The 115343-nt window shown below is 42.4% G+C and carries 91 protein-coding genes (2 of these 91 only partly in view); 30 read left to right on the top strand and 61 right to left on the bottom strand.

Features of this window, described 5'->3' with window-relative positions:
• The 3 genes from ACP8HI_RS24180 to ACP8HI_RS24170 all read right to left on the bottom strand — a co-directional run.
• Positions 1 to 2039, bottom strand: partial view of an ABC transporter substrate binding protein gene (locus ACP8HI_RS24180; RefSeq protein WP_438348656.1) — the 5' portion only. Its footprint begins 1282 nt before the window's first position; the window shows 2039 of its 3321 coding nt (coding positions 1-2039); the start codon lies at positions 2037 to 2039; its stop codon lies off the left edge, out of view.
• A gap of 211 nt (positions 2040 to 2250) precedes the next feature.
• A complete protein-coding gene (locus ACP8HI_RS24175; protein WP_438348655.1) occupies positions 2251 to 2817 on the bottom strand; it encodes a class I SAM-dependent methyltransferase in 567 nt (188 codons plus the stop codon).
• Positions 2814 to 3692: an AraC family transcriptional regulator gene (locus ACP8HI_RS24170; protein WP_438348654.1), complete on the bottom strand. Its 879-nt coding sequence runs from the start codon at positions 3690 to 3692 to the stop codon at positions 2814 to 2816. The genes ACP8HI_RS24175 and ACP8HI_RS24170 overlap by 4 nt, the downstream gene beginning before the upstream one ends.
• Before the next feature lie 326 nt (positions 3693 to 4018).
• On the opposite strand from ACP8HI_RS24170, the gene ACP8HI_RS24165 reads away from it, so the two are divergent.
• Genes ACP8HI_RS24165 through ACP8HI_RS24120 form a run of 10 tightly spaced genes read left to right on the top strand, consistent with a single transcriptional unit; the run spans position 4019 to position 13307 of the window.
• Entirely contained in the window at positions 4019 to 5344 is a 1326-nt protein-coding gene (locus ACP8HI_RS24165) for an ABC transporter substrate-binding protein (RefSeq protein WP_438348653.1), read from the top strand.
• Between the two features lie 19 nt (positions 5345 to 5363).
• The gene (locus ACP8HI_RS24160; RefSeq protein ID WP_438348652.1) at positions 5364 to 6236 is read left to right on the top strand and encodes a carbohydrate ABC transporter permease; all 873 of its coding nucleotides are present in this window, start codon (positions 5364 to 5366) and stop codon (positions 6234 to 6236) included.
• Positions 6229 to 7068, top strand: coding sequence for a carbohydrate ABC transporter permease (locus ACP8HI_RS24155; protein WP_438348651.1), 840 nt, complete (start codon positions 6229 to 6231; stop codon positions 7066 to 7068). Before ACP8HI_RS24160 ends, ACP8HI_RS24155 begins: the two co-directional genes overlap by 8 nt.
• Positions 7069 to 7095: 27 nt before the next feature.
• Positions 7096 to 8118 carry a Gfo/Idh/MocA family protein gene (locus ACP8HI_RS24150; protein WP_438348650.1) on the top strand — a complete coding sequence of 341 codons (1023 nt, stop codon included), beginning with the start codon at positions 7096 to 7098 and terminating at the stop codon, positions 8116 to 8118.
• Positions 8119 to 8133: 15 nt separating this feature from the next.
• Positions 8134 to 9243: a hypothetical protein gene (locus tag ACP8HI_RS24145; RefSeq protein ID WP_438348649.1), complete on the top strand. Its 1110-nt coding sequence runs from the start codon at positions 8134 to 8136 to the stop codon at positions 9241 to 9243.
• A 19-nt stretch (positions 9244 to 9262) separates the two neighbouring features.
• Positions 9263 to 10045, top strand: a complete 783-nt coding sequence (locus ACP8HI_RS24140; RefSeq protein ID WP_438348648.1) for a creatininase family protein — start codon at positions 9263 to 9265, stop codon at positions 10043 to 10045.
• Positions 10045 to 10506 (top strand): RidA family protein, encoded by a 462-nt coding sequence (locus tag ACP8HI_RS24135; RefSeq protein WP_438348647.1) that lies wholly within the window; start codon positions 10045 to 10047, stop codon positions 10504 to 10506. The genes ACP8HI_RS24140 and ACP8HI_RS24135 overlap by 1 nt, the downstream gene beginning before the upstream one ends.
• Positions 10503 to 11651, top strand: coding sequence for a galactonate dehydratase (gene dgoD, locus ACP8HI_RS24130; RefSeq protein WP_438348646.1), 1149 nt, complete (start codon positions 10503 to 10505; stop codon positions 11649 to 11651). Before ACP8HI_RS24135 ends, dgoD begins: the two co-directional genes overlap by 4 nt.
• Positions 11652 to 11669: 18 nt before the next feature.
• Positions 11670 to 12659, top strand: coding sequence for a sugar kinase (locus ACP8HI_RS24125; protein WP_438348645.1), 990 nt, complete (start codon positions 11670 to 11672; stop codon positions 12657 to 12659).
• An 18-nt stretch (positions 12660 to 12677) separates the two neighbouring features.
• Positions 12678 to 13307 (top strand): bifunctional 4-hydroxy-2-oxoglutarate aldolase/2-dehydro-3-deoxy-phosphogluconate aldolase, encoded by a 630-nt coding sequence (locus ACP8HI_RS24120; protein WP_438348644.1) that lies wholly within the window; start codon positions 12678 to 12680, stop codon positions 13305 to 13307.
• Between the two features lie 220 nt (positions 13308 to 13527).
• Here ACP8HI_RS24120 and ACP8HI_RS24115 read toward each other — a convergent pair whose 3' ends face one another.
• The 14 genes from ACP8HI_RS24115 to ACP8HI_RS24050 all read right to left on the bottom strand — a co-directional run bounded on the left by ACP8HI_RS24115 (position 13528) and on the right by ACP8HI_RS24050 (position 34596).
• Positions 13528 to 14136, bottom strand: a complete 609-nt coding sequence (locus ACP8HI_RS24115) for a flavin reductase family protein (protein ID WP_438351972.1) — start codon at positions 14134 to 14136, stop codon at positions 13528 to 13530.
• An 18-nt stretch (positions 14137 to 14154) separates the two neighbouring features.
• Positions 14155 to 15501, bottom strand: coding sequence for a sodium-dependent transporter (locus tag ACP8HI_RS24110; protein WP_438348643.1), 1347 nt, complete (start codon positions 15499 to 15501; stop codon positions 14155 to 14157).
• Between the two features lie 357 nt (positions 15502 to 15858).
• A complete protein-coding gene (locus ACP8HI_RS24105) occupies positions 15859 to 17142 on the bottom strand; it encodes a DUF3999 family protein (RefSeq protein ID WP_438348642.1) in 1284 nt (427 codons plus the stop codon).
• A complete protein-coding gene (locus tag ACP8HI_RS24100) occupies positions 17111 to 19666 on the bottom strand; it encodes a DUF2339 domain-containing protein (protein ID WP_438348641.1) in 2556 nt (851 codons plus the stop codon). The genes ACP8HI_RS24105 and ACP8HI_RS24100 overlap by 32 nt, the downstream gene beginning before the upstream one ends.
• Positions 19667 to 19981: 315 nt before the next feature.
• Positions 19982 to 20677 (bottom strand): thermonuclease family protein, encoded by a 696-nt coding sequence (locus tag ACP8HI_RS24095; protein WP_438348640.1) that lies wholly within the window; start codon positions 20675 to 20677, stop codon positions 19982 to 19984.
• Positions 20678 to 20753: 76 nt separating this feature from the next.
• Positions 20754 to 22202, bottom strand: a complete 1449-nt coding sequence (locus tag ACP8HI_RS24090) for a DEAD/DEAH box helicase (RefSeq protein ID WP_438348639.1) — start codon at positions 22200 to 22202, stop codon at positions 20754 to 20756.
• A gap of 220 nt (positions 22203 to 22422) precedes the next feature.
• Entirely contained in the window at positions 22423 to 24027 is a 1605-nt protein-coding gene (locus ACP8HI_RS24085) for a glycoside hydrolase family 43 protein (protein WP_438348638.1), read from the bottom strand.
• A 17-nt stretch (positions 24028 to 24044) separates the two neighbouring features.
• Positions 24045 to 26135: an alpha-glucuronidase family glycosyl hydrolase gene (locus tag ACP8HI_RS24080; RefSeq protein WP_438348637.1), complete on the bottom strand. Its 2091-nt coding sequence runs from the start codon at positions 26133 to 26135 to the stop codon at positions 24045 to 24047.
• A 144-nt stretch (positions 26136 to 26279) separates the two neighbouring features.
• Positions 26280 to 27284, bottom strand: coding sequence for an endo-1,4-beta-xylanase (locus ACP8HI_RS24075; protein ID WP_438348636.1), 1005 nt, complete (start codon positions 27282 to 27284; stop codon positions 26280 to 26282).
• Between the two features lie 102 nt (positions 27285 to 27386).
• Entirely contained in the window at positions 27387 to 28310 is a 924-nt protein-coding gene (locus ACP8HI_RS24070; RefSeq protein WP_438348635.1) for a carbohydrate ABC transporter permease, read from the bottom strand.
• Positions 28311 to 28322: 12 nt separating this feature from the next.
• Positions 28323 to 29186: an ABC transporter permease gene (locus tag ACP8HI_RS24065; RefSeq protein WP_438351971.1), complete on the bottom strand. Its 864-nt coding sequence runs from the start codon at positions 29184 to 29186 to the stop codon at positions 28323 to 28325.
• Between the two features lie 232 nt (positions 29187 to 29418).
• Entirely contained in the window at positions 29419 to 31131 is a 1713-nt protein-coding gene (locus ACP8HI_RS24060; RefSeq protein ID WP_438348634.1) for an extracellular solute-binding protein, read from the bottom strand.
• A 125-nt stretch (positions 31132 to 31256) separates the two neighbouring features.
• Positions 31257 to 32999 carry a sensor histidine kinase gene (locus ACP8HI_RS24055; RefSeq protein ID WP_438348633.1) on the bottom strand — a complete coding sequence of 581 codons (1743 nt, stop codon included), beginning with the start codon at positions 32997 to 32999 and terminating at the stop codon, positions 31257 to 31259.
• Entirely contained in the window at positions 32989 to 34596 is a 1608-nt protein-coding gene (locus ACP8HI_RS24050; protein WP_438348632.1) for a response regulator, read from the bottom strand. The genes ACP8HI_RS24055 and ACP8HI_RS24050 overlap by 11 nt, the downstream gene beginning before the upstream one ends.
• Before the next feature lie 191 nt (positions 34597 to 34787).
• Here ACP8HI_RS24050 and ACP8HI_RS24045 point away from each other — a divergent pair, with 191 nt between their 5' ends.
• The gene (locus tag ACP8HI_RS24045; protein WP_438348631.1) at positions 34788 to 38318 is read left to right on the top strand and encodes a glycosyl hydrolase 115 family protein; all 3531 of its coding nucleotides are present in this window, start codon (positions 34788 to 34790) and stop codon (positions 38316 to 38318) included.
• Positions 38319 to 38398: 80 nt separating this feature from the next.
• Here the strand turns inward: ACP8HI_RS24045 and ACP8HI_RS24040 are convergent, their stop codons facing one another.
• The 16 genes from ACP8HI_RS24040 to ACP8HI_RS23965 form a co-directional block, all read right to left on the bottom strand.
• Positions 38399 to 38923 (bottom strand): DinB family protein, encoded by a 525-nt coding sequence (locus tag ACP8HI_RS24040; protein ID WP_438348630.1) that lies wholly within the window; start codon positions 38921 to 38923, stop codon positions 38399 to 38401.
• Positions 38924 to 38989: 66 nt separating this feature from the next.
• Positions 38990 to 39937 carry a helix-turn-helix transcriptional regulator gene (locus tag ACP8HI_RS24035; RefSeq protein ID WP_438348629.1) on the bottom strand — a complete coding sequence of 316 codons (948 nt, stop codon included), beginning with the start codon at positions 39935 to 39937 and terminating at the stop codon, positions 38990 to 38992.
• Positions 39938 to 40066: 129 nt separating this feature from the next.
• A complete protein-coding gene (locus ACP8HI_RS24030; RefSeq protein ID WP_438348628.1) occupies positions 40067 to 40501 on the bottom strand; it encodes a hypothetical protein in 435 nt (144 codons plus the stop codon).
• Positions 40482 to 40736, bottom strand: a complete 255-nt coding sequence (locus ACP8HI_RS24025; protein ID WP_438348627.1) for a hypothetical protein — start codon at positions 40734 to 40736, stop codon at positions 40482 to 40484. The genes ACP8HI_RS24030 and ACP8HI_RS24025 overlap by 20 nt, the downstream gene beginning before the upstream one ends.
• Before the next feature lie 87 nt (positions 40737 to 40823).
• On the bottom strand, positions 40824 to 41003 hold the full coding sequence (locus tag ACP8HI_RS24020; protein ID WP_438348626.1) for a hypothetical protein: 180 nt from the start codon (positions 41001 to 41003) through the stop codon (positions 40824 to 40826).
• Positions 41004 to 41263: 260 nt separating this feature from the next.
• Positions 41264 to 43993 carry an alpha-mannosidase gene (locus tag ACP8HI_RS24015; protein WP_438348625.1) on the bottom strand — a complete coding sequence of 910 codons (2730 nt, stop codon included), beginning with the start codon at positions 43991 to 43993 and terminating at the stop codon, positions 41264 to 41266.
• 99 nt (positions 43994 to 44092) lie between these two features.
• The gene (locus ACP8HI_RS24010) at positions 44093 to 45091 is read right to left on the bottom strand and encodes a glycoside hydrolase family 130 protein (protein ID WP_438348624.1); all 999 of its coding nucleotides are present in this window, start codon (positions 45089 to 45091) and stop codon (positions 44093 to 44095) included.
• 71 nt (positions 45092 to 45162) lie between these two features.
• Complete coding sequence (locus tag ACP8HI_RS24005; protein WP_438348623.1) at positions 45163 to 46482, bottom strand: glycoside hydrolase family 125 protein; 1320 nt, start codon at positions 46480 to 46482, stop codon at positions 45163 to 45165.
• Positions 46483 to 46514: 32 nt separating this feature from the next.
• Positions 46515 to 49640 carry an alpha-mannosidase gene (locus ACP8HI_RS24000; protein ID WP_438348622.1) on the bottom strand — a complete coding sequence of 1042 codons (3126 nt, stop codon included), beginning with the start codon at positions 49638 to 49640 and terminating at the stop codon, positions 46515 to 46517.
• 5 nt (positions 49641 to 49645) lie between these two features.
• Positions 49646 to 51943 carry a glycoside hydrolase family 3 N-terminal domain-containing protein gene (locus ACP8HI_RS23995; protein ID WP_438348621.1) on the bottom strand — a complete coding sequence of 766 codons (2298 nt, stop codon included), beginning with the start codon at positions 51941 to 51943 and terminating at the stop codon, positions 49646 to 49648.
• Positions 51944 to 51971: 28 nt separating this feature from the next.
• Complete coding sequence (locus tag ACP8HI_RS23990; protein ID WP_438348620.1) at positions 51972 to 52889, bottom strand: carbohydrate ABC transporter permease; 918 nt, start codon at positions 52887 to 52889, stop codon at positions 51972 to 51974.
• Between the two features lie 23 nt (positions 52890 to 52912).
• Positions 52913 to 53803, bottom strand: a complete 891-nt coding sequence (locus ACP8HI_RS23985; protein ID WP_438351970.1) for an ABC transporter permease — start codon at positions 53801 to 53803, stop codon at positions 52913 to 52915.
• Between the two features lie 195 nt (positions 53804 to 53998).
• On the bottom strand, positions 53999 to 55492 hold the full coding sequence (locus ACP8HI_RS23980) for an ABC transporter substrate-binding protein (protein ID WP_438348619.1): 1494 nt from the start codon (positions 55490 to 55492) through the stop codon (positions 53999 to 54001).
• A 153-nt stretch (positions 55493 to 55645) separates the two neighbouring features.
• Entirely contained in the window at positions 55646 to 57166 is a 1521-nt protein-coding gene (locus ACP8HI_RS23975; protein WP_438348618.1) for a response regulator, read from the bottom strand.
• A complete protein-coding gene (locus ACP8HI_RS23970; RefSeq protein ID WP_438348617.1) occupies positions 57159 to 58979 on the bottom strand; it encodes a sensor histidine kinase in 1821 nt (606 codons plus the stop codon). The genes ACP8HI_RS23975 and ACP8HI_RS23970 overlap by 8 nt, the downstream gene beginning before the upstream one ends.
• A 257-nt stretch (positions 58980 to 59236) precedes the next feature.
• Positions 59237 to 59407, bottom strand: a complete 171-nt coding sequence (locus ACP8HI_RS23965; RefSeq protein WP_438348616.1) for a hypothetical protein — start codon at positions 59405 to 59407, stop codon at positions 59237 to 59239.
• A gap of 569 nt (positions 59408 to 59976) precedes the next feature.
• On the opposite strand from ACP8HI_RS23965, the gene ACP8HI_RS23960 reads away from it, so the two are divergent.
• Positions 59977 to 60201, top strand: coding sequence for a DUF4083 family protein (locus tag ACP8HI_RS23960; protein ID WP_438348615.1), 225 nt, complete (start codon positions 59977 to 59979; stop codon positions 60199 to 60201).
• 177 nt (positions 60202 to 60378) lie between these two features.
• Complete coding sequence (locus ACP8HI_RS23955; RefSeq protein WP_438348614.1) at positions 60379 to 61014, top strand: guanylate kinase; 636 nt, start codon at positions 60379 to 60381, stop codon at positions 61012 to 61014.
• A gap of 67 nt (positions 61015 to 61081) precedes the next feature.
• On the opposite strand, the gene ACP8HI_RS23950 is transcribed toward ACP8HI_RS23955, so the two are convergent.
• On the bottom strand, positions 61082 to 62608 hold the full coding sequence (locus ACP8HI_RS23950; RefSeq protein WP_438348613.1) for a DUF4153 domain-containing protein: 1527 nt from the start codon (positions 62606 to 62608) through the stop codon (positions 61082 to 61084).
• A gap of 109 nt (positions 62609 to 62717) precedes the next feature.
• Between ACP8HI_RS23950 and ACP8HI_RS23945 the strand changes: the two genes are divergently transcribed.
• Entirely contained in the window at positions 62718 to 64400 is a 1683-nt protein-coding gene (locus tag ACP8HI_RS23945) for an ABC transporter substrate-binding protein (protein ID WP_438348612.1), read from the top strand.
• Between the two features lie 67 nt (positions 64401 to 64467).
• Here the strand turns inward: ACP8HI_RS23945 and greA are convergent, their stop codons facing one another.
• The 7 genes from greA to ACP8HI_RS23910 form a co-directional block, all read right to left on the bottom strand.
• Complete coding sequence (gene greA, locus ACP8HI_RS23940; protein WP_438348611.1) at positions 64468 to 64947, bottom strand: transcription elongation factor GreA; 480 nt, start codon at positions 64945 to 64947, stop codon at positions 64468 to 64470.
• A 227-nt stretch (positions 64948 to 65174) separates the two neighbouring features.
• Positions 65175 to 66353, bottom strand: a complete 1179-nt coding sequence (locus ACP8HI_RS23935; protein ID WP_438348610.1) for an NAD(P)/FAD-dependent oxidoreductase — start codon at positions 66351 to 66353, stop codon at positions 65175 to 65177.
• A gap of 39 nt (positions 66354 to 66392) precedes the next feature.
• Positions 66393 to 66833, bottom strand: coding sequence for a DUF1641 domain-containing protein (locus ACP8HI_RS23930; RefSeq protein WP_438348609.1), 441 nt, complete (start codon positions 66831 to 66833; stop codon positions 66393 to 66395).
• 362 nt (positions 66834 to 67195) lie between these two features.
• Complete coding sequence (locus tag ACP8HI_RS23925) at positions 67196 to 67948, bottom strand: SDR family NAD(P)-dependent oxidoreductase (protein WP_438348608.1); 753 nt, start codon at positions 67946 to 67948, stop codon at positions 67196 to 67198.
• Between the two features lie 355 nt (positions 67949 to 68303).
• On the bottom strand, positions 68304 to 69122 hold the full coding sequence (locus ACP8HI_RS23920) for a carbohydrate ABC transporter permease (RefSeq protein ID WP_438351969.1): 819 nt from the start codon (positions 69120 to 69122) through the stop codon (positions 68304 to 68306).
• A complete protein-coding gene (locus ACP8HI_RS23915) occupies positions 69122 to 69988 on the bottom strand; it encodes a carbohydrate ABC transporter permease (protein ID WP_438348607.1) in 867 nt (288 codons plus the stop codon). The genes ACP8HI_RS23920 and ACP8HI_RS23915 overlap by 1 nt, the downstream gene beginning before the upstream one ends.
• 25 nt (positions 69989 to 70013) lie before the next feature.
• Entirely contained in the window at positions 70014 to 71240 is a 1227-nt protein-coding gene (locus ACP8HI_RS23910) for an ABC transporter substrate-binding protein (protein ID WP_438348606.1), read from the bottom strand.
• 296 nt (positions 71241 to 71536) lie between these two features.
• On the opposite strand from ACP8HI_RS23910, the gene ACP8HI_RS23905 reads away from it, so the two are divergent.
• Positions 71537 to 72625: a PRK06851 family protein gene (locus ACP8HI_RS23905; RefSeq protein ID WP_438348605.1), complete on the top strand. Its 1089-nt coding sequence runs from the start codon at positions 71537 to 71539 to the stop codon at positions 72623 to 72625.
• Between the two features lie 58 nt (positions 72626 to 72683).
• On the opposite strand, the gene rlmN is transcribed toward ACP8HI_RS23905, so the two are convergent.
• Positions 72684 to 73781: a 23S rRNA (adenine(2503)-C(2))-methyltransferase RlmN gene (gene rlmN, locus ACP8HI_RS23900; protein ID WP_438348604.1), complete on the bottom strand. Its 1098-nt coding sequence runs from the start codon at positions 73779 to 73781 to the stop codon at positions 72684 to 72686.
• 198 nt (positions 73782 to 73979) lie between these two features.
• Here rlmN and ACP8HI_RS23895 point away from each other — a divergent pair, with 198 nt between their 5' ends.
• Positions 73980 to 74651: an S-layer homology domain-containing protein gene (locus ACP8HI_RS23895; protein ID WP_438348603.1), complete on the top strand. Its 672-nt coding sequence runs from the start codon at positions 73980 to 73982 to the stop codon at positions 74649 to 74651.
• Positions 74652 to 74761: 110 nt separating this feature from the next.
• On the opposite strand, the gene ACP8HI_RS23890 is transcribed toward ACP8HI_RS23895, so the two are convergent.
• From ACP8HI_RS23890 to ACP8HI_RS23880, 3 genes are all read right to left on the bottom strand, one after another.
• Positions 74762 to 75418 (bottom strand): glycosyltransferase, encoded by a 657-nt coding sequence (locus tag ACP8HI_RS23890; RefSeq protein ID WP_438348602.1) that lies wholly within the window; start codon positions 75416 to 75418, stop codon positions 74762 to 74764.
• A gap of 209 nt (positions 75419 to 75627) precedes the next feature.
• Positions 75628 to 76560, bottom strand: a complete 933-nt coding sequence (locus ACP8HI_RS23885) for an ROK family protein (RefSeq protein WP_438348601.1) — start codon at positions 76558 to 76560, stop codon at positions 75628 to 75630.
• 165 nt (positions 76561 to 76725) lie between these two features.
• On the bottom strand, positions 76726 to 77589 hold the full coding sequence (locus ACP8HI_RS23880) for a MurR/RpiR family transcriptional regulator (protein WP_438348600.1): 864 nt from the start codon (positions 77587 to 77589) through the stop codon (positions 76726 to 76728).
• 353 nt (positions 77590 to 77942) lie between these two features.
• Between ACP8HI_RS23880 and ACP8HI_RS23875 the strand changes: the two genes are divergently transcribed.
• The 5 genes from ACP8HI_RS23875 (at position 77943) to ACP8HI_RS23855 (ending at position 82158) form a co-directional block, all read left to right on the top strand.
• Complete coding sequence (locus ACP8HI_RS23875) at positions 77943 to 78818, top strand: MurR/RpiR family transcriptional regulator (RefSeq protein WP_438348599.1); 876 nt, start codon at positions 77943 to 77945, stop codon at positions 78816 to 78818.
• 1 nt (position 78819) lies between these two features.
• Positions 78820 to 79548 (top strand): glucosamine-6-phosphate deaminase, encoded by a 729-nt coding sequence (nagB, locus tag ACP8HI_RS23870; protein WP_438348598.1) that lies wholly within the window; start codon positions 78820 to 78822, stop codon positions 79546 to 79548.
• Complete coding sequence (gene nagA, locus ACP8HI_RS23865) at positions 79545 to 80726, top strand: N-acetylglucosamine-6-phosphate deacetylase (RefSeq protein WP_438348597.1); 1182 nt, start codon at positions 79545 to 79547, stop codon at positions 80724 to 80726. Before nagB ends, nagA begins: the two co-directional genes overlap by 4 nt.
• Before the next feature lie 165 nt (positions 80727 to 80891).
• Positions 80892 to 81251: a winged helix-turn-helix transcriptional regulator gene (locus tag ACP8HI_RS23860; RefSeq protein WP_438351968.1), complete on the top strand. Its 360-nt coding sequence runs from the start codon at positions 80892 to 80894 to the stop codon at positions 81249 to 81251.
• Entirely contained in the window at positions 81244 to 82158 is a 915-nt protein-coding gene (locus ACP8HI_RS23855) for a DsbA family protein (protein WP_438348596.1), read from the top strand. Before ACP8HI_RS23860 ends, ACP8HI_RS23855 begins: the two co-directional genes overlap by 8 nt.
• An 85-nt stretch (positions 82159 to 82243) precedes the next feature.
• Here the strand turns inward: ACP8HI_RS23855 and ACP8HI_RS23850 are convergent, their stop codons facing one another.
• The gene (locus tag ACP8HI_RS23850; RefSeq protein WP_438348595.1) at positions 82244 to 82600 is read right to left on the bottom strand and encodes a nucleotide excision repair endonuclease; all 357 of its coding nucleotides are present in this window, start codon (positions 82598 to 82600) and stop codon (positions 82244 to 82246) included.
• Positions 82601 to 82776: 176 nt separating this feature from the next.
• Between ACP8HI_RS23850 and ACP8HI_RS23845 the strand changes: the two genes are divergently transcribed.
• From ACP8HI_RS23845 to ACP8HI_RS23815, 7 genes are all read left to right on the top strand, one after another.
• The gene (locus ACP8HI_RS23845; RefSeq protein WP_438348594.1) at positions 82777 to 84312 is read left to right on the top strand and encodes a sugar ABC transporter ATP-binding protein; all 1536 of its coding nucleotides are present in this window, start codon (positions 82777 to 82779) and stop codon (positions 84310 to 84312) included.
• Positions 84284 to 85294, top strand: coding sequence for an ABC transporter permease (locus ACP8HI_RS23840; RefSeq protein WP_438348593.1), 1011 nt, complete (start codon positions 84284 to 84286; stop codon positions 85292 to 85294). The genes ACP8HI_RS23845 and ACP8HI_RS23840 overlap by 29 nt, the downstream gene beginning before the upstream one ends.
• Entirely contained in the window at positions 85291 to 86316 is a 1026-nt protein-coding gene (gene yjfF, locus ACP8HI_RS23835; protein ID WP_438348592.1) for a galactofuranose ABC transporter, permease protein YjfF, read from the top strand. The genes ACP8HI_RS23840 and yjfF overlap by 4 nt, the downstream gene beginning before the upstream one ends.
• Positions 86317 to 86381: 65 nt before the next feature.
• Positions 86382 to 87383: an ABC transporter substrate-binding protein gene (locus ACP8HI_RS23830; RefSeq protein WP_438348591.1), complete on the top strand. Its 1002-nt coding sequence runs from the start codon at positions 86382 to 86384 to the stop codon at positions 87381 to 87383.
• Between the two features lie 233 nt (positions 87384 to 87616).
• Positions 87617 to 89362: a cache domain-containing sensor histidine kinase gene (locus ACP8HI_RS23825; RefSeq protein ID WP_438348590.1), complete on the top strand. Its 1746-nt coding sequence runs from the start codon at positions 87617 to 87619 to the stop codon at positions 89360 to 89362.
• 14 nt (positions 89363 to 89376) lie between these two features.
• Positions 89377 to 90585: a response regulator transcription factor gene (locus tag ACP8HI_RS23820; protein WP_438348589.1), complete on the top strand. Its 1209-nt coding sequence runs from the start codon at positions 89377 to 89379 to the stop codon at positions 90583 to 90585.
• A complete protein-coding gene (locus ACP8HI_RS23815; protein ID WP_438348588.1) occupies positions 90582 to 92441 on the top strand; it encodes a substrate-binding domain-containing protein in 1860 nt (619 codons plus the stop codon). The genes ACP8HI_RS23820 and ACP8HI_RS23815 overlap by 4 nt, the downstream gene beginning before the upstream one ends.
• A 68-nt stretch (positions 92442 to 92509) precedes the next feature.
• Here the strand turns inward: ACP8HI_RS23815 and ACP8HI_RS23810 are convergent, their stop codons facing one another.
• From ACP8HI_RS23810 to ACP8HI_RS23785, 6 genes are all read right to left on the bottom strand, one after another.
• Entirely contained in the window at positions 92510 to 93331 is an 822-nt protein-coding gene (locus tag ACP8HI_RS23810; protein WP_438348587.1) for a carbohydrate ABC transporter permease, read from the bottom strand.
• An 8-nt stretch (positions 93332 to 93339) separates the two neighbouring features.
• Positions 93340 to 94287, bottom strand: coding sequence for a carbohydrate ABC transporter permease (locus ACP8HI_RS23805; RefSeq protein WP_438348586.1), 948 nt, complete (start codon positions 94285 to 94287; stop codon positions 93340 to 93342).
• A 98-nt stretch (positions 94288 to 94385) separates the two neighbouring features.
• Positions 94386 to 95615 (bottom strand): ABC transporter substrate-binding protein, encoded by a 1230-nt coding sequence (locus ACP8HI_RS23800; RefSeq protein WP_438348585.1) that lies wholly within the window; start codon positions 95613 to 95615, stop codon positions 94386 to 94388.
• A 169-nt stretch (positions 95616 to 95784) separates the two neighbouring features.
• The gene (locus tag ACP8HI_RS23795) at positions 95785 to 97311 is read right to left on the bottom strand and encodes a response regulator transcription factor (protein ID WP_438348584.1); all 1527 of its coding nucleotides are present in this window, start codon (positions 97309 to 97311) and stop codon (positions 95785 to 95787) included.
• Complete coding sequence (locus ACP8HI_RS23790) at positions 97308 to 99083, bottom strand: sensor histidine kinase (protein ID WP_438348583.1); 1776 nt, start codon at positions 99081 to 99083, stop codon at positions 97308 to 97310. The genes ACP8HI_RS23795 and ACP8HI_RS23790 overlap by 4 nt, the downstream gene beginning before the upstream one ends.
• Positions 99084 to 99130: 47 nt before the next feature.
• Positions 99131 to 99883: an AraC family transcriptional regulator gene (locus tag ACP8HI_RS23785; protein ID WP_438348582.1), complete on the bottom strand. Its 753-nt coding sequence runs from the start codon at positions 99881 to 99883 to the stop codon at positions 99131 to 99133.
• Between the two features lie 112 nt (positions 99884 to 99995).
• Between ACP8HI_RS23785 and ACP8HI_RS23780 the strand changes: the two genes are divergently transcribed.
• On the top strand, positions 99996 to 102278 hold the full coding sequence (locus ACP8HI_RS23780; RefSeq protein WP_438351967.1) for a glycoside hydrolase family 65 protein: 2283 nt from the start codon (positions 99996 to 99998) through the stop codon (positions 102276 to 102278).
• Here the strand turns inward: ACP8HI_RS23780 and ACP8HI_RS23775 are convergent.
• From ACP8HI_RS23775 to ACP8HI_RS23765, 3 genes are read right to left on the bottom strand one after another with little or no spacing between them, the layout of a single operon-like run.
• A complete protein-coding gene (locus ACP8HI_RS23775) occupies positions 102273 to 103472 on the bottom strand; it encodes a M20 family metallopeptidase (RefSeq protein ID WP_438348581.1) in 1200 nt (399 codons plus the stop codon). The two genes, ACP8HI_RS23780 and ACP8HI_RS23775, sit on opposite strands and share 6 nt — an antisense overlap.
• Before the next feature lie 12 nt (positions 103473 to 103484).
• Positions 103485 to 104651 (bottom strand): amidohydrolase, encoded by a 1167-nt coding sequence (locus ACP8HI_RS23770; protein WP_438351966.1) that lies wholly within the window; start codon positions 104649 to 104651, stop codon positions 103485 to 103487.
• A 40-nt stretch (positions 104652 to 104691) separates the two neighbouring features.
• A complete protein-coding gene (locus ACP8HI_RS23765; protein WP_438348580.1) occupies positions 104692 to 106104 on the bottom strand; it encodes an MFS transporter in 1413 nt (470 codons plus the stop codon).
• A 193-nt stretch (positions 106105 to 106297) separates the two neighbouring features.
• Here ACP8HI_RS23765 and ACP8HI_RS23760 point away from each other — a divergent pair, with 193 nt between their 5' ends.
• Positions 106298 to 107986 carry an FUSC family protein gene (locus ACP8HI_RS23760; RefSeq protein WP_438348579.1) on the top strand — a complete coding sequence of 563 codons (1689 nt, stop codon included), beginning with the start codon at positions 106298 to 106300 and terminating at the stop codon, positions 107984 to 107986.
• A 146-nt stretch (positions 107987 to 108132) separates the two neighbouring features.
• Here the strand turns inward: ACP8HI_RS23760 and ACP8HI_RS23755 are convergent, their stop codons facing one another.
• The 6 genes from ACP8HI_RS23755 to deoB all read right to left on the bottom strand — a co-directional run.
• A complete protein-coding gene (locus ACP8HI_RS23755; protein WP_438348578.1) occupies positions 108133 to 109419 on the bottom strand; it encodes an NCS2 family permease in 1287 nt (428 codons plus the stop codon).
• 15 nt (positions 109420 to 109434) lie between these two features.
• Entirely contained in the window at positions 109435 to 110388 is a 954-nt protein-coding gene (locus tag ACP8HI_RS23750; RefSeq protein ID WP_438348577.1) for an ABC transporter permease, read from the bottom strand.
• Positions 110389 to 110391: 3 nt separating this feature from the next.
• Positions 110392 to 111462 carry an ABC transporter permease gene (locus ACP8HI_RS23745; RefSeq protein ID WP_438348576.1) on the bottom strand — a complete coding sequence of 357 codons (1071 nt, stop codon included), beginning with the start codon at positions 111460 to 111462 and terminating at the stop codon, positions 110392 to 110394.
• Positions 111455 to 112990, bottom strand: a complete 1536-nt coding sequence (locus tag ACP8HI_RS23740) for an ABC transporter ATP-binding protein (protein ID WP_438348575.1) — start codon at positions 112988 to 112990, stop codon at positions 111455 to 111457. Before ACP8HI_RS23740 ends, ACP8HI_RS23745 begins: the two co-directional genes overlap by 8 nt.
• A 62-nt stretch (positions 112991 to 113052) precedes the next feature.
• Entirely contained in the window at positions 113053 to 114114 is a 1062-nt protein-coding gene (locus ACP8HI_RS23735) for a BMP family lipoprotein (protein WP_438348574.1), read from the bottom strand.
• 42 nt (positions 114115 to 114156) lie between these two features.
• Positions 114157 to 115343 carry the 3' portion of a phosphopentomutase gene (gene deoB, locus ACP8HI_RS23730; protein ID WP_438348573.1) on the bottom strand. The gene runs 1 nt beyond the window's last position, so 1187 of the gene's 1188 nt are visible here — the last part of the coding sequence; the start codon is cut by the window's right edge — 2 of its three bases fall inside, at positions 115342 to 115343; it ends in the stop codon at positions 114157 to 114159.

Here is a 115343-nt window from a genome sequence, read left to right as displayed (position 1 = left end):
CCATGCAATCTTCGTTGCGATTCCTTCAGCAACTCAATATCCGAAATGGAACCCGCCATTCGATAGACTTGTCCACTTCCATCGAATAGAACCTTTCCTCTAAGGAGAAACCACCTGTATGTACCATTCGCAAGCGCTAATCTAACCTCACACTGATAGAAGTCACTCTTCCCTACTGTATGCTCTTCTACAGAATCCATATATATTTCTAAGTCATCGGGATGAATCCGATCGTTCTTCATGAAATTACCATCTAATTCTCCATCATCTATCATTAATAATTCATACCATCGCTGAGAATAGAAGTATTCATCCGTCTGATAATTGACATCCCAAATACCATCGTTCGTGGCTTCCGTGATCAGACGATATCTTTCTTCATTCTTTGTGAGTATCTCCTGGCTTTCAATCAGCCTATTATATTGCTCCGTAAGTTCCTCTTGTAAGGCTGTAAGCTCTTCGTAGGTTGTCTCAAGCTCCTCATAACTCCGTTGAAGTTCAAGATCAACACCCTTTCGATCCGTCACATCTGTCATCGAACCAGCAAAACGACTATTGTATCCATCGAGGCCTCTCATCATTGTACCTCTTGTCTGGAACCATTTATATTCTCCTGATTTACTCAGCAGACGATATTCACAATAATAATACTTAGATTTACCTTCTATATGTTCCTGTCGTTGCCTAGCCTCTGCCTGAATATCTTCAGGATGCAGAATCGTCCTCCAACCCCCGTGAAATTCATTCACTTCGCCCATCTCGTAGCCCAATATGTCATACCAGCTATCTGAGAAATAATGCTCATTCGTCGTCATGTCTAAATCCCAAATGACTGCTTCCGAACCATTGGTAGCCAGATCAAAGCGTTCATTAGTCTGGGCTAATTTCTTTCTTACTTTCTTTACTTGCTCAACATAGAATATAAGAATCGCTATTAAACTAATCAAAATAATAATGACGCTTATCGTACAAATCACAAGAATCTTATACGTCTCATAAAAGGAAAAGGGCTGGTTTATCACTTCACTCCCCTCGGGTAACCTATCTAATGAGATGTTAAATCGTTGGAGTTGCTCATAATCAAAGACATCCCGAGTGATATTCGTCGTAACAAAGGGCATCTCGTTAGGATCTTCTCCCTGAAGAACTCTTACTGCCATTTCTGCGGCAATCTTTCCTTGAAGATAGCCGCTGATCATACTTCCCCCGATGGCTCCTTGATTTAAAGTATAATCATAAATACTATACATCGGTACTCTACTCTTCTCACTCAATTCCCTGTAAAATTGATCGAACTCCACCGTTTTTCCGACTGCATCACTGTAATAGGTCGTCACTAGTACCACACTATCTGAAGTGAGACCAGTAACTTTAGCTAGTAATTCATCCGCAGTTAGATTATTCAGTGGAATTGCGGTAATTTGATCGTCTATCAAATGAAGCTTTTCCATTAGAAGTTTCCCTGAAGAAAGACCACTATCCGAATTATCAAACACGACATATACTTTCTTAATAGATGGATCTACTTCTAAGGCCATCTTAATCGTATCAATCGGATCAATCATCTCAACTACACCTGTCATGTCGTGACGATCGTCTATAATCTCCTCTATTCCTATCTCATTGACACCGCTAAATATAATAGGAGCGTTGTTAAGTAGTTCTTCTCTATATTCTATTACAAATTCTAAGGCCGCATCATCCGTAACGACGATCATGTCAATCGGTATATCCGAATATTTATCTTTTATAGTGTCATAGAAATACTTGATCGTTCTCTCAACTGGATGACGCTTCCAGTCCATATATTCTGTATAGAGAATGGTCCTTACTTCAGAACCCTTTAACGTTTCTGATATAGCATTCATCTGGTCATCTGTCCAAGCGTACCCTTTATGATAGGAATTCAAAATTAAAATATTCTTCTGTGGTATTTCCTCTCTTCCTGCAGAAAAAACAGATATGTATGGAGCAGTACTCACGAACAGTAAAACCGCAATAATAATGATGTATATTCTCTTCCATTTGAGCGGCCCCATAGATTTACCCCTTTCATCTGTTCAAACATCACTAGAAGGTATTACACTGACATTCTAATTCTATCATAATTTACCATGGGTAATTAACATATTAAGACAAATTTAATCGTAAATTCGACATTATACTCTATTTCGTTAATTCATATCCTTCTTCCTGCTTATACTCCTAAAAAACTTATCTAAATCTTTAGACCTATAAGAATTATAATTTTCAGCTAATAGACCTTTTTCGATATACATACACTTTTGTTTGATATAAATCCCCGCAAGTGATCACACGTTCAGGCTGCCAGTCAGGCAAGGCGAAACATATAGCTATAATGATCGCTTCCGGGGCTAGTTGCTCATACAATATCTTACTTAGTCTCTTCATCGCACCTGGGTATAGGTAACAGAGTACCACGTTCACATTCCCATATGAGTAATTGTAAATATCGCCACGGATAAAAGTAACCTCTGTCTGTTGGTTAATTCTTGCCATTAGTTTAGATATCCCTAGTGGAATGGAGGAATTCTCTATTCCAACAAACTGCGAACCTCTAGTATTCCTTGCCACATCGAGCGCAAGGGTTCCCCACCCTGAACCTGCTTCCACGATCAGTCTTCGTTCTCCTTCGGTCATTCTATTCATCTCAAAGATCACAGCCCGTCTGACAGGCGCAGATGAAGGCATGGGGGATATCCCGTTCTTCCAGCTAACATACACAATGGAGATTACTGCCCACAATACAGCCACCGCTAGAACCACAGAACCTATGTGATAGAAAGTACCTGTCATGAATGGTGTCCCTTTTTTCCACGAAAATGTGAAGGAGAGCTACCCGTCTGTTGAATGAAGTATTTGGTGAAATGGGCTGGCGACGAGAACATCAACTGATCAGCGATCTCTTCAATTGTTTGCTCCGTTTCGATTAAGAGCTGTTTAGCCTTTTGCGCTCGAAGTTGCATTAAGTATTGCTTCGGCGTGATACTATAGACTTCCTTGAAGCAGTTAGTAATATGAGTGCGATGCATATTTAGCTTCTTAGCGATATCCCCCACTTGCAAGTTATATTGATCGGTATTGTTGAGCTCATATGCAACCTGATGAGCAATCTTCTTATGTGACGGTGAAATGATATCGTCCAATTTCTGAGAATGTTCATAATAGTAACTTCCGAACGCACACAGAAACTCAACAAAGCTGGAATGCATTTTGAGCGACTTCAAGCTATTCTCCACGGAAGACTGGATCCGGGTATTCGGAAGATGATGCAATTGCTTAAAATCATTCCCAAACGCCGCTAGAAATTGATTTAACCAATCAACAATAAATCCCTTCATTTCTGATGGAACAATTGGATCCGTTATCGATTCAAAGACAGAGTAGATCGAAGGCATTTCGATATCAAAATGAAATCCGAAATAAACGCTATCCTCCAGCATTTCCATCTGATGGTACACACCTGCTTTCATAACGACTGAATCTCCATCGGTCATTATATAGGTGATCCCATCTATTTTTATTTCTATTTTCCCCTTAATGCAGTGCTTGAATTCAAATATCGTATGTCGATGGTTTGGGAACGACCAGTTCTTTTCGGCGCTAGAATAGTTAATCGAAATCAAATGAATAGCGTTGTATACACGTGATAGTTGAAATAGATATTGCATAATTTTATCTCCTTTCGGATGCTAGTCTAGTTGTCGTGATTTCTTTGATCCAACATTCATGTCTCCAAAAGTATAAGAAGTCTTTGCATATTGTAATGGTTTTCATCCCGAACGATTGCTATCCTTAATACATCGGAACCATATGGATGGTCAAATACCTAGAGATGTTAGTCCCGATGTGTACGAAAGCGGATTCATCTCTACTATTATACCCCTCTATTTTCTCTATTTCCAAGTTAAACACTAGGAAACTGAAATAAGACCTTTCTTTCGAGGGGAAAATCCATGTGTAACGAGATTACAATTATTATCAAGGGGGCTTATTCATGAAAAGACAGAAAAAGGTATTATTTGGTTTGCTTAGTTTAGCTATTTGTTTGTCCATAGTCGTCACAGCTTGTGGTGGCTCTTCAAATAATACCAGCGGCAAGGCGGATTCCAAGAAACAAATTACGTTGCAGGTTATGTCTTCGACGATTGTAGAGAAACCTGCAGGCACACTCGAGCAAGAACTTGCGGATGAATTTATGAAACAAAACCCTGACATTAAAATCGAGTTTATGGGTCTTTCACAAAATGATGCGTTCACTAAAATCGCCACTTTGGCTACGGGGAACCAACTTCCAGATATTTTCTTGAATACCCCAGATTTCTATGCGACGGCGAACGATATGGGAATCACAGCAAATCTAACGGAGCTGCTAGGAGAGGATTATATCAATGGCTTCTATCCTAGCATCTTGAAAGAAGCAACCATTGACGACAAGCTACAATACGTCCCTTGGTTCTCGACTCCAATTGCTTTGATCTACCGTACCGATTGGTTTGAAGCAGAAGGCCTAACACCTCCTACAACTTGGGATGAATTCGTAACTGCAGCCCAAAAGCTCACGAAGGATACAGATGGTGATGGCTCGATGGATCAGTACGGCTTCGGTATGGTCGGTACGAACAACGGCTCAGGTACTTATCGATTCTTCCCGATTCTTCACAGTTTCGGCGCTAGTGAACTGATGGAGGATGAAAGCGGCAACTGGATAACCCAATTGGATAGTCCGCAAGCCATTGAAGCATTCCAGTTCTTCGGCGACTTAGCCAATAAGTACAAAGTAGTTCCACCGGGTGCTATGCAGAACGCTTACGCGGATAATGTCACACTAATGGCCAATGACAAAATTGGAATGGTCATTTCGGGCTCCCACTCCATTGCAGGTCTTATCGAAAAAAATCCAGCACTAGAGGGTAAACTGGCCGCAGTTCCGATTCCGAAGAAAGAAGTCCATGCTTCGAACTTAAGTCCGTTTGGCTTCTCCATTGCTGAGACGAGCAAGAATAAAGAAGCTGCAGTAAAATATTTGAAATTTCTCGTTGAAAAAGATAATGCAATCCATTTCTTTGAAAATACAGGACGTATGCCAACTCGTATGGAAGCTGGAGACGATCCAAAGGTTCAAACTCCAGTGTATAAGGGTTTCGTCGATGCGCAACAATATGCGGTTCCTCAAGCTGTAGTTCCATTCTTCTCACAGGTACAAGCAGCTGTAGGAACAGCTTATCAAACCATGTTGACAGGCAACAATACGGATGCCACAAAGGTAGCTAATAAAGCAGCAGAAGTCGTTCGATTAGAAATTGAGCGCAATCAAAAGTAAGAGAAAAGGAGAATTCCTAGTGAAAAACAACTTTTCTAGGAAGCAGACGGCAGGGTATGGATTTATCCTACCCTCTGCCATCATGCTACTTGTATTGATCGCATATCCGATCATCTATGGTTTCTATGTCAGTTTATTCGACACGAATTTAATGAATCGTTGGGATTTCGTTGGTTTAAAGTATTATTGGGAAGCAATCACGACGCCAGATTTCCTTCATTCGCTTCTTGTTACATTCTCATTTACAGCAATGGTTCTCGTCGGAGTCTTTACTATCGGAATATCGTTAGCTTTATTGCTTAATATGAAGCTTAAAGGAAGAACGTTGTTCAGAGTTATTCTCATACTTCCTTATTTATTCCCCGAAGTCGTCGTTGCGCTACTGTGGAAGTGGCTATATGATCCCATTTACGGGCTCGTTAATAATATACTGATGTCCCTTCATATCATTGATCAACCGGTTGCATGGCTGAGTAGCACCTCCCTTGCTTTACTGGCCGTCGCATTCGTGGTCATCTGGAAGGGATACCCACTCGTGCTGATCTTCGTACTAGCCGGGCTTCAGTCCATTCCAGAAGATTTATACGAAGCCGCTGAAATTGACGGTGCAACCAAATGGAAGCAATTCATTTACATTACTCTTCCAAGTCTCAAACCGGTACTTCAAACGACGTTAATATTGGAAGCGGTATGGTGGTTTAAACATTTCACCATCATTCAACTCCTTACCAATGGTGGTCCAGTGAATTCGACCAGCGTTGTAAGTGTCGATATATATAAACTTGCATTTTCTGATTTCAGATTCGGACAAGCATCTGCTCTGGCGTTTATCGTCTTCCTGATCTGTTTCTTAATCAGCTATGTGTCTAGGAGGTTAATATCCCGTGACTAAATCAAATTCTCGAAATAATAAGGGTAAAATTGCCGCTTACTGGATCCTGATCTGTGCGTCATTAATGGTACTTGTGCCCGTATTCTGGATGATCTCTACCTCTTTCAAATCTCAGGCAGATACGTTTGCAATACCTCTACAATGGATCCCAAAGCATCCGACATTCGATGCGTTCAAACGGATATGGAGCGATTACCCATTCCTAGACTATTTCAAGAACAGTTTGATTGTCGTTGGAGCGTCGACCGTTGTTTCCATTTTCTTTTCAACTCTGGCTGGATATGGAGTATCTAGATTTAAATTTAGAGGTAAAGGTTTCTATTTGACCTTCTTGTTAGTAACTCAGATGGTTCCTACGGTTATGCTGCTCGTACCATTTTATAAAATCATGACTCAATTCGGGCTTGTAAATACGTTGTTAGGTCTTGTTGTTACGTATATCGCAATCACGATCCCAGTCTGTTCTTGGATGATGTTAGGTTATTTCGATACAATCTCCCAAGAACTCGACCAAGCAGCGTCCATCGACGGTGCTAGTCCATTCCGCACGTTCTGGCAAATTATTCTTCCACTTGTTCTTCCTGGTATCGTAGCTACGGCTATCTATGCGTTCGTTATGGGTTGGAATGAATATATGTTCGCTCTCATTCTCATGTCGACCGAAAATATGAAGACGATTCCGGTCGGTATAGGACAGCTCATTTCGCAAGACAAAATTGAGTGGAACGATTTAATGGCTGCATCGCTAGTCGCCACTATACCTGTGTGTATTGTATTTGTCTTCTTACAAAGATATATGATTAATGGTCTTACCGCCGGTTCAATCAAATAACGGCTCTAGAACGGGGAGTTTACAATCATGAAAAAATTAAAAGTAGGGATTATTGGACTCGGCCATTGGGGTGAGTGTCACCTACAGGCTTATCAAACGCTAAATCAGGTTGAAGTGGTCGCCATCTGTGACAAGGATGAGGATAGATTGCGTATGGTTGCCGATAAATATGGCATTCATACGCGTTACGCCAACGAATCGGAGATGCTATCTCAAGATAATATAGATCTAGTTAGCATTACAACGCATGAGATTGAGCACTATTCACCTGCAGTTCATGCTTTGCAAAGTGGTAAACATATCATCGTGGAGCAGCCACTCGCCACAAACCCGGCAGCTGCAGTCGAAATCTGGAAGCAAGCTATCCAGAACAATCGATATATTTTCGTATCTCGATTACTTCGTCGACTTGCCCCTTATCAAGCGGTTTATCAGGCCATTAAGGACGGCAAGATCGGGAAGCTTGAGAGAATTGAAATAACACGCTCCCGTAGCGAGGATCTTTATCCAATGTATCATCGTTTGCCAACCTTTTACGAGAATCTTATCCCAGAGATGGATATCGCCTTCTGGTTGTCGGATGCCATCCGATTCGATTGGATGGAAACCTTCGGCTCCAAAGCGATGCAGAACGGAATTAGAAATATTGACAGATTCGATTTTATTTTTGATAACGGCGTGAATGGTTGTTTAACGAATACTTGGACAACACCGACTTCGACGCACGGCAAAACTCCTCACCAATCGGAACAATTAACAAGCGGTTCTTTGACCTGCTTTGGAGATCAAGGAACGATTACGATTGATACAAGCGAGTTATACTTCCTTCTTGGTGATCCATGGAACAGAAGTTCTCTCACTTCGCCAGGTAGCGAGGAACTATTGGATAGCTCCTTCACCGCTCTTCGTGAACAGCTTCAGGAGAGTTGCGATTCAATCTTAAATCAATCTGACATACATTATAGTTCGATTAAAGAGGCCAATATGTTGGTGAATGTCGCAGATACAATGCTTCGATCCATAGACTTCAAATACTCGGTTACATTTTAGGAGGATTTATTTATCATGAGCAAAAAGAACATAAAAGTAGCTGCTATCATTACTGAATATTGGTCAACAAATCATGCTGATGTTATCATTACGAAATTCTTAGATGGTTATACACTGAATGGTCGAAATTACAAACCTACGGTTGATATCGTATCTATGTTTATAGATCAATTCCCTGCGAACGACATGGGTAAAGACATGGCAGATAAACATGATGTCTCTCTGCATGGTTCAATACGGGAAGCGCTGCTCAATGGTGGAGATACCTTCGATCTAGACGGCATTATTATTATAGGTGAGCTTGGCGAGTATCCTACCAACGAGATCGGTCAAATTCTATATCCAAGACGCGAATTCTTTGAAGAGTGCTTGAACGTCATGCTCGAGTTCAACCATATCGTTCCAGTGTTCACTGATAAAGGCTTCGCTATAGTACAGGACGATATCGAATGGATGTATGAACAAATTAAACTTCACAATGTTCCGTTCATGTCCAGTTCCGTTCTTCCATATGCCCCCCGCATTCCGGCTACCACAGGAATCCCTTACGGCGCCCCAATGCATCGTATGTTAGCTTTTTCTTACGACGATGTAGAACGGTATTGCTATCATTCAATGGAGATGATGCAGAGTGTTGCCGAGAATAGAGCTCATGGAGAAACAGGTATCCGTGCGGTACGGACATTCAAGGACCAAGAGGCGATCAATCGTATTTTGTCTGATGATTGGAATTCAATTTATAAAGACCTTGGCGGGTTCGTCAATCTTCGGGACATTGACATGTTCCCTTATGAATTAAAAAATCCGGTTTTCATTGAGTTGGAATACGTAGATGGTTTGCAGGCTGGCATCATCTTCGCAGAGCCAGAAGGCAGAATATTCGCCTCGGCATACCAAGTCAAGGAGGGCGAGCCTCCGGTATGCGTCGAGTTCCGCTTGCATAATCAGAAGCCGCATAGCCACTTTAGTTATTTAGTGCTAGCGATGGAACGATTCTTTCACACCCGAAATGCCCCCTATCCTGTTGAACGTTCGTTGCTGACGACAGGTGCGCTTGATGCGTTAATGAGATCATTGCATTCTGGCCAAGAAGTCGAGACGCCGCACCTTCATGTTCTTTACTAAAAAGGAGAGGTCAACCATCATGAGTACAAATTATCAATTTCAAAACCATAACAGAGAGGCTTTGACTAGATTGGCACAGGAAGGTAGTTATGTCATCGTACCTCTTGCCGCTACTGAACAGCATGGTCCACATCTGCCTGTTTATACGGATACGATGATTTGTGAATACGTAGTCCAGAAATCAATAGAGCGGGTATTGAATGTGATGCCTCTGTTGATGACGCCTATCCTAAGCATTGGTTGCTCGGATCATCATCTGAACTATGGAGGAACGATCTCGTTCTCCTCAACGACTTATCAACTCATGCTAAACGATGTTACGAACAGTTTGGTGAAAGATGGATTTACAAAAATCATCTTTATTAATGGTCACGGAGGTAATGCTCAGATCATGACGCAAGTAGCTCAGGATACGGCTGTACGTCATGATGTCTGGACAAGTTCGGCTTCTTACTGGCAAATCGCGAAAGAGGAATTAGATCGGTTGCAGGCTAAGGAAGTCGGATTAGTCCCGGGACATGCAGGAGGATTTGAGACCTCCTTAATCATGGCATTACACCCTGAACTTGTGAACCATGATGCGATCCATCCCGACCACCCCGTCCATAGTTGGCTAGATTCGGGCAACACTTATATTGGAAAGCACGGACAAATCACTGGGAATAATGGTTACACAGACTCAGCCGATCAAGCCTCTGCCGAGAAAGGGCAAATGTATTTGGACGCGATCGTGGATAAGGTTTCTGAATGGTTACTAGCATTGCACGAAACCATCTCAACTGCAGATAGGAGAGATTCATAATGGCTTTGATCGAGAAGAGACTTGAAGAGTTGAACATCATTTTGGAGAACGCTCCAAGGCCTATAGCCGAATACGTGCCTGCTACAACGGTTGGCAATCTCGTATATACGTCTGGATTCGATTGTCGGCTGAACGGTGTGCTGCTATACGAAGGAAAATTAGGTACAGATTTAACGATCGAGCAAGGTCATGCTGCAGCAAGACAAGTGATGATCAATGCATTGACAGTACTGAAAGAACATATCGGGGATTTGGATCGTGTGAAGCAGGTCGTGAAGCTACTTGGGTTCGTTAATTCCGCGGATGGGTTCGTAGAGCAGCCTTACGTCATTAATGGGGCATCCGAGTTACTCGTGCAAGTATTCGGCGAGAAAGGAAGACATAGTCGATCCGCAATTGGAACGAACGAATTACCGTTCAACACTCCTGTCGAGATCGAAATGATTGTGGAAATCGAATGAAAATTCACTCGATGGAGTTGTTCGAAGTGCCACCACGGTGGCTGTTCTTGAAGATTACAACAGAGGACGGAATTGTCGGCTGGGGTGAGCCGATCGTAGAAGGACGAACAAAGACAGTTCGCGCCGCCGTTGAGGAATTAAGCAGCTATCTGATCGGACAAGAAGCCGGCAACATTGAGGATCTATGGCAGGTCATGTATCGGGGCGGCTTCTATCGCGGAGGCCCCATCTTAACCAGCGCAATGTCCGGTATTGAGCAGGCACTATGGGATATTAAAGGTAAACGGTATGGAGTTCCAGTCTACGAGTTGCTTGGTGGAGCCGTCCGAGATCGGATGAAGGTCTACGCTTGGATACAAGGAGATACGCCAGAAGAGATGGCAGATTCCGCCAAAGCACAAGTAGCGGCAGGATATACAGCGATCAAAATGAATGGTACGGCAGCTATGGATTGGATCGATTCAACGGGACAAATCGAGCTCGCAGCGCAAAAGATAGCAGCCGTTCGCGAAGCCGTCGGAAATGGGGTCGGCATTGCCATCGATCTACACGGTAGAGTGCATAAGGGTATGATCAAGCCCTTGATTCGAGAATACGAATACTTCAAGCCGATGTTTATCGAAGAGCCGGTGCTCCCAGAAAACAATGAAGCCTTAAAGATGATTAGCCAATTCTGTTCGATCCCGATTGCGACTGGGGAAAGAATGTACACCCGATGGGACTTCAAGCAACTTCTCGCAGAGGGATGGGTAGATATTATCCAACCGGATTTAAGTCATACCGGTGGAATCTGGGAAGCCCGTAAAATTGCAGCCATGGCCGAAGCCTACGATGTAGCTGTCGCTCCGCATTGTCCGCTTGGACCGATTGCGCTTGCAGCGTCACTACAGCTGGACTTTTGTACACCTAATGCGTTTATCCAAGAACAAAGCTTAGGTATTCACTATACGGAAGGATCCGATCTTCTAGATTATTTAGTGGAACCTACTGCCTTCCAATTTAAGGATGGATATGTAAGCATTAATAAAGAACCAGGGCTAGGAATTCAGATTAATGAACAGAAAGTTCGCGAGATGGCTGAAATTGGCCATAACTGGCGGAATCCAGTATGGCGGAATCCGGATGGATCGGTAACAGAATGGTAATATAGGGGGAATGTAGTCATGAAATATCCTCGCGTTGACATGGTGACGATTGGCGAAAGCATGGTATTGTTTCAACCTATGACAGAGGGGCCATTACCTTATGCCCCTCTGTTTACCCATTCCGTTGCGGGAGCAGAATCGAACGTAGGTATTGGGATGCAACGACTGGGTAAATCTGTCCGTTGGATTAGTAGGCTTGGCAAAGACCCTTTTGGCGACATGGTATTTAAGACGCTTGCAGGGGAAGGATTGGACCTGTCTCAGATCATCTGGGATAAAGATGCGCCTACCGGAATTTTCTTCAAAGAATTCAAGGGATATGGAGATCCAAATGTGTTCTTCTATCGCAAACAGTCCGCAGCTAGCCGACTATCGGTTCAGGACGTGCGGGATGAGTGGTTTCAAGGAGCTAAGCACCTACACGTCACTGGCATCACCCCTGCGCTTGGGATTGGCACGACGGATGCGATTGTTTTGGCAATGACCAAGGCTCGAGAATGTGGCTTAACCATCTCCTTTGATCCCAATTTGCGACGTAAACTGTGGGATGAACAGACAGCGAGGCAGACACTGTTATCACTCATTCCTTTATGCGACTTGTTCTTACCTGGCCTGGAGGAAGCTGAATTTTTACTCGGGGCAATGGAAATAGAGGCGTATGGACAAGCATTTCTACAGATGGGTCCGGTTGCTGTTGCTTTGAAGCTTGGGGAACAAGGGTCTATAGCTTTTTCAGGGAATCAAATTATTTCTGTTCCAGGTTATAAGGTTGGCTATACCGTCGATACAGTTGGTGCAGGGGATGCGTTTGCAGCAGGACTGTTATCTGTGCTAGTCGAAGCTCCTACTTGGGAACAGGATGAATTAATAAAGAGGCTTCCTCACGCATTAGAGCGTGCAAATGTATATGGCGCATTAGCGACACAATTCAAGGGTGATTGGGCTGGACTACCTACTCTGGATGAGCTGAAGTTGTTACTGCAAGGGAAGAAGCATACGACTAGATAGAGCGAGAGGAGCAAGCACATGAATATACTGGAATCTTTACAAGAAACGAAGATCATTTCCATTGTCAGGGGTGTGCCCGAAGAACTGGCAGATGCAACAGCTGAGGCCTTAGCGGAAGGTGGCATCCGATTTATCGAGGTTACGATGAACACGCCTGGAGCTTTAAAGATTATCCGGCGTTGGCGTGACCGATTTCAAGGAAATGTTTATATCGGAGCCGGTACTGTTCTTGATGCGGACATGGCATCTGCAGCCATTGAGGCAGGAGCTGAATTCCTGATCACACCGAATATAGATGAGGGAACGATCCGATATGCGGTCAACGCAAACATTCCAATTGTTCCTGGCGCTATGACACCATCGGAAATCGTTCAAGCATGGAAGTTTGGAGCGCAGGCCGTGAAAGTGTTCCCAGCGGGAACGCTTGGTCCCTCCTATTTCAAAGAACTGCAAGGTCCGTTGTCGCACATCCCCTTGGTTGCAACTGGTGGTGTGAACTTGGACAATATGGCCGATTATCATGCCTCTGGAGCATGCGGCTTCGGATTGGGTGGCAGTCTTACCAATATGGCCTGGATTCAAGCGGGAGAGTTTGAGCGCTTGAAGGAGAATGCCGCTCGTTATGTGGAGAAGGCGAAATCCTTATAAATAAATTTCACTTATCAAAACTTCACTAGTGGGTATGGAGCATGCAGAGGAACACAATAATGATGCATGTTAGTATTAGGTTAACGACACAAGAGGATCTGTCATATGACAGATCCTCTTGTCCTTCATCTATATTTATCATAATATTCTTAGTGATCAGAACACCTTCGTATCCGATGCTCTCTACCATTCTCTTATAATCTACGATGATGATTCGGTCTTACTTCGGGCGTTCAATATCAAAGATCTCACCAATCTTCGCATAGCTATTCCCTGCCAAACGGCTTACCGCATTCAATCCACGTGGGTCAATTCTGCCATTCTCAATAATCTCGTCTTCGATGTGATATTGAACGACTCTTCCGATGATAAGATCACAGCCCGGAGAGTTCGTACCACCCAGTTCTAAGACATGTTCTAATGTACATTCCATGCGTATCTTTGCCTCTGCAATGCCTGGAACTTTAACCTTTTGACTAGCTACGGCTGTTAGACCAGCCATAGTAATTTCACTTTGATCCGAGGGAAGATTAGCCGCTGTCTCGTTGATCTTAGCAACATTGATTTCATCAACAATATGAATGACAAATTCCTTCGATGCCATGATATTACGAGCCGTATCCTTTCGTTGACCTCCAGTACGCTGGATCGACAACGAAATAAGTGGGGGATTAGAGGACACGATATTGAAATAGCTGAATGGAGCACCATTTAACGTCCCATCCTCAGAAACGGTTGTGACAAATGCGATCGGTCGTGGAATAATACTACCAATTAACAACTTGTAATTGTCTCTTTCTCCAATCATAGATGGATCTATAGAAAGCAATATCATCACCCCTTCATTCTAGAATTTAATGATGCCAGATGAATGTAGAAATACGAATACGACCAGAATCGGAGCTACAAATCGAAGCATAAACAACCATACTCGGAACCAACCTGCGGTCAGGCCTGCTTCTTCTGCAACACCCTTATAGAAATATCCAGCAAATATAGTTACTATCAATCCTCCAAGTGGCAACAACACATTCGAGGCGAAGAAATCCATCAAATCAAACATAATTGTTCCCCCAAATGCTAGACCTGGAGCTGCACCTAACGACAATGCAGCAGGAACACCGAGTATGAAGCACCCAATCACAATGATCCATACAGACCCAGTTCTACTCCAACCAAAGCGATCCATTGTATATGTGACAGGTACTTCTAACAAAGACACGGTGGAAGTCAGTGCAGCAATCGCAAGCAGAATGAAGAACAGCCCCCCAAAGAAAGCACCGAATGGCATGGCAGAGAATGCGGCTGGTAAAGCTACAAATACAAGTCCAGGACCTTCTCCCGGATCTATGCCAAAGGAAAAGGTCGTAGGAAAAATAATCAACCCTGCAATCAGTGCATAGAGTAGATCTCCACCACCGATAGCAAGTGTACCTGCTCCAAGAGATTGACGTTTCTCAACATATGAACCATAGGTAATCATCGTTCCCATTCCAAGCGATAACGAAAAGAACGCATGACCTAGGGCAACAAGTGTGGACTCCGGGGTCAACTTAGAGAAGTCAGGATTTAAAAAGAAGGATACCCCTGCACTTGCACCGGGTAGCGTTAGAGCTCGCACCATTAATATAACTAAGAGAATAAACATCCCAGGAATAAGAATCTTGTTAAACTTCTCGATCCCTCCCGAGATCCCCTTCATGACAACGAATCCTACTAGTATTAACACGACACCCTGCCACACGATCGGTGTATACCCCGACATGAACCCATTAAACTGTGCCGAGAAATCTGTATTCGAGAATAACTTTCCACTAAACGATAACATGGCATAATGAAGCGTCCATCCCGCGACAATAGCATAGAAAGACATAATGATAAACGGCGCTATAACCGATATCATGCCTAGCCCACCCCATACTTTACTCCCGCTTAATTTAACAAATGATGAAGAGGCACTTCCCCGACCCCCTCGGCCGATGGCAAGCTCTGCTAGAAGTACTGGCAAACCTACAATCACTAGACACACAACGAATAGTAGAAAAAAGGCTGCTCCACCATATTGCCCTGTAATATACGGGAACTTCCACATATTCCCTAGCCCAACTGCACTTCCAATAGCTGCAAATATAAATCCGGAGGAAGAGAATCGTTCCTCTTTACCCGATGAGTGACTCAGTTTATTTACTTGCAATTTATTACTCCCTCCACTAACGTAACCCTGAATATAAGGCTAGTCTCTCTCTATCTAATCTCCAACATTATACTAGACGTTCATATATACGTATACGTGAAATATCATCTTATTCTAGCCAACTTTGGATCCAATTATGTAATAATCATCTATTCTTTCATGTACCCATTTGGAAAGGCATCGAATCTTCATATCATCTCCTAGCGATCCCTACGCGAAATCGTTAGAGAATGAATTGAACTCCAGAAGGGACTATCCCATTTCGTAGAAAGTCTACGTTTGGAATAGTCCCTTTTCAGGATAATACATAGCCATTTTCTCAAATAAATAAGACCAACCCATTAATGGGCTTATCCTCTATTTAGAGGGATTCATCTTCTTGATTAGCAAGACAATCAACACTAACGATACAACGACAATCATCCCATTGAACCACAACTTTTGTTGTAACCACCACGCTGGATCTTCCTTTGTAGTTGCAGGAACTTGGGCTTTCACTTGTATACTTAGCTTTCCAAGCCCAACATCCTCTTGTTCGATATGACTCTTAAAATTCACAATATCATATTGAGGCTTGGTAGCGGGGGTATTCCCGTAAAGTAACTTGTACGGTCCCTCCCCTTTATCCTCGAACACCAGCTTATCAACGATATAGGCTATGCCAAACCCTGCAATGTCTAACGGTAAATCATCCCGATTATTTATTTCTATTGTGATAAAAGAACTTCTGATAGGGTCAGTTGCTGTGATCATACGGTTGCTGATCTGCGCGTCTTTGAAGTCCAATTGGTATATTTCTTGTTCCCCAACCGTGTCAATCCTGACCCCCTGTTCATCATATAACTCATATGATCTAGTGTAATTATTGCTCTCCGTAAATAGCTGCAGTTCCGTAATTTGAAGACGGTTCTCATTATTTACGATGATTTGGGTAAACCCATCTTTCTGCTTCACTTCAAAGGATGGTTTCCCCCTCTTCGTGTGAACTAACCACTCAAGCTCTTGCGTATTATGAGTCAATTGTAAGCTTGGGAATGTCAGTTTCTCTACATTATTGAGGACACTTAATCGATAATATTCATATTTGTACTCTGATCCTAGGTCAATACTATTCTTAACCAACTGATCTGTTCGGTACAATTCACTCTGTTCTACGAGCTCCCACTGGTTGCCATCATAACTCCCGTACACCTTAATATGCTTCAGAAAGGCCCCTTCTGGTAACTCTACGGATAGAAGATTGCCCTGAATATCCACATTATCTGCCACTCGCGTGATCTTATAATCCAATAACGTATTGCCATCTTTCATGGCTGTATGAACTAACGAAGAGGAATAAATCTGCGTCTGTTCCTTAGCCTCTCCATAGCCACTATCGATATAGTAAGGAACAAACTGCCCTTTCTGATTCATAATTCGTAAGTCACGTAAATTCTCAGCCGCCCCAGCATACACTTCTTCATCTAGAAACAATGCATGATACGGACCACTACCCTGCAATTCAATCCCCTTTGAGAACTGCCATTCCTTTTGTCCATCTTGTGAGACTGCAACAATGATATCTCTCCCCAAACATACGCCCACCAAGAACATTACCAAGAGGATCACGCTAGTTCTTCGAATCCACTTCAACCTTCCCATTGTCATGAGTCTCCCCCATTCTGCTCAATACTCTCTGATAACCATAGGAAATACCGAGTAATACAAGCCCGAATGTGAAATACGCAAACATCTTACTTCCGGTCGATAAGAAACTCAGGTCATACAATATTAATTTCCCCGTGGCGACTAGTGTCAACCCTAATCCGAAACGTCTAATATACACATATCGATAACGGAATCCGAAGATGATATACACGATAGCCAATAGTAAATACAGTACGCTAAAGATCAATCCTACCTCTGTCAATTGGAATTGAACGACTAGAAAGGAAGTTAGTATACCGAGCAAGTATACTCCCAATATAACTGGATACATCTCGATGCTCTTATACTGCTGACGAATAAATGCAATCAACACATCTCGGATACTGAAGAACACCAATATGTTAAAACCAATTAATATACCCAGTGCTATATATTCTGTTGCCGAATTATACATATAATTTGACTGGAGTGCTGGAATACTTACTGTAATGATAAGACAAAAGAAGTATCCGATCCCGTATAAAGCTAGACCGTAGTACTTCACCACACGGTCATACAACACCGTAACTTTGGATAGTGCATAGGCGAGTGCAATGGTTACACTTGCAATGAGTAGGAGTCTATAGAATCCGAAATGGCTGAACTCCCTCGGTACCCAAGTGTTATATAGATTCGCCATCTCGTACATTAAATAAAACCATACGTTTAGTAATGTAGCGTATTTAAACACTTTGATGAGTTGAGCCTCTATAGGGCGACTGTAAAGATTGGCCACTTTCTTATGTTGCTGAACAGCATAATACGATGTAACTAACAGCATTCCCACGGTCATAAAGCTGTATTTCAGAACAAAGTATTGACCCGCGTTGTCAACCAAATTTATTAACAGATCTACTACGAAGAATGATCCTAGACACAGCATTAGAATACCCCAACCAGCTCTCTCCAACTGCTTAAATCGATTGAGGCTTCCATAGATCGTTAACAGAACACCTTCTATAAGCCAGCCGATCGATACCCACTCTGCACCAAACTGGAACGGAATCATGAGTACCGCAAATGTAAGCGAAGTAGCGTAGAATAACAGCATAGTCTGTTTCTCCTGTTGCATGAACTTTTCGAGAAATCTGCCTAATCCCAAATACACAAGACAGAAGACCAATGCCAGCAATCCATGGAAATCCTCCCAACCTGCTAGATCAAACAAGATGTATAGTGTGAAGCAACTAATGAACGTGTTCAAGGCTAGTAACGTGAAGTCCCACCAAGATAACTTAGATAAATGCTTAAATGCATAGCCTAGCGTAATGCCAAGATACATCGCAAACGTAATCACGACATATAACATACTGACAGATTCATTATTAGATAACACGACTAAAGCGATCATAGACGGAACATTAAATAAGAAGCTGATGTAATTGACAATGACCCAACGCTTACGTAACGAGACGAGCAGAATGGATACATTCAGTAAGAACAAATAACCCATAGCCACATAAACAGCATTACCCTCAAGACCAAAGGCCCCCATATATGAGAATAGCGGTAGATAACCACCTACTAAGCCCAGTGAAATGATGCTCTGCGAGTGATACCTCAAAGACAATAGCACTGCGGTTAACGACACTAGAACAGATAAAGATAAACCGACAGTAATATTGATTATTTCTAACAAAAAGTAACTATAAAAGATGGAACCATACAGTACAGAAATACCTCCACCTAATAACCCTAATGCAAATGTCTGCCTTTTCTTACGGAATAACCATTCTCCGGCTACTAGCATAAGCACCCCTAGCAAAAAAAAGGTGGTACCTTTCATGTATCCGTTGAACCAACCCGAATACATTAATTTAAACCCAGCACCGACGCCTAAAACTAGGAGTAGTATGGCGACCTTGCTCAACCAGTTCAATCCGATTTTCATCTCGAATTGATTCTGCTTAATTCTCTTCTGCATGATCTCTTCTGTCACTTCTTCTGAAGCGAGTTGATCTAACCCATTCGTAACTTGTTCGTGAAGTCTCTTCTCATCCTCTATCAACCGCTCGCGGTGAAGCATGATCTTATGATTTAACTCGTTAGAGATTTGCGCAAGCTTCGCAGCCATCTCTTCCTTCTCCTCTTTCAGATGGTTGGATGCTCGTTCATACAGACGATGAACCCCACTCTTCGTTTGGAATTCGAATTCCCCTAGCCGATTCGAATGTTCAGCGGTTCTACTTGCAAAGTATGTATCCAATTTCTCTCGTGATACGTGTATTATATTTAACTTCTCATTAAGGATTTGCTCCGTCAGGGAAGTTCGAATCTTCACGTTCTCTGTTTCCAAATGTGCAACCTTTGCTTGCAGAGCAGTTAAGCGAAGCTGATGTTCCTTGGCTTTCTCCCGAAGGTTCTCATTCTCATGCATTAAATCATGCGATTCATATTCACGAACTAAGGCCTGAACTTCTTTCGTCAATTTATTCTGGCTATCTTGTATTAGAAATAGGCGATCCTTAAACTCATTCATGTTTTCCCTCCAATACATCTGGCTGTTAATATTTACATTTTACTATAGATAGTCGGTGAAAAGATCATTATTTAGAAATTGATTCTCCCGCTCATACCCATTCCCTTCTTTTGTTCTACTCCGAGGGGCTTCTACTCAACTACCCATATTCCGCCTTCTCCAATCACCAACAGATGCACTAAGTACACTTATATTCGGCCATATTCTATCCACTTCCATGCATGTTTGGCATGACAATACGTCATTTCAAAAAAGGCGCACTCCCGATCCGTAGAATGCTCTACGTTTCGAATTGCGCCTTCCTGTGTGAAACCCTTAGCGACCTGCCTGTCTAAATCCGGAAGCAATAGCTTCCTGATCCTTGCAGAACATCATTTCTGCTTTCGTTTCGATATACCGTTCCCCACCGGGGACATGAAATATTTTCTCATTACGGGAATTAATATTGCCTTTGATCTTTGGATTGTCACAAGATAGAGTCGAATCCGCCTCGCCCCATAATCCTATGCCATCATTCTGCGCTTCACGCTTCAGGCGTGAGAATTTCTTAGTGAATAAGACATCAGGGGGAAGCGACATCGTATTCGCGTAACCTTCCATAATCAATGTTTCGTTAAACATGATGGGCTCATCCTCAATAAAAACAAAACGTAACCATCGATCGTATTTATCTGTTTCGCTTACATCCTTAAACAGATATACCGTCTGCCCCTCAAGTCGCTGCTTGCTAAAGTCACTTGCTTCCTGCCCATAATACTGTGCTTCGCCAAATACTTCAGGTGTGTTCATTCCAATCATTCGGACTTTATGACCGGAGACTGTCACGAAAGTATCCCCGTCTACGATACGCTTGATGACTTCAATCTCGTACTCCTTATCTAACAATTCAGGGTAGTTCTTTACAATCTTGGATGTAAATGAATCCCCATCCTCTACCACAACATTTCCCATATCAATACACCCTGATATGAAAATAGAAAGTACTAGAATGATATATAGATAGGTTCTCATCGTAAGCATACCCCTTAGTGATGAAAATCTAACTTTTTGAGCTCGCATTAATAGATCTTCTCACATTTATATTTACCTACTTCTTATTCGCTACATGAACTTTCAACAGTTTACCCTTGATGGTCGTATCCTTCATCACTTGAAGAACTAATGGACCCTTACCGTTCAATATTTCAACATAGGATACATTATCCTGAATCGTAATAATACCAATATCGTCCGCTGTTACACCTTCAATTTTGGCAAGGGTACCTACGAAATCTATAGCTCTAATTTTCTTTTTCTTACCACCGTTGAAATATAACTTCGTAATTTCCTTGTTTAATTGTTTGTTCTTATCCTGTTTAAGAGTAGGCTCAATACCCATCTTCCCTTGAAAAGCCTCTCTATTCTGTTCAACTGCCTCTTTAGACGGAGGATTCATTTTAGAGATCGTAAACCCAATATATCCTTCGATTTCACTTAGGAATTTCTCTTCATAAGGGGTTACAAATGTGATCGCTTTACCTGTCTTACCCGCACGACCCGTTCTCCCTGTACGATGTACATAACTTTCCTTCTCCATAGGCAAATCATAGTTGATAACATGGGTGATATTATCAATGTCAATCCCTCTCGCTGCTACATCCGTAGCTACCAGATAGCGAAATTGACCTCTTCTGAAATCATTCATCACTTCAAAGCGATCCTCTTGAAGCATACCCCCATGGATTTTGGCACAGGTATAGTTAGCATTGGTTAATTGTTCCGTCACTTGATTCACATGCTCTTGCGTCCGGCAGAAAATAATACAGCTATCTGGATTCTCAACAACCGTTACATCCTTGAGCAAGGAGAATTTCTCTGATTCTCTCACTTCGTATAACGAATGCTTGATCGTATCTGTCGTGATACCACTAGCTTGAATTTCTATGACAGCAGGATTATTCATATATTTGTAGCATAGTTTCTCCACATCCTGCGGTAAGGTTGCTGAGAACAACATCGTCAATCGTTCTTTCGGTAGCTTCTCAATGATGGACTCTACCTGCTGAATGAATCCCATATTCAACATTTCATCGGCTTCATCAATCACAAGAAATTCTAGACGATCAAGCGCAAATGTTCCCCTTTCGATATGGTCTAACACACGTCCAGGCGTTCCAACAACGACATGACTCTTCTGTTTCAACTCCGCCGTTTGTTTGGCATACGGTGTCTTTCCGTAAAGAGCTGTTGCTTTAATCCGTTTGTATCGTCCGATATTCGTGATATCTTCATTTACTTGTACAGCCAACTCACGAGTAGGTGTTAGGATGAGCGCCTGCGGCTTGTTCTCTTTCCAATCAACCATGTCGCAGATCGGAATACCGAATGCCGCCGTCTTTCCGCTTCCCGTCTGTGATTTCACGACAATATCCTGTCTATTTAGCGCCATCGGTATGACTTCACGTTGTACCTCTGTTGGATTGTTATAGCCCAGATTATCGAGTGCCCTTACAATTTCTTCACTAAGTGTATAGTCTGTAAATCCTTGATTGCTCATGTTTCGACCTCTTCTATTCTAGATTATTTACCTTATGGACATATGTTTCCACGAATCACCTATCACATATACTCTATTATACTCGAAAAGAGGAAATTATTTCAGTCTTACTAAACTAAAAAGAACCAGAGCGTTACCCGTTAAGGGATCACTCTGGCTTTACTTATATCACCTGAATTGATCAGCATCATTATTCGAGTGAAGTGTAGCCCCTCCCACGTTACTCTGAAATATGGTAGTCGAAGTAATTATAGTAAGCGGAAGTCTTACTATCCACACCATTACCCGTTGCATAAAGACCAATTAGAGCTCCCGTAAACCCACCATTTCGTTCTGGTGATACGATGTTCGCTGCTACTGTAGCAAGTGTATTCCAAGTCGATCCATCTGTAGAATACGCTAGCTCATATTCACGCTCTTGCGAAAGAATACGTAGCCCCATGCGATCTTCTAATACAGGTATCTCACCCAGTATCGAAGCCTCTCCACGATCAACCGCAACCGCCGTTAGCACTCGATTTCCGTTTACTCTGCGAATGCCAAGCGTAAGATGTCCTTGTTCGTTCAACCTTACTGCTAATCCTGCTTCCTCTCCATCCACTTGTGGAGCGAACAGTAACTCTGATGATACGGCCATACAACGATGTTGTTGTCGTACGCCAACGAATAGGGACGGCTCGGCATCCTTAAGACCATGTCTATTCCCTTTTAGCGAAATATGCCCTGGTGACTCACTCAACGACACCCGTTCTTCTTGCAATGTACGGATGAATGCCCACCGATGATGAAGTTGCTCTTCATCGAAGTCATCTCGCCAGCCTATTGAACCAGAACCAGAACCTGAAATATCTGACCCCATTATCTGAGATTCATTCGCTTGGCCTTCATCCGCATCATTCACTTCTGGATTCTTCCCTAACCGGTTCACGATCATATCCTGCTGCACAGTACCCTCATTGTTATCGACTGTCGGCCAGCCGTCCTCAGTCCATATTACTGGAGCAAGGAATGTCTCCCGACCAAGGACACTATATTGCCCATCAACGGGACGTACTCCTAGAAATAATGTCCACCAATCCCCATTGGAATCCTCAATAAGTTCAGCATGCCCAAGGTTCTGGAAGGGATGATCAGCAAGCTGATTATGTGTTAACATCGGATGTGGCATCATTTCAAATGGACCATATGGTGTACGTGCTCGGTATACGAGCACACGATGATCTAGGCCCGTCCCGCCACATGCACAAGTTATATAATAGAAATCATTGATTTTATACAGGTGAGGGCCTTCCGTCCATACGCCACCATCACCCCTTGCAACGACAACAGGTTCGCTTAATGCCTTACCCGTACTAATGTCCATCTCATATTGAATAATATGAGATTCTTGATCCGCGCCCTTCTGTATAGTTACATATACCTTGCCATCATCATCAAAGAACAATGATGGGTCAATATTGCCATAAGGAGGAATCAAGATAGGGTCAGACCAAGGCCCCTCAGGCTTCTCTGCTGTAATAAAGAAGTTCCCGATACCATAGACATCTGTCGTAATTAAATAGAATACACCCTCATGATGGCGAAGTGTAGGTGCATATATCCCTTCAGAGCTTTGTCTACTAGACAGATCAAGCTGACTCTTGCGGGTTAGCGCATGACCTATTTGCTTCCATTCACTGAGATTCCGACTATGAAATATCGGTAGCCCTGGGTAATATTCAAAGGAACTAACCGCCATATAATAGTCATCATTTACACGAATAACACTTGGATCTGGATGGAATCCAGGCAGGACTGGGTTCTTATAGCTTTTCAGTATACTCATTATCTTTACTCCTCTCATTAGTAAATGGTTCTACCCTGCTCATCTTCCACGCCTGATTTACGATAAAAGTACGTATTGATAACATTTCGCCAGTGATGAGCATGCTCCACCTGTTCTTCCAGTCGTCCAGCCACTTGGGCGAAACGATCGCGATCGACCTTGCTCTCGAGTTCAGACCATTCCTTCTGTAGTTGCTTCGCTTCCTCTGCCCCTTCGAAATGGGTATCGTAAATATGCTGAATGACCGTCTTGCCCGAATGAAGGCGATGGCTATATGGAACATGATGGAAGAACAACAAGAGTTCGTCCGGGCATAATTCAAGAGACTCATATAAAGCCGCATTCTCAGGATAATATTGAGCCGCATAACCTGTTCCCGTCGCTAATGTACGATCCACACCCATCCCATTTCGATCGGCGAAATGATACGTTCCCCAACGTGAATATTCATAGCCATCCACATCTGGTCCATAATGATAATGCGGTGTTACCATCCAGCCAACGCTTAACGGTGCAGTATAGCTCTCATATATAGGCCAAGATTTCATTAATATGCCGCATACGATTCCTACCACCTGAGCATCGTTCCCGAATGTGAGCTTTGCCCACTCTTCCGCAATATTTTCCGCTGATAATTCTGGATTCCATATGAGCCTGCCATAACCATAAAGGTTCACTTGAGCTAATGTATGCCCTGTCCAGTTCTCGTCATCTCCGATATTCGAGACCGCAGCAATACCACTGTACTTCATATCGAATACCGATCCATCTACGACTCTCTTGACCTTCGCACCCTGGTCATTGGCATGTGTATCGAAATCAAGCACTTTCTTCCACTGTGGCACTAGGTAGCAAACATGCCGCTGTTGACCGGTATACTCTTGTGTAATTTGGAATTCTAACATCTGATTCGTCTTCTTCATCGCGCCGAACAAAGGAGAGACTGGCTCCCGCACTTGGAAATCCATCGGTCCATTCTTAATTTGTAACATAACATTATCTCGGAATTTTCCATCTAGTGGTTTAAAATGGTCATATGCCGCACGTGCTCGATCTGTTGAGCGATCACGCCAGTCCTGCATACAGTCATATACGAAACAACGCCAGATCACAATCCCACCATGTGGTTCCAGTGCTTCTGCAAGCACGTTCGCTCCATCCGCGTGATCGCGATCATACGTAAACGGACCTGGACGATGCTCGGAATCCGCCTTAACGAGGAAACCGCCAAAGTCTGGAATCGATTGGTAGACAACGTCTGCCGTACCACGCCACCATTGTCGAACTCCTTCGTCCAGTGGATCAGCTGTTGTGAGTCCACCCACTTCAATCGGTGCTGCAAAGTTCACGCTGAGAAACAGACGAATGCCGTATTCACGAAATACCCCTGCAACTCGAGCCACATCAGGTAGCAGTTCGGGCGTGATGAAGCCTGTCTCTATCTCATGCACATTGACATTATTTATAGAAATACTATTGATCCCGACGGAGGCTAACATCCGTGCGTAATCTTTGACCCTTACTAAATGTTCCGTAATCTTCCCGTTATGATAGAAGATAGATGAACCAGCATATCCCCTCTCAATAGAACCATCTGCATTATCCCATTGATTAATCATCCGAATCTGATTTATTGGTTGTTCTATAATATACTGACCCGTAAGCTGAACGCCACTTGCGATGAGTCTTAACAAGTGAAACACACCATATAAAACTCCCGTTTCCGAGCCCCCTATTAACAACATATAGCTTCCTTGGTTCGAAACGATATGACGTAATATAAATCCTTCGGTTGTGAGATTCTCAATATCTTGCTTCACATCTGATGAGGAATCTTGATCGCCTTCTAGCTCTTTCCAATCTATTGCCTCTGTTGCCGTACCTATACGAATATACGATGCGTCCGTGCAATCTTGTATCACATCAGGTTGAATACCTAACATGGAAGAGGCTGCTTCCTTCAGTTCATGTATCGCTGCATTCATGACGACATCCGTTGTTCTAATTCCCGTAACGACATTCCCAAGAATCTTAGTGTATACAGCCCGTAATGCTGGATCCTTCACCTCAGAATATTGTAGCCAGGCTTTGTATAAAGTGCTTTCCATACGATATATTCCCTCCTTGGGTATCATTAGATTGTATTTATATTTAGGATTTTTCTCTTTTTATACAACAAATGCCGGTCACGAAGACCGGCATCACGGATAAATACGGCTATGCCGTTTCTTCTAGTCTCAAGCCTAATTCTCTTATTCCACGAGTCTCTTGAAGGCAGCCTTCGGCTGATGCAACTCATCAAACAAGAATGGCCAATTTTTCCGTCCTCGCACTGGGAAATCATCCAACCATGTGTAATCATCAGCCGCACCCCAGAAAGTAACGGAAGTAATGTCACTTTGATACTCTTTCATTAGCTTGAACATAGCACCATATCGCTCTGCTTGCATCTCTAGCAAATCCTCTGGGGGAGCAATCAGATCCGTGCGCTTATCATCGAAGCGGAATAGGGATACATCCAGTTCAGTAAAGTGCAATTTCAGACCAAGAGAAGCATACTTCTCAATGGCACTACGAATATCATCTAGAGATGGATCATATAAATTCCAGTGAGCTTGAAGACCGACACCGTGGATCGGTACTCCTTGATCAAGGAGTGACTTCAATAACTTAACTATCTTATCTCGCTTCAGCGGATGAGATTCATTGTAATCGTTATAGAACAACAAAGCTTTCGGATCAGCTTCATGTGCATACTCGAATGCTTTAGCAATGAAATCAGGCCCGATAATGTCTAGCCACTTCGACTTACGTAGAAGTACCTCACCTTCATCCTCAATGACCTCATTCACCACATCCCAAGCATAAATATCATTCTTATATCGACCTACTACCGTATCGATATGCGCCTTCATTCGCTCAAGTAATGTCTCGCGATCAGTAGCCTTGCCATCCTTGTCTTCGAATACCCAATCTGGTGTCTGATTATGCCACAACAGCGTATGACCACGCATCGACATATCGTTACTCCGTGCGAAGTCTACCAGTTGGTCTGCCAACTCGAATGTATATGTGTCCTCCGCTGGGTGTAGACTCTCGAACTTCATTTCGTTCTCCGCTGTAATGCTATTGAAATGATAAGCTAGTAATTCCTTCTGACTAATAATTGTCTTGGGATTCACTGCCGCTCCAATCAGAAAGTCCTCCGCAAATACTTCCTTCAGCTTCGCTTCCTTACGTACTCCCATAATCGTCATAGAGTATCTCTCCTTATTGTTAAAATTAAGTAGAAACAGCCATGCCGTTTCGTAACACCTGTATAGAGGCAGTTCAAAAAGTCATCTTTTAAACTCGCACTATTATCCTTTCACGCCACCAATAGTCATCCCCTGAACAAAGTATTTCTGTAGGAATGGATACACCATAATGATCGGAACGCTGGCAACAATCGTCATCGTAGCGCGAACGGATGTCGGTGTGACTTGTTTAGCCAGATTCTCTGATCCTGAGAACATTGACGAATAATCTTGAGAGTTCATCGATGCACCGGAGTTCTGTAATATCTTCATGAGCTCATATTGTAGTGTACTTAGATCAGGATAAGATGAGTTATAGAGAAACACATCAAACCACGAGTTCCATTGAGCTACTGCCGTAAAGAGTGACACGGTTGCAAGTACAGGTATACATAATGGAACCACGATACGTAAGAACGTTGTAAATTCCCCAGCTCCATCGATCCGAGCCGATTCAAGGATTCCTTCAGGCAATCCCTCAATGAACGAACGGATAACGATAACGTTGAACACTCCGATCAATCCAGGAATGATATATACAGAGAAACTCCCAATCATACCAAGTTCACGAATAAGTAAGAAGTTAGGAATAAGTCCTCCACTGAAATACATTGTAAGAATAAAAGCAAGCGATACAAACTTCCGTAGAACATATTCCGGACGGCTAATCGTATAGGCAACCATCGAACAACATAAAACGGAGGTCACTGTACCTATGATCGTTCTCATCGCTGAAATAAAGGTAGCCTGGTAGATCGATGATTCTTTCAGAACATATTTGTAATTCTCCAACGTGAATTCTCGTGGCCATAAATAAATGCCGCCCTTAAGCGAATCATTCGCTTGATTGAGAGAAACCGCCAGTGTATTAATGAAAGGATACAGTGTAACTATGACCAGTAATAACATCATGAAAATATTGAAGGCGTCAAAAGCCCGATCCCCAGGGGATTTGAAACGCGCATATTTCTGTTCTGTCTTTGCCATTATAAATCCTCCTTAGAAAAGTCTGGCTTCGCCCAATTTCTTCGCGATGCTGTTAGCACTGAATAACAAAATAAAGCTGACGATAGTCTTAAACATTCCAGCTGCAATAGACAATGAGAAGTTACCCATCTGAATACCATATTTGAGTACGAAGATATCTAAGTTCTCAGAGAAGTCGATATTCATCCCGTTACCGAGTAAATATTGCGGTTCGAAGCCAGATTCAAGTAAATTACCAATGTTCATAATCATTAGAATCACAATGACAGGTTTAATACCTGGAAGCGTAATATGCCAGATCCGTTTAAAACGCCCGGCTCCATCGATTTCAGCCGCTTCATATAGTGATGGATCTACCGAAGTTATTGCTGTTAAATATATAATAGTGTTCCAGCCCACATTCTTCCAGACTTCCGAAGCACCGAGTATTCCCCAGAAATATTCACCTTTCCCAAGCCACAGGATAGGTTCATTAATGAATCCAAGCCATAAAAGTATCTCATTGATAACCCCCCCGTCCGTTGATAGCACGGTTGTAATGATACTTGCAGCAACTACCCATGATATAAAGTGAGGTAGATAACTGATCGTCTGCACGACCCTCTTAAACATCACATTACGGAGTTCATTGAGAAGTAATGCTAGAATAATAGCTGTACAAAAACCTAGCACAAGGTTAATAAAACTCATTGCTAATGTATTTCTAAGCACTAATAGAAAATGATCATCTTGAAATAAGAATCGGAAATGCCTTAGACCAACCCATTTTTGATCCGTGAATCCTTTAGCCGGTTTAAAATCTTGAAAAGCAATTGTCCAACCCCAGAGAGGTACATATTTAAAAACAAATAACCATATTAAAAAAGGAACTGACATAAAAACAAGTGTCTTTTGCTGACCAATCTTTCTAATGAAACCTTTCAATCCTGTCGGAGTATTATCTAATCTCGGAGACTCGACCGGCACTATCGGTACAGTATTACTCACAGTATATTCTCCTCTCTCTCTATCCGCTCTTAGAAGCAACAATGAAAGTGAAGGGAAAGGAAAGGAGATTGTCCATAACCGGAGAACCTCGCTTCCCTCAATCCTTTCTCATTCTTTCGTTTTACTTAGCTGTACCTTTTACGATCGCTATCTTGTTAGCTACACCCTCAGTAACTGCATCTTCATATGATTTAACATCTAACTTATTGAATGCTGTGTAATACTCAGTCCAGATCTTCTCGAAATCAGCCGGAGCTGCAAGAACCAGTTGTGGGAAGTATTTACGTTGTAGATCACTCTTCTTCTGTTCGAAGATTTGCGCTGGTGATCCTTGTTCAATTGAAATACTCCATGCTGGATACCACGGACGGTCGTCTGGTGCAGAGAATAGCTCTGAGAAGGATTCAATTTTGTAAGCTTCTAGAAGCTTCTTATCGCCTTCGCTGTATGACATTTGTGCAACCTCTGGTTGACGTCCCGCCCCTACAGAGTTACCGTCTGCCAAGGATGATCCATTACCATATCGTGGCCAGCTATATTCGAAATACGTAAACCCAAATGACTGTTTGAATGATTCCTCATTCGTTTGTGTAATTTGTTCTGCTGTACGGTGGAAGCGTCCTTCCTCATTAATACTGTACGTTTCACCCTCAATTCCCCAGTTAGAGAGAACTTGGTTCTCATCCGTTAACAAATTGTCGAAGAATTTAATGATACGAACTGGATCTTTGGCGCTAACCGTAATACCTACACCACGATTACTTACAAAGGCAGGTGGATCAAGATATTGATCCTTAATATCCTCATCAAATACGATAGGAAGTGCCATATAATCTAGATCATCGTTACCCGATGCTAATGCAGCTTCACGTAAACTATTGATCCCTTGACCTGCTTGCCATTTGTAATCGAAGAACCCAAGTACCTTACCAGAAGCGATCTTCGCGATATATTGATCTTTGGTATCAACGAAGGATGACTTATCAAAGATTCCCTCAGCGTTGAGCTTATTCAATTCTTGGAGATAACGTTTCGTAACGTCTTCATCGCCATAATCTGTCGCTTGAAAAGTCTGCATATCAATCATTGCGCCACCATCGTTCGGATAGCCTGCTAAGTGCATCGGCGGGTTAGTGAATGCGAAGAACTGATCTTGTGCAGTCAGCGCCAGATAACCAGTCAAGCCCTCATCCTTATGCTTAGCAACATAATCACGAATTAAGTTCAAATACTGATCGTATGTCTTAATTGTTGGGTATCCAGCTTCTTTCAAGACTCGACGTTGAATCCAGTATGCACCTTGTTCAATATTCGGCCCCGGAATATATTCACCTACTGTGGCGCTAAGTGGTAGGAAGTTAATATTGCCATCCTTATCCTTCATCAAGTTAAGATAAGGTTCGTATACACGTTTAATGTTCGGACCATGTTCCTCAATTAAATCATTTAAAGAGATAAACGCACCTGCATCAACAATTTTATCAATGGAGTCCCCTGGTACCATAACATCTGGGAAATCATTACTTGCAATAAATGTTCCAACCTTGGTATTCTCATCACCCACGAGGTGTTCAATCTTCCAATTCACACCCGTCTGATCTTCAAAAATTTTACCGATCTTCGTATCCTTTGTCTGAACATCTTTACCTGCTGCTGCATTAAAATACGAGAACGTTACCTTATCTAGCTTCTCTTCAGTAGCTACAGCTGGATCTTTAGAAGTGCTAGTGTTGCCGCCGTTAGCTGTATTACCATTGTTTCCGGAGCAGCCTGCTAGAATGGATCCCATCATAACCGCTGTCAGACAAATTAGGCCTATCTGTTTTTTTACCATACTCGTAATAATCCCCCTTCGAACTATGTTTATTGTAAGTGCTTTCATATTCATTATAGATCAGCGTGGGGCTTACTTTTACCCACCATTCTAAAGGTGGTACTTAGAAAACTATAGATGCTGTGTTACTCTTCCAACGGGATTCTAAGCATGATCTGAGTTCCCCCTTCGGGATAACTATCGATCACTAGCTCAAACCGTGTACCGAAATATAGCTTAAGGCGATAGATCACATTCTGTATACCTACCCTTTCACCCATCTCTTCCTCATCCTTGATATAACTGTAAAGCCGCTCGATCTTCTCACGTTCCATCCCCGGACCGTTGTCTTGGATAAGGAAAATAAGATCGTTTCGATCCCGCTTAATATCCACCTCAATCCGTCCACCGGACTTAAGTGGTTCAATCCCATGAATGCTCGCATTCTCCACGAACGTTAAGACAGACATCTTCGGAATGAGGAACTTATAAAGACTCTCTTCTACTCGTACAGTGTAATTAAGCTTATCTCCGAATCGATATCTTTGAATCTCGAGAAAACAGTGAATGAAGTCAAGCTCTTCCTTGAGCGTAATCATGTCCCTCTTCCAGATAAGTGAGTTGCGGAATATCTTTGCCATATTCTGTATGATATGAGCCGTCTCCTTCTCGTCCTTCATGATACTCCTCATCCGGATGGTCTCTAGTGCGTTAAAGAGGAAATGAGGATTGATCTGACTTTGCAGAGCATTAAGTTGAGCATTCCTGCGCTGAATTTCGAGATCTTTCTTCTGAATATCTGCCACATACACATCATTAATTAAATTGGCGATCTGGAGAGTCATCCGATTGAACTCTTCCGTCAATTGACCGATCTCATCTTGAGAATGATCTTCCTTAATGATATCGAAGTGTTGATTCTTAACCCTCTTCATATGTTTCAAAATACGGATAATCCGTACGTTCAGCGAGCGAGTGACCCAGATAATAATACAAGTAGGTAAAAGCGTATTTATGATTGTAATTAGAATGATGAAATTACGCGATTGATGTACTTCCTTGAATACTTCCTCCTTAGTAGCCCTAGTTACGATGCTCCATCCATTCAGATCATTAGTCATCGTATATTTGGTGCGAAATTCAATCTGATCATCAGAAGATTCTATCGTATTGAAGGCTACGGGATCTTTCTCTATATCGATACTCGAGTCCGTTGTATACTGAATCAGACCGTTATCGTCCAATAGATAAGTGCTACCTTGTAAGTTCAAATTGCTAAATATCTGTTTTATAGACGACATTTTCATATCAATCTTAAGGATCTTCTGATAATTATTCTGCGAATAAAAGGAATCCATCCTGCGAATGATGCTGAACGTTCTCACGGTATCGCCATCACCTGTCCGCACAATAATCGGTTGAGACCAACGATTACTCACAATCTGCTGGTACCATCCATTCTCCTTCACTCGCTCATCGATCATATTAACCCCACCAGAATATAGTAATGTCGGATTATCCACATAGATCGTGATCTCTCCTACCGCGTTATACACTGGGCTGTATGCATTTAGAATTCGGCGCAGATAGCCGTCATATGCCCCAATATACGCAGCAGGATGAATATATTTTGTATCAATAACTTCATTTAGCAGATGATCCGTATAGAACAAGGATGATATTTCCATCGTTCCTTCAACTTCCTTGGCGAACTCGTTCTTTACTTGCTCCATGGCACGGGTGCTATCTTCAATAATTTGATCTTTCATATTATTGGTCGTCATATAATAGAAAATAAAACTAATAATTAAGAGTGGCAGGAAGACGCATAAAAAGTAAATGATCAACATTTTATTGCGCATGCGAATGTTATTCAGACTAGGTCTCATTCAACCGTCCTTTCGGACTTCCCCCCTTTATCAAGCTGTTTCGATATTCACTTGGGGTAACACCTTCAATCTTCTCAAATCTGGTTACAAAATAATCACTGTTACCAAATCCTACTCGTTCAGCCACTTCGTAAATACGTAGATCGGTCTGCCGCAATAGCCTCTTCGCTTCATTAACTCTCAATTGTTGCAAGAAGTCGTTAAAATACATCCCGTATGTCTTCTTAAAGACCTGACCTAGATATACCGGATTAATATAAAATGCGGCTGCAATGGACTTAAGACTAATATTTTCCTGATAATTAGCTTCAATGTATGACCGAATTTTCGGAATATCGCCACTTTGTTGCCTTTTCCGGAGTTTAGCCATATACCGACCACTTTCCTCTGCAAATGTCATGAAGATTCGTCTTAACTCGCTAAGAGACAGATTCAAGTCATGCCAGTCCAGTAGCATCTCTAATGTAGTGATTTCCTGCTCATCACCATCCATTTCATGAATGATTCTAACGATCATCGTCACGCATTGATGGATATTCGTTTTCACGGCTTCTGGTGCATAACATTTGTCACGGAAGTTATCAAATATCTCATCAATCGTTTTGTCCAGATTTTCAGATGCCATCTCCTCGATCTGTTCAACCAGTTGGCTATACAGCTTATCGTCCAGACTCATATATTGAAGCGCCTGCATGGAGCCTTCATCATGAATAACGATACCTGTATCATCATGCACATATTTGTATTGGAGCGCTTCCTTAGCACTTCGATACGAATCACGTATGTCCGTTAAGCAGCCTACCTTGCACCCTGCATACAAGAAAATTCTGAAACCACATTCATTCCTCAGCTGTTGCAGCAGGACTTCTGCGAATGGTCTAATCTTACCTTGGAAGGGCTGCAGCATACTGTCTGGAATGATGAAACCAACACGGTTGCGATGCTCATGCAAATAGAAGGGCTGTCCGCCCCCTGTGATCCGTTGGAGAGTCCGTTGCAGAATTTCCCTAAATCCTGAAAGGCTTGGAGACATCCCATCTTCAGTTGAAAGATGGATATCATTCAACTCTGCAAACATATAATATAGACCATTCACTTCTTTTAACATCAATCGATCTTCCCATTCAGCCAAGAAAGCATCGTCTGGATGATCCAGTATAAGTGTCTCAATCATCGCACCGGTCAGTAAGTTATCCTTAATACTACGATCCTCTTGATCACGGGCTAGCTTAATGGTTAATGCTTGAAGTGTTTCAGTGAATTCAATCTCATCTATGGGTTTTAGAATGAAATCATGTACACCATATCTCACTGCCTTTTGGGCATAATTAAAATCATCATATCCACTGAGAATAATAAATACGGGATCTGCGTCCCCTTCCTCGGTAACCCTACGTATGAGCTCAAGCCCATCAAGTACAGGCATACGGATATCCGTAATGACTAAATCGGGCTGAATACTCCCTATCAATTCTAAGGCATCTTCCCCATTGTCAGCTTCCCCTACAACTTCGAATCCACAAGCTTCCCAGTCTATCAATTTAATTAACCCTTTACGTGTAAACATTTCATCATCTACTAAAATAACTTTAAACATGATGTGCTCCCCTCTCTGCAGTCATAATACTATTTCAAAAAGACTCTAAAAACCTATCAATGTAAATATCATTTCTCAAAGTGTTTACTATAGTTTGTATGGTACCCTGCCGTGGTACAAATATGATAGCATGATCGAATAGAAGTTGTTCAAAAATTCACCAAAATATATCATTCACGAGGGGGTTCCTCATGTTTAATCATAACTATATTCATTCTCATATGGAGCAAGATTATCTCCAACTGGTTCATCAAGGGAAGGTTGCTAATCTCTACATTTCTTCGACTGAAGACCCAGGAGTCACGCGCGCAGCCAAGGACCTATGTAAAGATATCACTAGGGTTACCCTACACTCGCCTAGTCTAATCCATGAGTTGTCCGAGCCATCCGGTCATATCGTTCTAATAGGTACCATCGGTCAGAGTCCACTCATTGACCAACTCATTACGGATGGGAAAATCGACACACACGGTGTAGCTAATCAATGGGAATCCTTTGTGATCCAGACGGTAATCAACCCACTTCCAGGCATAGAGCATGCACTCGTCATCGCAGGAAGCGATAAGAGGGGTACGATCTTTGGCATGTATGATGTCTCCGAGAACATCGGTGTATCACCTTGGCATTGGTGGGCAGACGTTCCAACCATTCAACAAAGCGACTTGTATGTTAAACCAGGCGTGTACAAGCAGGGAGAACCGTCTGTGAAATATCGCGGTATTTTCCTCAACGATGAAGGTCCTTCACTCATGGCTTGGGCTCGCTCTAATTATGATGATATGAATCACAACTTTTACGAGAGTATATTTGAGTTACTTCTACGTCTTAAGGCGAATTATCTATGGCCAGCGATGTGGGATAACACCTTCCACGAGGATGATCCCCTTAATCCCAAGGTAGCTGATTACTACGGTATTGTCATTGGCACATCTCACCATGAACCGATGCTTCGCCCACACGGAGATTGGAAGAAACATAAGCAAGGTCCATGGGATTATTCACTGAATCGTGACGTGCTGTATCGTTTCTGGGAGGAAGGGATCTCACGCAGTCGTGATTACGAGACCATTGTTACGCTTGGCATGCGTGGGGATGGCGATGAACCGATGGGTGGACACCTGTCTTTTGAAGAGAAGGTAGATCTGCTGCAACATGTTGTGGAAGATCAGCGTAAAATTATCGCTACCGAGATGAATTCCGATGTAACACAGGTACCTCAACTGTGGGCTCTGTATAAGGAAGTTCAAGATTACTATGAAAACGGGATGAGAGTACCGGATGATATCACCCTACTGTGGTCAGATGATAACCATGGTAATCTACGAAGAGTACCCACAGATGAAGAACGCACTCGCTCTGGTGGAGCAGGCGTATATTACCATCTCGATTATGTCGGTGGTCCTCGTTCTTATAAATGGCTTAACACCGTACCGATTCAGAAAATATGGGAGCAAATGCACAAAGCATATGAATACGGTGCGGACCGAATATGGATTCTTAATGTCGGCGATTTGAAGCCTATGGAATTCCCAATGGAATATTTCCTACGTATGGCTTGGAATATTGAACATTTCACGAAAGATAACTTCCATTCGTATACACTCCAATGGGTGAATCGTCAGTTCGGTGCTGAACATGCTGATGAAATTACTGACTTATTAGAGCGTTATACTAAATATAATGGTCGATTAAAACCGGAGTTGTTGAATGCCGTAGATCTTTACAGCCTTATCAACTATAAAGAAGCTGAAACCGTTGTTGCGGAATTCCGTGATATTACCGTCCGAGCAGAACGATTATTTGGTCAGCTTCCAGGGCATCTCCAAGATACCTTCTTCCAATTAGTACTATACCCTGTAAAGGCTTCAGCTCAAGTGCTTGAGCTGTATGTCCATGCAGAGAAAAGTAAGTTGTATGCTCAACAAGGCCGGATCATGGCTAATGTAGAAGCGCGTGCTGCCGAGCTTCTGTTTGAAGCAGATCAAGAACTCACATTCGACTATAACAAACGGCTATCGTTGGGCAAATGGGATCATATGATGGACCAGACGCATATTGGGTATACGTATTGGAACCAACCCCCTCATAACATCATGCCAGAGGTTGGGCGTGTAGAAGAACAAGAAGGCGCAGAAATGGGCGTTTCCGTGGAGGGTTCCATAAATGTATGGCCAAGCAATGGTAATGATTCGTTGTGCGCATTGCCTAGATTCGATGTGTTCACGCAGGAGAAGCGATATTTCGAAATATTCAATAAACGCTCATCTCCCTTTAACTACAGCGTTCATGTAGATGTCCCTTGGATTACAATAACTTCATCAGAAGGTCAGGTTCTGAAGCAGAAGCGGATCTGGGTAGACATTGATTGGGAGGCAGCTCCTCAAGGTGAGGCTGTTACCGAGACGATCACCGTCATCGGTGCTGATGATGTCAAAGTCAACATCCAGCTGAGCATTTTCCATCCCGTAAGTCCAAAGCGTGGGACGCTAATCGGGCACATGGAGACGAATGGATATGTATCTATTGAAGCAGAGAATTATACTCGTAAGATAGCAGCATCTAGTGCTGAGTGGGAGCGCATCGATGGTTACGGTCGAACCCTCTCCTCGATGGCCGTCTTCCCTGTCACGACTCCTTGCGCGGATCCTCCGGTGCCAGAGAAATCTCCACGTCTGGAATATCAAGTGTATCTAGTTCAGCCTGAGGAAGTCACGGTGTCTCTACTTCTTGCGCCATCGAATGATTTCGTTCCGGGAATGGGGCTAAGACTAGGCGTCTCCTTCGATGATGGTCCAGTAGAGATATGCGATGCGATGTTACGGATGCCTGATGGCTCATTCCATGAGAAGGACTGGGAAGTAAGTGTCATCCACAACATACGTACAGCTGTTAGCGTACATCACATTGCTGAACCAGGCTATCATACTTTAACCATTTGGATGGTCGATCCGATTGCGGTTCTGCAGAAGATTGTTATAGATCATGGTGATTTAGAACCAAGCTACCTTGGACCTACAGAAAGTTACTATGGCGGAAAGGCTTTAGATACGTCCATACAATTAAGTGATTATTCATACGATCCAGTATCCGTGCCGGGTGTCATTACCATCCCGTCATCAGCCGAATCGGAACGTATAGAAATCTTCGTTGAACATAGCGGAATATATGATGTATCACTGCCTGCTCAGGACAATACCACGGTCAATGGCAATCATAACGTTAAGTTTGCTTTGAAGTGTGATGGACGTGATATATCTAGTCCAATCTCATCTGATCCAGATGGAGCTCGACAGGGTTCTGACACTCATTCGATGGGGCGAATTGTACTTGAGTCCGGCGAACATGCGCTTGAGGTCATGGTGGAGGATGGATATACCGCTCCAATGGAGCTTGTCCTTACATTAGTCACCCCACATATGCTGAGCGTACGACCGTCGTTACGCAGAAGTAACTTACTTCCGACTAAGCCCCTTGTCGCACAAATTGGGGTAATCAACAAAGATGTATCCTCCAGCTATCAGTATGGGATGACGGTATCGTTGTATACAGAAGATGGATCACTACTAGATCAATCTACACTTGCTAATACCCTTGCTGTGGGCGGCCAAGAGATGCACCAACTATGCCTTTCTGAGTCGAACAATAGTAACGTATATAAGTTAAAGACTGCCATCACGATAGATGGGCAGACACGAGAATACGTTTCGGATTGGGAGCTTTAAGTTAATAGCTGATCTATAAACAGCAGGCCTAGGATTGGTTATCCTAGGCCTGCTGTTGTTCTATATATAGATTTCTAGCATTATCGATATTGTTTCAAACGATCCTTCTGTAATAAATGATGGCGGTAATGCATCTCGACGAATATAAACCATTCCCTCGCATTTAACGCACCGAGTCTAGGATGTGGAGCGGTATTGAGCAACGATGATTGGTCCAGCCGGGGCTCGATCTCTTTCATTCGACGTAGCACTGTGTTCAGACCTTCGGTAATTTGTTCTTTATCTCTGGGTTGTTGAGGCGTGTACTGCGGTGAAGCTGGGACATGAATACGGATTGGTGGAAATCCACCTTGTTCAAATATAGCTTTCCCTGCCTCTGTTTTCCCCTCTGTGGTGCTAAAAGTATCCGCTTGCGTCATGCATTCCTCAATGCTACGAATTTGCATGAACAATGCAGAACCAATCAAATGAAGATACATTTGGCCAATAGACCATTCATTCTCACTCGGTTGTCGAGTCAGTTGTTCTATACTGAGAACATTTAATTCATCCAGATAGGTATTCGTTATTTCTTCCAAACACTTCAATGATTCGAGCGTATTCATAAACTTTAGACAACTCCTTTTCTTTAACTAGTCTCACTATACAGAAACGCTACTGACAACAGTATGTCAGTAGCGTTTTAACATTCTTTCAGCTTCTTCACGAACTCGGTCCCGAAGTGATTCGGGCTCTAGTACAACAACCTCTGCCCCCCACCCGAGCACCCAAGATAGTATTTCCTCGATCTGTCGGACACGAAGGGTCACAATCAATCCATCCTGATGATCCTCTAATGATTCCATATAAAAGTTATTCGATTCTTTTATTTTATCAGAAATGGTATGGTTCGCTTGAATACGAACACATAAATGGCGATCATCTGCAGGTTGGTAATCCTGCAAATTAAAATTCGACGGAACCTTGAATCTGTCTTCTAGAACGGTAAGGTTACTCATCCGAGATAATCGGAAATGGCGTAGCTCCTGCCGCAAATCACATCGTGCAATCAATATCCATGCACCACTGACAAGCACAAGTCCATAAGGGGCAACGGTACGAACGCTATCTCGCTTGTCACCATCTGCAGATGTGACTTTCGAATAATAGAAATTTACCTTCCGCTCCTCCAATATAGACTGGCGCCATGTTTCTATGTATTCTTTCTCTTGTCCACTATTTACAGCCTCACCTGAAGCTAATAATCTAATGCTTGTACGCACTCGAGTCGCCTCTCTTCGAACACTTTCCGGTAAAATAGCTTCAATTTTCCTTTGAGAGGTTTGTGCCCTCGCACCATAGCTTATATCAAATTTTTGTTCGATAAAGTCAGCTCCAATGAGCAACACTACGGCTTCTTCAACCGTGAAGCTCACGGGCGGCAAGAAGTAGCCCTCCATCAGAGAATATCCTAGCCCAGGAGAGCCTACAACTGGCACTCCTGCCTCACTAAGCGCTTGAATATCCCGATATATGGTCCTTCTACTCGTTTCAAATATTGCCGCTAGATCTTCCGCTCGCAAAACCCCTTTGCGTTGCAACTCAAGTACGATGGCTAACAAACGCTCTGTTTTGTTCATAGCTGCTACATCCTTTATTGTGATACATAAATCTCGACAGTATTATGGTAAGCCAAGTTGTCTGTAACGGCAAGTAAGTCGATTATGCATAGTAGAAGACCCGCTATTTAATCAAAAAGGCGACCTATCTTAAGTCAGCGCAGACGTTGTTACAATCGATTGATAAGATGCATTCACATGAAGAGGTGCCGTCGGCACGCCATTCTGGTCAAAGATCAGACGCACAGCCTCCAGCTCTTCCAGAGCAGGAACATGCCCTTCTACATAATCCATAATTCGGTCTCCGGCCGATTGGATACGGGCCATTAATCCGCCATAACGGATATCGAGCACTTCCCAACCAAACGCCTTATAGGTGAGCATCCACATCTTGCGGTGAGCCAGTCGTAGCTCCTCCACGCGCGTGATCAGTTCTGGTAATTCGGTGCTGACTATGGTCTTCAATTCCTCCACTTGTTTGGTATCATAGCTTCGCTTGATACGTACACCAAGTGTCGATTTCAAAGATAAAATACTAGCAAGCTTCTCATAGCTTTCGAATAACTCATAGAGTGGAGTTGGCATGCCCGGTACAGGCCTTCAGGCGTTTGTCTAGATGTACGTCGTCTACCTCATCTCCATAGCCGTGTTCCGCAAACAACTGGAGTCCAGCTAAAATGACATAATGGTTCGTTTCAATCCCGTTGTCACCCCATGCCGTAGCAAATACTTCCTTTAACCCTTTGTTCTTGGCGGCCCGGAGTGCTGGATGACTCGTAGTCCAGGTCTTACCGTAATTTGGAGCGCTAGAGTTCCACATGTGAATAACGCCCCAATCCGACCTGAAAGGCTTCATCCATACCGATATGAATCCGCTTCGAGCGGAATGTCTTTGCCGCTGTATGGATCATTTGCTCAATAAACTCATACGTCCCTTGCATCCGATTAAAGAAACTATCAGGGGGCCTTCTTCCTGAATAACGTCAATAACCAATCCATCTGGGTGAAGTTGAAAACCAAGCATGTCAGCTAACTGAGCTACACCTTGTGACATCTCTTCCGTCACGCCGTTCAAATGTAGTTTCATTTTCTCTACCTCCTCTTGTCTGATTGTCCATAGTACAATAAATAAAAGGGGGCTTTCCCGGTCACTTAAATGACTGAAAAAAGCCCCTCTCTGCACCTCTTAATTGAATTACATGTTAACAAGTAGAAACGGCTTCGCCGTCCTTTTTCAAAAAGATTATGCTTCCGATGCTAGCGATACTTCGTATCGCTTTAAGGCACCCGTTTCAGCGGAAATATAAGGAATAGAGTGTCAAGTCAAACTTATACTCCCTTATATTTTTAATAAAGACGAAGGCCTGTCGTCACAATTTCGTATGGTGCGATTACCATAGACAAACCATCTACGGCATTCTTCGCTAACGGCGGCATGGCCTCTTCCAATATTGTTGTTTTGTAGAAGTGTTCACAAGGAATGTCTGTACTTAATGTAAGTTCAGTTTGTTCCTTGCTCATGTTGTACCAACGTAGCATAAGATCTCCACTCTCTTCGTTCATCTTCATCGAAGAGAAGGCAAGCTCTGCATTCTCCCATTTAAAAGGAGTATACGCAGGAGAAATCGGACCTTCATGAACGTCGCTTTGGCACACAGTCCAAGGAATCTGGAACTGATAAGCTTCAGCATAAGCACCAGACGTCATACCGTCTCCCGTGTGTGGAATGAGCTCCATACGGACGGTATGCTCACCAAGGCATTGCGCTTCCGGTGTAGGGAACAATCCCCAATCGCCAAGTTCTCCCACACTGCGGAGCAATGTGATCGCGATTGTATTTCGACCGTCACGTAAAATTTCATACTCATTCAGGCCGAGATTGGCAACCGTAAGTCCAGCAGTTCCATCGCTTACGTCAACGAAAGCTTGCTGATGTTGCGTATTGCTCGGATTTTGCCATTCTGGCGCAGGCTCATTATCCCGCTTCACAACCTCAAACATCGAATCAATATGATGTACAGCGGTCTGTAGATCGGTAGGGAATAATGCCCGAACACGGTGATCCTTCGCTTGGTTATCCAGTTTCGTCTCGATTTGCACGCCTTTTCCGCCCTGCTCCAGCGTAATAACCGTACGGATCTTCAAGATCACAGTCTGGCTACTTCGCTGTGCAGTACGCTCTGGATAATACACCAATGCCCGTTGTTCTTCATCTAACTTCTCATCAGCTGATGTAGGAATTTCCCAGTCATGGGTAACTTCTACCGAAGCGCGATAAGGTGTATCTTCCAGCACGGAGATCCCTGCAGTAAGCCCCTTCGTCGTCAACGTCTTCTCACCATCAGGTTGTCTGTACATATATTCGTTACCGATATCTCCAGTATTCTCATATACTCCAAGATCACTGTAGATACGGCCTGTTGTTTTGTCAGTCAGCGTGAATGAACCGTCATTGGCAACATTCACTTTCATCGTAGCATTCTCCATCGTACGGTCTCCCGTAAATAAAGAATCGCTAGAAGCTAGAGCGCCTTCTTTCCGTACCCAAGCATACGTACGCAAGCCAATAGCTGGTACATCCTCTGCTTGGAACGTCAATTTGACCTTGCGACACATATACGGCTGGCGGAATTTATCGTTAGGCAAATCGTAGCCGAACAGAAGACCTAGATCTTCCACCGTGCAATTCAGCATATTTCCTTGCTCATCAACAAGCAGACGGCCGGAAAGATCAACGTCCTTCATCCGCTGCGCAGTCTCCTCAAGCGTGAATCCTTCCCGTAAATACAAACGAGCAGCGTCCAACTCAATCGATATGGTTCCCGTACGGCTCCATCCGGTCGTGTTCATCACGAGAAGTGGTAGAGGATCTTCACCAAACTGAGCAAAGCCTGAAGTGTTCACTGCTTCAGCAATGATACGTTTGCTGTCATCAATGATGCTCTCTGCCACATGGCGGCTCTTGTCGAAGCGCGTAACCATCTCACGATGAACTTCATCTACGCTACATCCACAAATACTATCGTGCGGATGGTTCTGCATCAACGTCTTCCAAGCATAAGTAAACAAATGATGCGGATAGTCTTGTCCCAACACATGAGCGATAGATGCAAGTGGTTCAGCGACCTTCTCTAGTATCGCTTGTCCTTCTTGATTCATCTGCTTCAGGTATACACGAGCTGATGCCGTATTCACAAGCGTGCCCCAACCATCCGTACGTTGGCTACGAAGCTCGCCTTTTACCGATGACAATTCACGATCCCCGGCGCCCTCAACTGCGCGTAGGTAATCTGGGAAGTTCGAATGAATAAACTCCGTATCCGGGTACAGTTCTTTCGCCTTCTCGATCGCTTCCGGTAGATCCAGTTGCAACGGTTGATGATCACAACCATTCATGAACAGTAGCTGATCTGTCGATGCATATTTCTCCGCATCTGCCAGCTTCTTATCCCAAAATGTCTTTGCCTCCGTTTCATCGGTAGGCACTTCATTCCCGTTAGAGTACCAGTTGGCAAACAAAATGCCGAGCACTTTGGAACCATCCGGTCCTTCCCAGACCAACTCGGAGAACGATGACTCATAGTCGCCATCTGACACCATATTGTTGAATCCAGTTGGCTTTACACCACGCCCGAAGAAGGCATTTGTGATGCCGGATTGCAACATGAGCTGTGGGGTTTGGCCGACTAAGCCAAATGTATCAGGGAAATAGCCAATCTTCGATGGCTCACCGTAACGTTTGGAATCCCGATGCCCGATCTGCATGTTACGTACGTTCGCTTCTCCGCTCGTTAGAAACGCATCCTGCAATATATACCAAGGGCCAATCAACAGCCGCCCATCTGTAATATGTCGTTGCAGCCGCTCCTGATTCTCCGGACGAACCTGGAGATAATCCTCCAGAATAATCGTCTGTCCATCCAAATAGAAACTCTTGAATTCCGAATCTCCATCTAATTTATCCAGTAATGCATCCACCAACTGGACTAGACGGACATGATGCTTCTCATAAGGTAAGTACCATTCCCGGTCCCAGTGTGTGTGTGAAATAATGTGCGCTGTTCTTTTGTTAGTCATAATCCACATGACTCCCCTTTCATTTAACCTTTATTATCAGAAGGGAACATCGACCTCATTCGGTCGATATTCCCTCTGTAGTTCTATCCGTTCAGTCTATTAAGACTCTACTTCCAGAGGATACTTCTCCATGTAATCGAGCAACTCATCAACAGTTGTAAATGCCAGTCCCGTTACCGTATCCGCACAGCCATAGTAAACGGCAATCCGTCCGGTTTCCGCATCCGTCAAAGCAGCACAAGGGAAGGTTACATTCGGAACATCTCCCACACATTCGTACAACGTTTCAGGTCCCATAATATAATTACGTGAGCGCGCTATAACCTTCCACGGCTCATTAATATCCAAGAGTGCGACACCCATACGATATACAAACCCATTGCAGGTGTTGATTACCCCATGATAAATCAACAGCCAACCCTTGTCAGTTTCGATTGGAACAGGACCTGGGCCAATTTTCTTGGACTGCCAAGCCGATGCATCTCCATCTACTGTGCCCATTACAAAACGGTGCTTACCCCAGAAGGTAAGATCAGGACTTACGCTGTAAAAAATGTCCCCGAAAGGAGTGTGGCCCGTATCACTTGGGCGGCTGACCATAGCATAATGATCATTGATTTTACGCGGGAACAACACACCATTGCGGTTATAAGGCAAGAAGGCATTTTCCAATTGGTGGAAAGTTTTGAAATCGGTCGTATAGGCAATTCCGATGGTAGGGCCATGATAGCCATTGCACCACGTAATATAGAAGCGGTCTTCAATTTTGATGACCCGTGGATCATAACGGTATTCGCGCTTAATTATTTCTTCGTCTCCCTCAAACACGATAGGATCGTGATTGATTGTCCAGTTCACGCCATCGTCACTGAAACCAGCGAAAATGTCCATGCTGACAGACTTGGAGTCGCAGCGGAATACGCCGGCAAATTTGCCTTCAAAAGGAACAACGGCCGAGTTGAATACACTGTTCGAATTGGGAATAGCATCCCGATTAATAATCGGATTGGCGCTATACCGCCAGATCGGCGCGTTGATGTTGGCAGGCTTCTCCTGCCAAGGGATGTTCGACAATTTTTCTCCGATAATTTTACTCATTTTCATATCTCCTTTTCATTAAAAGCATTTATATTTCAGGTCAATCCCGATTTGCCTTTTATAAGTCAGGCTTAGAGAATGCCTTCCTTCATCGCACGATACACAAGCTGTGAGAACAGACTATTTGACCATGCAAACCACTTACGGGTGAAAACCGTTGGATCGTCTACGTGGAATCCTTCATGCATATATCCAGTGTCAGCATCCGTACTCTCCAGCATAGCGATCATTTCTAATTTTTCTTCAGCCGTCTGAGCCGTAATTCCCTGCATGGATAACGCCATATGCCAAATGTAGTTCTCTGGCGTATGCGGACTACCGATACCTTTCGCCACTTTACCTTCGAAGTAGAATGGGTTCTCTTTGCTCAACGCAAAACGTCTAGTATTCTGATAAATGGGATCGTCCGCAGTCAAGTAACCAAGATAAGGGATAGACATCAATCCCGGAGTGCCTGCATCGTCCATCAAGCAGTAATTTCCGAATCCATCTGTTTCATAAGCATAGATCGGTCCAAATTCAGGATGACGATAAATACCATATAATTTGATACCATGATCAACTTCTAATTCCAAATCTTTCAGTTCAGCTAGGAATTCCATATCACGGAATACCCATTCCGCAAATTCCTGCATCTGACGAAGCGCCACAACCGCGAACATGTTACCTGGAATGTTGTAGTGGAAATCGCAAGCATCGTCACTAGAGCGGAAGCCGGACCAGATCATGCCCGTATAATTGACTGGCATTCCAAGCCCATTGTTACGTAATGAATCCTCAGGAATTCCATTATTCCGAGTGAATCGATAAGGAGACTGCTCGAAATGATGTTGCTCTGTTTTGAACAGGTCAAAGATACATCTCATTGCCGACTTGAAATCAGCGTTGAAGATATCCGTTAACTCCGTCTCTTTCCAGTAGGTATAGGCCAGACGAACAACAAAACACAAAGAATCGATCTCAAATTTACGTTCCCATACCCATGGTGACATGTCAGTAACATCCGTAGTATTCCAATGCCAATCGTTAGCAGACTCGTTGAATGCATTAGCATACGGATCGATATGAATATATTGAATATGACGTTTAATAAGCCCGCCTATGATACGTTGCAAGTCGGAATCATCCTTGGCAAACGGTACGTATTGAATCACCTGCTCCACCGAGTCGCGCAGCCACGAAGCCGGGATGTCTCCAGTAATGACAAAGGTTGTTCCATCATCCATCAGTTTCGTTGTTGTTTCTAGCGTATTGGGAAAACAATTTTTGAACAGTTGCAATAGCTTCGGTCGATGAGCCAACTTTTCCTCGGCTTCGGCCAGTACTTCTTGTATAGCTACCGGTAATGTAAGCTCAGGCATCGGTATTTTGGGAAGTCTGAATTGTTCCATGGTATTCTCGCTCCTTTATGTTATACATATTTTTAGTAGTTAATTTTAATGGTCTTGATCTCATACGGGGCGAATTGCAGTTCAATCCGACCACCCTCATGTTCTATCTTGTCCATCTCTTGCTCCAAAGCATTGGACACGAAGATGTTAGTACAAGCCTGCGGCCAGTTTAGTTCTACCGTTTCACGACCACCTGTGGATTCGTAAAAACGCAAGATACTGCCTATTCCATCCTCGGACGGTTTAACCGTATCGAGAATAACATGTTGTCCTGAGAAGTGGATTAAGGATTGCATGCTCGGTAGCGAACCTTGTTTAGTCTGGGATTGTACAACAACAGGAGCATGGTTCAGTTCAGCTGCTTTTCTGAGAGTATGAGCTTGACGCCAATCCTCAGTATGAGGGTAGAGTGAGTATGTGAACTCATGCTCCCCCAGATCTGCTGTTACATCTGGCCATTTCGGTGCGCGTAACAATGACAGGCGAATGGTACTGCCTTGAATGTCATAACCGTACTTGCAATCATTCAACAAGCTGACACCATATCCACGTTCAGATACATCCGCAAAACGATGGCCACACACTTCATACTGTGCCTGTTCCCAGCTTGTATTCCGATGAGTTGGACGTTCTAGTGCGCCGAACGGAATTTCATACGTCGCTTTGTCCGTTACTACATCTACAGGGAAGCCGACCTTGAGCAATTTATGAGATTCATTCCAGCTTACTTTCGTCTTGAAATCAATGCGCTGATCATGATGATATAGAATCATGTCTTGTGTAATCTCCGATTGATTCAGCTTCCAGCGGAAACGCAGCACATCCTGAATGACTCCAGAGCTAAGAAGTCTCATCTCCAGAAGCTCAGCATCTCCGGCTGGTTGCTCTTCATACCGAGTATCAATATCCCAAGCATCCCAAAGCGTTGGACGATCATGGAAGAAATGTAATCGGTTCGCACTTTCTCCAGGCTTAATTGCTTCCCGCTTTGCTGCTTTATCAAACAGGCTAACAATTTCACCCCGATCATTGAAACGTATACGGTAGTATTCGGTCTCCCACTCTTTGTTCAAACTAACTTCTCGATGGGTTCCAGAATGGATAGAAGCAGCAGAGTTTTTTTCGTCCACGTTTCTCAGCCAAATCGTCTTATAACCAAGCGCAGGTGCGTTTGGTACACGTATCCAAGCTATAGTCTTATCTTCCGCTTCATTAGCTGTGATATCCATGTCGAGACGGGTTCCTTCTCCGTCATAAGCAGCTTGTCCAGTCCATTCGTCCTCACTCGTAATTTCAATGATGGCATCTCGTGACCAGCCTAGACTGTTGAATATGATATAAGGCGTACCTTCGCCCTCTGTATTTACTTGTTCAGCTAACACTTCCAAACCTTGAGCAAGACCCTTATTTCCATGTTCAAAAATTTCCGTATATTCCTTCATCGAAGTTACATATGTTTCTGTAATCGCGGAACCCGGAATAATGTCGTGGAATTGGTTGAGTAAAATTAGTTTCCAGCCATCATGCAGTGACTGACTAGCCTCATCCCGTAGACCTGTCTCCATATCCGGCGCTGCAAGTGTGTTCCACATTTCAGCTTCCCGATATAGAACCTCAGCCTTCCGGTTGTTCAGCTTATTGCGGCCATGCGTAGTATAAGTTCCCCGATGAAGTTCAAGATATAGGTCTCCATGCCACTCTGGTAGCTGCGGTGATGCTTCCGTAATACCAGCGAAAAAGTCAGCGGCTGTGCTGTACTTACTAGCTGGTTGTCCAACCATTAGATCCGCACGATTAATGTATTCCAACATTTCGCGAGTGGCACCACCGCCACCGTCTCCATGTCCATATAGTAACATCTGCTCGTTATGCTTCGCTTTCTCCCGGAAAGACTGCCAATGTTCATGTACATCTTTCGGCAGCGTACTTTCATTTACACCATGATTCAGATAAGACAACATAGGTGTTCCATCAATGCCGACCCAGTGGAATAGATCATAAGGGAATACATTCGTATCGTTCCATCCAAGCTTCGTCGTCATGAAGTACTGAATTCCACCATGCTTCAGAATCTGCGGCAGAGAGGCACAGTATCCGAACGTATCCGGCAACCATTCGATTTCAGAGGTCATACCGAACTCTTCCTCATAGAATCTTTGCCCATATAACATTTGGCGCATGAGAGATTCGCCGCTTGGAATGTTCAAATCAGGTTCAACCCACATTCCGCCAACGAGTTCCCAACGTCCTTCTTTAATTCTTTCCTTCACTCTTTCATAAAGTTCAGGGTCGTTATCCTTTAAGAAAGCAAACAATAGAGGCTGGCTTTGAGCGTATTGATACTCTGGGTACTCATTCATGAGCGCATCAACCGTTGAGAAAGTTCGACTCGCCTTACGAACTGTCTCCCTTACCGGCCATAACCAGGCGATATCAATGTGTGATTGCCCAACCATGTGAATCGTACCTTCGGTATTCCCGCCGATTTCCCCAGTTCTCTTCTTCAAGCGTAAATCTATTTCCGTAACGAGGTTGCCCTCCCGAATGGATGCTTCATCAAGTGCTACAAATTCATCCATAGCGCTATACAACGCCTCGATAAGGCGTGTACGACGGAAATCCTGCTCCGGCAATAACACGGCGGAATCACGAATAACAGTTGCCGTATACATCAAACTTTGTACCGGGCGATTAACACGAACGATCAAGCTTTGAATCGAGCGGATTGGCGGTTGAATTACCGCCTGCTGATTCAACGGGTCCACTGGCTCAGGAATAGGATCAAACAATTCAATTTCAAGTTCCATTGGACGTCCTACAATGTCCGCACCTAATGTAACAAATGTATGATTGCGATCTAAACCTTGATATGAATTGCCGTTTATACGAAGTATTCCTTCGCCGCCAGATTGAAATATCAAGCCGACATGAGATTTCAGCCAATCTTGTGGAATCTCTAAGCGGAAACGAAAAAAGTATGTTGTTCCTTGTTTACTTGGAAAAAGGTCAAAGTCCCCTCCCTCCGTATAAGGTGCCAAGTTGTCGTACTCTCCTGGCAGTTTATATGTGGATGATATGATCTCCCAATCACGAAGTTCACGCTGATCCAACCATTGAGACTCGGATAGCTCTCGAATAAAACGTTTGATCCGTTCCATCTTTATTAATCCTCCTGCACAATTAAAGTTGCATGTAGCGTATCGTTCACGTGTTTTCCTACCAATACGCGGAATTCACCAGGTTCTACAACTGGCTTGTAATCCAAGCCAATATACTGAAGCTGTTCGGCTCCAACCGTGAACTCAACTGTTTTGCTTTCTCCTGGAGACAGCGTCACCTTACGGAAACCTTTTAGCTCTTTGGCTGGTCTAGTTATAACACTGACTGTATCGGAGATGTACAGCTGTACTACCTCTGCACCTTCCATGTCACCGGTATTACTTACTTCTAACGTAACAGTAGCTACCCCATCCGCAGATATTACTTCCGGCTGCACCGTGAGATTGGAATAACTAAATTCCGTATAACTCAGCCCATAGCCAAACGGATAGCGCGGCTGTGAGTCGTCTTCTAGATAACGTTTGCCTCTGGAACGCTTGCCATTGTAATAAACCGGGAGCTGACCTACATGCTTCGGTATAGAGATCGTCAATTTACCCGACGGGTTCACATCACCAAACAAGATATCTGCAATCGCATGACCACCCTCTTGACCTGGATACCAAGCCTCAAGAATTGCATTTGCGTTGTCTTCAATCCAAGGTTCCGCAATCGGACGACCGTTTATATAGACAACCACTATGGGTTTGCCAAGCTTATGAATTTCTTGAATCAATTCAAGCTGAACTCCTGATAGCTTCAAAGACATACGATCTATGCCTTCCCCGCAGTCCATATCACTCCAAGAATGATCCGTAACCTTTGAGGCACCTGTCTTCAGATCGATAGTTCCTTCACCAAAATCGCGTGCACTTGATCCTCCAACAACCATAACAACGGTATCTGCTTGCTTTGAGCAAGTAATAGCATAATCAAAGCCTTCTTTGGAATCATCTTTAATCCGGCATCCAGGAGCATAAAGAACGCGTTCTGGTTCCTCTGCAAGCTTACTCCGGATACCGCCAAGAACAGTCGTTACCCTTGAGCTAGGTTGTGGTGAAGTATAATCTCCGAGCTGATTGTAGCCCACATCGGCATTCGGACCAATGACAGCGATCTTACCCGAATCTTTAGATAGGGGAAGGATATTACCCTCATTTTTCAATAGAACAATGCCCTCCCCAGCAATCTTCCGGGCAAGTGCGATATGCTCTTCACTACCAATTACTTTGGATGCATTTTTTGGATCGGCGTACGGGGAATCAAATAATCCCAGTTTGAATTTCAGATTCAGCACACGGCGGACCGCAGTATCAACTATTGATGGGTCTAGTTTTTCTTGGCGTACAGCTTCGAGCAGGTACTTCCCGAACATTTCACCAGACATCTCCATATCAATGCCCGCGGAGATTGCTTGTACAGCTGCATCCATTCCGCCATCAGCAGTATCATGACCTGAGGCCAGCATGTCTATGGCCCCGCAGTCGGTTATGACCATACCGTCAAATCCCCACTCTGTACGGAGAATATCCTGTAATAGCTCTCTATTCGTCGTACAAGGCATACCATCAATCTCGTTATAAGCTGGCATGATTGATACAGCGCCCGCTTCCACCGCTTTCTTGAACGGAAGCATATCAACTTCAAGCAACTCTCTCTTGCCCATATGCACAGGCCCAGCATTTCTGCCGCCCTCTGAGCTACCGTAACCTACAAAATGCTTCAACGTGGCGATCACACTATCTTCTTGATCCAACGATTTCCCCTGAAGTCCTTCCACAGAAGCAACTGCCAGTTCACTGATCAGATAAGCGTCTTCGCCAAAGCATTCTTCAGTTCGACCCCAACGAGGGTCACGCACGACATCAAGAACTGGAGAATAAGTAACCGCACCCCCTTGGCTCCGTGTCTCCCGTGCTACAGCACGACACATTTCACGATACAGATCCACATTCCAAGTACTGCCGAGACTTAGCGGTACTGGGAATACCGTGGCACCAATCGCCATATGTCCATGCGAGCATTCCTCTCCGATCAAGATAGGAATACCCAAACGAGAATGCTCTATTGCATAACGCTGAATTTCATTGACTGCCTCGGCACCTTCTGCTGGGGATAGTCCAGTCTCGATTGTAACTCCCGTCCACGGATCAGCGCGAAGCACGCCGTACAATGAACCTACACCGCCATTTTCCACCTGTTTCTTGAAAGCTTCAGTAAGCTCGATCTTACCGTCTATATTCTCATAAGTCTGCCATCCGAATGGTTGGATCAATTGGCCGATCTTCTCTTCTAAAGTCATCAGACTGAGCAAATGTTCCACCCGATCGGAAGTAGAATTGTTACGATCCTTGTAGATCATAGTTGCCTTCTCTCCTTCTGTGAGGATCTTATTCTTTAACAGCCCCTATAGTAAGGCCTTGGATGAAATAACGTTGGAAGAACGGATATGCGAAAATAATAGGTAACGTTGCCAGAACTACCATCGCCATCCGCGAAGTGTCTTGTGGCAAGGATCTCAAAGCTTCTAATCCAAGCGGACTATTCTGCGCGTTCTGCATAATGAATTGCATACTGGTCTCAATACGCATCAACATAGATTGCAACGGTACGAGATTAGGACTATCAATATAGAGTAACGCATTAAACCAGTCATTCCAGTAACCAAGAGTACAGAACAAACCTATCGTTGCTAGACCTGGAAGGGATAACGGAAGTACCAATTTAAGAAAAATACGAAACTCCCCAGCTCCATCAATTGTCCCCGATTCGATAATGGCATCAGGAACACTCGTGCTATAAAAGGTCCGCAAGATCATAATATAAAAGGCGTTTGCAGCCAGTGGAAGAATCAAAGCCCAAATCGAATCTTTGAGACCCATTAATTGTGTAACTACGATATAGGTCGGAACAAGTCCGCCATTAAACAACATGGTGAAGAAGGCGAAAAAGGCGAAAAAATTACGATATCTAAAGCTTTTTCGCGAAACAGCATAGGCGTAAAAGGACATAATCAGTAAGCTGATGATAGTACCTACGACTGTGACAAAAATAGTCACCCCGAATGAACGAAATAGCGTATCGCCCATGTCGAATACGTATCGGTAAGCTTCAAAGCTCCATTTCTCTGGAATTAATCTGTAACCATTACTGGCAAGCGATTTCTCATCTGTGAGGGAAATGATGACCACAAACAGAAAAGGAAATACGCACAGAAAGGAAAAGATGCTAGCTATGAGGTTAAACGAAATATTCATCGGTTTTGATAAATTATGAAAATCGCGTTCTTTCTTTTTTCTTTGAGACATAATCCTCACTCCCTTCGGTATATTTAGAACAAGGCGTTATCCTTGTCAAACTTGCGTACGATATAGTTAGATGCCATAACAAGGGAGAAACCTACAACAGATTGATACAATCCCGCAGCTGCGCTCATGCCAATCTCACCCGTTGTTTTGAGACCACGATAGACATAGGTATCGATAACATTTGTTACTGCATACAAAGTTCCAGAGTCTCTCGGTACTTGATAGAACAAGCCGAAGTCTGCGTAAAAGATTTTTCCAATCGCTAACAATGTCATTATCGTGATGATCGGTCTAAGAAGCGGTAGCGTAATACTACGAATTTGTTGAAGCTTGTTGGCGCCATCAATCATAGCCGCCTCATAAAGCGATCTATCAATTCCCATAATAGATGCTAGATACACAACACTGTTATATCCTACTGCTTTCCATAGATAAACAAGTACTAGAATAAACGGCCAATATTTCGATTCCGTATACCATTGAACCGGTCCGATGCCCAAAGATTCAAACAACCCGTTCAACAATCCCCGGTCCGAGCTTAAGAAGCTGAATGTGAAATAACCGACGATGACCCATGATAGAAAATAAGGGAGAAACATGCCGGTCTGGTATAATTTCGAAAGTTTCTTGTTGGTTATTTCTGACAGAACAACAGCTAACAATACTGATAAAGCCAATCCTACAAATATAAAAACAATGTTATAAAGTAGTGTGTTTCGTGTAATTATAAAAGCGTCCTCCGTGCTAAATAGAAATTTGAAGTTATCAAGTCCAACCCATTTACTATTTACAATACTGGCCCAAAAACCATCACGGTGGAAACGATATTCCTTGAAAGCAATGATTGTCCCAAACATTGGAAGATAGGCAAATAAGAGGAACCAAAGCGCGCCGGGAAGAACCATCAATAGCATAACTTTATTCTTTACGACATTTCTAAAAAACTCGCCGACTAATTTCACGTTTTATCCCTCCTGAAATTAAAAATTTACAATACCACCCGTTTCCAGTTATATAGCCCAAAAATATGGGTACCTTCGGAAAACTAAATGAAAAAGACCGGGCAAAAGGCTATCACCCGCCCGACTTTCTCATTAATCTCTAGTTGCTTATTTTTCTAAAGTTCTCCACTCATCGACTTGTCTTTGTGCTTCTTCGATGATCTTGTCCAATCCAGCAGCTTTGAATTTCTCATTAGCTTTAAGCAGATATTCCTCTGAATCAACAGTTCCTGTCATCAACGCGGCCCAATATTCTTCTTTCACATTCTGAACCGAAGCAAGTTCTGTCGTCACTTTCGAAGTGTCGAAGTTAAAGCCGAGTAATGGAGCGTTAACGCCTGCTTCATTAAATTTCTTGAATTCATCCCATTTATTCTCTGGGTCGCCTTCATTCAGGTAAGTAATCAGCACGTTACCAAGCGAGAATGTAGGCATATCGTAATTTTTGGCTTTCTCCAAGTTCTTCATCACGTTATCGCCAACTTTTTCGAAGTGAACGCCTTCAATACCAGAATCGATCATATTACGCAGTTTTGGATCTGTATTTAGTAAGTTAAGGAATTCCATTGCTTTCTCTGGATATTTAGTGTTAGCAGAGATAGCTTGCATAGAACCCATTACCGACCAATTGTAAATAATTGACTCTGTCGCAGGTGTGGAAATAATCGGATATCCTTGGCTCACAGACCATTGATTGTCGGCGAAAGGCTGACTTGCCGCACGGTCTACCAACCACTTACCGGACTTCAACAGGTCATCCGCTGAGGTAGTCGTAGCCACTTCAGGTGAAATGTATCCCGCTTGATAGTACTTACGAACTGTTTTTAATGTTTCTTTTAATTCTGGTGTTTCCAAAATGTTAACGACTTTATAGTCTGCCGTGTCCATATAGACCGCCATTGGTAATTTCTCAATGACGTAGTCAAATGGCATCGAAGGCACGAAATCTTTTACCATAGCGTAAGGGGTAACATCTGGTTCATTCTCTTTGATTGTCTTCAGCAGAGGTTCCAGATCTTCGAAAGATTTCACATTTGAAATATCCAAGTTGTATTTATCAAGTAGTTCTTTGTTGAAACGGTATACTTCTAACGCCGGAAGCTCTTTATTAGCTGGCACTCCATAGTTATGTCCATCTATTTTTGAACCTTCCAGGAACGCAGGATCAAGAGTTGCTACAATGTCTTTACCATGCGTTTGCAGCAAATCATCTAGTTCAATAAAAGCGCCTTTACGTGCATTTTGCACATAATCAAACGCCCATGAGGATGTAAATAGAATATCCATCGGCTCACCAGAAGCAGCATTAACCTGCATTTTCTGTGAATAATCGCCGTAGTCGATCATCTTCATGTTGATGGTTGCGTTAATTTTTTCTTTGGTATATTTGTTGAATTCCGCCATAACTAGATCCAGATCTTTTTGTGGAGCGCCGATCGTGTACCAAATCAATTCAACAGGTTTCTCAGACTCTGCTGGTTTTGATCCAGATACATTGTTTGTACTGTTCGTTGCATTGTTTCCACCACATGCAGTTACCAACAGTGTAAGCGCCATCAGTGATGTCAATAAAAGAGAAAACTTCTTTCTTTTTGTACTCATTATTAAATACCCTCCCTTTTAGTAAACCATGTTCATTTCTGTCTTTGTGTCCTTAAGGACTACCTTAACCTTAACTTATGAAAACACTTTCAAATAGGAGTGAAACTAAATAAATCATGTACAAAATAAAGAAAAGGCTTCTAGCAAGTAGCACTAGCTTAGCCCTTTATATTCTGTCGGCGAAATCCCCACATACCTTTTAAATTGTTTATAAAAGTAACCTGTCTCCCAATATCCGACACTTCGGGCGATTTCATGAACCTTCATCTGGGTTAATTTCAGCAGTTCCTTCGCCTTCTCAATCCGATACCAGTTAATATAATCGGTGAAAGTTTCATTAACTTCTTTGTGAAATAGCTGTCCCAAATATACAGGATGAATGTTATACATGGCTCCTAAAGTCTTAAGTGACAGATCTTCGTTATAAGACTCTTTGATATAGCGAAGCACCTGCTGAACTACTGGGCTCTTCACGTCGCGAGCCAGTGAATCTACTGTAATCTCCGCAACTTCTTTCATGATGTCGATCAATTCCTCAAGAGAAGACGTCGTGCGAATTTTATCGAAGTTGTTCTTGTATAATTCAGGTTCATCAACATGTCGGATTTCCTCCAACTGCATTTTGAACCGAATGATCCATTCCATAGCCACATCTTGAAGGAGTCCCGGGCTAATCCCTTCTATTTGCTGCATAGACCCGAAATCTCTCTCTATACAGACCAATAGTTCCTCTTTACTTTTCGCCATAATCAACTTGTTGTATTCATTCCAATCCATGGGAATACTACGTTCAGTATTCGCTTGTTTGTCTCTAAGGTCGTCATATCGAAGGATGTTTTGTTCTGGAAAGATCATGAAGTATTCCTGAGCTTTTTTCGCATTGTTGTAGCTTCTAGGGGCCCCGGCTTCCATATCTTCCACGCTACCTAGAGACAGGTGTAAAGTCTGATAAGGTGATAGGATGCTCATCAGCTCATGGCTTGTCTTGTCAGCTTCGTCCTTCCCCAATTCTGGATCGTCGAAGTTATACAGCAGTACAATATCCCCGTCCATATCGCGAAAAGGAATAATCCCAGGTCTACTTCCCAAGTGGTTCATAACAGACTCGAACACCTGAGCATTAGAATGCTCAGGTCGAAAAAGCGAAACTAACACAAACGGCTTATTAACCACAAGGCCGAGAAGATCAACACGTTCTTGAAACTCCTGAGGTTTTATTTGGTTTCTCAACCAGCGGTGCATCACATTGTCCTTCAGGATCATCATGCTATGTTCGTTCAAGGTATATTTTACTCGGGAGACGTTTAATTTCTCGACTACCATATTCAGCGTTGCTTTAAATTCCTCCAGATTGATAGGCTTCAATAAATAATTTTCTATACCTAGTGTCATGCCTTCTTTCAAATATCCAAATTCATCATATCCACTTAATATGATCACTTTAAGGTCCGGCTGAAACTCACGAACTGCACGAATCAGATCGAGTCCATTCATCATTGGCATGGAGATATCCGTAACAAGAATGTCCGTGGGAATAACCTTTAACGCGTTCAGCGCATCTAATCCATTCTCGGCTTGACCGACGATTTCCAGCCCCAGTTGAGCCCAATCGACAATATCATACAAGCCTTCTATGATAAATGGTTCATCATCTACAATAAATACTTTATACATCGTGTGTTCCATCCTCCCTCAAATCAGGAAACCATACGGTTACGGCCGTTCCCTTCCCTATCTCACTTTGAACATCAACACCGTAGAAACTACCGTACAGCAACTTCAGTCTTTCATGTATACTACGGAGCCCAAAGGATTCCGAGTACTCATTCGGATTCAACAGCCCTTGTTTGACTTCTGCCAGTCTCTCCGGATAAATACCTTGTCCATTATCCCTTACTTCAACGCGAAGATTTTCATCCTCCCCTACCACAGTGACCGAGATTTGATTATCGGTCTTATCGGTTCTCATACCGTGGAGGATATAATTCTCAATAATCGGCTGTAAAGACATTTTCAGCACCACTTTATCTTCCAGCTTCTTATCACACTGTATATGATAAGAGAACTTGTCCTTATAACGGATCCGAAATAGCTCCAAATACAAACGGCAGGCCTCAAGCTCATCCTTCAGCGTATATCTTGGCTTTTGCTGAACATAACTTTTGAATAGCACGGATAGACTATAGATCATTTCTCCAACGTCCGTAGCTCCCTGCGAAATGGCTCGCATCCGGATCACTTCCAACGTATTGTACAAGAAGTGGGGGTTTACTCTGGCCTCTAGCGCGGCCAATTCGGTATGTTTTTGCTTGATTTCCGCCTTATATACCCGATCGATATAGAGATTAAGTTCTTCCAGCATATCGTTGAAACTCTTGGATATCTGTCCCAGTTCATCATCTCTAACATCCTTAATCCGAGCGGTCATATCTCCATTCTTCACTTTTCTTGTAAACCTTATTATACTGTGCGTCCGCTTGGCGAAACCATTGATAAACAAGGATGACACCACAATGGCAAACAGAATACAAATCAAACTAACCGTGAGAATCGTATTCCGTATTCCGCGATACGACGCAGCAAACTCCGACTTGGGAACCACACTGAGTACAGTGAAACCACCTTGGGTATCCGTTAGCTTCGTGATCGACATTCCTTCTTTGACCACATCGCTATCATACAACGTGTTTACTTGCTCAATATAGGGATATTTGTGGCCGTAATAAGTATCTGACGAATCGAATATCACGTCACCTGCACTTGACAGTACAAGAATGGTACCTTTGAAATCACCTTTATAATTGTCCAGACTATCCCAAATTCTCTCCGAATCGAAGTATACCAGTAGTTGCCCGATATTGCGCAGTGACGACTTATTATTAATAGGAACACGCACGGAAAACATCGGTGATTCCGCTATATCACTCGCCTTTCGCACCCAGATATTGGGTACGGAGACGTTCGAACCCACCTCCAAATACATGGCATCAGGGACGTAGGATCGCGAAGCATTCGTAGAAACAATTTTGAAGTCCCTGTTTTTGTATGCATATAGATACTGCTGTTCGGCGCTATACAACATTAGACTTACAATATTGGGATCATCCTCCACACGATTTCTGAAATACTTTACAGTATCGCCTGGCGCGCCGCTTTCAGTATAAAAGCGATCTAGTCTGTACTTAACATATTCCTCATAAGTATGCTCCAGAAAGTAGGAGGTATTGGAAGTCAGATCACCATCTCTATATACATCACGCATCATCACCTGAACGGAGTCATACTTATCCCTGATGTAATTGCTTACAGTTTGAATGGCTCCTTTCTGGATATCCAGTTGTCTTTGAACTACTGACTGCGACATAAAGTGAAACATCAAATAGGCTAATATAATAATGGTTACGATCGTAATCACAGAGAACAGAAAAATCATTCTCATAAATAAATTATTTTTGAGGTACTTTCTATAAATCCTGTTTATTAGCATGGTCCCCCCCCTTTCGTCTGTCAGCCAATTGAAATTCATTGCAGTTCATTATACCCGTTGCCCTAAGACCCCCGTATATTAGCATTATCGGCCTTATCCTGTAAAGACGAGTTGAACGTTAGCATTTATTCTATACTCGGTGTCCTTGGTTAAAGGATTAATGTGGCGGGTTAGAAAAACGCCTTTCGGCGTACTTGGTGAAAGAGTTCATATAGTGAAGAAGTTTACGTTTCCGATGCCAGTGATACATTGTATCGCTAGCAGGTATGAGCCGCAACACCATCACCAATAGTCACCTTCCGCCTCCACCATTCACTATTAGGTGCAATAAGTACAACTAAATTCAACCCAATCCCTCTGAAGCTAACTTTAGTTGCATGGAGTACATCTAAATTACTGGAAACTCCACTTATCAGCGTTATCGCCATTTTTAACTGTCCTTTTTACAACTAATTCTCTCTTTCCCTGCTTTTCCTGCTAATTAAATGTACTTTCTGCATCTATTCTAGCCTCACCTTCACTACCTTCATACGCGAAGCATTGTTCGTCACTCTAACATCCCCACTCTATGTATACTTCACTGAATTACATTCGGAATTTATGATCTTATATGGAATATGGTGGGTGTCGTATCGGCTATTCAAGTAATTTCAACACCTTATATAGACTTTTAAAAATCATACAGGGTAGAGCAGGATGTCCTCCAAAAAACTTATACTAATAGGACAAGTAGAAACGGTGCCATCCTTTTTCAAAGACGGCACCGTTTCAATGGAAATATGAGGAATAGAGTATCAAGTGAAACTTATACTATCTTATATTTTGAAGAAGTTTCCCATTTCATTGTAATGTTCATATATGTAATCTCCTCTCAATTCCTTTCGTAGACTAGACGTGTGGGGTTATACATTTGGCTTTAATTATTTCCAAAAGAAAACCGACCTAAATCTTCAGGTCGATTAATAGTGGTATAATAAGTAAATATCTACTTAGGGAGATGAGCAACGTTATGGGCAGTGGTGTAGGAATTCCCGGATTGATTCTATTAATCGTTATTTTTGGATTAATTATTTTATTCGTAGTTTCACTTATTCTATTTATTAGAAGATTACTAACAAATTCTACTCGAACAAATCAAAGTCAATTAGATATTAAGAAAAGGCTGGATGCTATCGAGAACAAAATGGATCTGATCATGCAAAAAAAGGACGAAAGTAAATGATTAACTATCTCGTAGCTTAGTAACTCTGTCCTTATTTAAAGCATTTCTGCTCACATGGATTCGAACGCAGGGATTTGTTGATTTATGTCGAAATAAGCTGTTATGAGGAGCTATATTGTAAAGGAGGTGAATCCCCGTGCATCAAGGACATTCCTTGAAAGGCATGCGGGAGAAGCAATGTGGAACTGGCTGAAATCATCCAAAACAGTAGCGATCAAACAGGAGTTAAATAACTCGCCTATGGAGATGGCTCATGGCGAATCTTCAAAGTATAAGGTCATCGTAATTACCGGAACGAGTGGCTCAGGACGCAAGAGTACAGCCAGACAATTGAGTGCACAACTAGGCATTCCTCACGTGATTCCTTACACTACGCGTACCATTCGTCCAAATGAGCGAGACGGAGTGCATTATCATTTTATCTCCGATGGTGAATTTCAGTCTATGGCAGATAGGCTTGCCTTCTTCCAGAAGGTTCATCTGGAACGGGGAAATTACGGAGTCTCGAAGGAAGAACTTTTTCAAGTCCTAGAAACCCATCAAGCCGCCATTGTCGTCGTTAATCAGGAAGGGGCGCAAGCCATTCGGAAGCATTTCGGAAATGGAGCCCTTCGGATCTTTCTTTACGTCACCAAGGACGATATCCGACTTCGGCTAGAAAGAGAAGCAGCTCCGTTCGAAGTTATGGAAGAGTATTTGCGAAATTACACAGAGCAAGTTATATATAAGAAGGAATCAGAGTTCCTTCTACAAAATATTGAATCAGAAACCACGATTAACAAGATCGTAGCATTTCTGCAAGACAAGCTGTGAAATATAGCAGGGGCTATCCTATAATGGATAGCCCCGTTTTCATACTAGTATAGTGGATCAAAACATTCTAATTCCCTTCGGCTAAATAATCATTCAGCGCTCTCTCCGCCCGATATACAGATAGATTGAACGAAGGCCAATCATCATTTCTCTCGGACAAGTCCTTCTGTTGTCGTGCCAAATGATCATCAATCATTGAATGTTCTTCGGAGCTAAAGTGAATAAGTGTAGGAACCGCGTCCGTTGATAAATTACTCAAGTATTCCTCATCGATCACTCCACTCTCTTGGTAACGCGCCATATTATTCTCGGCTATGATGATGTCCATCCCCACATAGTTAAGGATTACATAGGATACTAAACCAAGAACGATATAGATCTTAGCCAATGGGATGGTTGTAAAGTGAATTCGAAGTGCTGCAATAATCAACAATACCGCTAGAAAGATCATGAACGCGTGAACAAGAAATCGAATATACGTATACCCATATGCCTGTTCGTACAGGACCAGTCGGATAAAAGCGGAGTACAGCATCACGCAAGAACATGCAACCAGTATGTACAACATAATATTGTTTATTCTCTGTAATAGATTGCGCTCTTTCTCACTGAAGATGAGAGTACCCATCAAAAGGATAAAGTTGATTGTCGTTACGGCTACAAGCTCAAGAAACCCACTTCTAGCATAGTCTGCATAGGAAGTTCCAGCCGGTAACGTCCCTTCCGATGCACCAAATAAATACGAGAATTGCACAACAACAAACAGGACATATACTATATTTATCGCTACTAATACGGTAACCGCAACTATAGGATCTAGCACGAGCTTGAATGGGTCAGATGAACGCTCGACGGCATGACCTGTCCTGTGATCAATCTCTACTTCGTGTCCCCACTCGAACTTCTTGGAGTCAATAAATCCCCATAAGTATCCAAATAGTAAAATACAAACGATACATACCCAGATAAACCGGAAGATGCCCTCACCTAAGGATAAGATGTTCAACATTCCAGGAATTCCAGAGAGAATCTGATCGAATACGCCATCTGCGGATGATAATAAGGTAATGACAACGATTAATACTGGCGTCGCAATAGCAAGACCCATAAATATTTTACCTATGACAGCTTTACGTCGCTCTCCCATGGTGCTAGATGCTGAAGTCTTCACCATTCTAAACGCAGTTGGAACATGTCGTAAGCTTTGCACAATAAGATGATCTAATGTCACCGAAATGATCTGCGGCTTATACCATGAGGGTCTCCTTACACTAAACGTATAGGCCATATGTACGAATATTAGTGAGGGAATCACCATAAAGTTGAGCCCTCGAAAGATTTGATTTTGAAATAAGGAATACGTCAAAGAAAGTAACAGAATGGCTCCAAATAACACCCATCCGAACCATGCTGGTTTGGCCATTTGTTCCCTTGCATTGTAGAACATATACAAGTAAAAAAGCCCCACAAACATAGGATATGATACACCAAACTGATGTCCATAGAATAAATAATGATGAGCCATAGCTAGAACGAACGCACCCATCAGGGCAACAAGAGGTCGATCTATTCTCGATTTGATTTTATGAATCATAGGTAATCCCCCCACTTCTTACTTTCTAAACCTTATTCTAGATGATAAAATAAGAAGATAAAGAGAAGTAATTATTATAAAACTTCCTATTTTAGGAGTGAATCGAATTATGAAGCTACATAATCAGTTCCTACGCCTGCATTCCCACTATGGAAACTCTGAAGATATTCGGGTTACCTTAGACGAATTGGCTGTCACACTGAACTGCACTCACCGTAATGCATCTACGATCATTCGTAAAATGGTGGAACACGGTTGGGTTCTTTGGCTATCTAAGCGTGGACGAGGGAACAGATCTACCTTGCGCTTTCTGATTGATCCCGAAGAAATAGCAGCGCAATCGATGATGAAAGCGATCAGTCGGCAAGATCTCAAACATGCTATTGATCAGATTCGAGCACATGCCAGATCATCGACGATGCAAGATCGACTACAGGAGTGGCTGCTTACTTACTTCGGACATCATTCCGAGATGAAAAGCGAGAAACAGATTGATACCCTCCGTCTACCCATTCGTCAGCAACTTCACACCGTAGATCCCTTATATATGAATCTGTTAGCTGAATCTTTTGTTTCTAGCCATGTGTTTGATGGTCTCGTTAGGAGGTCGAGCAGCACGCATGAGATTCTTCCGAATATCGCTCATGCCTGGGAAGTGGATTCTAGTCGCACGCAGTGGACGTTCTTCCTACGCAAAGAGATCCTATTTCATAATGGCACTCTAATGACTGCGGATGATGTTGTGTTTACATTTGAACGGTTAATGGAGACTTCGCAAAGAACGTTATACAGCACTATTTTCAAACAAATACAATCTGTAAGAGCCGTCAACCCCACCACAGTAAGCATGGAGTTAAAACAACCGAATGAGCTATTCCTATCCTTCTTATGTACAAGCCGTGCTGCCATCGTTCCGAGGGGCTTGGATCAATTGGGGGAGAAAGGCTTTGGGGTTAAACCTATTGGCACGGGGCCTTTTAAGGTCACGGAATTTAACGACAGTGTATGCGTGTTAGAGGTATTCACTCATTATTTCCAGGAGAGAGCGCACTTAGACCGCGTCGAGATTATCCAAATCCCTTGGCGTATGGAGAAGGAACAATCGGATCATACCGACTCGTTATCCCCTTTTCACATTATTCACAACCCATCTTCAGCAGAAGGAGGATCATGGAGCCAGATCCATTCCAAAGCTTCCGTGAGAAAATTTATTACCTGTAACACAAAGAAAACCGGACCTTTAAATGATCCAGCCATTAGAGCTCATATGCTATCTTGTCTACGCGGTGAACCCATTCATCTTGTACATGATGCAGTGATGGAGCAGCCGATGACTTTGCAAATTTCCACCATTCCACAATATCGACAGGATGCCCATTTCATAGCGGATAGACTAGCCAACTTTGGTTATGTGTGCAACATCGTGTCTACTTCCCCAGAGGAGTTCAAAGGTTCCGTCCGTTTGGAATCTGATCTTATTGTCTTCTCTTTAATTCGTGATCAGGATGAACAACTTCGTCTGCTTGATCTTTATGTAACGATGTCCGAACACGTCGAACCTCATACAAGGGTAGATATTGAAACAGCACTTCTTCACGTAACACGAGAATCTGATCCTCTAGTACGTGCTCAATTATTTCAAACGATTGAAACACGTCTCATACAGGAACATCAACTGCATATTTTATATGAAAAACCAGTTCAGACCGCGTATCTTCCATCTGTTCGTGGAGTGACCTTTAACAGTCAAGGCTGGGTGGATCTCAGGCATATATGGTTCCCACCGTTATAACCCCATCCACGACAAATAAAGCCTACACTATATCCGGTTAGGCTTTATCGCTATTGCTTATATATAATTAAATAGTTTTTATTTCAAGTAACTCATATTTTATAATTCCCATAGGTGCAGTTACATGAATCACGTTGCCAATCTTTTTACCCATGAGTTCTTTGCCTAGGGGACTTTCATAAGAGATTTTATTATTCAGGACATCCGCTTCAGCTGGACCTACAATTTGATACTCAATTTTCTCCGAATATTCAATGTCATTTAAGATGACCGTAGTACCCACATTGACGATGGATAGATCTAAGCTACCTGCATCCACAACAACAGCCTTAGTTAGCATCTTTTCCAATATTTTTATTCTAGTTTCCATGAAGGATTGATCGTTTTTGGCAGAATGGTATTCACTATTTTCCTTTAAATCGCCATAACTAATCGCTAGCTTAAGACGCTCTGCTAACTCTTTACGTTTCACGGTTTTAAGATCCCTAAGTTCAAACTCTAATTTATCTAATCCCTCTTGCGTCAAAATCACTTCTTCTTTTGCCATGTTTACAACTCCTATTTTGCTTTCTATATTCAATTCTAACCTATATCCAGTTAAGATTGTTAGTAAACTTACGAAATGGGATGTACAGAGCACTCAAATATTCCTTTTATTAGGATAGTCGTTGGTGGATATAAGATATAAAAAACAGTAAGCCAAAGTTATTCTTTATCTTTGGCTTACTGTTTTCTTGTATGTGGTATTTGGAAGATTCCTTTTTGAACTTCCTCTTAATATGCCAAACTGTAGAGTGCTTTAATATGTGACAAGTAACGAATATTACTTGCTTCCTTCATAAGAGATGCTGGCATCCCTTTAAGAGGAGTTGAGTTAGCCCCAACCGTTGCAACAGCGTCTTTACGACCCAAGCTTGCAAGGGTTCCGGAGTCAATTGGACTAAAGGATTCCATAGACTTGTCATTAAGCTTAGCGAATAAGTTGTAGCCAATAAGTTCTCCCATTTGCCAAGCGATCTGGGCAGTAGGTGGATATGGACGTCCTTCTGGACCAAAGAAAACAGCACTATCCCCTGCAACAAATACGTCTGGGTGAGAAATAGATTGAAGATGTTCATTAACGCTTGCACGTCCACGATTAACTTCAAGTCCTGATTCACCAACTAGAGGATTTCCTTGTACTCCACCAGTCCATACAAATGTATTGGCAACAATCTTCTGACCATCTTTCAGGTCAATCACATTTCCTTCAACATTCGTTACAGGAAGACCTGTTAAGAATTGAACACCACGCGATTCCAAACTTTTCGTTGCTCGTTCAATGAGATGATCTGGCAACACAGGAAGAATTTTAGGACCCGCTTCAACGAGTAATAACTTGATAGATTTAGGATCTACACCGAATTTCTTAGCAAGTGCAGGCATGCCATCAGCAATTTCGCCAACTAACTCGACACCAGATAGACCACCGCCACCAATGACAATCGTTCCATCAGCTTCATTCTTACTTTTTGCAAATTCACGTATACGATCTTCGATATGCTTATGAATGTTGTTCGCATCCGCTGCAGATTTCAAGACCATACTATTCTGTTCAAGTCCTGGAATACCGAAAAAGGCCGTTTGGCTTCCCAAACCGACAACTAGTGTATCATAAGTTAACGTCGATCCGTCTGAAAGTTTAACTTCTTTATTGTCTACTGAGAAGGACTGAACCTTGCTAATTCTCAGATTAATATCTTTCCCTTTGAAAAGCTTCTCCAATGGCATAGAAATCGCCTCTTGAGCAATATTACCAGCTGCAAGTCGGTGTAATTCTGTGATGATTTGGTGTGTTGGAGTCTGGTTTACGACAGTTACTTTGGCTTCAGCCTTACTTAAATACTTGCGAAGACTCAAAGCTGTTAGAAGTCCGCCATAACCCGCTCCTAATATAACAATATGTTGTGACATCTTGTGTCCTCCGCTCTTATTAAGTTATTGTACAAAAATTTATTTCTTACTACGTTCTTCACTAACTTGAAGATAAGCGTTAACGAAGCGGAACAGCTTTTGCGCCTGTGGTTCTTTAAGCATTTTTAACAGACCAAAAACACCGATGGCTTCTTGACTTACCTCGGCACGGTCCTTTGCTTCTATTACGTTTACCGCTATATTCTTCACGGAGTCCTTCACAGGTCCAACCATTTCTTGTATTGCACCTACCGTGTCATTCTTTAATACATCATCGGTAGCAACCGAATGGGCGAAATCATATGACTTCGTCAATACATTGACAATCTCAGTCAATTTAGGTAACTGCTCGATTAGAGCAATTAGGGATTGCTGAACCTCAGGTTGCAATAACTGCTCCAGTACATCATTAGGTTCACGGCTTGTAGATACAGCTTGCGATTCTGCTTCAGACGTTGTCTGAGTAATAGCTTCTGACATAACTAATTCTCCTTTACGATAACAATATTTACTTCACATGTAGAAACGGCTATGCCGTCCTTAATAGGGTGGCTAACGATACTTCGTATCGCTAGCAGGTATCTGCTTCTGCGAGAAATATAAGAATACATGCACTATTATTCACAAACGGTCCCGGACTACTCCTAATCCTCACCAAGCAGAAACGGTATGCCATCCTTTTTCAAGAAGTTTATGCTTCCGATGCTAGCGATACTTCGTATCACTTTGAGGTATCCGTCTCTGCCGAAATATAAGTACTGCTTAGCTTAAATTATAACCTATATTATATACCTGTACATCATAATTTGCATGTACAGGTATACATAGGTGCTATTCATTCATTATTTGGCCGTCACGCCACCATCAACTGGTAGTTCGATGCCCGTAATGTAGGATGAAGCGTCAGAAGCGAGGAATAATACAGCTTGAGCTACTTCCGATGCTTGTCCTACTCTTGGTAACGCTGTCTGAGACAAGAACCAAGCTAGCATTCTATCATCAGCAACCATATCCGTTGTCATTGGAGTTTCAATAAATCCAGGGTGAACAGAGTTCACGCGAATATGATCTTTCCCGTAATCGACTGCCGCTGCCTTAGAAAGCATACGTACCGCACCTTTGGATGCCGTGTAAGCTCCCGCGCCACTCCCACCCGTTAGCCCAGCAATCGATGAAATATTGATGATCGAACCACCATTGTTACTTTTCATATGTGGAATCACGTGCTTCATTCCTAAGAAGACACTTGCAACGTTGATATTCATGACTTTGTTCCATTGGTCCATGGTCGTATCAAGCAAGTTGACTGCTAAGGAAATACCCGCATTGTTAACCAATACGTCGATTGTGCTATATTTCTTAATAGTATCTTCTACAACCTTAATCCACTCTTCTTCTGATGCCACATTATGTGCAAATGCTATTGCTTCTCCGCCATTCGTTGTAATTTCTTGAGCGACAACTTGAACAGCGGCCTCGTTAATATCAGTTAATACAACGGTAGCTCCTTCTTTGGCAAGTAGAATTGCCTCTTCACGTCCCATACCACTTCCGGCTCCCGTAACAATGGCTACTTTTCCATTTAAAGTCCCCATATTTAGTCCTCCTAGTAATGATGCATTTATGTCTAAACAATTCTGGAGTTACTCTAACTATCATAGTATTTCCTAAGCATTATTAAAGTATGACTGAATCGTTGTGATACAACATATCACAAATTTGAACAAACAAGTAGAACCGGCTTCGCCGTCCTTTTTCAAAAAGCTTATGCTTCCGATGCTAGCGATACTTCGTATCACTTTAAGGCACCCGTTTCAGCAGAAATATAAGGAATAGAGTATCAAGTGAAACTTATACTTTCTTATATTTTAAAAAATCTACCATTTACAATGTGATATAGCCAAGGATACCCCCTAAGATAAGGGGGTATCCTTGGCATCATGTATTAAATTACTTCACTGCTCCCTGTGTGACTCCATTGATAATCCACTTTTGGGCGAATAGATAAATGATGATCATGGGTAGCATGGCCATAAGGTATGACGAGAAAGCCAAATTAAAGTCTGTGTTAAACTGTCCCTGGAAAATATATTGCACAAGTGGCAACGTATACATGCTTGGGTCGCTAATAATAATGAGCGGAAGCAAGAAGTCATTGTACGTCGATAGGCATACGAGAATACCTACCGTTGCATTAATCGGTGCCATCAGCGGGAATATAATACGCCAGAAGGTACTCCAAGTGGTTGCCCCATCCACCCTCGCTGCTTCTTCCAGTGCTACTGGGATCGAACGGATATACCCCACATATACAAATACGTTGAACGCCAAAGCGTAAACCGTATGAAGAATAGTCAGACCTACCAAATTCGTCATATGAAATGCGGAAGCCAACTTAACAATCGGCAACATAATGATCGGAAATGGAATAAACATTGCACTGATGAAATAGAAATACAATCCTTTGAAAAACTTCTGGTCCATGTTACGTGCGATAGCGTAGGCTACCAGCGAATTTGAAAGCAGTGTCAGCACAACTGTACTTGTCGTAACGAGCGCGCTGTTACGTAATGCTTGAAAGAAATTCGTCATTTTAATTGCATTAGTAAAGTTCTCCCAGTGAAAGGTCGTTGGAAAGGCAAATAATGATTTAGCCAATTCCTCCGGATTCTTAAGAGCAATCGTGATCGCCATATATAAAGGGAATAAGATAAGTAACGTTCCAAGTGAGATCAGAATCATCACTGGCCAATTCAATCGGATTCTCATCACATATCCATCTCCCTGCTTTGAAGGAATCTAACCTGTACAAATGAAATTACCGCAATCACGATGAAGTAAATGACGGAGTTAGCAGACTGATAAGCGAATTCCCCACCCTGAAATCCCCCAATGTAGATCAGATGCGATATGGACTGAGTCGCACGCCCAGGTCCACCATTGGTCAGAGCAACGATCTGGTCAAAAACCATCAGTGAATTCTTCATAGCTAGCACCATATTAATGGTGAAAAATGGAGCAATTAGCGGAAACGTGATTTTCCAGAATTCCTGCCAACGGTTCGCACCATCCAGATTAGACGCTTCGTAAAGCGTCGTTGGGATGGTCTGAAGACCAGCCAAATATAGAATCGTATTGAACGCAATCCCCTGCCATACCGCAACAATGACGATACCAATCCATGCCGTACTTTCGCTACCGAGAATATTGGTAGAAAGCGCCTCAATACCTAAATTTTTACCCCAAACGGTAAATACATTGGAAAATAGGTAATTGAATATGTATCCCACGATCAATACACTCAGTATATTAGGCAAGAAATAAATTCCTCGAAAGAAGTTCCTTGCCTTGATCTTAGCGTTAAGCCCAATCGCGATGAGTAGACTAAGGATATTAATAAGAATCGTAACGACAATCGCGAACTTGAAGGTGAATAGATAGGCGTTCCCTACATTGTTATCTGTAAAGAGATTAATGTAATTTTTAAATCCGACAAAGTCATAGTTCTTCCCAAAGCCATTCCAGTTCGTAAATGAATAGTAAATCCCCTGAAGTGCTGGCAATGTCAGAAACACAAAGAACAACAGAACGGCAGGCAGTGTCATCCAGTAAAAAGCCGTAAACCGCTTAGTCATATTCCTTCCCCCTTCATCCTCATATTTATTTCCGGTTGGCAACTTTATCCCACTCGGAATCTAGTTTTCTCAGGTAACCGTCGATATCTCGATTCTGAAGAAAGGACTGTACAATCGAGTTAAGCTGTACCGCTGCCGGAATGTAGTGATCGGCGAAATCAATGACCTTACCCGATTTAAGATAAGGCTGAATCTCAGCGACCGCTGGATCGTCCTGCTCCACACCTATGACAGCCGCAAAAGCCGTCTGTTCCTTGATGTATTGCCCAATATTCTCAGGCTCCAGTAGAAAAGCGATGAACTCTTCCGCTTCTTTCTTGTACTTTGTATCCTCTGAAATGGTCAATAGCGTATCGACACCTGACACGAGTCTGTTCTGGTCTGGATCGTCCCCCGTAGGGAACGGAAAGAAGCCCATGTTCAGATTCGGGTTCGTCTTACGAATCTCCGGAATTGCCCAACTACCCTGAATATACATGGCCGATTCTCCGCTAGCGAAAGCACGATTACCATCAGCATAGTTTTTACCGAAATTATCTCCGTGCCCATAATCCAGCAACTTCAGCTGTTTCTCCGCGACCTCTCTGTACTTCTCTTGGAACGTCACGGTTCCTTCCTGCCGCTGTCGGAAGAAGTCAATCCCGACCAGATTTGGCGCGAGTGCATTAAACGGAAGGCTTGTCTGCCAATCGTCCTTGTAGGTGAAATAAAATGCTACTTTCCCATTGTCCTTCAGTTTCTGAGCTATGGAGATCAGTTCACCCCATGTCTTAGGGACAGTGAGTCCCATTTCTTTAAAAATATCTTTATTATACATAATGCCGTTAGCGTTGGTTGCATACGGAACTCCTGTTACATTGGTCATCCCAGTGATGTCCTGCAGCATCTTAATATAATTCGTATCTATGGAATCCAACAAGTTACTCTGGGTCAGATCTGTAAAGATATCGCTCTGTGCGAGAATAGAATAGGTATCTGTCGCGCCAAGTCCGATGATATCGGGAATATCATTCTTAACTACCCTCGTCTTGAGCACAGTCTCTGCATCCGGTGGATTGATCTGACTAACGACAATACCCGGATGAGATTCATTAAACTCGAGAATGAGTTTGTCGAATGATCCTTTTGCTTCAGGTTTATTTTGAAAAAATTCAAGTTTCACCTTACCTGCATCTTTCCCACTTTGTCCTCCACATCCAGACAGAAGCAAACCCAATAACAGACATGCCACAAGCGTTCTTCCTACCTTCATGCTGAACCCTCCCATATCTTCCTTGTCTTCCTTATCTTTCTTAATCCTTCTAGTTAGAATACCCAATAAGACTAAGTAAAAAACGTTGTATAACAGAATATGTTATGAGGAAAAACTTGGTCTGAAGACAAAAAGAATGCATATATATAGAAATATTTCTATATATATAAAGTGTTCGGTAATCCAGTTAATTGCATCATTCAAGCACAAATAGCCCATTTGAGTTGCACCTTATTCAAAAGAGAATAATACGATGTATGATGACCAAGACATTAGCCCTGAAAGGTGTGTAGAATATGAATGAAATCGTTCGGAATTATTATGCAAATGGCAATACAGCTAGTGGAAATACAAGTTTGTTGGATTCATCGCTGCAAGGATTGGAGCATCTTTTTATTCTGCAGGGTCCCCCTGGAACGGGGAAGTCTAGCTTGATTAGTACCCTTAGCGATCAGATCGCGTTAAACGGTCACGAAACCTGGTTAATGCATTGCCCTTCGGACAATGAATCGTTGGATGGACTGATCATCCCTCGTTGTAAGGTTGGCATCGTCATTGAAACAGCATCGCATTCCATCACACCGACATCTCCAGAGACGGTCCTACATTACGTAGATTTAGGAAATGCCTGTGATCCTGCACAACTGAGCATGCACAAGATTGAAATCGAAAGTCTGAACGAACAAATCTCTCAAGCAAATATCCGTGCATATGCCGGTTTCGCAGAAGCCCTTCGCATTCATGATGAATGGGAAGTCCTATATATCGAGAATATGGATTTCAAAAGTGCTGATGAATTGACGAACGAGTATATTCAGATTCTATTCGGTGATGGAAAGCTTAATAAGCAGAGCCGAGTGGATCATCGGTTCTTGGGTGCCGCCACACCTAAGGGTGCGGTTGATTTCGTCCCTAATCTAACAGCAGGCTTGAATAGGTATCTTCTCAAAGGTCGACCTGGTTCCGGTAAATCCACGATGCTGAAGAAATGGGCAGCCGTTGGGATCGAACGGGGTTTCGATGTTGAGATTTACCATTGCGGATTCGATCCAAATAGCTTGGATATGCTCATTGTAAGGGAGCTTCAGTTCGCCATATTTGACAGCACGGCGCCACATGAGTATTTCCCAGATCGTGACACCGATGAGATTGTCGATATATACCCCCGCTGCATAAAGCCCGGAACCGATGAAGCATTAGCGGAAGAAATCCTTCATGTCAGCCAGCGATATAGTTCAGCTATGAAACAATCAATTCAGCACCTGGCAGAAGCTAAATCCTTTCAGGATGAACTTTCAAATATCTATACACAATCGATGGATTTCAGTCTAGTGGATCGGATGATGAATGAGCTCCAAGAAGAGATCCATGTGATTATTACGTGAAACAAAAAGAAGCAGCGTCTCCACATCAATGGATACGCTGCTTCTTTAACCCTATTTTTCATCCTAACGCAAATCGATCTTGATCAGAAATATCTTCTTCTGATTGTTTCATTTGTTTACTTCTTAGTTGTCCACAAGCTGCATCAATATCTGCTCCATGCTCAAGTCGAACTGTACAGTTAATGCCTTGCTTCTTCAACGTATCATAGAATGCTAGAATCGATTCTTGATCACTTCTCTGATATTGACTATGTTCATCCACTGGATTATATGGAATTAAGTTAACACTTGCGAAATCTTGCTTATCGCGAATGAGTTCAGCAAGCTCTAAAGCATGCTCCTTGCGGTCATTTACATCCTTGAGTAGAATATATTCGAACATAATTCTCCGATTTGTCTTAGATAAATAGTACTCCACGGCCTGCATTAATTTCTCTATTGGATAAGCACGATTGATCTTCATAATCTGCGTCCGAAGTTCGTTATTCGGTGCATGTAAAGAAATAGCTAAGTTTACCTGCAAATCAGCGTCTGTGAATTCAATAATTTTATCCGGTAGCCCACTGGTCGATACAGTAATACGCTTCGCACCAATAGCTAGCCCCTTTTGATCCTTAATTACCTGCAGGAAGTCTACTAGATTAACGAAATTATCGAATGGCTCGCCAATTCCCATGACCACAACATGACTCACCTTCTCATCTAGTTGCGCTTGATCCAAATGGTGCTGGGCCTTCATAATTTGCTCGACAATTTCACCGCTAGTTAGATCGCGACTTTTCTTTATTAAGCCACTCGCACAGAAACTGCATCCAATGTTACAGCCAACTTGGGTTGTGACACAAACCGCCAAACCATATTTCTGTCTCATCAATACTGTCTCAATCAGATTACCATCCTCTAATTTGAACAGAAACTTAATCGTTCCATCACTTGATTCTTGCTTAACATGTTCAGATAAGGTTTGGATGGTGAAATGGTCTGCCAATAATTGAATACACTCTTTATTCACGTCCAACATTTCTGAGAATTCTGTTACTCGCTTTCGGTAAAGCCAATCCCAGACTTGTGATGCCCGAAACTTTCTATGCCCATATTCTATAAGCCATTCTGTCAGTTGTTCAAATGTTAATCCATAAATGGATTGTTTATTCATTTCATTTCCTCTTTTCAAAACTTAAAAGTTCAGTCTTATTATTGTTACGGTGCCGAAGCTAGCCATTTAATCTTGATTGTCTCAAATTTTTATTATTAACACAAGAGGGGTAAACAGTCATTTCCCTGCAACCTTATTTAGCCAATTTCGTCTAGGTAAGTATAGCAAGGCCAAATACACTTATACGAGGTGACTAACATGAAACCCCAATTTAGATTATTAACGCTCACTGCTACGGCTGTACTCTTCTCACTAACCATTGCAGGACAAAGCTTTGCAGCAACGCAACCTTTCTCAGATCTAACGAATGTAACTGCACAAGATAAAATTATCGCGTTGCATGAAAGAGGCATTGTACACGGGGTTACAAGTAACCTATTCGCCCCGCAGGCTTCCATTACAGCCGCTCAAGGTGTTCAACTAATGGTGAATGCTTTTGACCTAAATCTTGATTTAGTAAAATTCGCTAAAGAACCGAAAGCTACGGATTATTATGTATTAGCTAATAACGATGCATGGTATGCAAACACTTTAATTATTTCTGCTGTGAACGGAATTGAATTACCCGCAGACCTAGATCCCAATGAGACGTGGACACGCGAACAGTTTACTCATCAGCTCACTCAAGCAATGGAGAAGCATGGTAACCTACCTATGATCAATCTTCGTCCCACTGAAATTAATGATGAGAGCGAGTTAACCATTGATTATAGTGGATCCATTCAACGCGCAATCGCATATGGCCTTGTGAAGTTGGATGCAGAGCGGAATTTCCATCCACAAGCTGTTATCTCTCGTGCTGATGCGGCAGAACAGATCTACATCGCACTTGATTATATCAAGGCACATCCAGCACCATCCACAAAGTAAACACATACCCTAGTATCTGGACCCTAATTCATCTTAGTCCCCCCCAAACGTTTAATGGAGGGGACTTTTTCATATTACTCTTCTATACTATTTTTATACTAATTGTAGGGTCATTTCAATTGTTTCGGGAACTGCTTGATAATCCCATCTGCTAGAATATCAGCAAACATGACCATATGCGTCTCTCCTATATCATAGGCCATGATATCCGCATCCCAATCCTTCTTGATCCTTGCGGTGACTTCATCCGTAATCAATTGTAGATGCTTATAGAGTAACCCCTTTAATTCTTTATCCGACCACTTGGGATTCATACCGCTCAGAAACCGAGCAATATCATCCGTATTTCTATACCACTCTGTATGATTCGTTTCGAATTCGATCTGATTTCCACTTTTGGCCGCATCCACTATCTTTCCTGCAATTAAAATATGCTCTCGAAGTAGTTCTGTAAACTTATTGCCTGCTTCCTGCCCATAATAAGGCTTGAACGCATTACCGATGTCCCGCTGATTTTTTAAAAGTCTTGCGCTTACTTTCTCTTGATCTTCTAACCCTGCAAGTGCGCTCACAATATAGTTCCTCGTCCATATCATATGGTCGGTCCAAAGCTTTCTTAAGTCAGATTTAAGCTGTACTTTGGACGGACTCAAACATTCCTTTTGCGTACGAGCATGTACGTCCCCTGTGACTCCCGCATATAGCGGCATCGACGCCATCACAAGAACTAAACAGAACGATAAACCTTTCAAACATAATCTTTTCAATATACTCTTCTCCTTATTATGCACGAATTACGTGTCCAGCTTTATTGTGGACTGTATCGCTCATTTCATACATCGGGGAGTATATTTTCATTCCGTTCAGATAAAAATATGTACCCCCATGACATGCTTAAAGGGGATTTATGCGTTACTATGTCTTCGTATTAACGGCTCAAGCTCTTCATAAATCTTATTATATTGAAATAACGAATTCAATTACCCAACCATACCAACTTTGCAGCACCTATCATACCCGCCATATTTCCTAGCTCTGCAGGCACAATTGGAAGTTCAGGTTGATCGGCGAAGCCGTACATCGTATGCTTCTGAACATTACTACGTATTCTCTCAAACAAGAAGTCGCCCTGAGCGGTTACTGCACCCCCAATAACAATTGCTGTGGGATTAAAAATATGGATCAGATTGGCTATACCGATAGCAACATATTCGGAATAGCGTTGAACAATATCAACAGCTATTTGCACACCTTTACGCGCTTCGGAGAATACTTCTTCCGGTGATTCAGCCCATTTGAAGCCACTCGCCATTTCCAGAGATATTCTCTTTAATGCTGTCACTGAAGCGTATTGCTCCCAACAACCCTTTAGACCACACGTGCATGAATGTCCATCCATTGCAATAACTTGATGGCCGTAGGCTCCAGCATATCCGCTTCTTCCCCGATAAGGTCTTCCCTCAGCAATGAAGCATCCCCCGATGCCCGTCCCTAACGCCAAACAAATAAAGTGGTCACGATTACGACCCGCACCCATCCAACATTCGCCCAGTGCTATTGCATTCACATCGTTGTCTACATAAACGGGATAAGGGATTCTACCTTGCATCTCTTTTTTCACTGATGTACCTTGCCACCCAGGCAAATTGTCTGTAGCGCTACCAATGATGCCTTGTAAATTCACATAACCCGCTGTACCGATACCAACACCTGACAATTGAAAGTCGGAGTCTATCATTAGATGTTCATAACTACGTACGATTTGTTCGATTCGGTCAAGTAGTATGTCCCTACCCTTACTAGCCTCGGTCGGCACAGAATATTGTTTCCATATTTGCCCATCCGATCCAACCAATCCGCTCTTAATATAAGTCCCACCTATATCTATCCCTACAGCAACCTCACGCATTCATATTCCCCCTTACGAAGCATCAAATCTGCGCTTTACTTGAGTGCATTATATCATAGGCTCAAAAAATAAATAGATATTCCTTTTTAATTATTATTACTGGTGGTTTTAACCACCATTTTATAATAAGTATATTCCTTATTACCCATAACTTTATTTATCCTTTTAATATAGTTTATCACTTACAGCTTTAGATGTCCGTTCAATAGCTGACATCGTTCTCTCCTTACTTTGAACTGCAATGATCGTCGTTAATATATCAAGCACATGTATCTGAGTTATCTTTGATCTAAAAGCTCCTCCTTGAAGGGGAGATTCCTTGGAACTAGACAGCAATACTGCATCGGCATACTGAGTCAACGGTGATTTAGCTTGGCTTGTCAAACAGATAAAGAATACACCATTCTCCTTAGCAATTCGTACAGCATCGACAAGATCCTTTGTACTTCCCGAAGTAGATACAGCAAACACAACATCATCCTTCTTAGCCAAGGCAAGTGTCATAGCCATCACATGCGAGTCGGTTACCAGCAGCGAATCAAAGCCGAGCCTCATAAAGCGATATTTTGCGTCAGCAGCCGTATTGGCCGATGAACCAACACCAACAAAAATAAGCTTATTGGCATGCAAGATGGCTTCTACCGCTAGCTGTAGTTCTCTCATGTCAAGAAGCGCCAATGTATTTTGTAGGAATAACATATTCTCCGTCGTAATTTTTTCTGCCATAGTAGACATATCGTCGTTCTCATCTATTTCACCATGAACATTATGGATTGGATGAACAAGTTCTTGCGCTAGCTTAAGCTTGAATTCCTGATACCCCCGAAACCCTAACTTCCGACAAAGACGAAGCACTGACGTATCTCCAACACCTGCCATCTCAGCCAAATCCGTCAACGTCCCATAAACAATCTTCTCTGGATCCAGCTTAATGATTTCAGCAATCTTTTGTTCTGTACGAGTCAACGAGTTATATAGGCTACTTATCATCAACAACGTGTTAGAGCCATCCCGAGACACTTTGGACATATCCGTTACTTCCTTTCCTTATTTAGAGAATAATTTCATTTTCTAGATCAGTATAGTTGGACGTTTCCAAATTAACAAGCAATTCCAAACAACCAAGTAGAAACGGCTTCGCCGTCCTTTCTCAAAAAGCTTATGCTTCCGATGCTAGCGATACTTCGTATCACTTTAAAGCACCCGTTTCAGCGGAAATATAAGAAAGTATCAAGTGAAACTTATACTTTCTTATATTTTAATAAATCCCACATACTATGATAGGTTGCATCCATAGATCCATTGTATTATTATATATGTGAAAATGGTTTTCTATTTAACTTACATATATACTGAAATAATTTTAGTGAAGGAGGTGTTCAATGCCAGTGATCCTTCATACCATCCAACGTCAGTTGACAAAGTTATCCCCTTTGGAACGCAAATTAGCGGAACGTATTCTATCTACTCCGGGTGAAGTGATTCATATCGGCATTACGGAATTAGCAGAACAATGCGGGGTCAGTCCCGCTACGATCACGCGGTTTTGCAAGGTTTTCCATTTCAAAGGGTTTCCAGATTTCAAGGTACATTTAGCATCGGAAATAGCGCAAATGGGCGCAGAAGGACATACTCGCTCTTCTGCATACCAAGATATTGTAGCTGGTAATCCGCTATCTCTTATCGTAGAGGCTATGCAAGCTAATCATCTAGCGTCTATTCGAGATACTACCACCTTGCTGGATCTAACAAAGCTTGCGAAAGTCGTGGATTGGCTATGCGGAGCACGCAGGATCGATCTCTACGGGATGGCAACATCCTCTATTATTGCCCAGGATTTTTACCAAAAGCTAATCCGCATTGGTGTTAACTGCACTGCTTTTTCCGATTCCCATATGCAGATTACGTCAGCATCTACGCTAGGTCAGAACGATGTCGCTTTTGCCATATCCTATTCCGGGGAAACCACGGAGACCATCGATGCCCTGACCTGTGCCAGCAATAGCGGAGCCACCACGATATCCCTTACTTCTTACGGAAGCAACACGCTGGCATCTCTAGCCGATCTCCCTCTGTTCTCCTCTTCATTAGAAAAAGGGATGCGGCGGGGAGATATGGCATCACGTATCGCACAACTTCATATTATCGATATTCTATTCACCGGCATGATCAGCAATCAATTCGAGGACTTTGTTCCCAAGTTGGAACAATCCTATAACAACGTCCAACATTATCGCAAAAAACGAGGAGGTCAATAAAATGAATATATTCACATTTAATAAGGAAGATGATTTCGTACAGACTGGAGCAAATCTCATTGTTAGTCTATTACAAAGTAATCCGCGGGCAGTTCTCGGTCTCGCTACAGGCAGTTCTCCACTAGGTATCTACGCGCGATTGGCAGACATGTATAAAAGAGGTCTAGTAAGTTTCGCTAAATCGTCTGTTTTTAACCTCGATGAGTATGTGGGCTTAGCTAACGATCACCCGCAAAGCTACAGCACCTTTATGAAGGAACATCTATTTAACCATATTGATATTGACCCGAAACGAACCTTTATACCTAATGCTAGTGCTCATGATTTAGAAGCTGAATGTCAGGCGTATGATCAACTGCTTGAACAGAATGGGCCAGTCGATCTACAACTACTGGGAATCGGTAGCAATGGACATATCGGCTTCAATGAACCAAATGATCATCTCATTGGTGGTACCCAAGTTGTGGATTTACAAGAGGAAACCATTCAAGCCAATGCCCGCTTTTTCACTTCGCTTGACGAAGTACCCAAGCTTGCTGTAACGATGGGCGTAGGTAGCATTATGAAAGCCCGGCAGATTGTCCTCATCGCACGCGGTGTCGAGAAGGCAGAGGCCATTAAGAATGCATTTCAGGGACCGATCACGACGCAATGTCCAGCTTCTTTCCTACAATGCCATTCAAACGTCGTCGTTCTGCTAGATCATGAGGCGGGGAGTCTGCTCACATGAGTGCCAGTGAAGCTGTAGAGAAACTTCTGTGTGGAAAAGTACTGACACCTCAAGGTTTGGTTGAGAATGGCGTTATCGCCATCTCTGGAAATACTATTTCCTATGTTGGTGATAGACAACATCTACCGCAAGCTTATATAGAGTGGGCCACTGTCGTTGATCAACCTGAAGGATTACTCATCCCTGGATTCGTGGATGTCCACGTCCATGGTGGAGCTGGACATGATTTCATGGACAGTACCCGCGAGACCTTGGACGCCATTACGCAATTCCACAGTTCTCAAGGAACGACTACGATGCTCGCTACAACGATGACCGCTCCAAAGGATGATATTGATAACGTCCTGCGGGAAGTGGATGCTTACCGTTCGAACAACATGCCATATGCTCAATTGGCAGGGGTGCATCTGGAAGGCCCCTTCATCAGTCCTCAGTGGCCTGGCGCGCAAAATCCTCAGCATATCGTCCTCCCCAACATAAGTTGGCTCGATGAATGGGAGAAACAGTACCCAGGTCTCATTCGCCAAGTCACACTCGCTCCTGAGCGAGAGGGAGCTCTTGAAGTCATTTCATGGCTGAGAGACAATGGGATTACTGCGGCTCTCGGACATACGGATGCGACCTATGAGCAAGTACTGGCTGCCGTTGATGCAGGTCTCAAGCAAGCTGTTCATGCCTTTAATGCCATGACACCTCTTCATCACCGTAAACCGGGCGTGGCCGGAGCAGTTATGGAGGACTCGCGGATTGCAGCAGAGATTATTGCCGATGGCATTCATGTTCATCCCGCTGTCATATCCATTCTGGCACGGTTGAAGACATCAGCCAATCTCCTGCTCATCACCGATGCCATGTCCGCTGCAGGACTTGGTGACGGAGAGTATACATTAGGTGATCAGCCCGTGAACGTGTCTGCAGGGATCGCTACACTGAAGAATAACAAGGGAGCCCTTGCTGGAAGTACATTGACCATGATCCGTGGTTTTCAATTTCTAATATCAAAGGTCGGCTTATCCCTGCAAGAAGCTTCTCGAGCTGCCAGTCTGAACCCAGCCATTTCACTTGGATTGGAGCAACAGATCGGAACTCTTGAATCCGGCAAGCAAGCCGATATTCTCCTGTTAGATGATAACTTAGACCTTTCCAGTGTATGGGTACAAGGACGAAATATCTTATAAATAACAACAAGAACAACGCAGTAATCCCTACCTTTTGGTATAGGGATTACTGCATTTTTGCGTAGCATGAGGATTAACTCTTCAAAAATTCCTTGAGTATACTAATTATACCTGATATACTTAGTATATCTTATATAGTTATTTCACGAGAGAGTGGTGATTACCATGCAAGTTTGTCCCTATTTCGAATATTCGCTCCAAATACTTGGGCGAAAGTGGAATGGTCTGATTCTGCATTATTTATCCCTTTGTGACAATGGTACGTCTCATTTCACAGAATTGAAACAAAATCTGCCCCATATTACACCCAAGGCTTTATCGTCGAAGCTATCTGAGCTCATCGAATATGAATTAGTTGAGAAGAAGGTCGTAGGAGGGACTCCTGTATCTATCTCTTATCAATTAACAGAAAAAGGACAGCGCCTGATATCTTCACTTCAGCCCATCCAATCATGGGCACAACAATATATGGACTACGATCCCGAAACAAATACATTACAGAAAAGAGGAATCCTTCATGAATAATATGGCGTGTGATCTTACAACAGGTGTGTGTGGCGTAGGTGGGGATGAAGAAATGGAACTCATCGATTTCAATGATCCACAGGAAGTGATTCACCTTTATTATGTTACTGATCCTATATGTTCTCACTGCTGGGCCCTTGAGCCGGTCCTTCAACGGTTTATAACGCAGTATGGTCACTATTTCAATTTCCATACCGTGATGGGTGGATTGCTGGAGAGCTGGAATGGCTTCGCAGACGTACAGAATGGCATTTCCAAACCCTCCGATATCACTGGACACTGGAGAGAAGTTGGCGAACACTCCCGTATGCCGATTGACGGTTCATTGTGGCAGGATAATCCCATTCAATCTTCGTATCCACCATCCCGTGTGTTTAAAGTCATTCAAAAGATGAATGAAGCCAACGCTACTGTCTTTCTACGTCGCGCTAGAGAAGCCGTCTTCGCCTTCAATCAGAATATTGGAGAAGATCGCGTATTGATTGATATTGTCAACCAAATGGGATTGAATGGAGAGCAAATCGTAGAAGAAGCGAACCAAACTAGCTCTCAAGAACTTCTAGAGCAAGACTTTGCGCTAGCTGGTAGACTCGGTGCACGAGGATTCCCAACCATCATTATGGTCAATGAACAGAATAAAGGCGTAAAGATCGTCGGTGCACGATCATTGCAAGACTATGTCAATGGACTGAAGCAAGTTCTCTCTTCCACAGAGGAACTTCAATTAAGACCGCAGCCTACCCTTTCCAAGCTTCTCGTCAAAGAGCATACATTGTTCTCTAAAGAAATTGAGATCATGTATGATCTTGAACAAGCTGAGGTTCAATCTTACATTCAAGCAGAGCTTTCACCTAACGAGTATGTAGAAAAGGAAATCGTGGGTGAATTATATATTCAGGAGAAATAATGAATCCCTAAAGTTAATACGCATATCAAACAGCCTTACTGAGCAAATTCCATCAGTAAGGCTGTTTATTATTCCTAAATACGATTTACTTATATAACACCTTGTCCACATTGTATTTAGCCTTGAGCTCATTAACAATATAGGTTTCATAGATTTCTCTATGAACAGGATCTCCGATAAGACAAACATCAATTTTAGTTACTTCGTCTCTATATGATTTCATCGGTGATGTCGTATCTTCGAAATGTTTCTTTATTCTTGGTCTTAGCTTTCTCGCTTTGCCGACGAACAATAATTCCTCATTGTCGTTGTAGAACATAAAAATCCCCCCCATATCTCTAGGGATCAGGTGAAAATCCGTAAATCCGTAAATATTACTTAGCACTGGAGCAACCTGCTTGTCAATGGTAACGTCCGGTGTTGGTATGGTTATATTAATCACTTTAGCTCACGTCCTCTATCTATCTATATAAGTGTACATTTTATCACAAATCTCAATGTTACACCATTTCAATCCAAATAAAAGTCCGAATTATACATAAAAAAACTCATTTCTCTAAATACAGTATTTCCAAATGTCCCTAGAATGAAGTCATGGATAATAAAGGGGGTTACACAATGGACTCCGATCTTATATTAAGAGTGGAGGGCGTTAGCAAATCTTTCCCTGGGGTGAAGGCTTTGTCTAATGTCAATTTCGGTTTGCGTAGAGGTGAAATACATGCCCTGATGGGTGAGAATGGTGCAGGAAAATCAACCTTGATTAAAGTGTTAACGGGTGTATACAAGAAAGATGCAGGATCCATCACATTGGAAGAACAAGCGATTGAGCCTAAATCACCTTTAGAAGCTCAGAAGCTTGGTCTTAGTACGGTCTATCAGGAAGTGAATCTGTGTCTTAATTTAACGGTTGCGGAAAATATCTTTATCGGCAGACCCCCGAAGAAATGGGGCGTCATCGACTGGAAAGCAATGAATAAACGAAGCGAGGATATTCTAGCTCGCCTTGATCTGTATATTGATGTGACACAACAGCTATCCAGTTATTCCGTTGCCATTCAACAGATGGTTGCCATTGCTCGAGCTGTTGATATTTCCAGTGGTGTATTAATCCTAGATGAACCCACCTCTAGCTTGGACAACTATGAAGTTCAACAATTGTTCGCTGTCATGAACAAGTTAAAAGATGATGGTATGGCGATTTGTTTCGTTTCACATTTCCTGGATCAGATTTATGAAATATCCGACCGTATTACAGTGCTTCGGAATGGTACTTTGGTTGGTGAATATATGACCCATGAGCTGCCACGAACTCAGCTCGTCTCTCATATGATTGGCAGAGAGTGGAACCCTACCGAATTAGAGTCTGTGAAGTCCGTTGAGGCGAAAACAGAAGAAGTATTCTTATCCACTTCTGGTTTAAGCAAGAAAGGCAAAGTAAATCCAATAGATCTCACCATTCATAAAGGTGAAATACTTGGATTGGCCGGTCTTCTCGGATCTGGTCGCACAGAAATTGCCCGTCTCTTATTTGGGATCGATAAGGCAGATCGTGGTGTGTTAACTATTGGTACAGAACATTTCTCTTCGATGTATCCTAAGCAAGCCATTCAGCATGGATTAGGATTTTGCCCTGAGGACCGTAAGGTAGAGGGAATTGCTGGTGAGTTAACCATTCGTGAGAATATTGCATTAGCCATTCAAGCGAAACGCGGCTATTTCCCGATGTTATCCGTTAAACAACAGAAGAAGATTGCCCAAGAATATATCGAAATCTTATCCATAAAAACACCAAGCACAGAGCAGCGAATTGATAATTTGAGCGGTGGTAATCAACAGAAGGTGATATTGGCGCGGTGGCTTGCGACTGAACCGGGACTACTCATTCTGGATGAGCCTACTCGTGGGATTGATGTGAACTCCAAGATGGAAATTCGTAAATTGATTCTACGCTTAGCCGAAAAGGGCATCTCCATTCTAATCATATCCGCAGAACTTGAAGAGATGGTTAGCTGCTGTGATCGCATTATCGTGATGCGGGATCGCTTGAAAATAGGCGAGGTCTCCGGATCAGACATGAATGAAAATAAGATTATGCAGATGATTGCGGAAGGAGCAGCAGTATATGAACACAATGGTGAAATGGGCGCTTAATATGGGTAAACAGAAAATATTTTGGCCACTACTTGCACTAGCAATTCTATTGATATTCAACTTTTTTCAAACGCCAGGATTCTTCGATATCGAAATTAAAAATGGCCATTTATTTGGAAGCATCATTGATATTCTTTTTCGTGCCTCACCGCTGATCATCATTTCGATTGGGATGACCCTCGTCATCGCTTTGGAAGGGATTGATATCTCCGTTGGATCCGTACTTGCTATTACTGGGGCATCGGCCATATTTCTCGTAAATAGCTACCCCATCTGGATTGCTATCCCTGTCGCACTTGGTGTCGGTCTCCTATGTGGACTTTGGAACGGTATGTTAGTAGCCTATTTGAATATCCAACCCATGGTCGCTACTTTAATATTGTTGACAGTCGGTCGCGGTATTGCACAGTTGATAACGAACGGACGGATCTTGATCGTGAGCGATAAAAGTTATGAATTCCTCGGTAAAGGGTATTTGTTTGGATTCCCTTTTGCTATATACATCGCACTTTTTGTGCTTTTACTTGTTTATTTATTAAAAACAAAAACGGCCTTTGGTTTATTCCTAGAATCCACAGGGGCAAATAAGAAGGCAAGTGAATATGCCGGAATCAAACCTCGTACGATTCTGATGATCGCCTATGGCATTGCAGGACTTTGTGCAGGGATTGCAGGAATCATTCTAAGTTCCAATATGGCAAGTGCGGATGCGAATAATGCTGGTTTATGGTGGGAGCTTGATGCCATTCTGGCCGTCGTTATTGGAGGTACCTCGATGCGCGGGGGGAGATTCTACTTGGGGGGAACGCTCGTCGGTGCCCTATTTATTCAAACCTTGACCACTTCCATATACGCCATAGGTGTTCCAGCAGAACGAATTCTACTTGTGAAAGCCTTGGTTGTCATCATCGTTAGTCTGATGCAATCCGACTCCTTCAGACAATTATTCAAAGTTAGAGCGAAGAAGGTGATGGTCGAATGAATATTTTCAAATTACGTAGCAATCAGAACAATATCATTATTACAGCGACAGTCGTCTTACTACTTCTATTATATGGAGCAGGCTCACTCCTCTATACAGGGTTCTTCTCCACTCAGGTTATCTTTAATCTATTTATAGATAATGCCTATCTCATTATTGTCGCTACAGGAATGGCATTCGTCATCATCACAGGAGGCATCGATCTCTCCGTAGCTTCTGTGGTTGCTTTAGTCGGCATGATCTCAGCTTCACTGCTGTCCCAAGGTATGAATCCATTCCTAGTTATCTTCCTAGGTCTTGTGGTGGGTTGTATATTCGGTGCCTGTCAGGGATATTTAATTAGTCGATTCGGACTCCACCCTTGGATTGTAACCTTGGCTGGGATGTTTCTAGGACGAGGTTTATGTTATCTCGTCAGTACAGAGAGCATCGTCATCACGAATAAAGTATATACCCATATTGCAACATACAAGATTTACCTCCTGGGGAAAAATTATATCTCCATCAGTGTTGTCATTGCATTGCTCGTCGTCATTTTAGCGATTTTCATTGGAAAATATACCGAATTTGGACGCAGAATATATGCACTTGGTGGCAGTGAACGATCATCCTTATTAATGGGGTTACCTGTTTTCAAAACAACTATTTTTGTATACATGCTTTGTGGATTCTGTTCAGCACTTGGAGGTATCGTCTTTACGTTCTATACGCGTTCCGGATATGCTCTTTCTCTCATGGGAATGGAGATGGATGCGATAGCAGCATGTGTCATAGGTGGCATCCTTCTAACAGGAGGATTCGGGTACCTGATTGGACCTTTACTAGGTGTATTGTGTGCAGGGACGATCCAAACGATCATTAACTTCGAAGGAACTTTAAACTCTTGGTGGACGAAAATTACGATCGGATTTCTATTGTTTGTCTTTATGGCCTTTCAACGAATCATTGTCATGCGTAAAGAAAGAGATACCTTACCCGAAAAGAAACGTCCGAAAATCACAAAGAATGTCGCTAAATTCTAAATACAACGTATTTTAATATTTGTATATTTAAGGTGTTAAACACGCTACTTGAGGAGGAATAAAGAATGAAGAAAACTAAACGCACATTATTGACTATTTTAATGATGGCACTAGTTGTATCCATTTTCGCAGGATGCGCTAAGAATGATGCAGCTCCAGGGGGAACTACTACAGACACAGCAACAGGAAAAGATCTAGTACTTGGCTTTGCACAAATTGGTATGGAAAGCGGTTGGAGAGGCGCAGAAACGGATTCCATTAAAGAAACGTTCGCACCTGGATCAGGATTCGAATTGAAATTCTCCGATGGTCAACAGAAACAAGAGAATCAAATCAAAGCCATTCGTACCTTTATTGCTCAAAAGGTGGATGCTATTGGTTTAGCACCAATCGTTGAATCTGGATGGGAAACCGTTCTTCAAGAAGCAAAAGATGCTGGAATTCCAGTATTCTTACTAGATCGTGGTATTACAGCAGGAAACGAAGATCTTTACACATCATTCATCGGTTCTGACTTCATTGCCGAAGGTGAAAATGTGGCCAAATGGCTGATCAATGAAGTCGGTACGGGTAAAACAGCCAATATCGTTGAATTAGAAGGAACGGTTGGAGCTAGTGCGGCCAATGATCGTAAAAAGGGCTTTGATGATGCGATCAAAGCAGAACCTGGCTTTAAAATCACCAAATCACAAACAGCTGAATTTACACTTGCTAAGGGTAAAGAAGTTATGGAGTCTTTCTTGAAAGCAGACAAAACGATCGATGTTGTTTATGCACATAACGATGATATGGCTCTCGGTGCTATCCAAGCGATCGAAGAAGCAGGTCTTAAACCGGGAACAGACATCTTGGTTCTATCTATTGATGGCGTCAAGGGTGCATTCGAAGCTATCAAAGAAGGTAAATTGAATGTTACACAAGAATGTAACCCACTTCTCGGGCCTCAGCTTAAACAAGCCATTCTAGATGTCAAAGCTGGTAAAGCATTAGATAAATGGATCAAATCCGATGAAGATATCTATTTCGGTCAAAAGGCTATCGATGCATTACCTGACCGTAAATACTAAAATTTCATGAAACAATAGAAAAGTTTAATAAGCATAAGTAGCGGAAGAGCTCATAACTCTTCCGCGATTTTGTTAATTCTAGTATCATAGGCTATATAATGGCGAGTTCAAAAAATCAGGTTTTCAGCACCGAGAAGATTGAATAGGCCTCTTGCTATACTTCGTGATCAAAAGATGACTTTTTGAACTACCTCTATATTCAGAATGGGTGCGAAATGTGAGATGATATCCAATTGATAGCCAATAAAAGCCTACGTTTCAAGCTACTCCTCAACTTTGTCGTGATCATTGTGTTGTCTATTCTTACACTCAGTATCGTCGGAAGCACCATGTATAAGAAGTCGATCGAAGAAGAAACGAATATGTATACGATACAGATGATGAATCAGGCCAAAAATAATATCCAAGTTTCTTTAAAGGAAATGGATAATATTATGTATTACTTATCACAAGAACAATCACTCATTGACTTTTTACTGGATGATTCCGGTCATTCCACAGTTCTTACAAGTAAGGTTAAACAAGCGATCGCTCTTTTTGAAACGAAACATACAGAAATATCAGGTATTCTAGCTGTCAGCAATTATAACGAATTTGTCAGCAATAAAATCCGACCTATTACGAGAGATCCGCTCTCCATGGAAAAATGGTTTACACAAGCGACTCAACAATCAGATACCATTCATTTAATCAGTCATCCCATTGGACGCAATATTAAAGTCGATCAGAACTTAAGCGCAGATCAAGTGCTCTCATTTGTTAAAGCGGTAAAGGACCCGATAAATGGAAGCGTTCTCGGAGTCGTCCTGATAGATATGAAACTAGATTATATTCAGAAGATTATTGAATCCGTATCGCTTGGAAAAAGTGGGTTTATCTATATCGCAGATCAACTGGGGGAAGTTGTATACTCACCGGTCAATCCGATTGTTTACCGAATTAAAGGTGAAAAACTGGATGCCGATTCCGGCAACCTGGTCCGTTCGATTGAAGGCCATAAATATCAGATGATGTATAACACATTCCAAGATATTAATTGGCGCATTGTCGGAGTATTCCCGCTCGATGAATCGTTAAAGGTAGTCACAGATTTACAATTTTATACGATCCTGATTGCACTCATCACATTACTCTTTGCTTTTATAGCATCATGGTATTTCACCAATTCTATCGTCCGACCTGTTGGTAAGCTTCAGAGTCTAATGAAGAAAGTAGAGGTTGGAGAATTAGACCTTCGTTTCCACAGTGAAACAACAGATGAAATCGGTCAGTTAGGTAACAGTTTCAATAACATGATGGAAGAGATCGAAAATTTAATTAATCAAGTTTATATGGAACAACGCGAGAAACGGGAAGCAGAATTGAAAATATTACAAGCTCAAATCAAGCCTCACTTCCTCTATAACACCTTGGATACAATTCAGTGGATGGCTCAAGATCGCGATGCTACCGATATCGTTGAAATCGTAGGCGCATTAACGACTCTATTCCGAATCAGTCTTAATAAAGGAAAGGAAATTATCAAGCTCGAAGAAGAAGTGGAGCATATTGAAAGCTACTTATTCATCCAGATGGCCAGATACGAAGATAAGTTAAGCTATGAGATTAACGTCCCCAAGGAGCTCTTACAATCCAATGTACTTAAGATCATTCTTCAGCCTTTGATCGAAAATGCAATCTATCATGGCATTAAGACGAAATTAGGGACTGGACATATTTGTGTCGGTGCTAGTCAGGAAGACCATAAGCTCGTGTTATATGTAGAAGATGATGGAATGGGCATACCCCCTAAACGTTTAGCGGAAATCAACCATTATTTGCACATGGAGCAACATGACGGACAGGAACGAGGTTACGGGTTGTTCAATGTGAATGAGCGGATCAAGCTCTCTCATGGTTCTTCATATGGATTAAAAGTAACGAGTGTTCAAGGAGAAGGAACGAGAATAGAAATTCGTTTACCATTCATAAACAGCTGACTGGGGGGGAAGACATGTGGAAGTTATTGATCGCAGATGATGAACCGAAGATACGCAGAGGCTTAATGAAGATACTACCTTGGAATGACCTGAACATCGATATCGTTGGTGAAGCAGAAAATGGAATCATTGCGCTTGAGCTCGCTAAAAAACTCCAACCAGACATCCTGTTTGTGGATGTTTGTATGCCCTTTCTCGATGGTCTTGAATTCATTGCCCAGCTTCAAGGTGTTCTTGACCGTTGTGTAATCATTGTCATATCAGGTCATGATGAATTTAATTATGCTCAAAAGGCAATCAAGCTGAATGTCTTTGAATATTTACTTAAGCCTGTGATGAAGAACAAACTACTACCCGTTGTCGAAAACGCCATCCAAGCCTTAGAAGAAGCTCACCAGAATAATGAACGGAACAACTGGGTGGACTCGCAATTAAATACCAACTCTATCGTTATACGCGATACATTCCTATTAAAGTGGATCGGCGGGTTATTGTCCGAAGAAGAAATTACCCTGAATCTGGCCTTCTTTAACCTAAACTTCACGAACCCCATTGGGATGGTCGTATTCCGAGTCATTCAGAGTTTGGATACAGGCAAATCAAGTCGAACATGGAACCGAGATCTTCTGGAGTTCGCTGTGAAGAACGTTGCGGAAGATACCCTCCGGAACGAATCCTTTAATATCCTATTTAAGGATCAGAACGGCTTCATTGTCATTATGAGTTCCATTGAGAATGATTCAGACTGGCAGAGTCTTACTGGCAAGATCCAAAATAAGATCGAACTTCTTTTTGAAAAAATCATCATTCATGAACAGAGAAAGATTGAGGGGAGTCTAACCCAAGCTAGTACAGTCTACAACGAGCTAGTTACTGAGGTTAACACCAAAGGTAGCTTATCCCCGATTGTTATTCTAACTAAAAAAATGATGGATCATAATTATCATAATCCGAATCTTTCGTTGAAAGAAGTTTCTGATCGTGTTCAAGTGAGTCCAACCTACTTAAGTAAACAGTTAAAGAAAGAACTCGGTGTATCTTTTATCGATTATTTAGCGGAATTGAGAATTAAGAAAGCGATGCAACTTATGAATGACCCTTCGGCCAAAATTTATGAGATTGCAGAAATGGTCGGTTATAGCAGCCAACATTATTTCAGCAATGCATTTAAGAAGATTACGGGAGTATCACCTTTATTGTTCAAGAAAGGAATACGTCAATGAAAGCGAAATACATTCTTCTTATGTTCATTTGTATCCTTGTTCTTCTTTCATTTAGGGACACTACTCCTACCAAAAAGGCAGATGATCAGGTTAAATATCTAATTGGCGTCTCACAACCAAATTTAAGTGATCCATGGCAAGTCGTGATGAATGATGAAATCAGTCAAGAAGTGAAAGACCATACGGATATGAAGGTCATCTTTACCGATGCAGCCACAAGCAGTCAACAACAGATAAGTGATGTGAAAAAGCTGATTGGATACGGAGTGGATCTTCTTATTATTTCATTGGATGATCCCATCGCCCTAACATCTACAGTTAGCGAAGTGTACGGTAAAATTCCAGTCATTGTACTTGGGCGTGGCGTAACGGACTATGACTATACGCTGTATATCGGTACAGATAATGAAATGATTGGTCAGAAAGCTGGCCAGTTCGCTTTGGAGTCCCTTGGCTTGAAGGGTGGGCATATTGTTGAAATTCAAGGACTTAGAGGCTCGCCTAGCGTAATTGAGCGGAGTTTAGGCTTTCGTGAAGCGATCGCTTCACAACCGAATATTCAAATCATTCAATCCATTAATGCCGATTGGCAAAGGGATAAAGCTGAGGATCTTTTGGTAGATTTCTTAAAAGACAATCGGAAGATCGATATGATCTTTGCCCATAATGAAGCGATGGCCCTCGGAGCTATACGAGCATTGAAGAGTACGAATCTACCTGCAGTCGATATTATAGGTATTGATGGCGTAAATAGCACCAACAGTAGCCTAAAGCTAGTCTCAGAGAATAATGTGACTGGCATGTTTACAAGTCCTACCGGGGGTACTGAGGCTATCCAATATGCCATTGATATTCTCAATAAAGAAAAGGGCATTCCTAAAAAAATTATTCTCCGAAGTCAAAGAATTACGTTAAATAAACAAGGTATCCAAGAAAAACCTAAAGAATCTAACAGAAAAGAAGTGGCACTGAATCGAAAAATAAAACTTGGATTTGCGCAAGTTGGCTCAGAGAGTGGCTGGAGGATAGCGAATACCAAATCTGTACTCTCTGCTGCTGCAGATGCTGGAATTGAACTTATCTATGAGAATGCGGAGCAATCACAAGAGAAACAAATCGAAATCATTCGTCGATTTATCGAGATGAAAGTAGATGTCATCGCCTTTAGCCCCAAGACGGAGATCGGTTGGGAGGAAGTTCTCCAAGAAGCAAGACACGCAGGAATCCCCGTGATTCTCTCCGATCGGGAAGTTAAGGTGATCGATGACACCTTGTGGACTACCTATATGGGATCTGATTTCATGGAAGAAGGACGACGTGCCGCACGGTGGTTAGTGAATGAAACGAAGGATCAGAATCGAACCTACAATATCGTAGAAATACAAGGAACAGAAACTTCAGCCCCAGCCATTGGACGTAAAAAGGGCTTTGAGCAAGTCATACGTGATAATAACGATTATATGATGTTGGAATCATTTATCGGAGATTTCACTTTCCAAAATGGCAAGGACTTAATGGCAGAAGCTTTGAATAAGTATGGGGGCAACATCCATGTTGTTTATTCTCACAACGATGATATGGCCCTTGGAGCAATAGAGGCTATTGAGGATTATGGTTTGAAACCCGGAAAAGATATTATTATGATTTCCGTTGATGCGACTGCCCAAGCCTTTAAAGCTATGAGTACTGGCAAGCTTAACTGTGCTGTGGAATGTAATCCCCTGTTGGGTCCTCAGATTATGAAAGCTGTGAAGGACTTAATGGAAGGCAAAGAACCGCCCATGAAAATCCTAACATCAGAAGGTGTATTCACACAGGAAATGGCGAAAATAGAAATGTCTTCTCGAGAATATTAAGTCTGTAGAGTCGAGAAATAATAAGAGCGCGAGCACCCTAGAACTTCTAGGACGATCGCACTCTTTCATTATCCTTTAATACCCGAACTAGATATCCCTTCAATGTATTGTTTCTGGAACATGAAGAAGAAGATTAGGATCGGCAAAGTGGATAGAACAACCCCTGCCATAATCAGCGGTGTATTCTCAAACACAGCATCCTTCACACTGTTTAAACCAACTACCAGTACATACATCTTAGGTGTATTAGCCAATGTACTTGGAATCAGGTAACTATTCCATGTTCCTGCAAAAGCCAAAATGGACATAGTGATCAATGGCGAGCGAGCTAATGGATACACAATCTTCCAGAATGATCCCATCTTGGACATGCCGTCCATCCGAGCTGCTTCCATAAACTCATTCGGAACGGTAACGAAAAATTGTCTGAGCATGAATATATATAAGCTTTGATACAGAAACGGGATGGTTAACGCCTTAAATGAGTTTAACCAACCCAGCTCAGCCATGTTTACATAGACGGGAATCAAGATCATATGGTAAGGGACCATCATCGTTGCAAGCACGATCCAGAAGATGACCTTCTTCCCTCTGAAATTTAACTTGGCAAGAGCGAAGGCTACTAATGGATTAACAATTAAGTTACCGATAATGACAACACCCGTCATGATGGTCGTATTGAAGAGCCATCTTGGGACGTTATATGCGTCATTCGTAAAATACATAATGTAATTATCAAAAGACCAATTTGAAATGCTAACCCATTTGTTGACGTCTCTCATAGGTACGAATGACGTATATAACGTATATAGGAACGGAAGGATGAACATAAGCCCTAACACAATGATAAAAGTGTAATTTATAAATAAAGCTAGTTTCTTCTTTTCCATCACCGAATTCACCCCTTATCGTCCAATAATTTTTTTTGCAAGAAGGTAATGAGCATGATGATGAAGAAAAACAGAACAACAGCTGCGCTTCCATACCCGATATTCATGTAACGGATACCATGTTGATAGAAGTATGTGACCACTGTACTTGTTGCCCCAGCAGGTGAACCAAGCGCCCCATATCTGGAGATTGCGGCAATCTGGTCATAAATTTGAAAGCCAAGAATGGTAGAGACGGAAATGACAAAAAAGGATATAGGTTTAATATATGGAACCGTAATATAACGGAATTTATCCCATTTCGATGCACCATCAATACCTGCGGCTTCGTATAAATCTGCCGGGACTTCTTGAAGTGCGGATAAGTACACAATCATGCTAAAGCCTGCTTGTTGGAATATAAACAGAATTGCTACGAAGATAAGAGCATAACTTGTGTCCGCGTACCAGGTTACATCTCCAAAACCAAAAGCAGCAAAGAAGTTAGTAACAAATGTCCCTTTTTTAAATAACATCATAAACACAGTTGTCACAGCAATTTGCGACGTGATATACGGGATGAAGAAGATCGTTCTAAATATGCCTTTCCCTTTCATCTTCTGGTTGACAAGCACAGCCATCAAGAGCCCTAGAATCGTTTGGATTGGCACAGCAATGATAACAATTTCCAATGAATGAAGGACTGCCTTAAAGAATTCAGAATCCTGTAATATTTGCGTATAATTCTGCAATCCAATGAAACTAGCCTTATCCATTGCCGCAAAGTTCATATCTTGAAAACTGCGAATAAAGGATTGAATAAACGGATAGAAAAACCACCAAGACCACAATATTAAAAAAGGCAGGGTAAAAAGCCATCCCACCATGTTGTCCGAATCGGCAAAAGTACGAAACCAAGGTTCCCTCTTCTGATGATATGCATGTAAAGACTCGCTTTTATTCCCGGAATCAGACATGATATATCCCTCCTATATTCCCTATAAGTTATTAAATTCGATGTGATACAACGATTTCCGCCTCGTTAGGAGACGGAAATCGCTGCGAACCTTATTTATTATTTGAACTGTTCTTGCACTTTATCGAGAATTTCTTGAGCTGACTTGTTACCTCCACCAAGAATGGTATCCTCTAGTTGTTTAACCAATTCATCAATGAATTTCTTAGTTTCGAGTGGATACCCAAAATCTGTACTGTACTCAATGGCTGGTTTAACTGCATCGAATTCAGGATTCTCTTCGAAGAATTTGGATGACAAAGATTTAAGAGATGGGTTATTACCTACTTTCACAAATTCGCCTAATACTTTTTCACCTGTTAAGAAAGATGCTGCTTGAAGCGTTTCAACTTTGTTCTTAGCATCTTTGAGAATGACATATCCATCAGAGTGCATTGTACTGTTATGAGTCGTTCCTTCAGGAACAGGGAATGCAACATACTTCAAATCAGGATTGGCATCTTTCAAGTAACCTTTATACCAATAACCACCTGTAGTCATAACTGCCTTATTATTAGCGAACACTTCGCCGTCCCATCCGTAACCAAGCGATTTCGGTGTAACCGCGGATCCATCCTTATACATATCCAGAATTTTCTGAACACCCTTTACGTTTTCTGGGGAGTTGATCGTCGTACCCTTGCCCCAACCACCACCATAACTTTTCACATAGTTCGTAATATGAAAGGCATCAATGTTGATTACAATACCATGTACATCTTTTGTTGTTAGCTGTTTAGCAGCAGCTTGAACTTCATCCCATGTCTTCGGATATTCACCAAGTCCAGCTTCCTTCCACATCCCTTCATTAATTAGGAACATGGCCGGCATCGTACTAATCGGTAGTGCGTATTGTTTGCCGTCTACCTTCCAAATATCAACGCCACTATACAGTGATAGGTCAACGCCAGCAGGTTCAATCAATTCATCTAGTGGGTCGAACAAACCTTTATCTATATATTCAAATGCGCCTTCGTTACTAAGCTTGATTAAATCCGGTGCAACTCCAGCCGCGATTTCACCTGGAAGTGTGTTCCAGAAATCATCACTACTTGGATATTGCTTAATTTCAAGTTTAATATTTGGGTTTTCTACTGTGATGTCTTTCGCCGCTTGTTGGTAGATGCCCAAATCTTGAGCAGTTCCCCAGAACCCTAGAGAAACGGTAACTGGCTTCTTACTCGTGCCACCTGCTTGATCTGTCGTTGCGGCTTCCTTTTTACCACATCCGACTAACACGGTCGTTAAGAGAAATATTGCAATCAGTACGATTGAAATTCTTTTTTTCATTTTTTAATCCCCCTGTGAACGAAGTTTCTTGCTATTCATAATGTTACCGCTTACAGAACGGAAGAGAAATTAATATAATGATCATTTGTTTATTGTTTTCGCCCTTTATACAAGATCAATCTCGTGGCTGTTTCAACTTCTTTATCGTTATTGTTATTTGTTAATCAAATTAGCTATTTTCTTTGCGGAACTCCTTCGGGGACATACCCACATATTTATTAAATACAATGGCAAAATGGACATGACTGTTAAACCCCACCATTTCCGCGATTTCATAAATTTTATATCGATAGTCTTTTAACATGTCCTTTGCCTTCTCGATTCGTATTTCATTCATATAGTCAAACAGTCCTCTACCGACTTCCTGACTAAATAGCCTGCTAATATAATTAGAACTCACATGGAAATGATGACTTAACATCTTCAGGGAGATATCTTGCGTATAGTTCTCTTCAACATACTTCAAGATGTTGCGGACGATCTGACTATATTTCTTGTGATTCGCCAAAGAACCTTTGTTCCATTTCTCATCAAAGAAAGGGCGGTATACGTCTTTTAAAGTTGTGAAATCTTCCGTCTCCGCTGCCTTGTTTCGATATTCGTTATATTCCTCCCCATTCTCCATCATGAACAGGATGAAATCATAAATTTTGTGGACATCTTGCTCACTCATGCATTCTTCTTCTTGTAAAAATTGCTCCCATGCAACCAAATTCGTCATGAATTGCTCACGGTTGTTCTCTCTTAGTCCCATCTTCATCTCTTTGATATACGTGGTCACTTGTTCCAGCACTTGTTCACCTGCATGATGTTCGTGATGATAGTGGAAAATGAACAGGTCGGGGCGATAGAACTTTTGAGATAGCGCTTGTTTGGCTTGTGTAAAAGCTCTATTAGATTCCATAAAGGAACTGAATACATCGCTTGTCCCGAATACCGTGTCGATATTCACAAAACGTTTCAAAGAAGAATGGATAAGCTGGATCAGATCATTCACATAAGAAAGAGTCGCCTGTTCGCTCTTGGAACGAATGTTACTAGTTACGAGAGCGAACAAGTTTTTATCAATTTGCGTAAATTCAGCTTCCTTTTCTTTGGCCAGCAACTCCGATAAAATATTGGTTATCGAATTCGGCAGTAAAGTGACATTATCATGGGTATATCGGTTGGATACTTGGACGTAGTTCTTGATGGAGAAAACAATAACATGCAAATTCCCTTCATTCAGCTTGGTCTGATGGGCGTTCTCCGTTTTCCCGTGGAGCATGTTTCTTAGCGCATCTCCTTTTCCGAATCCCCTTTCGATCGGCATCTCCCGTTGTGGTTCAAGTAGACTTTGCATCTTCTTTAATACGTCTAAGACATCATTCACATTCATGGTCGGCTTATGAAAATAGTCCACAGCTCCTAATTGCATCGCCTTTTTCACGAACACGAAGTCATCAAAGCTACTAAGAATGATGCATTTCGCTTCAATCCCTTTCGCCTTCATATCCTGAAGCACTTCAATCCCGTCTCTTTTGGGCATTTTAATGTCTAACAGAATAACATCCGGTTTGTGCTCGATCATGAGTCGAATCGCTTCTTCACCATCTGCTGCTTCTCCCACAATTTCCATTCCATGTGCTTCCCATGGGATGGCGGATTTAATTCCAATTCTAACTAGTGGCTCATCATCGACAATTAGTATTCTCATTCTTTATCACCTATTTGGTCATTTTTTAGGATAGGAACGATAATCTTAGCTGTTGTCCCCATATTTTCTTTGCTTTCAATCCACAATCCATATCCTTCTCCATAATAAAGTTCAATACGTCTTCGTACATTTTTAATGCCAATCGAATTCAAATGGTCTGACGTTTCTGCGAACTCAAGCGTATCTTGCTCCTGCATTGACATCCCCCTACCGTTATCCGACACCAACACAACGACGTTATCTGCCTGCTGATAAATGTGTATCAATAGCTTCCCTTTGTAATCAACACCATCGAAGCCGTGGAAGACGGCGTTCTCCACCAAGGGCTGTATAAGAAACTTTAATGTTCGATATTGGAGTATACTGTGTTCGATGTCGTATGACACCTCAAATTTATTCAGATAGCGAAAATCTAAAATACGGGTGTAGCTTGTAATAAAGTCTACTTCTTCCTGGAAAGTTGTATACTCACTTTCTGTTTTGGCCGTAAATTTAATGACAGAAGAGAAATCAGTTAACGCTTCTTCAATACCTGTTGATCCTTGAATTTTGGCCATCCATTTAATCACGTTGATCGTGTTATATATAAAATGGGGTTTGATCTGTGATTGCAGTGCTAATGATTCTAATCTCCGCTTTTCCGTTTCTTCCTCATAGATTCTCTGAATCAATCGACGAATATCTTCTAGCATATGATCAATGGTAATGCTTATTTTGCCCACTTCTCCGTGCTGAATATCAATCACGACATCCATATCCCCTTGTGATACTCGTTTCATCTTATGTTGCAATATGGCTAATGGCTTGGTGACACTCGTCGCAATCACAACCGATGTAACGATAGCTAATACAAGCAATACCAGAAGCGCAATAATAATCGTTTCTATCATCACATCAAGTACACGAAACAACTCGTTCTTAGGGATGACCGTAACAGCCTTCCAATTCGTGACCTTAGACGACGAGGTGATGATGTAATTAGAGCTCTTTTTCGTCTCTTCTAGTATATCCTCTGAAGATTTCCCGATTTGAGAACTGTCTTGGCTGTAGATCACATGTTCACTTTCATCAATTAAATAAAATTTAGTATTTTCAGTGAAATGCGTATTACTCCATACCTTCTTTAGCTTATCTATTCCAACGTTAATAAGAATAACCCCGAGATTATCATATGTATTCGGGTCAATGATCGCACGCCCGATCGAAACAACCATTTGGTCATTCGACGTCATAAGCCGCTCAGGATGTATTCCAATAACGGTTTCTATCCCCTTTTTCTGCATAATTTCTTGTATGTAAGGTTCCTTCATGAATTCATTTTCGAAATAGGTGTAGTTAATCAAATCTGTATTACTTCTTCCGATAATCAAATGGTTATGAGCTTGATAAATGACAACAGATTCTATTAAATCTGTATTTAGGAGCATACTGTTTTTGATAATCTGATTGACGGCATTAAAGTCTTGACTAATTTCGAGTTTCGGATAGGTTACAGCCGAATAATCCTTTCTCAGAATTTGAAGAAGCTTTTTATCTTGTAAAGGATACATGGACAACCTCATTAAGGGATTCAGCGAAGTATCAATGTTATTAATAATTTGCCTATTGTTCTCCTCGGTTGCGTCTAGAATCATCTCTTTGTTGGAGTTGAAATATAACCAAGATAATGTTCCTCCAATAATAAAGAAAGAAGTAATGATAAAGCAGGAAAAGGAGATGATCAGTTTATTTCTAAGGCTCAAGTTCAATAAGGTTTGCTTGAATCTTGTCATTGGAATCATTCCTTTCTCTAGTATGATAACCAGTAACCTAATCCGGATTAAGAGACAGATACCTTCAGGCTGTTCTTGCGGAATTGTTTGGGAGTCTCTCCGGTAAATTGTTTGAATAGATGGGAATAATAACTTTGATTGCAGAATTTACATAAGAAAGCGATTTCAGAAATAGAGATATGCGTATGAATAAGAAAATGTTTAGATTCCTCAATTCTCTTCTGATTGATGAAGGTCGTCATAGCGATTCCGGTTTCCTTCTTGAAACGATCAGATAGGTAGCTCGGATGTACTTGAATATGCTGGGCAATCTGCTTCAATGTTAGATCTTCTGAAATATGCTCGTTAATATAGTAAATAGCCGAGGTCACAATATGACTATAATTTAAGATTTGCGTTGTCCTCTTGACCATCGCGATGAATTGCAGGAGCATCTCGTCCTCAAAGGATATTAACTGCTGGATATCATCTATTTTTTCAATTTCTAGAATAAATGCATCGCTTAATTGAAATGCTGTCTCTGGATCAACCTTGCCTTTGATGATGGCTCGAGTGAATAGTGTACAGGAAGCAATCAGAGCGTTCTTCTTCGATCTTAGCGGATGGGCTGCCAGTGTTGCACCTTCCATTTCGTTAATCTTAGACATCATCACTAGCGCCTTAGCTTCATTACCGAACCGAATAGCTTCAAGGAGTTCTTGTTCGTCATCGAATTTCGGATGTACAAAGCTTTGTTCAAGATATTGTAATCGAGACATTACGAAGTACTGTTGCGCACTCGAAGGGATAATTGGATTCATGTCAAATCACCTACACTTAAATTTTTTGATAAAGATCTAGACTTATTAATATAAGTTTAGGTCTTCTTACTCTAAAATTCAATTCAAATGATGCACGAAGGGGGAATTAATGATGACTTGGAATATTTCGAATCATGCCTTGTCCGCAGAGTCACTTTTAAATTCGGAAAGTATCTTTGCTCTTGGCAATGGTTACTTAGGAGTAAGAGGTAACTTTGAAGAGGGTTACACAGAAGAGATGGATAGCATTCGTGGCACCTATTTGAATGCTTTTCACGATGTCATTAGTATACCTTACGGAGAGAAGCTACATGGTTTTCCGAGCACACAGCAGAAGCTTGTAAATGGGATTGATTCACAGGGCATTCGTGTGTATATCGGGGAGGGAGAAGAGTTATTCAGCTTATTTGAAGGTAAGGTTCTCTCCTATGAACGTTATCTTCATTTGGATAAGGGCTATGCTCAGCGAGACATTCATTGGCAGTCTCCTTCTGGGAAAGAAATTAAGATTTCCTTCCGCAGACTAATTTCTTTTGAATATCGAGAGTTGTTCGCTATTGATATTGTTATTGAAGCCGTTAACTTCACAGGACCAGTCAAGCTCGTCTCTACCGTAAACGGAGATGTGCGGAACTACACAGCAGTAAACGACCCTCGTGTAGCATCTGGACATGCCAAGCTGCTAACAGTAAAGGAATGTGGCATACAAGAACATTATGCCTATGTCATGAGTGAGACGACAGAGTCCGATCTACAAATGGCTTGTGTTACCCGACACCAATATGGTGGCAATCCGCGAGTTCAAATGAATAACAACGCAACCACAGCGGAATGTACCTATATATTCTCACTTGAACAACCGGTTCACTTCACGAAATGGAACGTATATACCGATACATTGCGACATGGGGAAAGCCCGATCGCCCAAGGGTTTGAAATTCAAGATGGACTCCAAGGCAAGAGCTTTGAAGATCTGGTCGTTCTGCAACAAGGGTATATGGATCAATTCTGGAAATCATCCGATATCATCATCGAGAATGACACTTCCTTGCAAGAGGGTATCCGTTTCAACGTATTTCAACTTCTGCAATCTGCGGGTCGGGACCCTTACAGCAATATATCTGCCAAAGGGTTAACGGGAGAAGGATACGAGGGGCATTACTTCTGGGATACGGAAATTTATATGTTCCCTGTCTTCTTAATGACACAGCCTGACATGGCGAAGCAATTGCTCGTCTATCGACATTCCACGCTGGAACAAGCACGCGATCGCGCGCGCGAAATGGGTCATGCCGCAGGGGCATTATTCCCATGGCGGACCATTTCCGGTACAGAGTGTTCCTCTTTCTTCCCATCCGGCACAGCTCAGTATCATATTAGTGCGGATATTGCCTACAGCTATGCCCAGTATTACTTGGCAGTAGAGGACCCTAGCTTCTTGATGCAGTATGGTGCTGAAGTATTGTTTGAAACGGCTCGTCTATGGATCGAGATCGGACATCATTATCAAGGTGCATTTCATATCGATGAAGTCACTGGTCCTGATGAATACACCTGCTGTGTAAATAACAACTACTATACCAACGCGATGGCACAGAACAACTTGAAATGGGCCGCAAGAAGCTTTGAAATCCTTAAAGCCTATGATGAATCAGGATTGATGGCACTTTGCGATCGCCTTGGTGTAAGTGTGGAAGAAGTAGAAGGTTGGCAGCAAGCTTCGGATGCCATGTGTCTGCCTTATGATGAGGAGTTGGGCATTAACCCACAGGACGATACATTTTTACGGAAAAAGTTGTGGGATTTCGAAAATACACCAAAGGAAAAGTATCCATTGTTATTGAACTATCACCCTTTGACGATTTACCGTCATCAAGTTTGTAAGCAAGCGGATACGGTTTTGGCACATTTCTTGCTTGAAGATGCACAAGATGTAGAAACCATTCGCCGTTCCTACGATTATTACGAAGGAATTACAACGCATGATTCGTCCCTATCGTCTTGTATTTTCAGCATTATGGCTTCTAAAGTCGGGTACGCAGACAAAGCGTATAATTATTTCACCGAAACAGCGCGTCTCGACCTAGATAATACCCATGGCAATACAAAAGATGGTCTACATCTAGCTAATATGGGCGGGACTTGGATGGCGATCGTATACGGTTTTGCAGGGGTAAGACTTAAAGAGTCGGGGCTATCATTAACACCAACGATCCCAACCAGTTGGGATCGGTATGCATTCCGTATTCGTTACCGTGGACGTCTCATTCAGTTCCAAATCCATACAGGAGGTTTCCAAATCGAACTCCTTGAAGGGGAAGAACTACAGATTCAAGTATATGGTGAACAAGTGAGTTTAGCGCTTCATCAGTCTGTTGAGCAATCGCTCTTATAATGATTCGCTACCATCACAATAAGAAGCAACAACAGAAGCCATCGCTTTTGCACAAATAATAAGACTTTTTTCATTGATTTCGAATTTAGGGTGATGATGCGGGTATGCTTCTCCTGATTCCGGCATCGCACCTACATAGAAGAAACACCCGGGTACTTGTTGAAGGTAGTAAGCAAAGTCTTCTGATGGCGGTTGTGGAGCTGTCTCCAGTACAGCTTCCACCTCTGGAATAGCAGCTTCTACTAAAGCTTGATGCACATGTTCTGTCACTTCAGGATCATTATATAGAACAGGATAGTCATTAGCATATTCGAGAACGGTTGTTACACCAAATGATTTCTCTAATCCTTCTGTAAAGGCACGAACTTGAGATTCGACGATGTCTCGTGTTTCATTAGACATCGTTCGAACATCTCCCTCAAGCGTTACAGCATCTTTGATCACATTAAATGTACCATTACCATCAAAACTACCAATGGTAATGGAAGCTGTATCGAATGGGTTGATCCGACGGCTAACAATCGTTTGCAAATTCATAACGAATGAACTCGCTGCAACAATGGCATCATTCGCCATATGAGGTGATGAACCATGTCCACCTTTACCTTGAACACGTAATTTAAAGTATGATCTTCCTGTCTGAGTGTTCCCGCTTCTGTAATAAATATGTCCTGTTTGCATCGTAGACATGACATGGATCCCGATGATAGCCTCTACGCCATCTAACACACCCGCTTTAATCATTCCGAGTGCGCCACCTGGAGGTGCTTCTTCCGCTGGTTGATGAATGACTCTAATCGTACCTTTCAACTGCTCTTTCATCTCCGCTAATGTCTCTGCTAATACCAACATATAGGCCGTATGCCCATCATGTCCACAAGCGTGCATGACACCTTCGTTTTTTGACGCAAACGGTAAGCCGGTTTCTTCCTTGATAGGCAATGCGTCGAAATCCGCACGAATAGCGATCATTTTTCCTGGCTTAGTACCTTTAATGGTTACAACGACCCCGCGTTGGCCACCGAAGTTCGTTTCCACGGAATCCACCGGTACTCCTTTATAAAAATCGGCGATATAGGCAGCCGTTTGATCTTCATGGAAAGAAAGCTCCGGATGCTCATGAAGATGTCGGCGAATCTCGATCATACGGTCCTTTTTGGCATCTAACTTCTCCATTAAATCATTCAATAACATCTGATGACCCCCTTAATTTATTTCATAATAACTACAAACCACTTGAGCTACTGACTTTGCAGCAACAAGTAGAGCGTCTTCATCAATATCAAATTTCGGATGGTGATTGAAATAGGCTTCTTTAACTCCTTTTGGTTTACAACCAATGACAAAGAAACAACCTGGGACCTTTTCTAAATAGTAAGCAAAGTCCTCTGAGCCAGAGAGCATTGGATATTCACTAACTTCATGGATATCTGGATCATTCATGCTCTCAAGACTTGCCACGACTTCTGCAGTCACTTTTGGATCATTTTTTAATGGCGGATAATCGGCTGTATACGTTAGTTCGCATTTCACACCAAATTCAACTTCAATTCCTTTTGCAATGCGATGAACTTCTTTGTCAATCAACTCTTGAATCTCAACTGTCATATAACGAACATCACCTTCAAGCTCTACACTATCTTTAATAACGTTGAAAGATCCTTTTCCATCAAAAGAACCAATGGTAATCACGCCAACATCAAAAGGATTCAAGCGACGACTAATGACCGTCTGAACGGCGGTTACAAAATGAGAAGCCGCCACAATCGCATCGTTAGACAAATGAGGAGAAGATCCATGACCCCCTACACCTTGAACCACTAATTTGAAATATGTTCTGCCCGCAAACGCATAACCGCTACGGTATCCTATGTAACCCGCTGGATGTGTCGGGAATAAGTGAATCCCATAAACAGTATCTAAGTCATCAAGCAAGCCAGACTCCATCATGCTTTTTGCACCACCCGGAGGCATTTCTTCCCCATTTTGGTGAATAATTTTGATTGTACCCGGAATAGAATCCTTTAATTGAATTAAACAATCTGCTAACACTAACATGTAAGCTGTATGGCCGTCATGTCCACACGCATGCATGACTCCCTTATTTTTTGATTTAAAAGGAACATCTGTTTCTTCATGAATTGGAAGTGCATCAAAATCTGCTCGCAATCCGACTGTCTTTCCTGAGTTTCCACCTTTAATCGTTACGATAATCCCGTATCCATTTCCAACATTCGTTTGAACTTCTACATCTTTTCCTTTATAGAAATCGGCAATATATTGAGCCGTCTTGTCTTCTTTAAAAGATAGTTCTGGGTTTTTATGTAAATGTCGACGAATTTGAACCATTTCATCTTTTCGTTCTTCCAACATTTTGATTAATCGACTTCTCAAATAAATGCCTCCTTTTTTATTATGTCACAGGTTTAGCTAACGGTGATGGGGATGACGTCTTTTTGCCAGCATTTCTTGGAACAAATATAACGATAGAAATGATTGAAAGTACACCGAATATAACGTTTGTGATAATCCCGGCTGTTGCAGCGACTTCCAGACTTGCCACTGCTTCAATTGAACTATATACCGTTGCTGAAATTGCAACACCGAACGCTCCACCAAGGGAACTTGCCATTTTGTAGATCCCTGCAGCTTCACCGACTTTGTTGGAAGGTGCATTAGATACCGCTGTATCTGTTGATGGCGTTGCATATATTCCAAGTCCAAGACCAAATAAGGCAAATCCAATAAACACAGCAACTGTATAGGCAAATCCTTGTAAGAAAGTTAAACCCATCGCTGCTACACCAACAGAGGTTATGACTGAACCCCATATCATTGGTGATCTTGCCCCTACCTTCTGCAGAATTTTCTCACCGACACGAATCATAGCTAACACGGCTACTAAATAACCAATGGATAACATCCCTGATTGAAAAGAAGTAAATCCTCGACCTACTTGAACATACGTGTTGGCAACAACAAGTGTCCCTGCTACCGCGTTTAACAAGAAGTTTGAGTATGTGGCACCTGCGTACGGTTTATTTTTAAATAAGGAGAAATCAATTAATACAACAGCTTTTCCCTTTTCAACTTTAACAAACACGATAGCTCCTATGATGGTAACAACCGCCAAACCTAGCGTAAGCGGGCTTGTCCAACCCAAATCTGCACCTTGAGTAATAAAGATATTTAATGCAAGCATCGTTACTATAAAAATAGCTAAGCCCGTGTAATCGAATTTAAATGCACCTGTTGATTGTCCTCTACTTTCGGGCGTATCTTTAATAAGCCACATCGCAAGCAGCGAGAACACAATCGAAAAGATGAATATCCATCTCCATCCCAAATACGTCGCAATCGCACCTCCGGCAAGAGAACATACACCAGAACCACCCCAAGATCCGATAGACCAATAACTAAGTGCACGTTGTCGATCTGCACCTTCGAAATAAGTCTTCATCAATGCGATGGTTGCTGGCATGATACATGCAGCGGATAAACCTTGAACGACACGACCCATAATTAACATAACGGACCCATTAGCAAATATTAGGAGTAAAGAACCAACAACACTTAATATTAGTCCGATATATGTCATCTTTTTGCGTCCAACCTTATCTGCTAATCCACCAGCAGCAACGATAAACATCCCTGAGAATAACGAACTTAAACTAATGGCTACATTAAGCGTTCCCATTGAAATACCTAAATCTGATTGAACTGCTGGAACGACATTGACCATTGCCTGCGCAAAAAGCCAGAACGTTAAAACACCAAACACAATTCCCGCAATCAATTTGTTTGTCCCTTTATAGCTAGTGTCCATGAGTTATATCCTCCTTATGTGCATGGAGGTATTATTAGCAAAAGTACCGATATTTATAAAACTAATTGTCAAACCATCATCATAAGGATGCTTCTTTCTTTGCTAGGGCACATTATAATAAAAAAATAACTCCATCCCTATAGCGTGCAATTGATTAAGAAATATATAAGCCATATGATTAAAGGAGCTCTGTATGCATAAAATTGCAATAAAACAAGCCTTTAAGATGAATAAGAATCCTCTTCCTTGGACAAAGGCCATCAGTGCTGGGATATGTTCTGGGGTACCTCCCCTTATAGGGTTGCTATTAGGAAACTTCCAATACGGATTACTAGCAGGCATTGGTGGACTCACCTATCTTTACGTATTCAATATCCCCTATGCATTAAGAGCAAAGAAACTCCTTTTCGCTCTCCTTGGAATGTCTTTATCCGTTGGTCTAGGAACTCTTCTTGCCCCTTTCTCGCTTGCCTCAGCATTAACAGTCGGTCTGATTGGTGCGATAGCAACATTTGTCTTTGGCTCCTTAAGAATTGCAGGTCCAGCAGCAATATTCTTTGTTCTAGCTTTTACGATGGCTACGGGGATGCCTTTAGATCCTGCCCTCGCTCCCCTGCGTACAGGTCTAGTTCTATTAGGTGGGGTATTATCTTGGATCATCGGAATGATGGGCTGGTTCATGAACCCACATGGGCCGGAAACCATTGCTGTACAACAAGTTTATAAAGATCTTGCCCATTATATGGATTCCATAGGTACAGATGACTCTAACAAGGCAAGACAGAGACTAGTACTATCGTTAAAATCAGCAGAGGATACGCTGTCCGCAGGGTACATATCTTGGAGAAGTTCAGATCAATATAAACGATTACTTATATTAAATGATCAAGCCAATCAAATTTATATGAACCAGATTAATCGCGGTATTCAAATTTCTAAGCCATCTCTAAAGACGGTATTTGGGGGTTCCTTTGATAAGAATTCTATTGTGTTCCTTACAGCGACAAGATATGGAATAGTCCTTACAATCGCAGCGATTATTGCCTATTCATTTGACTTTAACCGATCGTATTGGATTACCTTATCCTGTGCATCTGTCATGTCGGGTTCAACTATTATCTCCACATTCCATCGCGCGATCCAGCGTTCCATTGGAACGATCCTCGGTGTTCTGATCGCTTCGATCATCCTTTCTCTTCATCCTGAGGGATTGGTGATCGTCATCGCTATCGTGGCACTAACAGCTCTTACAGAGCTTGCGATTGTTGTTAATTATGCGATTGCCGCACTGTTTATCACATCGAATGCTTTACTTCTTGCCGAAAGCACGACTCAGTTACATAATACTGCCTTCTTGGCATCTGCAAGGATAACCGACGTCCTTATCGGATCTGTCATTGGCCTTATTGGAACATTATTGATAGGCAAGAGACAAGCTTCAAGTTTGCTTCCTCATGTAATGGCCAAAACCCTCCGGAGTGAGCAGCAATTTCTCATGATGCTATTCTCGGAATATAGAAGCAACACTGATGTACAAAGATCCGCAGATAGAGGCAAAATGCGAACAAATCTAACGAATCTAAACATTGTATATACAACAGCACTTGGAGAAATCCCTAGCAATACAACAGCCTTAGAAGCACTTAGGCCCGCTATATTTTATATAGAACAATTAGGGTATTTACTAGAATCCAGTCAAAGATACGCTGATCGACCCGTCCTGTCAGATGAGAGCCTCTCCCAACTACTTCTTGTTTTTGAAACGATGGCCATCGCTGTTGAACAACAGCGTCCATTCTCTACAAAACACATCCCCGAGATCAAAGGTTTCTCTAAGATACAACAAGATATAAATGATCTTCAGGATGCTCTTACCGAGTAAATAATGACTCGGCTACGAAAGGATGGCTTGTAGCAGCTGGTAAGTATGTCATCGCCCAAACTCAACATAGGAACACTCTAAGTTCATATTCAAAACACCCATAGCCTGAATGCCATGAGTGTTTTGATTAATCTCTTTAATTCAACTTATATCGAACCCAATATAAAATACAGTAAGAAGAAGAATGCGATGACGTACATCGTCACGGATACTTCAGCCCTCCGACCCGTAACTACCTTAACAAGCGGATAAGCGATGAAACCAAATGCAATCCCATTAGCGATACTAAAGGATAGTGGCATAATCACCATCATTAAATAGGCTGGAAAAGCTTCTGTAAAGTCACTTAGGTTAATTTCCTTGATACTTTGGAACATAAGACAACCTACAATGATGAGCACAGGAGCAATCGCACTGCTCGGGATCACTTTGAATACGGGAATAAGAAATAATGCAGGGACAAATAGAAGCCCCGTTGTAAACGAAGTGAGCCCCGTTCTCCCTCCCGAGGCAATCCCTGTCGCAGCCTCAGCGGCTGTTGTCATGGGGCTACAACCCAGAAGTCCCGCGCTGATCACCGAAAAGGAATTCGCCTGAAATGACTTCCGAAACTTTGACTTATCGGGTAACATTCCAAGTTGCGCTCCCATATTCGAAAAAATAATGACCATCGATAACGAGAATACAGCGGTCCAGAAATTAAGTGTACCTATCGCGCTAAAATCCAGGGCGAAAAATAACTCCCCATATCCAGCAAAGGAGATACTAAAATCACTTAAGGTCGAAAAATCGACGATACCCAGTAGCGCACCGATACATGTACCTACGATAATGACAATTAAGAAGCTTCCTGTGACATTCCGTAAGAAAAGCGGTATCGCAATGAGTAAAGTCAGTATCGTCGTCAATGCATAGGGGTCACTAAGATTCGCTAAGGTAACGAATGTACCTTCACTCGCAACGATCAGTCCCCCATTCTTCAATCCTAGAAAAGCAATAAAAAGACCAATGCCGGCGGTCATTGCGTTAATCATAGACTTCGGGATCGATCGAGATAAATAGTCGGCCCCCTTAGTTATCGATGTTAACATAAATACGATACCCGCTAGAAATACAGCTGCAAGTGCTTGCTGCCACGTAAGTCCTAGCGAGAATACTAATGTAAAAACAAAAAATGCATTATCCCCCATACCAGGGGCAATAATTAATGGTGAATTCGCCCAAAATGCCATCAACATACAGCCAATAAAAGAACAGATGACCGTAACAATCATTGCAGCTTCATACGGCATGCCAGCTTTACTTAAAATAGCTCCATTCACCGCAATGATATAGGCAATCGTCATAAACGAGGTTGCTCCCGCAACAACTTCCGTACGTATAGTTGATTTCTCCTCATGAATATGGAAAAACTTCTGTAATCGACTCTTCAATGTTAGGAACACCCCTTATCGTTTGCCTACCTCATAGGGCTCTCCTAATGCTTTCGGTGCACGTGCCTTTCCTACCGCTCCAATTAAGACGATAAGTGTTAATACATACGGAAACATATAGAAGAATTCATTCGGAATGCTAGCTGCGAAATCAAAGATCTGTAATTGATCCTTCACCGCTTGAGCCAACCCGAAGAATAATGCGGCAAACATCGCACCTGTCGGATGCCACTTCCCAAATATAACTGCTGCAAGCGCAATATAACCTTGCCCTGATATCGTATTAAACGAAAAGTTACCATTTGAGGTGAGTACAATCGTCGCTCCACCGAGTGCGGCAATCGAACCACTCAGAATAACAGCAATGTAGCGTGTACGGTTTACTTTTATCCCTACCGTATCCGCGGCACTTGGATGTTCACCAACAGCACGAAGTCTCAGCCCACTGGATGTCTTGAATATAATAAAGAAAAGAACGATGCCCAATGCGATGGCAATATATGTCGTTGGATAAGCATTAAAGAACGCCCTTCCGATCAGTGGAATATCGCTTAAATAAGGAATCGTCACCTTATGAAATACCGTCATTAATAGTGGTGTTTCCGCTGATCCGCTAAATATCATTTTCACTAAAAAGAACGTTGAACTGGCTGCAAGAATATTGATCACGACACCACTTACAACCTGATTGGCTTTAAACGTGATCGAGGCGAGCGCATGAATGCTAGAAAAGATAGCTGTACCTACGAATGCCCCGATTAATCCCAGCCATGGAGATAAAGCACCAAAGCCTGCCGATTCTGCAAAATAAGCGGTTACCGCAGAGAAGAAAGCACCCGATATCATAAAACCTTCAAGCCCAATATTAATGACGCCCGAACGTTCTGAAATAACTCCTCCAAGTGCAGCAAAGATTAGAGCAGTAGAGAATACAAGCGTCCCATTCAGTATGTTTCCAATAATGTCCATTGTCTACACCTTCTTCTTTGTTCTTTTGTCGAATGGTCTAAATAACAGCTTCACAATCCCTGGAGCAGCAACAAAGAAGATAATGAATCCAATGACCATACGTATAATCTCACCAGGCACCTCAGCACCAAAGCTCATACCTTGCGAGCCGTAAGTCAGCGCACCGATCAGAGTCGCCGAGAAGAAGACGCCAAGTGCGCTATTCCCACCAAGTAAAGAGACTGCTATTCCATCAAACCCAATACCAGATGTAACCGAGTTGATAGCGATATAATTAAATACCCCTAATACTTCAAAGGTTCCAACCAAACCACCGAACACGCCAGAGATGAACATCGTACGAACCATCACGTTTGGAACTTTCATCCCCGCATATTTAGCAGCATCGGGATTCAGTCCAACCGCACGCAACTCATAACCCCATTTGGTCTTATTCAAATAAATATGGTAGAAAACAACTGCAACAATCGCAATTAAGAATCCCCAGTGGATACGCGCACCACCCATGAGTTGAGAGAGCCAAGCGATCTGGATACTTGCAGATTCATGAATCATGGCAGATCGTTGTGTGCCCGCTTGTGGCATATACAACCGAATGATGTAATGGCTTAAATAAAGGGCAATAAAGTTAAACATAATGCAGGTAATAACTTCGTTAATACCTCTTTTAGCTTTAATATATCCCACAAGCGCACCCCATATCCCACCTAGTAAAGCACCAAATAGGATCGCTAATAACGCATGTATAAATGGAGGGAGACTAAGCTGTGTACCTACGATTAGTGCACCCAATGAACCCATGATGATCTGACCATCTACTCCGATATTAAACAAGCCTGATCGAAAGGCAATGGCTACGGCCAAGCCGCTCATCATAAGAGGTACAATCGTACGTAATGCTTCTCCTATATCATAACTACTCCCGAAGATTTTCGAAATTAACGATTCATAGGCCAACATCGGATCGTACCCGCCAATCAACATAATTAGTGCACCTAACAATAGCCCCAGAATAATGGCAACAAAGGGGACAATCGCAGATTCACGTTTGAAAATGCTCATTAATCTATCCATTCATGCCATCTCCTTCGTGCTTACCAGCCATCATCAACCCTATTTCCTGATCATTCGTCGTTTCAGGCGTCGTTTCGCCAACGATTTGTCCTCCAAAGAGAACCAGAATACGATCAGCAACGTTCATGATCTCTTCCAACTCAAAAGATACCAACAGCACCGCTTTTCCCTGATCACGTTGTTGTATTAATTGTTGATGCACAAATTCAATTGCACCTACGTCTAGCCCCCGTGTTGGTTGCGCCGCAATCATAACCTGTGGATTCTTATCAATTTCGCGTGCGATAATAACCTTTTGCTGATTTCCTCCAGACATGGAGCGAGCGTTTATATGAATGCCCGATGTACGCACATCGAACTCTTTCACTAGCCGTGTTGCCCTATCATCCATAGCCTTCGTATTGATAAAGCCGTGCTTATTCATATCTGGTTGATAGTACGTTTGCAAAATTATATTTTCACTGACAGTAAAGTCCAGAACGAGTCCATGTTTATGGCGATCCTGTGGAATATGTGAGATTCCCGACTCAGATATCGTACGTGGCGACTGATTCGCTATACTTATCCCTTTTAACAAGACTTCACCTGATGTAATGTTGCGCATCCCTGTTAATGCTTCAATTAGCTCCGTCTGACCATTCCCATCCACACCCGCAATACCAACAATTTCACCAGCCCGTACGGAGAAGGAGAGATTATTTACCGCATTCATACCATTCAGCCCTGCAACCACTAGATCTTTTACCTCTAGAAATACCTCCTGAGGCTTAGCTGCTACTTTCTCCGTCTTAAAGTTGACTGCTTTTCCTACCATTTTTTCTGCCAATTGTTGCGGATTCGTCTTAGCAATATCGACACTTTCAATCACCTTACCCCGACGAATAATCGTGCAGGTATCGGCAATTTCCATGATCTCCTTTAGCTTATGTGTAATCAGAATGATCGACTTACCTTCAGCCACAAGACGCTTCATAATCTCTAACAATTCACTGACCTCTTGTGGCGTTAGTACCGCAGTCGGTTCATCAAAGATCAGAATGTCTGCACCACGATAGAGCGTCTTAATGATTTCTACCCGCTGCTGCATCCCTACACTAATGTTATCAATCGTTGCCATTGGATTCACATCTAGCTTATATTGCTCGGATAGTTCCTTTACCTTTTTACTAGCTCCTTTGATATCGATCTTCAGTCCATTCCTTGGTTCCATCCCGAGAATAATATTCTCCGTCACCGTAAACGGCTCAACCAATTTGAAATGCTGGTGCACCATCCCAATACCAAGATCAATCGCCTTATTAGGACTATCTATCCATTCTTGCTTCCCATTCACATGAATCTCGCCTTCATCAGGTTGATATAACCCAAAGACTATACTCATCAAGGTAGACTTTCCTGCGCCATTCTCTCCAAGTAAAGCATGAATCTCTCCGCGTTTTAATTGAAAACTAATAGAATCGTTAGCTACAACGCCGGGGAATCTCTTGGTTATTCCTTTCAGCTCCAACGCAATATCTGTCTTAGTCACCACGGACCCCTCCCATCATTTCCGTCCCCTCTCACCGAAAGTGATAGGGGACGACATCATCTTTATTTTTCCGGTACGACAATATCACCATTAATAATCTTCTCACGATACTCTTCAACTTTAGCAAGTATTTCAGGTGTCACATTCTTAGTCGATGTTGGCGCAATATCTACACCTTTCTCTTTCAGACCCATTAACGTCACTTTACCTGCTGGGAAATCACCCTCAGCTAAGCTCTTCGAAATTTGATAGACAGCTTCATCAACCTTTTTGATCATCGAAGTTAGTGTCACATCATCACCAAAGATTAAGGATTGATCTTTATCAACACCAATTACCCATACCTTTCCACCCTTGCTGTTACGCTCTTTAGCTTCGTTAAACACACCATTACCTGTCAAACCTGCTGCATGGAAAATAATATCCGCACCATCGTTATACATCGTGGATGCCGCAGATTTCCCCATATCCACACGGGTGAATAGCCCTGTGTAATTAACGCTCAATTTAGCATCTGGGTTTACAGCTTTAATGCCTTCTCGAAAACCAGCCTCAAAGCGTTTGATCACTGGAATATCCATACCACCAACAAAGCCAATTTTGTTTGTCTTCGTCGTTAAACCTGCGATAACACCTACGAGGAATGATCCTTCTTGCTCCTTAAAGGATACCGCCGCGACATTCGGCAAGACGAGATCAGAGTCTACGATTCCAAACATCGAATTTGGGTTTTCTTTGGAAAGTTGTGTTATTGCATCGGCTAATGTATAAGCAGTCGCCCACGTTAAATCATAGTTTGCATTCACAAATTGTTTCAAGTTCGGTACAACATCAGCATCTGCTTTAGGTTCTAGGTATTTCACTTCAAAACCATAGTCCTTTTTTAATTGCTGCAAGGCTTCCCATGCACTTTGGTTAAAGGACTTATCATTTACACTCCCAAGATCCGTTACCATACCAACTTTAAGTTTTTTCAATTCTTGTTTATTATCATTAGCCGTAGTCCCGTTAGTATTTGTACCTTCCGTCGGCGTATTCTTATTGTTACTAGCTTGACCACATGCCGTTATAGCCAGTGTAAACGTTAGTACTAAAGGTAATAATGCTTTCATCGATCTTTTCATTATGAACTCCCCTTATATTAAATAGTAACTCGCCTGTCTGACCTAATCATTCATCTTTAATAACTCTAGAAAGCTTTCCCCCGTTTTCGGTTGATTAACCATGAAATTATCTGCAATGGTAGCAGCTAAATCAGCAAATGTATCTCTTGTACCGATAGAAATGCTAGCTTTAGCGAGCACAGGATTATAGATCAGAATCGGTACATATTCACGGGTATGATCGGTTCCCGGAGCGGTAGGGTCATTCCCATGATCAGCCGTAATGATTAGCAAGTCTTTATCACCGATTTGTTGCATGAGTTCAGGTACATATCGATCAAACTCTTCCAAGCATGCCGCATATCCTTTAGGATCACGTCGATGTCCATATAATGAGTCGAAATCCACCAAATTCACAAACAACAAACCTTTAAACGAACGCATTAGTTGCTTGATAGTTGTCTCAATGCCGTCTAAATTGCTCTTCGTTGGAAAGGACTCATTTATTCCTTGTCCAGTGAAAATATCATTGATCTTCCCAACGGAGATGACATCGTATCCTTCATTCTTCAGCTGATCAAGCACTGTCTCTCCAAAAGGAACCAGCGCATAATCATGCCGATTCGGGGTACGTTTATATGCACCAGGATCACCGATGTAAGGTCTCGCGATAATACGCCCAACGACATATGGGTCGTTCAAGGTTAGCTCACGGGCAATTTCACAAGCACGATACAGCTCTTCTAACGGGATAACCTCTTCATGAGCTGCGATTTGTAATACACTGTCTCCAGAAGTATAAACAATCCATGCGCCCGTTCGAAGTTGCTCTTCTCCATACTCGTCTAATATCTCAGTACCTGAAGACGGCTTGTTTCCAATCACCTTGCGACCCGTCAGCGCTTCAAATTTCTCAATCAATTCCGGTGGAAATCCATTGGGGTATACTTGAAATGGTACCTCAACCTTTAGTCCCATCAACTCCCAATGACCTGTCATTGTATCTTTGCCAACCGAGACCTCAGCCATCTTGCCATAGCAAGCTTGAGGGTTCGTAGCTTCAGGGATCGTAGCTAGCGGCGCTATATTACCTAATCCAAGAGCGGCAAGATTCGGTAATTTCATGTTTGGTACTTGCTCACATATATGCCCCAACGTATGACTACCTTCATCTCCGAATGCTGGAGCATCTGGTAGGGCTCCTATACCAACACTATCTAGCACAATTACACTAATACGTTCGAATTTCA

Origin of the sequence: Paenibacillus sp. FA6 (genome assembly GCF_051550225.1) — a bacterium.
GTDB lineage: Bacteria > Bacillota > Bacilli > Paenibacillales > Paenibacillaceae > Paenibacillus_AQ.
This window is presented reverse-complemented; position numbering and strand designations above follow the sequence as displayed.

Coding starts and splice junctions, on each gene's coding strand:
- ACP8HI_RS23990 (WP_438348620.1), bottom strand. CDS start 52,889: ATGTCTCAAAGAAAAAAGAAAGAACGCGATTTTCATAATTTATCAAAA.
- ACP8HI_RS24020 (WP_438348626.1), bottom strand. CDS start 41,003: ATGAAACTACATTTGAACGGCGTGACGGAAGAGATGTCACAAGGTGTA.
- ACP8HI_RS24095 (WP_438348640.1), bottom strand. CDS start 20,677: ATGAGAACCTATCTATATATCATTCTAGTACTTTCTATTTTCATATCA.
- nagA (WP_438348597.1), top strand. CDS start 79,545: ATGAGTGCCAGTGAAGCTGTAGAGAAACTTCTGTGTGGAAAAGTACTG.
- dgoD (WP_438348646.1), top strand. CDS start 10,503: ATGAAAATTCACTCGATGGAGTTGTTCGAAGTGCCACCACGGTGGCTG.
- ACP8HI_RS24165 (WP_438348653.1), top strand. CDS start 4,019: ATGAAAAGACAGAAAAAGGTATTATTTGGTTTGCTTAGTTTAGCTATT.
- ACP8HI_RS23765 (WP_438348580.1), bottom strand. CDS start 106,104: ATGGACACTAGCTATAAAGGGACAAACAAATTGATTGCGGGAATTGTG.
- ACP8HI_RS24040 (WP_438348630.1), bottom strand. CDS start 38,923: ATGAATACGCTCGAATCATTGAAGTGTTTGGAAGAAATAACGAATACC.
- ACP8HI_RS23895 (WP_438348603.1), top strand. CDS start 73,980: ATGAAACCCCAATTTAGATTATTAACGCTCACTGCTACGGCTGTACTC.
- ACP8HI_RS24090 (WP_438348639.1), bottom strand. CDS start 22,202: ATGAGCAATCAAGGATTTACAGACTATACACTTAGTGAAGAAATTGTA.
- ACP8HI_RS24100 (WP_438348641.1), bottom strand. CDS start 19,666: ATGAATGAGTTTAAGGATCGCCTATTTCTAATACAAGATAGCCAGAAT.
- ACP8HI_RS24025 (WP_438348627.1), bottom strand. CDS start 40,736: ATGTGGAACTCTAGCGCTCCAAATTACGGTAAGACCTGGACTACGAGT.
- ACP8HI_RS24055 (WP_438348633.1), bottom strand. CDS start 32,999: ATGAGACCTAGTCTGAATAACATTCGCATGCGCAATAAAATGTTGATC.
- rlmN (WP_438348604.1), bottom strand. CDS start 73,781: ATGAATAAACAATCCATTTATGGATTAACATTTGAACAACTGACAGAA.
- ACP8HI_RS23930 (WP_438348609.1), bottom strand. CDS start 66,833: ATGTCAGAAGCTATTACTCAGACAACGTCTGAAGCAGAATCGCAAGCT.
- ACP8HI_RS24135 (WP_438348647.1), top strand. CDS start 10,045: ATGGCTTTGATCGAGAAGAGACTTGAAGAGTTGAACATCATTTTGGAG.
- ACP8HI_RS23815 (WP_438348588.1), top strand. CDS start 90,582: ATGAAAGCGAAATACATTCTTCTTATGTTCATTTGTATCCTTGTTCTT.
- ACP8HI_RS23790 (WP_438348583.1), bottom strand. CDS start 99,083: ATGACAAGATTCAAGCAAACCTTATTGAACTTGAGCCTTAGAAATAAA.
- ACP8HI_RS23970 (WP_438348617.1), bottom strand. CDS start 58,979: ATGCTAATAAACAGGATTTATAGAAAGTACCTCAAAAATAATTTATTT.
- ACP8HI_RS24030 (WP_438348628.1), bottom strand. CDS start 40,501: ATGCCAACTCCACTCTATGAGTTATTCGAAAGCTATGAGAAGCTTGCT.
- ACP8HI_RS23915 (WP_438348607.1), bottom strand. CDS start 69,988: ATGACTAAGCGGTTTACGGCTTTTTACTGGATGACACTGCCTGCCGTT.
- ACP8HI_RS23845 (WP_438348594.1), top strand. CDS start 82,777: ATGGACTCCGATCTTATATTAAGAGTGGAGGGCGTTAGCAAATCTTTC.
- ACP8HI_RS23920 (WP_438351969.1), bottom strand. CDS start 69,122: ATGAGAATCCGATTGAATTGGCCAGTGATGATTCTGATCTCACTTGGA.
- ACP8HI_RS23785 (WP_438348582.1), bottom strand. CDS start 99,883: ATGAATCCAATTATCCCTTCGAGTGCGCAACAGTACTTCGTAATGTCT.
- ACP8HI_RS23830 (WP_438348591.1), top strand. CDS start 86,382: ATGAAGAAAACTAAACGCACATTATTGACTATTTTAATGATGGCACTA.
- ACP8HI_RS24150 (WP_438348650.1), top strand. CDS start 7,096: ATGAAAAAATTAAAAGTAGGGATTATTGGACTCGGCCATTGGGGTGAG.
- ACP8HI_RS24175 (WP_438348655.1), bottom strand. CDS start 2,817: ATGACAGGTACTTTCTATCACATAGGTTCTGTGGTTCTAGCGGTGGCT.
- ACP8HI_RS23795 (WP_438348584.1), bottom strand. CDS start 97,311: ATGAGAATACTAATTGTCGATGATGAGCCACTAGTTAGAATTGGAATT.
- ACP8HI_RS23960 (WP_438348615.1), top strand. CDS start 59,977: ATGAGCAACGTTATGGGCAGTGGTGTAGGAATTCCCGGATTGATTCTA.
- ACP8HI_RS24075 (WP_438348636.1), bottom strand. CDS start 27,284: ATGACGATTATGGGAGTACGTAAGGAAGCGAAGCTGAAGGAAGTATTT.
- ACP8HI_RS24010 (WP_438348624.1), bottom strand. CDS start 45,091: ATGAGTAAAATTATCGGAGAAAAATTGTCGAACATCCCTTGGCAGGAG.
- ACP8HI_RS23820 (WP_438348589.1), top strand. CDS start 89,377: ATGTGGAAGTTATTGATCGCAGATGATGAACCGAAGATACGCAGAGGC.
- ACP8HI_RS23910 (WP_438348606.1), bottom strand. CDS start 71,240: ATGAAGGTAGGAAGAACGCTTGTGGCATGTCTGTTATTGGGTTTGCTT.
- ACP8HI_RS23980 (WP_438348619.1), bottom strand. CDS start 55,492: ATGAGTACAAAAAGAAAGAAGTTTTCTCTTTTATTGACATCACTGATG.
- ACP8HI_RS23880 (WP_438348600.1), bottom strand. CDS start 77,589: ATGTCCAAAGTGTCTCGGGATGGCTCTAACACGTTGTTGATGATAAGT.
- ACP8HI_RS23975 (WP_438348618.1), bottom strand. CDS start 57,166: ATGTATAAAGTATTTATTGTAGATGATGAACCATTTATCATAGAAGGC.
- ACP8HI_RS23955 (WP_438348614.1), top strand. CDS start 60,379: ATGTGGAACTGGCTGAAATCATCCAAAACAGTAGCGATCAAACAGGAG.
- ACP8HI_RS23760 (WP_438348579.1), top strand. CDS start 106,298: ATGCATAAAATTGCAATAAAACAAGCCTTTAAGATGAATAAGAATCCT.
- ACP8HI_RS24170 (WP_438348654.1), bottom strand. CDS start 3,692: ATGCAATATCTATTTCAACTATCACGTGTATACAACGCTATTCATTTG.
- ACP8HI_RS23855 (WP_438348596.1), top strand. CDS start 81,244: ATGAATAATATGGCGTGTGATCTTACAACAGGTGTGTGTGGCGTAGGT.
- ACP8HI_RS24120 (WP_438348644.1), top strand. CDS start 12,678: ATGAATATACTGGAATCTTTACAAGAAACGAAGATCATTTCCATTGTC.
- ACP8HI_RS24000 (WP_438348622.1), bottom strand. CDS start 49,640: ATGGAACGGATCAAACGTTTTATTCGAGAGCTATCCGAGTCTCAATGG.
- ACP8HI_RS24045 (WP_438348631.1), top strand. CDS start 34,788: ATGTTTAATCATAACTATATTCATTCTCATATGGAGCAAGATTATCTC.
- ACP8HI_RS23860 (WP_438351968.1), top strand. CDS start 80,892: ATGCAAGTTTGTCCCTATTTCGAATATTCGCTCCAAATACTTGGGCGA.
- ACP8HI_RS23985 (WP_438351970.1), bottom strand. CDS start 53,803: ATGCTATTGATGGTTCTTCCCGGCGCGCTTTGGTTCCTCTTATTTGCC.
- ACP8HI_RS23905 (WP_438348605.1), top strand. CDS start 71,537: ATGAATGAAATCGTTCGGAATTATTATGCAAATGGCAATACAGCTAGT.
- ACP8HI_RS24035 (WP_438348629.1), bottom strand. CDS start 39,937: ATGAACAAAACAGAGCGTTTGTTAGCCATCGTACTTGAGTTGCAACGC.
- ACP8HI_RS23775 (WP_438348581.1), bottom strand. CDS start 103,472: ATGTTATTGAATGATTTAATGGAGAAGTTAGATGCCAAAAAGGACCGT.
- ACP8HI_RS24005 (WP_438348623.1), bottom strand. CDS start 46,482: ATGGAACAATTCAGACTTCCCAAAATACCGATGCCTGAGCTTACATTA.
- ACP8HI_RS24140 (WP_438348648.1), top strand. CDS start 9,263: ATGAGTACAAATTATCAATTTCAAAACCATAACAGAGAGGCTTTGACT.
- ACP8HI_RS24065 (WP_438351971.1), bottom strand. CDS start 29,186: ATGTCAGTTCCTTTTTTAATATGGTTATTTGTTTTTAAATATGTACCT.
- ACP8HI_RS23770 (WP_438351966.1), bottom strand. CDS start 104,651: ATGTTGGAAGAACGAAAAGATGAAATGGTTCAAATTCGTCGACATTTA.
- ACP8HI_RS23945 (WP_438348612.1), top strand. CDS start 62,718: ATGAAGCTACATAATCAGTTCCTACGCCTGCATTCCCACTATGGAAAC.
- ACP8HI_RS24125 (WP_438348645.1), top strand. CDS start 11,670: ATGAAATATCCTCGCGTTGACATGGTGACGATTGGCGAAAGCATGGTA.
- ACP8HI_RS23745 (WP_438348576.1), bottom strand. CDS start 111,462: ATGGATAGATTAATGAGCATTTTCAAACGTGAATCTGCGATTGTCCCC.
- ACP8HI_RS23735 (WP_438348574.1), bottom strand. CDS start 114,114: ATGAAAAGATCGATGAAAGCATTATTACCTTTAGTACTAACGTTTACA.
- ACP8HI_RS23935 (WP_438348610.1), bottom strand. CDS start 66,353: ATGTCACAACATATTGTTATATTAGGAGCGGGTTATGGCGGACTTCTA.
- ACP8HI_RS23780 (WP_438351967.1), top strand. CDS start 99,996: ATGACTTGGAATATTTCGAATCATGCCTTGTCCGCAGAGTCACTTTTA.
- ACP8HI_RS24145 (WP_438348649.1), top strand. CDS start 8,134: ATGAGCAAAAAGAACATAAAAGTAGCTGCTATCATTACTGAATATTGG.
- ACP8HI_RS24060 (WP_438348634.1), bottom strand. CDS start 31,131: ATGGTAAAAAAACAGATAGGCCTAATTTGTCTGACAGCGGTTATGATG.
- ACP8HI_RS23885 (WP_438348601.1), bottom strand. CDS start 76,560: ATGCGTGAGGTTGCTGTAGGGATAGATATAGGTGGGACTTATATTAAG.
- greA (WP_438348611.1), bottom strand. CDS start 64,947: ATGGCAAAAGAAGAAGTGATTTTGACGCAAGAGGGATTAGATAAATTA.
- ACP8HI_RS24050 (WP_438348632.1), bottom strand. CDS start 34,596: ATGTTTAAAGTTATTTTAGTAGATGATGAAATGTTTACACGTAAAGGG.
- ACP8HI_RS23805 (WP_438348586.1), bottom strand. CDS start 94,287: ATGTCTGATTCCGGGAATAAAAGCGAGTCTTTACATGCATATCATCAG.
- ACP8HI_RS24070 (WP_438348635.1), bottom strand. CDS start 28,310: ATGGCAAAGACAGAACAGAAATATGCGCGTTTCAAATCCCCTGGGGAT.
- ACP8HI_RS23950 (WP_438348613.1), bottom strand. CDS start 62,608: ATGATTCATAAAATCAAATCGAGAATAGATCGACCTCTTGTTGCCCTG.
- ACP8HI_RS23995 (WP_438348621.1), bottom strand. CDS start 51,943: ATGATCTACAAGGATCGTAACAATTCTACTTCCGATCGGGTGGAACAT.
- ACP8HI_RS23840 (WP_438348593.1), top strand. CDS start 84,284: ATGAACACAATGGTGAAATGGGCGCTTAATATGGGTAAACAGAAAATA.
- ACP8HI_RS23750 (WP_438348577.1), bottom strand. CDS start 110,388: ATGGACATTATTGGAAACATACTGAATGGGACGCTTGTATTCTCTACT.
- ACP8HI_RS24015 (WP_438348625.1), bottom strand. CDS start 43,993: ATGACTAACAAAAGAACAGCGCACATTATTTCACACACACACTGGGAC.
- ACP8HI_RS23965 (WP_438348616.1), bottom strand. CDS start 59,407: ATGGCGATAACGCTGATAAGTGGAGTTTCCAGTAATTTAGATGTACTC.
- yjfF (WP_438348592.1), top strand. CDS start 85,291: ATGAATATTTTCAAATTACGTAGCAATCAGAACAATATCATTATTACA.
- ACP8HI_RS23800 (WP_438348585.1), bottom strand. CDS start 95,615: ATGAAAAAAAGAATTTCAATCGTACTGATTGCAATATTTCTCTTAACG.
- ACP8HI_RS23925 (WP_438348608.1), bottom strand. CDS start 67,948: ATGGGGACTTTAAATGGAAAAGTAGCCATTGTTACGGGAGCCGGAAGT.
- ACP8HI_RS24080 (WP_438348637.1), bottom strand. CDS start 26,135: ATGGAAAGCACTTTATACAAAGCCTGGCTACAATATTCTGAGGTGAAG.
- ACP8HI_RS24085 (WP_438348638.1), bottom strand. CDS start 24,027: ATGAGTATACTGAAAAGCTATAAGAACCCAGTCCTGCCTGGATTCCAT.
- ACP8HI_RS24105 (WP_438348642.1), bottom strand. CDS start 17,142: ATGGGAAGGTTGAAGTGGATTCGAAGAACTAGCGTGATCCTCTTGGTA.
- ACP8HI_RS23875 (WP_438348599.1), top strand. CDS start 77,943: ATGCCAGTGATCCTTCATACCATCCAACGTCAGTTGACAAAGTTATCC.
- ACP8HI_RS23810 (WP_438348587.1), bottom strand. CDS start 93,331: ATGGAAAAGAAGAAACTAGCTTTATTTATAAATTACACTTTTATCATT.
- nagB (WP_438348598.1), top strand. CDS start 78,820: ATGAATATATTCACATTTAATAAGGAAGATGATTTCGTACAGACTGGA.